Origin of the sequence: Phocaeicola sp. HCN-40430 (genome assembly GCF_037890285.1) — a bacterium.
GTDB lineage: Bacteria > Bacteroidota > Bacteroidia > Bacteroidales > Bacteroidaceae > Phocaeicola > Phocaeicola acetigenes.
In genome coordinates, this window is record NZ_JBBKBS010000005.1 from 1 (window position 1) to 115,343 (window position 115,343).

Sequence of the window (115,343 nt, forward strand, 5' to 3'; positions counted from 1 at the left end):
TAATTATACTTGCCTTGCAATCTTCAAAAGTGTCGTTATATACATAGATGTATTTTTTCTTTATGATAGCATCGTATAGTTGGTTTGAAAAGATTTCCCAGCTTATCAAGTCGCTGCGATTAACAATATATTCAAAATCATCAGATCCCATACATATTAAAGCCGAGTCTTGTCCTGAACAGATAGGAATAATGATCTCTGCATTGCCGCGTGTAGAAGGTTGTTCCGTGATAATATCATACAATAAATCCTTCTTTTCCTGTGCACAATTCGTGAATATGCAGGCAATCAGTAAACAGATAATGTATTTCATGGCTCGTTCGAATAATTTTTATTGTTATTAGGTCTATAAAAGCTCTAATAATCCCAATCGGGGAGAATAAATCGAAGTTAATAGACTAATTAATAATATAAAAGCATTTATTCCTATGATAATAGATAGAGATTCCATCCATTTTATTTTTATGTTTTTATGATTGTATTGTACTACTTGAGTCTCAGCAGCATAATCTCCTAATCTTCTGCCTTTTCTATGATAGAGCATAAATAATAAATCAATAGGCCCCAGTAAATAGAATAAGTTTCTTAACAAACATTTTATGGGACTGGCTACTTGTCCGGTTTTACAATCAATAACTTGTTGTTTGAGTATAATTCTTCCTATACTTCTTCCATTAAAACAATCTTTGTATAAGAAAAATCCCTCGGCAAACCATATCCAATAGTTGGGCTCCATATCCGTAATGCCAACTATTGCAAAAATGAACATTAAAATAATAAGTACGATTACTGCAGCAATGAAATCAATAACCATTGCAAAATATCTTTTAATAAACTCCATACTACTTAATCAGTTAAATGTTTTGATTACTAATAACTCTTTTTTTTGTAAGGAGTTATCTTTATTTTTGTTGAATACTATTCTTTGTGTGTAAGGATATCTATCATTTTTAGATCATTGATTTGTTTGGCAAAATCCAATGGAGAGCGATTGGCTTTGTTCTTGTTCTTGCATTCTATTGGTCTATAAATTTCAATATCTAAAAAATATTGAAAGTCTTCTTCATAGAAATCTAATACCAATTCTTCCTTTTTATCTTGTCTGATAAATACAATGATTCCACTCTTTTCATCTTCATATTTGAAGTTCCAATTGAAAACCGATAAATTAGGGATAGGTAGTAATCCACATTCTTTTACATTGGTTAGTTCCATCATATAGTTGGTATTCCAATCCAGTAGTTTCGACCACACTATTCTTTGTAAATTCTCTTTGTCTTCAAATGGGATTGTTTCCTTGTAAAATAAAGTATCGGAGTTAAAGTCTATTTGTTCTAAAAAGCAGTCTGTTTCTACAATAGAAAGAAGCATATCGGTTGTAACTTCTATATTCAATAGTTTATTGAGCTGTTGTAAGTATGCAGGTAGAAAGTTGACTTTGCCAAATAATCTTCTTCTTTTCTGTTCGTATGTTTCGTCGTGCATCTTTTCCATTTATTGTCTTTTGTTACTTTTTGCGTTTATGCTTTGGATTGAATTAGCAAAATGGCAATAATTGATATCTAATATCCATAAAATCCTTTAAGGTCATCTTCATCTGGAGGAAACATAAAGCATTTTTTCGCATTTTCAGACATTTCGGATGAAAATTCTATGAGTCTTTTTGTAGCTCCCTCTTCTCCATATAATAACATGCAGTAATGGCAGTATGATCCGATAGCCAGCATGTAATTTCCTCTTAGTAGAACTTTTAAATCATCCGAATGTAAAAATGCTATAATGTCCTTTTTGTTTTTCTCTATATAGTCTTTAATAATAGCAATTATCTTTTTTAAATGAAGTACCTCACCTTCCTTATCATTTTGGGCGTGGCATCGCATGGCTTCGCAACGATGTCTTATAATTTTCAAATAAGGATATCCTTGGGCGAATTCAATATTTTTCAAAGAATACACATATTTAACGGCTTTATCGTATTCTTCCATTTCTGCTAAAATTCCTAACTTTCTCAGTTCAAAGAAAGAATACTTTGAATACCCCTTTTCGATAGCTTCTTCTACCAGATAGAGAGCCGAGTCCAAATACTCTTTATGTTTGGGGGAAGTTGTTTGGTACATAAAGATATATTGTGAAGATTCTTCTTTGTAATATTTAAATAGAGAATCTACCAATACAGAGTCGGCAGATGACAAGTCTGCCTGTTTTGCTCCATGATTCTGACAGCTTGCAAAGACGACGGTTAGCAATAATATTTGTAATAGTCTTTTCATTTTAGTATAGATTAAAACAGGTTCTTTAGTGAAGATAAGGTGCGGAGATGCTTTTATAATTTCTCATTACCTTCGTAATCATAATATTTTAAGGTATTGCCAATTATCCAATTATTGATAAAATCAATAAGACTATTATTTGTGATTTCCGGCAAATCAGTTTCGCTATACTCATAGTCATGTTGCCAAAAGACAATCTGATTGGAAAATCCTTGGTTTGTTTTTATTCTTGTATCAAAACAATAGGAGTTTCCGAAACCATCAGGACTAAAAGGTATCAGATATTCATATTGAGGGTTTATCACCTCGTAATGTTCAAATTGATACGCGTTTACCAAATCATATTTATTTTTTGCAATACCAAGTACTTCATCTCCCATCAGGCTAAATCCATTTGTAATACTTAATAAATATTTATAATCCTCAGGGAGAGGTAAATTAAACTTCGATTCGAATCGAGCTATTTCTTCTGTTTCTATCGGAGCATTCAGTTCTAAAATATCGGGTGAAAACTTTAATAACTCCTTTATGGTTTGATCGACTTCTTTTTTCATAAGCTGAAAACAATATAGAGGGTATTTTTCATAAATACAGGTGCTCACTCACAAATTTAGGAAATTATATTTTATTTCCTTAATGTTCAAGTTCACATTCTGGGTAAGATTTCCGTTTTCATCGTAGGCGTATTTCACCTTATAACGAAAAAACGTTACTTGCTGAAATACACTCTGGTCAAGTAACGTTTTTATCATAGAGGTGAATACTAATTTATTCCTCTTCTATACACCTACTAAAATATGAATATATCTCCAAATACATAATATCTACTGTATCCCCAGTTGATAGTTGGGGTTATCGGCATCTATATTAGAATTTCTCTCATAAGTCTTACCGTTTACTGTAAATTTATAAACATAGCATCTTTCCCATCGACTGTACTTTCCTTTATGTCTGACAATATGCTCCAGCACAGCCTACCTTTTTTCCGTATATTGGTAATATTATATAGTTAAGGATAAGACTACAATAAGGTAGATAATATAAAATAATATGACAAATATAATTGTTTTTATATTCTCCTTTCTTATATTTCTTTTCCTTTTGAGTAAACGCATGTTTCGTCTTTTAATGCGTTTTTCTTGGCGTAAGGCTATTTTATCCGGGTCTTTTATCTTTTTTCGTTTCATCTTATGCCTATTTAAAATCGCATCCAGTTATACTACTATTAATCTCAGGGTTTGATGGTAGATATACAATTATTAATGAATCTCCAACTTTTTTGTCATTATCAGTAATTGTGTGCCCATAATAATACCTTTCCCTAATTTTAAATTTATAATATTGGGTGAATCGTCTCCCAGTTTCGTAAATAGTTCCTACGATGCATTGTCCATTTCTTTTTAGTAAGTATCCTTTATAAAAATTGTTTATGCCTATCGCTCCAATAAATATTACTGTAATGGCTATGATAATATTATTACGTGTGAAAATTTTCTTTTGTTTTTTCTTTTCAAGCAAGCGTGCATTTCTTCTTTGAATACGTTTTTCTTCACGTAAGGCTATTTTATCTGGGTTTCTTGTCTTTTTTCGTTTCATCCTATTTCTATGATGTTTCTGTTTTTACTTTTGAGTAAGATTTCCGTTTTTATTCTCGTAACGGTGTGCTTTTCTTTTACATTTCGTTTAGTGCTTCTTCTTCTGGAACTGATTTAATAATTGATGTGTCTCTCATGTAAAAAAAGTTGTATATAGACAGGCTGTCTTTGTATACAATCTCTCTGTTGGGTAGTTTAAGAATGACACTGTCCATATGGTTCAGATATGACTTTGCAACTTTCTTTTGCTTAAGCTTTACAGCTAAAAACAATAAATAAGATCTACCTGCTTGGGGTATATAGACAGAGTCTATATGATTATGAACATCATAATGGCAGTATATTTTGACAGGTTCATTTGTTTTGTTGTAAAATAAAAATGCTTGGGATCTCCAACAGCCTGTAAGTGTAATTAATATTGCGATGAATAGCAGGTTTTTCATCTTATGAACGATTAGGTTAAATTGTTGTATTCCTCTGTATTCAGTAGTATTATCTGGATTCTGTTTCCATCACCTTTTTCAATTTTTCTGCAAATTCTATATAATCTTGCAATTTGTTTCTTGCTCCGTTGGTAGAATGGGAGTTTTCATCCTCTTTCATATAACTGGATAACTCAGTTTCAAATTTTTGAATGTAATAATTCAGTCTCCATAAGGCAAGATCATTTCTTCCTTCTAAATAGTAGGCAATGGGTAATCTGGTATGACACCAAGTTTCAAACTTGGAGTAAATAAAACCACTTTCCATTTCTGCTATCAAATTTTTTCTGTCCGATATATAGTCCATATAGGGAATGGCTTTTTTAACAACCGTTTGTGTCATATCGTCTATTTGTGGAATTATATCTTCCTCTTTTCGGAATGTCCAGCATAAGTCATCAGTTCTCACAAGGTTGAGCAGCATAGTGTAAAAAGTGCTATAGCTATAACGAGGATAGGGGAAATGAAAGTTGAAGAACTTTTGCTGCAAATCGAATTCATCCTTATAGCCTACTGCAATCCCTGGATATATAGCTTTTACACCAGGATGATAATAGGAGGGAGGAAATTCTATTCTTTGCCACACATTCTTGTTTATATCCCGCGTGAAACAGTTTCCACTTCGTTTTACAAATCCATACGGTGCCAAACGTTCTGCTAAAGCTTGTATAATTTGTTTTTGTAGTTCTTTCATTGTGGATAAAGTAAAATAATGTGAGCTCGAAATACAGATAAATATATTTTGTTGATAATTAATAATATAGTGATAAATGTATTAAACTTATAGCACCGGATTATAAGATTTAAACAATTACCACTATGTTTCCATAGTCTAAAGTTACAGAGATTTATTGTATGGCTGATGATTTATTCCTATGATAATAGATATCTATCCATTTTATGTTTTTATGATTGTATTGTACTACTTGAGTATCAGCAGCATAATCTCCTAATCTCCTGTCTTTTCCATGATAGAGCATAAAATAATAGATGTTACGGTTCAAATTCTCGTAACGGCATGCCTCTCTCTTTCATAGCGTCGTATAGTAGCCCTTTATGGGGAACTGATTTAATAACTGATGTGTCTTTCATGTAGAAAAAGTTATATATAGACAGGCTGTCTTTGTATACAATCTCTCTGTTAGGTAGCTTAAGAATGACACTGTCCATATGGTTTATAAATAAATTGGCAACATTTACAATCTTAAGCTTTACAGTTAAAAATTCAAAAAAACAATCGCCTGATGGGGGGATATAGGCTGAAGAGTCTATATGATTACGGGAATCATAATAGCAATACATTCTGACAGGTTCATTTGTTTTATTATAAAAGGTAAATGCCTGGGATCTCCAACAGCCTGTAAGTGTAATTAATATTGCGATGAATAGCAGTTTTTTCATCTTATGAACGATTAGGTTAAATCTTTGTATCGCAAATATATATATATATTCATAATCCAGTATCTGCATCCATGTTTTTTTATCTGGGATGTTTCTGATAACGGCATAGGGAGGATTGGGATGGATATATGCTATTTGTTGTTAATAAGAAAACCGGTGATACAAGTAGTCTGCAGAAGATGGATTTTCTTGTAAAACACTTGTTTTCCGCTATTTGATTTTGTATATTTGTAGGAGAACGAAAGGCGTCTCTCTATAAGGAGACACCCGTATCATTGGGCTGGGACGAGTGTCTCTTTGCAATGAGACGAGTGTCTCCTTGCAGTGGGACGCCCGATAAACCTAAATCTTATATTATGGCAATAAAATTTGAATTCTATCGGACACCGGTTACTGCCGGTACCCACAAAAAACGTTATTATCCCAAAGTTATACACTCGCGCTGTGTGGATACTGAAAAACTGTCGCAGGAAATACACAAGTGCTGCACGCTGACTGTGAGTGATGTGCGGGCTGTGCTGATTGCCTTGAGCGAACAGCTTGCTTCTCATCTGGAAAGTGGGGAACGGGTACATCTGGACGGACTGGGATACTTTTCTGTTACATTGAAAGCACCCGAGGTGTCCGATCCTAAAACGACCCGTTCTACCTGCGTCAGTGTAAAGACGGTTCGCTTTCGCCCGGATGCGGAGTTGAAGGAACTGCTGGAAGAGGCAGAAATCAGACGGTCGGACTGGAGGCCGCATTCGCAGGTATGGACCGATGAGGAGATGGAGAAACGGCTGGCCGACTATTTCCGTTCGGAACCTTTCCTGACACGCCGGAAATTTCAGGAGCTTTTTACTCTTACCAGAACAACGGCTCTCCGGTATATCCATCGGCTGATAGAGGAGGGAAAGTTGCGGAATGCCGGCACACGTGCGCAGCCGGTATATGTAGAGGGGAAAACCTCGTCAACATATTAAAGAATTATTTCCGTAATCGCTTGTATTATCTGTGGAAAACATCTAATTTTGCACTGCATATTTTATGTTTTTTTGAGTTGGCAAGTGGATTAGGCTTTCCTCGATTTAACAAAGGTATTCAAAACCTTGTTCACTCGTAACCCGAAACCTTGTCGGTTCAAAAAAAGGCTTGAAAACTCAATCAAAACAATTAAATAATTTTTTAAAATCAATCATTTATGTGGTTAAGTAATTCATCTATTGGACGGAAAGTGGTGATGAGTGTAACTGGTATCGCCCTTGTCCTGTTTCTAACATTTCACATGGCGATGAACCTTGTTGCATTGTTCTCGGGAGAGGCATACAACATGATTTGTGAGTTCCTCGGAGCAAACTGGTACGCACTGGTAGCTACAGCGGGACTTGCAGCTTTGTTCGTAATTCACATTCTCTATGCTTTCTGGTTGACTGTACAGAACCGTGCAGCTCGCGGTCATGAACGCTATGCAGTGACTGCAAAACCGAAAAACGTAGAATGGGCTTCTCAGAACATGCTGGTACTGGGTATCATTGTAATTCTGGGTCTGGCTCTTCACTTTGTGAACTTCTGGTACAAAATGCAGTTTGCCGAAATCATCCACGAGCCTATGTTGGGTGGTTTGCATGCTACCGACGGTTATGGTTACATTATGCAGACTTTCTCTAACCCGGTATTCTTTGTACTGTACATCGTTTGGCTGGCTGCCTTGTGGTTCCACCTGACTCACGGTTTCTGGAGTGCTATGCAGACTTTGGGATGGAATAACCAAATCTGGATCAACCGCTGGAAATGCATCTCTAACATCTATTCTACCATCATCGTACTTGGCTTCATGCTGGTAGCTGTTGTATTTTTTGTGAAAAATCTGTGATAAGTTTTTAAGTTCTTGAGTTTTTGAGTTCTTGAGTGGAGTTCTTAAGTTTTGTACTTTTTGAGTTTTTGGGAATGACCATCAGCTTAAGGAAACAACTTGAAACCCCAACCAATTATCAGCTTAAAAACCAACCAACTAAACAATAACAAACTTAAAAACTTAAAACTAACAAACTTAAATTAAAAACATTATGACTAAGATACTTGATTCTAAGATTCCTGAAGGCCCGATAGCTGAGAAATGGACTAACTATAAAGCTCACCAGAAATTGGTGAACCCGGCTAACAAACGCCGTTTGGATATCATCGTGGTAGGTACTGGTTTGGCAGGTGCTTCTGCTGCTGCTTCACTGGGTGAAATGGGATTCCGTGTATTCAACTTCTGTATTCAGGACTCTCCTCGCCGTGCACACTCTATCGCTGCACAGGGTGGTATCAATGCTGCTAAAAATTATCAGAACGACGGTGACTCTGTATATCGTCTGTTCTACGATACTGTAAAAGGTGGTGACTATCGTGCTCGTGAAGCAAACGTTTACCGTCTGGCTGAAGTTTCAAACAACATTATCGACCAGTGCGTGGCACAGGGTGTTCCTTTTGCTCGCGAATATGGTGGTACACTGGCTAACCGTTCGTTCGGTGGTGCACAGGTATCTCGTACTTTCTATGCGAAAGGTCAGACTGGTCAGCAGTTGTTGCTGGGTGCTTACTCTGCTTTGAGCCGTCAGGTAGGTGCTGGTACTGTAAAATTGTTTACTCGTTACGAAATGCTCGATGTAGTATTGGTTGACGGTCGTGCTCGCGGTATCATCGCTAAGAACCTGGTAACTGGTAAGTTGGAACGTTTTGCTGCTCACGCAGTGGTTATCGCAACAGGTGGATACGGTAACACTTACTTCTTGTCTACTAACGCAATGGCATGTAACGTTACTGCTGCAATGTCTTGCTACCGTAAGGGAGCGATGTTTGCAAATCCGGCTTACGTGCAGATTCACCCGACTTGTATTCCGGTACACGGAGACAAGCAGTCTAAGCTGACTTTGATGTCTGAATCTTTGCGTAACGACGGTCGTATCTGGGTTCCGAAGAAACTGGAAGATGCAAAAGCATTGCAGGCTGGTACTAAGAAGGGTAGCGATATTCCTGAAGAAGACCGCGACTATTACTTGGAACGCCGTTATCCGGCATTCGGTAACTTGGTTCCGCGCGACGTGGCTTCACGTGCTGCAAAAGAACGCTGCGACCATGGCTTCGGTGTAAACAACACTGGCTTGGCTGTATTCCTCGACTTCTCTGAAAGTATCGAACGTCTGGGTATCGACGTTGTTCGTCAGCGTTACGGTAACTTGTTTGATATGTACGAAGAAATCACCGACGTAAATCCGGGCGAACTGGCTCGTGAAATCAACGGTGTGAAATATTATAACCCGATGATGATTTATCCGGCTATCCACTATACAATGGGTGGTATCTGGGTAGACTACGAATTGCAGACTACTATCAAGGGTCTGTTTGCTATCGGTGAATGTAACTTCTCTGACCACGGTGCAAACCGTTTGGGTGCTTCTGCTTTGATGCAGGGATTGGCAGACGGTTACTTCGTATTGCCTTATACTATCCAGAACTATTTGGCAGACCAGATTACTGTGCCTCGCTTCTCTACAGATCTTCCTGAATTTGCTGAAGCTGAAAAGGCTGTACAGGCTAAGATCGATCACCTGATGAATATCAAGGGTAAGAAGTCTGTAGACTCTATCCACAAGGAATTGGGTCGCGTAATGTGGGAATATGTAGGTATGGGACGTACTGCCGAAGGTTTGAAGACCGGTTTGGCTAAGTTGAAAGAAATCCGCAAGGAATTCGAAACTGAACTGTTTATCCCGGGTGCAAAAGAAGGTATGAACATCGAGCTTGACAAGGCTTTCCGTCTGGATGACTTTATCACAATGGGTCAGCTTATCGCTTACGATGCGTTGAACCGTGAAGAATCTTGTGGTGGTCACTTCCGTGAAGAACACCAGACTGAAGAAGGTGAAGCTAAACGTGATGACGAAAACTTCTTCTACGTGGCTTGCTGGGAATACCAGGGAAGCGACGACAAGGCTCCGGTATTGTACAAAGAACCATTGGTTTACGAAGCAATCAAAGTACAGACTCGAAATTACAAGAGCTAAACAGCAAAGTTTTTGAGTTTTTAAGTTTTTAAGTTTGCTTATGGGCACGTTTAAGGACCTTTTGGTTTGGAAAAAGGGAATGGAACTGGCTAAGTTGGTATATCAATGTACTGCCGGTTTCCCTATCGAAGAACGCTTTGGTCTGGTAGCTCAGCTTAGAAAATGTGCGGTTTCAATACCTTCTAATATTGCAGAAGGTTTTGGAAGATGTACGGATAAAGATCTTGTTCATTTTCTATATATGGCCTTGGGGTCTTGCAATGAACTGGAAACTCAGATGATACTTTCGCACGATTTGTCGTTTGTGGATTCTGACCGGTTCAGAGAAATGGAGATTCGGATAAATGAGGTCGCTAAAATGTTAGGTTCTCTAATTTATAGAAGAAAGAACGGATTGGATACAAATATCAGGACTGAATACGATAAAAGTGTCTGAAGCATACAATGAACTGAAAACTTATAATTTTGTCGAGAATGAATCGACAAACTAAAAAACTAACAAACTAAAAAACTAAAATCACATGGATAAAAATATATCATTTACGCTGAAAGTTTGGCGTCAGAACGGACCGAAGGAAAAAGGTCATTTCGATACATTCCAGATGAAGGATATCCCGGGTGATACTTCATTCCTGGAAATGCTGGATATCTTGAACGAGCAGTTGATCGAAGAAGGTAAAGAACCGGTGGTATTCGACCATGACTGCCGCGAAGGTATCTGCGGTATGTGTTCTTTGTATATCAACGGACATCCTCACGGACCTGCTACAGGTGCAACTACTTGCCAGATCTACATGCGCCGTTTCAAAGATGGTGATGTAATCACTGTAGAACCATGGCGTTCTGCCGGTTTCCCGGTTATCAAAGACTTGATGGTAGACCGTACTGCTTACGATAAGATTATGCAGGCTGGTGGTTTCATTAGTGTACGTACTGGTGCTCCTCAGGATGCAAATGCAATCCTGATTCCGAAACCAATCGCAGACGAAGCAATGGATGCTGCTTCTTGTATCGGTTGTGGTGCATGTGTGGCTGCTTGTAAGAATGGTTCGGCTATGTTGTTCGTATCTGCTAAGGTTAGCCAGTTGAACCTGTTGCCTCAGGGTAAACCGGAAGCTTTGCGCCGTGCTAAAGCAATGATTGCAAAAATGGACGAACTGGGATTCGGTAACTGTACAAATACTCGTGCATGTGAAGCTGAATGTCCGAAGTGCGTTTCTATCAGCAACATCGCTCGCTTGAACCGCGACTTTATCAAGGCTAAACTGAAAGACTGATAGGAGTTTGTTCTCCGTGAAATAGAATTTTGAGGAAGTTGTGTGGAATGTAAATTCTGCACAACTTCTTTTTTTATCCGTGTGCAAGGGGAGAAAAAGGGAATTGGCTTCTTTTCAAACGTTGATAAACGTAAAATAACTTTAAACGGATTGTGATAGATTGATTTTCTATTGGATTTTTACTGAGAAAGTGTTACATTTGTGTCGTGATTTTTTTCATAGTATTAGATTTAAGGTTAACAAGGTTGGGAGAAAGCGTTCTCCCATTTTTTTTGCCCTTTACTGATTGCTCCGGAAACCGGACGGTCTGCCGGTTGTTTCCGGAAATCTTAGATCAGTTTATACATTCCTCCTGCCAGTGTGCGGATCATTCCTTTTAATTCCAGTTCGAACAGAATACCGGTGAGACGGTTGATGGCAATGTTGCTGGCTACTACCAGTGCATTGATTTGTATGCCTTCGGGCTGAGCGGACAGCAGACTGATGATTTTTTCTTCTTCGTCCGACAGGTCGGGGAAAAGTTGCCGCTGAATGGCCTGTGGGGGCTGTACGGAAGGGGTGTTCCAGTTCATGGCTTCTACAAATTGGGCTGCGTCTTGCAGAAGGGCAGCGCGGTTGAGACGGATGAGTTGGTTGCATCCTGCCGAATAAGGAGCATCGATGCGTCCGGGAAAGGCAAAGCAGTCGCGGTTGTAACTTTCGGCAATTCCGGCAGTAATGAGTGAACCTCCTTTCTCGGCAGATTCTATCACAAGGGTGGCATCGCTGATGCCGGCTACAATACGGTTTCGTTTTACAAAGTTTTGTTTGTCGGGATTGGTGCCACTCATAAACTCGGTGAGCAGTCCGCCTTGCGAAAGCATATCGGCAGCTGTACGGCGGTGTACACTGGGATAGATACGGTCTAAGCCGTGTGCCAGTACGCCTACCGTGTCGATGCCGTATTGCAGGGCAGCACGGTGAGCGTGGATGTCGATGCCGTATGCCAGTCCGCTTACTACCAGTACATCGGGCAAGAGTGCCTGTAGCTCTTTCAGAAAGCGGAGGCAGATGTCTTTGCCGTATTCGGTGGCGTTGCGGGTACCTACCATGCTGATGATGTGACGGCGGTTGAGGTCGGCTGTACCCCGGTAGAAGAGTACGAGGGGAGCGTCGTTGCATTCGCGAAGCCGCGAGGGATAAGCCTCGTCTAAGGCTGTCAGGCAGGTAATGTGGTTTTTCTCTGCAAAACGGAGCTCTGCTTCGCAAAGGCGCAATACGTCCGGAGCATCGAGAGCCTGAAGGATTCGGTTGGGAAGCTCCGGTATTCTTTCTTTCAGTGTCTTTCTTTCTTCAAACAAAACAGAGGCACTGCCGGCTGCCTGTATCAGCTGGTGGGCAGTGATAAGGCCGATACCCGGTAAAAGAGGGAGGGCCAGCCGGTATAGAAGTTCTTCTTGTTTCATTTCGATAGGTAAGGAGCAAATACGGTGTCGAAGAGTTCGCTGTTTCCTAAGCGGCCGTGTACCACACAGACGGTTTCTACGGTAGCTTTGATGACGACTTTCATGTCGGGAAGACGGAAGATGTCCTGATAAAATATGTATTTGATGCCTTCTTTCTTAAGATAGAGCTTGGAGACAAACTCATCGCCGCTTTTAAGTGGGGTCTTGAAGGCCATATTGAGGCGGGCTACTACGGGGTCGATGCCTTCGGTGTGGAGTTGGGCGAAACTGATGCCGGTAGCAGACAGAAATTCGTGACGGGTGTGCTCTATGTAGTGCTGGTAGTTGGCGTTGTTTACGATGCCCTGCAAATCGCATTCGTAATCGCGTACCTTCATTTTTAGTTCGTAAACGTATTTTTCCATGCTGTTTCTTGATTATGTGACTTTACAAAGTTAATGATTTTTGTGTCTATACCTACGATCTGCCTGAAATTCGTATCTTTGCCGAAAACAGAGGAAAGGATGATTACACTTTATGCAGCCCCTTTGCAGGGATTTACAGAAGCAGTGTGGCGGAATGCGCATGCAGAAGCGTTTGGAGGTATTGATGCCTATTACAGCCCTTTTGTGAGGCTGGAGAAGGGGGATTTCCGAAATAAAGACCGTCGGGATGTGGCTCCGGAGAATAACCGGGGGGTGCATCTTATTCCGCAACTGGTGGCTGGAGAAGTGGACGAACTGTGCAAGATAACCGATTTTCTGGTGGAGCTGGGATACCGGAAGGTGGATGTGAATATGGGATGTCCGTTTCCTCTGATTGCGAATCGGGGGAAGGGATCGGGCATTTTGCCTTACCCGGACCGGGTGGGGGCGTTGCTCAAGGCAATGGAACGTTATCCGCAGGTGGCTTTCTCGGTGAAGATGCGGCTGGGATGGCAGGAGCAGGAGGAATGGAAAGCGATTCTTCCGCTGCTGAATGACTCGTGTGTGCATCGTATCGTGTTGCATCCTCGTATCGGGAAACAGCAGTATAAGGGGGAGGTGAACACGAAGGCTTTTATGGAGTTTTACAGGGAGTGCCGTATTCCGCTGGTGTATAATGGTGATTTGTGTGGTGTGGCTGATATGTACGAATGGGTGGACAGGGCTCCGGATTTGTGTGGGCTGATGTTGGGACGGGGACTGCTGGCAAATCCGTCGCTGGCAGATGAATTCCGTACGGGACATATGCCCGGACAGACTGAACTGTATCGGAAGGTGGAGCATATGCATATGCGGATGGTGGAAGGGTATCGCCGTCAGATTGAGGGAGGAGAGGCGCAATTGCTGGGCAAGCTGAAGACAATGTGGGAGTATTTGCTGCCACAGATGGATAAGAAGGCGCGTAAGGCGATTGTGAAGAGCAACAGGCTGGATGGCTATCTGCTGGCTGTGGAAAATGCGCTGAGGGGATAGAACGGCAGCCGGTAGTGAATCATGGATGAGACGGATAGGAACGGGCCGGCTCCGGCGGGAGATGAATGGTGTGACCGACCCGATGGACAGTGATTATTCTTTCTTTTGTTTCAGATATTCGTAGCCGATACGGCAATAAAGGCATTTCTTTGTATCGCAATAGTTCTTTTTCAACTGAATGAGGGCCTGACTGTCGCCGGCATGGGCAGCTTCCAGACCGCATTCTTTCCATAATCGGACAATGTAATTGTTTTCGGGCTTTAGTTCTTCCAGGAACTGGCTGGCACGCTGGCAGAGGAGTTCGTTGCCTTTGTGCTTGCCGTATGCATACAGAAAGGGAACGACTGTGTTGATGATGAGCAGGTCGATAGACGACTGGCTCAGGGTTTTGGGACGGGAAGGAGAAGGGGTACCGAAACTGTAATGGGTGAGCCAGTATGTGGAGGTGCCTCCTTTGAGCAGGTCGCGCAGGTCTTTCAGGGTGGAGAGTTCGAGCAGGCGCGACAACATTCCCTGGGAGCGGTGATAAAGACACGCCAGTTGGGCAATGCGGATATGGGGGAAGTTGCCTGGGCGCATGCGCAGGAACCGCCAGTGACAGTCGGTAGAAGGCTGTAACTGGAATTTGTGTTGTAGATAGGTGTATTCCTTGATAAGTTTCTCTGTGTATTCGTCGTGGGGAAGTTCTTGCAGGAGCCCGGCTTGTCCGAAGAAGAAGGCTTCTATCTGGAACAGATTGTCGCGGTGTTTGTTGACGGCGGCAAGGGGGACTTGTCTGGCCCAGAACTCGAAGGTATCGCTGTTTACTCCGAAACCGAAGTTGCGGGCAAGGGTGATGAAGAAGGCGGTTTCCCAGTCTTTTCCGCAATGTTCCAGACGCTCGGCTATTTGCCGGGCTTTGTTTTCGAAACGCTCGGTTTGCAGCCGCGACATCCAGCTGTGCAGCAGGAAGGAAGAGAGTCGGGGAATGAGGGAGAAGCAGGCGGGATAGCGGTCGGTTTGCAGGAGTTCTTCGTAGTTCTCTGCCAGTTGTGGCGGACAGTGAAGTTCCAGTTGGGGTATCTGCTCGCCGTTGGTGCGGGTTACTGCGGTGTCGATATCGGAAGCTACGTGCAGGATGACAGAATCGTATGCTGTATCCTGATGATGACGGTGGCGGTACCAGTCGGAAGCACGCTGGTGTATTTCTACATTACCTACCCAAAGTACGCCTTGTATCTTGATTTTGGCATTGAAAAAGTCGGCTCCGGCATGTGGGTTGGGAAGTCCCGGATCGATGACTTCGATGGATTCTCCCTCGGAGGTGTGCAGATGTTGCAGAGGGAAAAGCTTGTGTTTCCATACATAGTGTAGAAGTTGCTCCATGTTAACGAGGTATAAATGTATCTCAAAAGTAATGATTAATAATGAGAAACACTATCTTTGTACAGAAAAAAGAAGATAATTATGAAAATTGCATTAATTGGATATGGAAAGATGGGCAAAGAGATAGAGAAGATTGCTGTTGCCCGCGGACATGAGATTGTAAGTATTATTGATATAAATAACCGTCAGGATTTTGAGTCGGAAGCTTTCCGTTCGGCAGATGTAGCCATCGAGTTTACAGCACCTGCCGTGGCTTACGACAATTGCCTGAGTGCCTTCCGCAATGGAGTGAAAGTGGTATCGGGAAGTACCGGATGGATGGGTGAACATGGAGAGGAAATGCGCAGACTGTGCGAGGAGGAAGGAAAGACACTGTTCTGGTCGTCGAATTTCAGCTTGGGCGTGGCTGTGTTTGCAGCGGTCAATAAGTATCTTGCCAAGATTATGAATAACTTCCCGAATTATGAGGTATCGATGGTGGAAACACATCATGTGCATAAACTGGATGCGCCGAGTGGTACTGCCATTACACTGGCAGAAGGTATTTTGGAAAATCTGGACCGCAAGGATAAGTGGGTGATGGGTACGCTGACTGCTCCGGATGGTACTGTGAGCGGAACGACTGAATGTGCTGCCAATGAATTGCCGGTGAGTGCCATCCGCGAAGGAGAGGTGCCGGGTATCCATACTATCCGTTATGAATCGGAGGCAGACTCTATCATTATCACACACGATGCAAAGAACCGCAAGGGGTTTGCTTTGGGAGCTGTACTGGCTGCTGAGTATACGGCTGCACATACAGGATTTCTGGGTATGAATGATTTATTCAAGTTTTAATTTATGATACAGGCTTCGCGTACGCAGTGGATCAAGTTCGGAGTAATTCTGGCCTTGTATCTCTTGTTTCTGTTATGGCTGAAAAGCTGGTTGGGACTGATTGTGGTTCCGTTTATCTTTGATGTGTATATTTCGAAGAAGATTCCCTGGACATGGTGGAAGACTGCCAAGAATCAGACGGTAAGAACCGTGATGAGCTGGGTAGATGCCATTGTCTTTGCATTGGTGGCGATTTATTTTGTGAATCTGTATTTCTTCCAGAATTATGTGATTCCTTCTTCTTCACTGGAGAAGTCGCTGCTGGTAGGTGATTATCTTTTTGTGAGCAAGATGAGTTACGGTGCCCGTATTCCTCAGACACCGCTTCATATGCCGCTTACACAGCATACATTGCCGGTTTTGAACTGTAAGTCGTATCTGGACTGGCCCAAATGGGAGTATAAGCGTGTAAAGGGATTGGGTACGGTGCAGCTGAATGATATTGTGGTGTTCAATTTCCCGGCTGGAGACAGTGTGGTGAGTGCCATCCCTAATGATGATTTGTATCGCATCAGTTATCAGTTGGGCAAGCAGCTTTCCAAACCGGTCGATATGGCTTCGCTGACTGTAGAACAGCAGCGTCAGGTATTCGACTTTTATTATCATGCCGGAAGGGAATACATTGACCAGAATCCGCAGGATTATGGAAAGATTTTGGTGCGTCCGGTAGACCGCAGAGAGAATTATGTGAAACGCTGTGTGGGATTGCCCGGACAGACGCTGGAGATAAAAGACCGCATTATTTATCTGGACGGAAAGGCCAACAAGGAGCCGGATAATGTGCAGTATCGTTATTTTGTATATACCAAAGGACAGTTGCCTGAGGAACTTTGTCACGAATTGGGTATCAGCAAGGAGAATCTGAGTATGTATTATGCCGATGAATCGGTGTATAACATGCCGCTGACAAAGAAAACGAAAGAGGCTTTGCTGGCCCGGAAAGATTTGGTGATTCGTATTCAGGATGTGGCTGATGATGATGCCGGAGGACTTTATCCGCTGAATAAGCTTACCGGATGGACGGTGGATAATTACGGTCCGATATGGATACCGAAGAAAGGGGCTACCATCGACTTGACTTTGGATAATCTGCCATTGTACGAGCGGCCGATTGCTGCTTACGAAGGAAATGCACTTGAAGTGAAGGATGGAAAGATTTTCATCAACGGACAGCAGACCAGTCAATATACTTTTAAAATGGATTATTACTGGATGATGGGAGATAACCGTCATGATTCTGCCGACTCGCGTTTCTGGGGATTTGTGCCCGAAGACCATATCGTAGGTAAGCCTATCTTTATCTGGTTGTCTTTGGATCAGGACAGAGGATGGCTGAATGGCAAGATTCGCTGGAACCGTCTGCTGAAGTGTGTGGATAATATCAAATAAAGAACCGGATAGTGAAAAACCGTTGGGGCGTATGGCTGAGGCTGATGGCAATGACTGTTATTGCTGTTTTGCTGATAAAAACCCTGCTTATAACCTCTTGTTTCATTCCGTCGTCGGGTATGGAGAATACGTTGTACCAGGGCGAAGGGGTTTTGGTAAGTAAGTGGAGTTATGGGCTGCGTGTGCCTTTCCCCTCTGTGTTCGGATATCATCGTATTGGAGAACAGCCGGTGAAGTGTGGAGATATCGTGCTGTTCAACAATCCGAATCCGTCTGATAAAGACCGTAGAATAGAAAGCCGGGAGTTGTTTATCAGTCGCTGCATCGGTACGGCAGGAGATACGCTGATGCTGAACCGGGAACTGATTGATACTGCCGGTAAGGTATTCAGTCCGGACAGTAAATCGCTTTATTGTTATCCGGCTTCCTGCGAAGACAGTGTACGGATGATGCTGGATTCGCTGGGAATAAGTGGCAATGCATTGGTAGGATATACACCGGAAGGAGCATATATACGGAGTTTCAGTCATTATGAATATTATCTGCTGACACAGCTTGCGGGAGAGCGTATTCCTTTCTCGCTGTATCAGGATGGAATAAAGGAAAAGGCGTATCCTTATGTGGTGCCGCAAAAGGGAAGGGCTGTAGAGGTACATCCGTGGAACCGGGCGCTGCTGTGTAATACTATCCGTAATCATGAACATAAAAGGGCTGAGATTCGTCGGGATACATTGTTCGTAGAGGGAAAGCCGGTGAAAATGTATGTATTCAGCAAAAACTATTATTGGATGGCTTCCAACAATCCGGTGAATCTGTACGATTCGCGGCTGTTTGGTTTTGTACCCGAAGATCATATTATCGGGAAGGCTCTTTATGTGTGGTTTACCTCGCAGAAAGGGAGATTTTTTCAACGTATAGAATAAGGAATATAAAATGAATCAAATCATACTTAGTTCGGCTTATCTGGCTCCTGTGGAGTACTATGCCAAGCTGTTTGCATACGACAAGGTGTATGTAGAACGTTTCGACAGTTACATGAAGCAGACGTACCGCAACCGTTGTGTCATTGCTTCGGCAGGAGGCCCTCAGGCACTGACTATTCCTACGGAGAAAGGGGAAGGGGCGAAGTGTCTGATGAAGGATATCCGGATTTCCGATCACGGCAACTGGCGTCATGTGCACTGGAATGCGTTTGTGGCTGCTTATAAGCATAGCCCTTTCTTTGATTATTATGCCGACGAGTTTCATCGGTTTTATGAGAAGCGGTATGACTTTCTTTATGACTTTAATATGGAATTGTGTCATTGGATGTGCGAGCAGATAGACCTTCAGCCTGTAATGATACCTACAGACGATTATGTAGCTGTTCCGGAGGGAATGGACGACTATCGCGAGCGGATTCATCCCAAGAAGGTATATACCGAAGCAGATCTTGATTTTTCTCCAGTTCCTTATTATCAGGTGTTCGATGCAAAGCAAGGCTTTCAGCCTAATTTGAGTATAGCAGACTTGTTGTTCAATATGGGGCCGGAGAGTCTGCTGGTGTTGAGAGACAGTATCGTGAAATAAATCAGATAAAAAAGAATATAGCCGTGAAAGAGTTTTTTTGCTTTTTCACGGCTATATTCTTTTATGTTGTCCTCACGTAAAGGCTTCTCCCGAAGCTTCTTTTACTTGTATCGTCTCAATGAATCAGAGAGAAGGAGCGGTAGAAGAACAGAAAGGACGGTCGTAGTCTGAGTCAATCTGATAGTAGGTAACTCCCCATGACTTTAACCATTCCAAATCGCGGAATGCTTCCTCCAGTCCCTGTTGGGTAACAGGATGCTTATACGGACGGTTTACACAAGCCATAATCTGAATTCCGTGCTCCTGGCACCAGCGGATGAGGCGGGAGTTCAGTTCATCAATTCCGGCAAAGAGGAAATAATAATCTTTCGTCTTTTCTCCGTACTTCTGAAAGAACTCTTCTCTTTCGCTGATAAGCATCGTAATTTTTCCTTTTCTGAGAAAGAAGTTTCCGTGTCCGATGAAATAGGAGTGATTGATGAAACCGGTTTCTTTCAGAATACGGTATAGCTCTTCGTAAAAAGCCTGAGAAGGATGGTCGAGTTTGATGTCAAGCATCAGTTCAGTGATTTTTCCCTGTGCATATCGGCAGTATTCCTCTACAGAAACAGGGGCTTTCCCTTCTTTATGCAACGGCTTTAACTGCTGTATTTCCTCCCAGGTTAAGTCCGCACAACGTGCCTTACTGGCATAGTCACGTTCGAGAGTAGCATAATGATAAAGAAAAAGTACTCCGTCTTTGCTTTCTCTGATGTCTATTTCAACTCCGGTATATCCTCTTTCTACTGCTTCATCAAGTGCAGCCAGGCTGTTTTCCGGATGACAGCGGTTTTCTGTTACGCCCCCTCTGTGACCAACCAGATGGTATTGTTTATCCACATCGGCAGCCTGCAATCGCAAACTGCCGATGATAGATAGTAGAATACAAATAATATATATTTGTTTCATAGATTTGGTTTTAAATTTTACATCGGAACGATGGTGAATCCCCATTTGTATTCCTGGTTGGCAGGAATCAGATATTGTGGGTCGGGCTGTGCTCCCCAACTGTCGTAACCTCCTACACCCATTTGTTTCATATCCAGACATACCTCTACGAAGTTGCGTGGTTCGATGTCGTTGATATGAGTATGACGTGGTTTAAGGTTGCGGGCAGTATTGATGTCATGCTTCAGTTCTTCTGCATCACGGTTGTTCCACTGATAATCGCGGTGTGTAGCTTCCTCGCCGTCGAAATCCTCAATAGAGTTACGCAAAGCGTTGAATCCTAAAGTCTGGTCGGCATAGATTGCCAGTCCTTTTCCGTTTTTCTTGCTCAACTTAATCCATCGAGTATCAGTATGATGTCCGTTTTCCTGCGGGCGAACATACGGATAATACATCTTGTCGGCTGTATTCTTATAGATACCTACCATAGTACCGTTGTTACGGTCGCAGTAGTTTTCTTCCGGACCACGTCCAAAGTAAGTTACTTCGTTCATAGTAGCCGGCAGACGGAAACGTACTCCGATACGAGGCACTACCAGTTTAGAGCTTGCACGGCGTAATGCATCGTTGCCCGGAGTGAATGTTGCCATACGGGTAGCTTCCGATACTTCTGTTTGGGCAGCATCCATATCTGTTGAAGTGAAAGTATAGTCAGCTTTCACTACTCCCGACGGATAGATACGGTAAGTTGCGATGTAGAGGTTGCCGGTAGCCAGCAGATAAGTAGCTTTCAATACAGCCTCTTTACCTTCCATATTCAGTACGGCATCTACAACCTTGAAGTTCTTGCTCGACTGCTTCCAAATTTGCAGACGCTTCGGCATCTGATTACCATAATCGTTGTCGTTTGGTGCACGCCAGAAATTAGGCTGTATACCGAATCCTTCGTTGAAATACTCTGTACCCTTTACTTTATACGATGTCACCAGACCAGTCGATTTATCGAAGCAGAACTGCATGCGTGAAGAGCGGACAGTAAACACATCGCCTTCTGTTTCACATTCCAAAGCAGGACCAGAAGTCGCAAATGTCTGTTTGGCTGCATCGATAGGCAGACGGAACTGTTCATGTGCAATTTCGTAGCCTTCCGGAATGAGAGGTTCAGCTTCTACGGTTGTAACAGCAAACTCTACAAAATATTCTGTACCGACTTTTTCTTTCAATCCGCTCACATTCACTTGCAGCTCTTTGCTTCCCTGTGGTTCGATGTCGAGCGATACTTTCTGACGGCGGATTACCTTGTCATTCGCCTTCACCAGATAAGTAATCATGTACTTTTTGAGGTTAGTAAAGTAAAAACGGTTCTTTACAAGGAAAGTACCTTTTTCCAAATCAACAGCCTCGAAAGCTACATCCTGATGTGCATATTTAACTTCATTCATTGCCGGATGAGGAACACGGTCGGGGCCTACCAGACCATTGCAACAGAAGTTACCGTCGCTTGGCATGTTGGTTCCAAAGTCTCCACCATATGCCCAAAATGGTTTTCCATTCTCGTCGTGTGTCAGCATACCCTGGTCCACCCAGTCCCAGATATATCCGCCCTGCAAGTTCGGATAGCGGTAAATGGCTTTCCACTGGTCCCACAGACTTCCGGTAGAGTTACCCATGGCATGTGCATATTCCGATGGAACCACCGGTCGGTCACTTCCGTTCTTACCGATGCTTTCCAGCCAACCGGCACTTGGATACTGGGGTACATACATATCCGAGTTCCATTCCCATTGTGCACGTTCATAGTTTACCGGACGATCCATAATGTCTTTATCTGCTTCCTTCATCCAAAGATAAGTCTGGTAGAAGTTATAACCGTTTCCGGCTTCATTGCCCAAAGACCAGAAGGTAAGGCTGGGATAGTTTTTGTTACGCTCAAACATATTGATGGTACGGTACATATGCGGTTTCAGCCATTCCGGGTTATTTCCCAATGTACCTCCCTTACGAAGGTCGTAATACATACCGTGGCTTTCGATATTAGCTTCATCGTACACATACAGACCATATTCATCGCACAACTCATAGAAGCGGCGGTCTTGTGGGTAGTGACACAGACGTACTGTATTGATGTTGTTACGTTTCATCAGTTCAAAGTCTTTCCGCATCAGTTCCTCAGTCACATAATGACCTGTTTCCGGGTTATGTTCGTGAATATTCACCCCTTTCAGCTTGATAGGCTGTCCGTTGATAAGAAGTACTACGTAATTCTTTCCGTTGGCAGCTTTCTGGTTAGTTTCCTTTATTTCGATGCGGCGGAATCCTACATTATAAGGAATCACTTCGCTCACCTTTCCGTTTTCTTTTACTGTCATATACAGTTTATACAGATTCGGTGCTTCCGATGTCCATGTAGCTACCTGTGGCAGTTCTTTGCTGAAGGATATCGTAGTAAGTTTGCCGTTTTCCACTTGTGCCGGTTGTTCCTCAGAAGCTACAGTCTTACCGTTTTTGTCGGTCAGTTCATAGCCTACGCTCAGATTTGCAGTCGTTGTCCGATGATTTTTCAAGTCGATTTGCAGGCGGAAGATACCGTTACGATAACTATCGTCCAAAGTGGAAGTAATACGGAAATCCTGTACGGACGCTTTGGGCTGTGAGTAGATGAAGACATCGCGTTCTATTCCACTGATGCGCCAGAAGTCCTGACATTCCAGATAAGATCCCGTACTCCAGCGGAATATTTTCAATGTCAGTACATTATTTCCCGGTTGCAGATACTCGTTGATAAGATACTCTGCCGGATTCTTGGAGTCTTCGTTATAGCCAACTTCTTTTCCGTTCAGATACACATAACATCCCGATTTTGCTCCGGCAATGTGTAAATAGATATCCCGGCCTTCCCAATTGTCTGGGATAGTAATGTTGCGGCGGTATACTCCCACCGGTGTATTCTCAGGAAGTTGAGGAGGTTGCGGATTACGAGGTTGGAACTCATAGCCATGGTTGGTGTAAATAGCCGTACCAAAACCTTGCATCTCCCAGTTACCCGGTACTTTGATATCCTTCCAGTCGGCAGTGCTGATTGACGGGTCTGTAATATTTGCCGGAAGTTGGGTATACGATTCAGTGAAGTAGAACTTCCATGTACCGTTAAGCAATTGATAGTACGAACTCTTTTCATAGTCACCGGTAGCTGCCTGAGCTTTATCGGCATAAGTCATAAAAGCAGAGCGAGGTGCTTCGCGGTTGACAGAGACAGTCTGGATATCTTTCCAGTAAGGAAGGGTAGCGTTGTCTGCATATGCGGTTTGTGTAAATCCGGTCAGACAGGTTATCCCAACCAATGAATAACAAAGGTTATTCATGATGTTAGATAAGGTTGTCTTCATGTTTTAAATTAGTGATTAGATGATTGTTTCTGAACACAAAATTAGTTTTTTCTTTTTGATTTGATAAAACATGTAAGGCAAATTGTAAAAAAATATAAGAGGTGATAGTAAGAGAGAATAAAATTGTACTTTTGTGCAATTGATTAAAAAATACAATATGAATAATATTCCAGCAGTAACAAAAAATCTGTTAATTATCAATGCACTGTGCTTTTTCGGAGCTATTGTGGGAGAGCGCTATGGCATCAATGTCAATAATTGGTTAGGATTACACTTTTTCCTTGCTCCCGATTTTAATCCCGCACAGCTTATTACCTATATGTTTATGCACGCCAATTTTCAGCATATTTTCTTTAATATGTTTGCCGTGTGGATGTTCGGGCGTGTATTGGAGCAAGTATGGGGTCCCAAGCGCTTTTTGTTCTATTACATTCTTTGCGGAATAGGTGCAGGTTTGATACAAGAAGTTGTCCAGTATATTGAATACATCGTACAATTCTCACACTACGATGGAGTTAATACCGGTAGCGGAGTCATTCCGATGTCTGAATTCCTGAATCTTTGGAATACAGTAGGAGCATCAGGTGCAGTATATGCTATTCTATTGGCTTTCGGTATGCTTTTTCCAAACAGCCAGATGTTTGTTTTTCCGATACCAATGCCAATTAAAGCAAAGTATTTTGTAGTAGGATATGCGGTATTGGAACTTTTCCTTGGATTCTCAGGAGGCGACGGTGTTGCTCACTTCGCCCATTTGGGAGGAATGCTGTTCGGGTTGATACTTATTCTATATTGGAGGAAGAAAAATGGCAGCGGACGACTTTATTACTAATCTGAAAGAGAACTTCCGGCAGGGGAATATTGTGACCCGCCTGCTTTACATCAATGTGGGAGTTTTTCTGATCTGTTCTTTGGTCGGGATTATTCTGATGTTGTTTAAAGTCCCGTTCTCTCCCTGGATGAATGTACTGGAGCTTCCGGCTTGGTGGGAGAAGTTCATCCGTCAGCCCTGGTCACTGATTACCTATATGTTTATGCACGCCGATGTGCTGCATATCCTGTTCAATATGTTGTGGCTGTATTGGTTTGGAAAGTTATTCCTGAGTTTCTTTTCATCCAAACATTTGCGCGGCCTTTATCTGTTGGGAGGTATCTGTGGGGGAGTATTGTATATGATATCTTATCATATCTTCCCTTATTTTGAACATGCTCTTCCCACTTCTTATTTGTTGGGTGCTTCTGCTTCCGTATTAGCTATTGTTGTGGCGGTCGCTGTGAGAGAACCCAATTATCCTGTACAACTTCTACTTTTTGGAACAGTACGTTTGCGTACCATCGCACTGGTTATTATTTTACTCGACCTGATGCTCATTACTTCCGGAAATGCAGGAGGTCACATTTCACATCTTGGTGGAGCATTGGCAGGATGGTGGTTTGCAGCAGGACTTCGCAGAGGAACCGATGTAACCCGTTGGATTAATTATGTCATCGATTTCTGTATAGGCTGGAAGAAACCAGTTGTACGTAAGCCTAAAATGAAAGTATATTATGGCGACAAGCAGAAAGACTATGATTTCAATGCACGGAAAAAAGAGCGTGAAGCAGAAGTCGACCGTATCTTGGATAAACTGAGAAAGTCGGGCTATGGCAGTTTGAGCGAAGAAGAAAAAAAACGTTTGTTTGATGCCAGTAAAAAATAGCTTGTGAGTAAAAAGATGATATCTATAGGACGTATAATGCGTCTCTGTTTATTGGGAGGAAATATTCTTGTATCATTGGGCTTTTTGTGTTGTTCATACAGCCCTTATATTTCTCCGGCAGAACATGCCATTTGGGCTTGTTCCGGCTTGTTGTTTCCTTTTTTCTTTTTACTGAATTTTGCTTTTCTTCTTTTGTGGCTGATTGCCAGACGCTGGTTTGCAATGTTGCCTTTACTGACCTTGTTTGTCTGCTGGAATGCGACATGGACCTACTGTCCTATCAATAAACCCTTGGAATCCTCCAAAAGAACATTGAAACTTCTTACTTACAATGTCTTCAATTTTTCTGAAGGTAAAGATTCTATTCTGGCTTATCTGAATAAAAGTGAGGCTGATGTCATCTGTTTGCAAGAATGTACGCTTGATAAGCAGGTGAAGAAAGCTCTTTCTTCTTATCCTTACTACAAACATCTTGCATTGGCAGGAGAAAACGGAATTGCTTGTTTTTCCCGTTTCCCTATTTTGTCAGCCGAACGTATTTCTTATGAAAGCCTGAATAATGGAAGTATGCTTTATCGGCTGAAGGTAGAAAACGATACGTTGCTTGTTGTCAATAACCATCTTGAGTCTAATAAATTGAATAGCGAAGACAAGGAAATTTATAACCATTTGCTGAAGTCTCCAAATCAGCAAAATGTGGAAAAAGGAGGGAAACTGTTGCTCCACAAACTGGCAGATGCCGTAAAAATCAGAGCTGTACAGGCCGATTCGATAGCCGCTTTTATTTCCCGGAACAGTTCTCCTTTTATGCTGGTTTGCGGTGATTTCAACGATTCTCCCATTTCTTACGCCCATCGGGTAATCGGGCAGGGACTGCAAGATGCGTATGCCGAAGGAGGAAATGGCCTGGGTATTTCCTACAATCGTGATCATTTCTATTTTCGTATCGACCATATCTTTGCCGGAAGTGCATTCCGGGTATTACAATGCAAGGTAGACCGCAGTATAATTGCTTCCGACCATTATCCGGTATGGTGTATACTGGAGTATTGACAAAAACCTTGGTGTTCCCATTCTTCTGTTTATCTGTCCTTTATCTTTAAAATTTACGTCCTGTTGTTTTATAGGCTGTAGTTTGTGTTATTTTGCTTTTTCCAAGCCTTTAAATCTTGTCTTTTCATTCTTTTTTATTGTCTAATGTTTAAATATTTAGCATGCATTCCCTGTGTAAATGAAAAAAAAACTATATTTGCAACCTTGAATAAACGTATATTAATTAAAAAAGTAAATATCATAAATTAAAGTAACATGCAAAACAAAGGATTTGTAAAGGTTTTTGCGATATTACTGACCCTTGTCTGTGTGTTCTATCTTTCGTTTTCATTCGTGACCCGCTATCATATGAATAAAGCGGCAGAAGACCCGAAAGGTGCGGCACACTACCTTGATTCTATACAGAATGAAAAGGTTTGGCTGGGAAGTTATACGCTGAAACAGTGTCGTGAGATGGAAATCGGGTTGGGACTGGACCTGAAAGGCGGTATGAATGTGATTCTGGAAGTCTCTGTACCAGATGTTGTACGTGCATTGGCCGATCACAAGACCGACGAAACTTTCAACAAAGCAGTAGACGAAGCTGCTCGTCTTCAGGTAACAAGCCAGGATGATTTCATTACCTTGTTCGTAAGAGAGTATAAGAAACTGGCTCCCGAAGGTAGTCTGGCAGAACTGTTTGCTACTCAGCAGTTGAAAGACAGAATCACTACCCGTAGCAGCAATGCAGAAGTAGAAGCTGTATTGCGTGAAGAAGTGAAAGCTGCAGTAGACAACTCATATAATGTATTGCGTACACGTATCGACCGCTTTGGTGTGGCTCAGCCTAACATCCAGACTTTGGAAGGAAAGATGGGACGTATCATGGTGGAATTGCCGGGTATCAAAGAACCTGAACGTGTAAGAAAACTTTTGCAGGGTTCTGCTAATCTGGAATTCTGGGAAACTTATAAAGTAGGTGAACTGGGTTCTCTGCTGGCTTCAATCGACAGCCGTGCACGCGAAGTAATGAGCATGGATACTACAACAGTTGTTGCAGATTCTGCTGCTGCTCCTGTTGTATCGGCAAAAGATAGCCTGACAGCTGCATTGAAGGGTGAAACTGCCGATACTAATGTAGATATGGAGCGCATGAAAAAAGAACACCCGTTGTTTGCTGTTCTGAGTCCTAATCAGTATAAGGAAAGCTGTGTAGTAGGTTATGCCGACTATAAAGATACTGCAGCAGTAAACCGTATTCTGAACTTGGATGAAGTGAAGAGAGTAATGCCTCGCGATTTGAAACTGATGTGGGGTGTAGCTGCTTCCGACTTGGATAAAACTGGTCGTATCTTCGAACTTTATGCTATCCGTTCTACAGAACGTAACGGTCGTGCACCACTGGAAGGTGACGTAGTAGTAGACGCAAGCGATACATACGACGACTTCCACAAACCGGCTGTAAGCATGACAATGAACAACGACGGTGCACGTCGCTGGGCTACATTGACCAAGAAAAACATTCAGCGTGCCATCGCTATCGTATTGGATGGTTATGTATATAGTGCTCCGAATGTAATCAATGAAATCACAGGAGGACAGTCAAGCATCACCGGTAACTTCACTCCGGAACAGACTAAAGACTTGGCAAACGTATTGAAAACCGGTAAGATGCCGGCGCCTGCCCGTATCGTACAGGAAGACATCGTAGGTCCGTCTTTGGGTCAGGAATCTATTAATCAGGGTATCGTTTCATTCGTGGTAGCTCTCATCGTATTGATGATTTACATGTGTGCCATGTATGGATTTATCCCGGGTATGGTTGCAAACGGTGCTTTGTTTGTGAACTTCTTCTTCACATTGGGTATCTTGTCTTCATTCCAGGCAGCCTTGACAATGTCCGGTATTGCCGGTATGGTGTTGTCTTTGGGTATGGCAGTGGATGCGAACGTGTTGATTTACGAGCGTACAAAAGAAGAGTTGAAAGCAGGTAAAGGACCTAAACAAGCTTTGGCTGAAGGTTACGGAAACGCATTCTCTGCTATCTTCGACTCTAACTTGACTTCTATCCTGACAGGTATTATCCTGTTCAACTTCGGTACAGGTCCGATCCGTGGTTTCGCCACTACTTTGATTATCGGTATCCTCTGCTCATTCTTTACAGCTGTATTCCTGACTCGTCTGGTATACGAACACTATATGGCAAAAGACAAGTGGTTGAACTTTACGTTTACTACCAAATTGTCTAAGAATCTGATGCAGAACGTACATTATAACTTTATGGGTATTACCAAGCGTTCGTTCACTATCTGGGGCGTAATCATCTTGGTTTGTATCGTATCGTTCTTTGTACGCGGTTTGGCTCAGAGTATCGACTTTACCGGTGGACGTAACTTTGTCGTTCAGTTCGAACAGGTAGTACAGCCTGAAACTGTACGTAACTTGTTGCAGCCTAAAGTAGGCGATGCCAATGTACAGGCTATAGCATTGGGTACAGACGGAAAAACTGTCCGTGTAACTACCAACTACCGTATCGAAGAAGATTCTCCTACTATCGATGCTGAAATCGAAGAGTTCTTGTACAATGCTTTGAAAGAAGGCAACCTGTTGGGTGAAGGAACTACTCTCGAAATCTTTATCGACCGCGATAACCGTGCGGGTGGATCTATCATCAGCTCTCAGAAAGTAGGACCAAGTATTGCAGACGATATCAAGACTTCAGCTATCTGGTCGGTTATTCTGGCCTTGATTGTAATTGGTTTGTACATCCTGCTCCGTTTCCGCAACATTGCATATAGTGTGGGTGCAACTATCGCATTGGCTGTCGATACTATATTGATTATCGGTGCATACTCATTGTGCCACGGCTGGATGCCGTTCTCGTTGGAAATCGACCAGACTTTCATCGGTGCTATCCTGACAGCAATCGGTTACTCTATCAACGATAAGGTGGTTATCTTCGACCGTGTACGTGAATTCTTCCACTTGTATCCGAAACGTGACCGTGCAAAACTGTTCAACGATTCATTGAATACTACTTTGTGTCGTACTATCAATACTTCATTGAGTACTTTGATTGTATTGTTGAGCATCTTTATCTTGGGTGGCGACAGCATCCGCAGCTTCGCTTTCGCAATGATTCTGGGTGTAGTAATCGGTACATTGTCTTCTATGTTCGTTGCAGCTCCGGTAGCTTACCTTACTATGGGTAACAAAATGCCGGAAGGTACTAAAGAAGTAGAAGCATAAGCTTTCACTTAATATAAAAGAATAAGGCTCAATCGCTGGATTGAGCCTTATTCTTTTATGTGCAGGAGTATAAATCTCTCTTTTAATATAGAAACGAAGGAGGCAGAGTTTAGTTATCATTAAACCCTGCCTCCTTTAGTTTTTGGTTTTATCGTTTTCTTACAGATCTTTTCTTGCTCTTAGTTTTTCTATCATATCACGTGTCATGCCGTCCAGATCGTATTCCGGTTTCCAGTTCCATTCTTCACGTGCACAAGAATCATCCAGTGAATTTGGCCATGATTCGGCAATACCCTGACGCAAGCTGTCTACTTCGTAGTCCATACGGAATTCGGGGATATATTCCTGAATCTTGTGATAAATGGTGTCCGGTTCAAAGCTCATGGCTGCAATATTGAACGAGTTGCGGTGTACCAGTTTGGCAGGATCGGCTTCCATGATTTCGATGGCAGCACGCAGTGCATCCGGCATATACATCATATCCATGTAAGTACCTGCTGCAATAGGACATTTAAAACGTTCTCCCTTTATTGCAGAATAGTAGATATCTACTGCATAGTCGGTAGTACCTCCCCCCGGAGGAGTTACGTAAGAAATCAGTCCCGGGAAACGTACGGAACGTGTATCTACTCCGAAGCGGTTGAAATAATAGTCACTCAGCAATTCACCGGTTACCTTTGTTACACCATACATTGTTTTCGGGCGTTGCAGTGTATCCTGTGGAGTCTGGTCTTTGGGGGTACCAGGACCGAATGAACCGATAGAGCTTGGAGTAAAGACTGCACACTGTTTCTCACGTGCCACTTCCAACACATTGCACAATCCGCCTACTCCGATTTTCCAGGCCAACTGTGGTTTGGTTTCGGCTACGGCAGAGAGCAGTGCAGCCAGGTTGTAAATTGTATCAATGTTATACTGTGCTACAGTATCGGCTATTTGCTGTGCATTTGTAATGTCTACTACAGCAGACGGTCCGGATTCTTTCAGTTCGCCTTTTGGTTCTGCACCTGGAATATAGCCGGCCACTACATTTCCATTATAGATATGACGTAACTTCATGGTCAGCTCCGAACCAATCTGGCCGGTAGAGCCGATAATTAGAATATTTTTCATGTTGGGTAGGTTTTTGTTTTATTATACAAACTTACGGAAAAAAATTGTCTTTATGTCAGTCTGAGTCAAGAATTATACCTAAAACTTTAGGGTTACAGTGTAAATAAGATACTTCTTTGCGGAAGGAGTAATTGGGTATTGGTATTTTCAGCCGTCTCCTTGCAGTGAGACACTCATCCCACTGCAATGAGACGAGTGTCCCATTACAAGGAGACGACCGTCCCACTGCAATGAGACGCATTATGAATCGGGTATCGGCTGTGTTTTCCTTCCTTATCCCTTCCTTTTTCTTCCGGCAGAATGAGGATATTCGGGAAAAAAATCGGATATTTGCAATAATAGAACTTAAATTTGGACAGGTATGTATGGTAAATTTAAAGAGTTCCTTACGCAGGAACTGGCTGGCATAGAAGCAGCCGGATTGTATAAAAACGAACGTATTATTACGACTCCTCAGCGTGCTGACATAAAGGTGGGAAGCGGAAGTGATGTGCTGAACTTCTGTGCCAACAACTATCTGGGGCTGTCCGACAACAAACGCCTGATAGAAGCAGCCAAGCAGGCAATGGATACTCATGGATACGGTATGTCTTCCGTACGTTTTATCTGCGGAACACAAGACTTGCACAAACAGCTTGAAGCAGCTATTTCCGATTATTTCCACACCGAAGATACTATTCTGTATGCCGCTTGTTTCGATGCCAACGGTGGCTTGTTCGAACCGCTCTTTACAGAAGAAGATGCCATCATCTCCGATGCGTTGAATCACGCTTCTATTATCGACGGAGTACGTCTTTGCAAGGCAAAACGCTACCGTTATGCCAACGCTGATATGGCCGACCTGGAACGTTGTCTGCAAGAAGCTCAGGCACAGCGTCACCGCATTATTGCTACAGACGGTGTGTTCTCAATGGACGGTAACGTAGCTCCGATGGACAAGATTTGTGAACTGGCTGAGAAATACGATGCACTGGTTATGGTAGACGAATCACACTCGGCTGGTGTAGTAGGTCCGACCGGACATGGTGTAGCCGAACAGTTTGGTGTATACGACAAGGTAGATATCTTTACCGGTACACTGGGTAAGGCATTCGGTGGTGCGATGGGTGGTTTCACTACCGGTAAGAAAGAAATCATTGCTATGTTGCGTCAGCGTTCTCGTCCATACCTGTTCTCTAATTCAGTAGCTCCTGCCATTATCGGAGCAAGCCTTGAAATGTTCAAGATGCTGAAGGAAAGCAACGATTTGCATACTAAGCTGATGGACAACGTAACTTACTTCCGCGACAAGATGCTGGCTGCTGGTTTCGATATCAAACCAACTCAGAGTGCCATCTGTGCGGTGATGCTGTACGATGCTAAACTTTCTCAAGACTTTGCTGCACGCATGCAGGAAGAAGGCATTTACGTAACCGGTTTCTATTATCCGGTAGTGCCGAAAGGACAGGCACGTATCCGTGTACAGCTGTCTGCCGGACACGAACGTGCACACCTCGACAAGGCTATCGAAGCCTTTATCAAAGTGGGCAAGGAACTGAAAGTAATTTAATCGGTTTTTCCGGTAAAAATAGGAAAGTCCGGCAATGTCTGAATCATTGCCGGACTTTCCTGTTTTTGTTGGAACAAAAAGGTAGCCCCGAGGGGAATCGAACCCCTATCTAAAGTTTAGGAAACTTCTATTCTATCCGTTGAACTACAAGGCCATGTGTCTGCAAAGTTACTTTTTTTTATGGATATCCCAATAATTCTGTATAAAAAACTCTTATCTATCCATTTCTGTAAATAAGCGTTGATTTATTTTGATTTTAGCAAGAACTTTGCCATTTTTGCGTTTATCGAATTTGTGAACTTTAAATAATATATTATGGCAGAAGAAATGATTGTCAAAGAGTTGGAAGATGTCGTAGTACGTTTTTCCGGTGACTCGGGCGACGGTATGCAGTTGGCCGGAAATATGTTCTCCAATATATCGGCTACTGAGGGAAATGATATCAGTACATTCCCCGATTATCCGGCTGATATTCGCGCACCGCAAGGAACACTGACCGGTGTATCGGGCTTTCAGGTACACATTGGCTCCGACAAAGTCTATACTCCGGGAGATAAATGCGATGTGCTGGTAGCGATGAATCCGGCTGCTTTGAAAACACAATATAAATTCTGTAAACCGCAGGCGGTAATCATCATCGATTCCGACTCGTTTACACCCCGTGATCTTGAAAAGGCAAAATTCACACTGGAAAATCCTTTCTCCGAACTGGGTATTAAAAATGAAGTGGTAGAAGCAGCTATTACTACCATGTGCAAGGAGAGTCTGAAAGACAGCGGACTGGACAATAAAACCATCATGCGAACCAAGAATATGTTCGCATTGGGGCTGGTGTGCTGGCTGTTCCATCGTGATATCAAAGTAGGCGAGAAGTTGTTGCGCGAGAAATTTGCCAAGAAGCCCGAGATTGCAGAAGCCAATATCAAGGTGCTTTATGACGGCTATCACTTTGGTGAAAATACGCACGCTTCCGTATCGACAAGTTATACGGTGCCTTCTAAAAAACAGAAGGAAAAAGGCCGGTATATGGATATCAACGGAAACAAGGCTACGGCTTATGGCTTGATGGCTGCGGCGGAAAAGGCCGGATTGCAGTTGTATCTGGGTTCTTACCCCATTACTCCGGCTACCGATATCTTGCATGAGCTGGCAAAACATAAATCGCTGGGCGTAAAGACTGTGCAATGTGAAGATGAGATTGCAGGCTGTGCATCGGCTGTAGGAGCTGCTTTTGCAGGAGCTTTGGCGGTTACTACAACTTCCGGTCCGGGTATCTGTCTGAAAAGTGAGGCAATGAATCTGGCCGTGATTACCGAATTACCTTTGGTGATTGTGGATGTGCAGCGTGGCGGACCGTCTACCGGACTTCCTACCAAATCGGAGCAGACCGACTTGTTGCAGGTATTGTATGGACGAAACGGAGAAAGTCCGATGCCGGTGATTGCAGCTACTTCGCCGACCAATTGCTTCGACTCGGCTTATATGGCTTGTAAAATTGCATTGGAATACATGACTCCGGTTGTGCTGCTTACAGACGCATACATTGCCAACGGTTCTGCGGCATGGCGTTTGCCCGACTTGAAAGAGTATCCGTCTATTGTTCCTCCTTATGTGAAGCCCGAAATGGCTGGATCGTGGACTCCTTTCCAGCGTGCTGAAAATGGAGTACGTTATTGGGCAACACCGGGTATGGAAGGCTTTATGCATCGTATTGGCGGGCTGGAAAAGAGCAATGAAAACGGAGCTATCTCTACCGAGCCCGAAAACCATCATCTTATGACACAGCTTCGTGCACAGAAGGTGGAACGGATTGCAGATATTATTCCCGACCTGAAGGTGGAAGGAGAGGAAGACGCAGATTTGCTGATTGTGGGCTTTGGCGGTACATACGGACATTTGCATTCGGCTATGGATACATTGAACCGCAGTGGATACAAAGTGGCGTTGGCTCACTTCCAGTTTATCAATCCGCTTCCCCGCAATACGGAAGAAGTATTGCGTCGCTACAAGAAGATTGTAGTAGCCGAGCAGAATATGGGACAACTGGCCGGCTATCTGCGTATGAAGATAGAAGGTATCCGTCTGCATCAGTTCAATCAGGTAAAAGGCCAGCCTTTTGTGGTACAGGAACTGGTAGAGGCTTTTACGGAATTAATAAAGAATGAAGAATGATACAAAAGATATGTCATCTTTATTCTTCATTTTTCATTCAGCATTCATCATTCTTAATTCTTAATTTGCAAGTATGAGCGAACAAAAATATACAGCAGCCGATTATAAAGCCGGACAGCCTCGCTGGTGTCCGGGATGTGGCGACCATGCCTTCCTGAATTCTTTTCATAAGGCATTGGCTGAGTTAGGGATTCCTCCTCATGAAATAGCGGTAATTTCGGGAATTGGCTGTTCTTCCCGTCTTCCTTACTATATGAATACGTATGGCATGCATACCATTCACGGGCGTGCGGCAGCCATTGCTACCGGTGCCAAGGTGGCCAATCCGAATCTTACCATCTGGCAGATTTCGGGAGATGGCGACGGACTGGCTATCGGAGGTAATCATTTTATTCATGCCATCCGGCGTAATGTAGACCTGAATATGATTCTGTTGAACAATCGTATTTATGGTTTGACTAAAGGACAGTATTCACCGACTTCGGCACGTGGATTTGTCAGCAAGTCATCGCCTTACGGAACAGTAGAAGATCCTTTCCGTCCGGCTGAATTGTGCTTTGGAGCACGCGGACGTTTCTTTGCCCGTTGTGTGGCGGTGGATATGGCTCCCTCTGTGGAGGTACTGAAAGCGGCAGCCCGTCATAAAGGGGCTTCTGTGGTGGAAGTACTTCAGAATTGTGTGATATTTAACGACGGAACGCACAATGCGGTGGCAAAGAAGGAAGACCGTGAGCGGAACGCTATTTACCTGGAACATGGAAAACCGATGTTGTTTGGTCCGAATAAGGAATTTGGACTGATGCAGGAAGGTTTCGGACTGAAGGTTGTGAAGCTGGGAGAAAACGGAATCACGGAGAAAGACATTCTTGTACACGATGCACATTGCGAAGACCATACGTTGCAATTGAAACTGGCACTGATGGAAGGGCCGGATTTCCCGATAGCTCTGGGTGTAATTCGCGATGTGGAAGCTCCTACTTACGAAGAAGCGGTAGAAGCACAGATTGAAGAGGTGGCAGCCAAGAAGAAGTATCATACCTTTGCCGAGCTGCTGGATACGAATGATACTTGGGAAATAAAGTAGTCTTTCCAGACCATTGTTTTTCTATAGGCAATAATAAGTGCCGGTAGGGTAAGAATAAACCGTACAGGTTTGAAATAAGAAAGCGTATCAGTCTTTTGAGGAAAGAAAGGCTGATACGCTTCTTTTTTATTCTTTTTCTCCGTAGCAAAGGTCTCCGGCATCACCCAGTCCCGGTACAATGTACGAGTGAGCGTTCAATTCCGGATCGACTGCTGCACACCAGATGGTCGTTTTGTCGGCTGGGAAAGTCTTTTTTACATGTTCTACTGCCTGACGGCTTGCGATAATTGAAGCCACGTGGATGTGTGCCGGCTCTCCCTTGGTAAGCAGTGCCTTATAAGCCAGTTCCATTGAACCGCCTGTAGCCAGCATAGGGTCGGTAATAATCAGTGTTTTTCCGTCAAGACGAGGAGAGGCGATGTATTCGATATGAATGTCGAAATGGTCTTCGTTGATATATTTGCGGAATGCCGAAACAAAGGCATTCTCTGCCTGGTCGAAATAGTTGATGAATCCCTGATGTAGTGGTAAGCCGGCACGCAGGATAGTAGCCACTACAGGCTGGATAGCAGGTACGTTTTCGGTAGCCAGGGCAAGCGGAGTCTGTATCTCCATCGGCTGGTAAGGAAGATCACGGCTGATTTCATATGCCATGATTTCTCCTATTCGCTCAATGTTGCGGCGGAAGCGCAGGCTGTCTTTTTGTATATGTATGTCTCGGATCTCTGCCAGATAGCGGTTTAGAATAGTGTTGCTTTGGTTTAGTTCTACAATTTTCATGTCTTGTTTCTTTTATAAGTTGATTGCTACATATTTATGCCGCAAATATACAGAGTTTTTTTGTTTCTTTTTTATGGGAATTTCTTATATTTGAAGAATACAGGGGATTTATCCGGATAAGATATGAGAGTAAGTAGAATTGCGATATATGCATTGTTGCTGCTGGTACTGGTGGCAGGAATCGGCAGTTGGCAATATAGACAAAAATATATCTATCGTCAGCTGGAGAAGATAGAGGAACTGTTGCAACATCAGGCTGACAGTGCCTGGCATGTTTTGACGCAAATGGAGCATACAGACAGGCTGTATGGGAGAAATCGTGCGCTCTATTCTTTGCTCTATACACAGGCTTGTTATAAAAACTATATACCGGTGGAGGGAGATTCACTGATTCGTTTTGCCGTGGAATATTATAGCGATACTGCTGACTCGCTACGCAAATCGAAAAGCTGTTTCTATATGGCACAGGTCTGTCGTGACCGTTACGACCGCCATCGTGCATTGGACTATTTTCAGAAAGCCGGCAGTGCTGCCAAAGGATGCAGTGAGTATAAATTTCTGAGTCTGTTGTATTACCACTGGGGATGTTTGTTACAGGATGAGAAGCCGTATACATTGGCTTTGAATAAAATGGAATTATCTTGTCAATATGCTGTACAGAATAGGGATACGGCGATGATAATTAGTGTTTTGGGTGAAATGGGTTGGGGCTATCTTTCTAATGGTGATTATCAGTTGGCTTCTGAAAAACTGGAGAAAGCTATTAGTTATGCGGAAAATATAGGAGGTAAACAATTAGGCTGGTTAAACCACTGTTATTCCGTTCTTTGCTGGAAGATTCATAAATATGAAAAAGCATTGGAACTGGCTGATAGAAGTCTTGCTTTTTGGAAAGATTCTGTTTTTAGGAAAACGGTGTTTGCATTGAAGGGAGATATTTATTTGGATTTGCAGCAAGTGGATTCGGCTCGGTTGTATATAGAGAAAGGTAGGAATGATGCTGATTTCAGAAAGAAAGCAGCTTATGCTTTGTCGATGTGCGAACTTGAAAAGCGTTTGGGACATTATGAGGATGCGTTACGATTTCATGAGTTGTATGCTTGTAGTGTAGATTCCTTGATGAAAAAGGAAGAAACTAACCGTTTAGGGGAATTGCAGCAAAAGTATGACTACTCCTTGATGCAGAATGAAAATGGCAGACTGAAAGCGAAAGAGCAACGTATGAAAATATTGGTATTGGTAGTAGCTTTAGTAGCGATTGCTTTATTGTTCGTATTTTATGGTATATACAACAGGTATAAACAAAAGAAAGAGTACGAGTTACAGAGAAACAAACAGGAAATACTGGAGAAAGAAGCTGTTTGGAAGGAACGCTTTTTCCATATGAATGAGGTAATAAGGCATATTGAGAATATTTGTGAATTACCTGCTCTTCAGAAAGACAAGAAAGCAAGCCAAATTAGACTTTCAGCAATGGAGATTGAACAGTTCCTTTCGGCTGTCAATGCCTGTTACAATCAATTTGCTTACCGTTTGCAGAAAGAATACCCAGTTTTGAGCAAGACTGATGTATGTATATGCTGTCTTTTAAAAGTTGGAATAAGAAATCAGGATATTTGTTATCTCTTAGGCCTAATGGATGAGGCTTTCAAGAAAAGGAAATATCGTATCAAACACGATAAACTGAAGTTGGATATAGCGTTGGAGGATTTCTTGAAGAGTTACTGAGGAAGACAGTTATAAGGATGCCAGGAGATAATCTTGATTGCTGCTGTTTTGTAGAAGTTCGTGGGACCTTTTGTCCACGAACTTTTTTAATTTATTTCTATAACTGTTTGTGTATTAGAATGGAACAGGAATTGGTGATGTGTATTTGTCCCCCTTTTGTCCTCTAGAAAAAGAATGGAATTATGTAAGTTTGCATTGAATCTAAAAACAAAAGGCTATGAAAAAATACATCTTGTTAAGTGGATTTGTTTTGTGTTTTCTATCCTTAATGGCAGAAGACATCACATTATTTGTATTGTCTTGAATGTTGTAAAGAGTTTTGGTGAAATCAATTGAAACAGATGAAATGCTTTGCTATACTTAGTAAATGATTAAAGTAAAAAATGGTTTAAAAAGGCGATTTTATGAAGAAATTATTTATGTTGTTTATTTTGCTGCTTGTGGGAACAGTTGTGAAAGGGCAGGAGAGTTTGGAAAATGAGAGTAAAGAGTTTCCTTCCAAAGGAAAAAAAGAAAGGAAAGAAATGTTGGAAATGTCCCTTGCTACCGGATATAACTGGTTGCTTAATTCTAACCTTTCTCCCTATGGGCAGCATTACCGTGGTAATTATAAAGGGGGAATTATAGGCGCTATAGATGCATTTTATTGTTTCGACAAGTGGAAAGTGGGTGTTTTGTTTTCTACTTTTTCCACTTCCGGAAATTATGGGGTAGAAGGTCGTATGGTATCGGAAGATATTCAAGTGAACTATATAGCTCCACAGTATAAAACAAGCACAAGGTTTGCCAAGCGTTGGGTAATGTCTGGAAGCATTGGGGTAGGTTATTTATGGTATAGCAATGACGGATGGTTGGACAATACGGGGTATAAGGTATCGGCTCATGCTTTGGGCATAAACAGCTATTTTGAAATATCCTGCCGCTTGCTTTCTCATATGGATGTGTTTGTAGGTACTTCTTACTGGGGAGCATCCAAAATAAAGAAATTTAAGGTAGAAGCTCAAGGAGAGAAGAAAACAGTAGACTTGGACGACCCTTATCGCTTGAAGTTTATTACGGCTGGATTGCTATATGGAATACGCGTAGTGTTTTAGCTTTATATGGCGGGCGAAGAGCAACTTGTAATGTAATTGAAATTTTATACCGTATATGAAAGGGTTGACAAAAGAAAGTTATAAAAACAGTATCCGGGATTTCTGTTTGCTTTTGGGGTGTTATGGATTGGTGTATGGAGTAATCAGTATGTCCGGATGAAAAGAAAAGGAAAAGACCTGTGAAAAAATGGGAAAACCATGATACGATGATTGGAATGATTTCATAGTTGCTATGTGGAAATGGCAGATTTGTTACACAAGTATAAATCTTTCAGTATTACGGAATTTTTTCTGTAATAACTTCTTTGTTTGAAAGAAAACTACTATTTTTGTAGCGCCTTAGACAAGGAGATGATGAAAAGACACTCTCTTAGTCAAAGACTTGAAAAGTAAAAACTAAACATTTGATATAATAACCAAATTAATCATTTGAAACAATGGCAAATTTAGATCTTACCAAATACGGTATCACTGGTACCGTAGAAATCGTACACAATCCTTCATACGAAGTATTGTTTGCTGAAGAAACAAAAGCAGGTTTGGAAGGCTTTGAAAAAGGTCAGGAAACTGAACTGGGTGCAGTAAACGTAATGACTGGTATCTACACTGGTCGTTCTCCTAAAGATAAATTCTTGGTAAAAGACGCTACAAGTGAAAACACTGTATGGTGGACTTCTGAAGAATATAAAAACGACAACAAGCCTGTTACTACAGAAGCTTGGAACGTATTGAAAGACTTGGCTGCTAAAGAATTGTCAAACAAGAAATTGTTCGTTGTTGACGGTTACTGCGGTGCTAACGAAGCTACTCGTTTGAAAGTTCGTTTCATCATGGAAGTTGCATGGCAGGCTCACTTCGTAACTAACATGTTCATCCGTCCTTCTAAAGAAGAATTGGAAAACTTCGAACCTGACTTCATCGTTTACAACGCTTCTAAAGCTAAAGTTGAAAACTACCAGGAATTGGGTCTGAACTCAGAAACTGCAGTTGTATTCAACTTGACTACTAAAGAACAGGTTATCCTGAATACTTGGTACGGTGGTGAAATGAAGAAAGGTATGTTCTCTATGATGAACTACTTCAACCCGTTGCGTGGTATCGCTTCTATGCACTGCTCTGCTAACACTAACATGGACGAAACTGAATCAGCTATCTTCTTCGGTTTGTCTGGTACAGGTAAAACTACCTTGTCTACAGACCCGAAACGTAAGTTGATCGGTGACGACGAACACGGATGGGATAACGAAGGTGTATTCAACTACGAAGGTGGTTGCTACGCTAAGGTTATCAACTTGGATAAAGAATCTGAACCAGATATCTACAACGCTATCAAACGTGACGCTTTGTTGGAAAACGTTACTGTTGACGCTGAAGGTAAAATCAACTTCGCTGATAAGAGCGTAACAGAAAACACTCGTGTTTCTTATCCTATCCACCACATTGAAAACATCGTTAAACCGGTGTCTAAGGGTCCTCACGCAAAACAAGTTATCTTCTTGTCTGCTGACGCATTCGGTGTATTGCCTCCTGTATCTATCCTGAACCCTGAACAGGCTCAGTACTACTTCTTGTCAGGATTTACTGCTAAGTTGGCTGGTACAGAACGTGGTATCACTGAACCGACTCCGACATTCTCTGCTTGCTTCGGTGCTGCTTTCTTGTCATTGCACCCAACTAAATATGCAGAAGAATTGGTTAAGAAGATGGAAATGACTGGTGCTAAAGCATACTTGGTGAACACTGGTTGGAATGGTACTGGAAAACGTATCTCTATCAAAGATACTCGTGGTATCATCGATGCTATCTTGGACGGTTCTATCGAAAAAGCTCCTACTAAGACTATTCCTTACTTCGACTTCGTTGTTCCAACAGAATTGCCGGGTGTTGATCCTAAGATCTTGGATCCTCGCGATACTTACGAATGCGCTTGCCAGTGGGAAGAAAAAGCTAAAGACTTGGCTGCTCGCTTCATCAAGAACTTCTCTAAGTTCACTGGTAACGAAGCTGGTAAAGCATTGGTTGCTGCTGGTCCGAAATTGTAATTTGAATTTGCAATATCGTTATATGAAAAGCGGTTCTCTTTTGGGGAACCGCTTTTTTATTTTATTTTTGTGATGAATTTAAATCTATCAATATCATGAAATTATTAACTCTATCAGTGGCGTTGTCGGCTACATCTCTTTTGTTTTCTTGTGCTTCCAAGCATGTAGAAGCTCCACAACCTGTCTATCCGATACCGGAGGCAAAGCAGGTGGAATGGCAGAAAATGGAAACCTATGCGTTTATTCATTTTGGCTTGAATACATTTAATGACCGTGAGTGGGGATATGGGGATACTGATCCGAAAGTATTTAATCCGAAGAATCTGGATTGTGAACAATGGGCACAAACACTTGTAAAAGCAGGTATGAAAGGGGTTATCCTGACTGCGAAACATCACGACGGATTCTGTTTGTGGCCTTTCGAAGGAACAGAATATAGTGTGAAGAACTCTCCATGGAAAGACGGTAAGGGAAATGTAGTGAAAGAACTGGCAGAGGCTTGTAGAAAGTATGGATTGAAATTTGCCGTTTATTTGTCACCTTGGGACAGACATCAAGCTAACTATGGTACACCGGAATACTTACCTTATTTCTATGCGCAGCTTCGTGATTTGCTGACTAATTATGGGGATGTGTTCGAAGTATGGTTTGATGGTGCAAATGGTGGAGACGGATGGTATGGTGGTGCCAAGGATATGCGTACTATCGATCGTAAGAATTACTATAATTATCCTAAGATTTATGAGATGCTGGATAGCATCCAGCCACAAGCTATTGTGTTCTCTGATGCTGGACCTGGTTGCCGTTGGGTAGGTAATGAAAAAGGGTTTGCCGGTGCTACCAATTGGTCGTTCTTACGCAAGGGAGAAGTGTATCCGGGTTATCCCAGATATTATGAGTTGCAATACGGACATGAGGATGGTAACCAGTGGGTAGCTGCCGAATGTGACGTATCTATCCGTCCGGGATGGTTCTATCATCCGGAAGAAGATAGTCTGGTGAAGACTCCGGAACAGCTTGTAGACCTTTATTATCGTAGTGTAGGTCATAATGCCACTTTGCTTTTGAATTTCCCGGTAGACCGGAACGGACTGATTCATCCGATTGACTCTGCCAATGCAGTGAAGTTCCATGAAATGATTCTTCAGGAGCTGAAGACTAACCTGGTAGCTGGTATGACACCGAAGGTTTCTAACGAACGTGGAGGTGATTTTGTAGCTTCTGCACTGACTGATGATAACTTTGATACTTATTGGGCCACAGAAGATAGCGTAACAACTGCCGATATCGAATTTACCTTCCCGAAAGCTCAGCGTATGAACCGTATGCTGTTGCAGGAATATATTCCACTCGGACAGCGTGTAAAATCGTTTGTGGTAGAATATAAGGATGGTGATCAGTGGTTGCCTGTGCGAATGAATGAGGAAACAACTACTATCGGCTACAAACGTTTGCTTCGTTTTGAATCAGTAAATTCAACAGCTATTCGTATTCGTATTACCGAAGCACGTGGTCCTTTGTGTCTGAGCAGTATTGGTGTGTACGATGCAGGTGAAAAAGCTGATGAAGGAGTAGCTGCAACAACAAGAAAAGTCGAAAGCTTGCCATTTACATTGGTAGGAGTTAATGAAGAAGAAGCTGCTAAGGCATCGGATAAAGATGATAAGACAGTTTGTATGGTGAAAGGCGATAAGATTCTGATTGATTTGGGAAGTGAACAGATGATTTCTTCTTTCCACTATCTGCCTAACCAAAATAGAGTAGAAGGCGGTATGGCATTGACATACGAACTACGTGTGGGCAATGAACCGACTGCTGTGAACAAACTGGTGAAGAGTGGAGAATTCTCGAATATCATTAATAATCCGATTCTTCAGTCTGTATACTTTACTCCGGTGAAAGCGCGTTATATCGAATTCCGTGCTCCTCGTGTTCAGGGCGCAGAAAAGGTATTGGGCATTGCCGAAGTCGGTGTATGCAAATAGCAAGAAACTCGGTACAGATATAGGCTGAACTGATAGAAATTCACTATCTTTGTACCGAGAATAAACATATACAGAGGACGATATGAAAGTAGAAGATAAACTGACCGCCTCTATCATCGAAGGCGTAAAGGCATTGTACGGGCAGGATGTGCCTGCAAAAATGGTACAGTTGCAGAAGACAAAGAAAGAGTTTGAAGGACATTTGACTTTAGTCGTATTTCCTTTTCTGAAAATGTCAAAGAAATCTCCTGAGCAGACAGCGCAGGAAATTGGTGAATATCTGCAACAGCATGAACCGGCGATTGCTAACTTTAACGTAATAAAGGGGTTCCTGAATCTGACTATCGCATCGGATGTATGGATTGAATTACTGAATAAGATTCATGCAGACCAGAAATGGGGTATTCAGGAAGCGGCTGCTGATGCTCCCTTGGTGATGATTGAATATTCTTCGCCTAATACAAATAAGCCGTTGCACTTAGGACATGTGCGTAACAACCTTTTGGGAAATGCATTGGCCAATGTAATGGCAGCTAACGGTAATAAAGTTGTAAAAACCAATATTGTCAACGACAGAGGTATCCATATCTGTAAGTCAATGTTGGCATGGCTGAAATATGGTAACGGTGAAACACCTGAATCTTCGGGCAAGAAGGGCGACCATCTGGTAGGCGATTATTATGTAGCTTTCGACAAGCACTATAAGGCAGAAGTTGCCGAACTGATGGAAAAGGGTCTGACCAAAGAAGAAGCAGAAGCACAGTCACCATTGATGCTGGAAGCACGCGAAATGCTTCGTAAATGGGAGGCAAACGATCCGGAAGTTCGTGCTCTTTGGAAGAAGATGAACGAATGGGTTTATGCCGGCTTCGATGAAACTTACCGTATGATGGGTGTAAGCTTCGATAAGATTTATTACGAATCGGATACTTATCTGGAAGGTAAGGAAAAAGTGATGGAAGGTCTGGAAAAAGGTTTCTTCTTCCGCAAAGAAGATGGTTCGGTATGGGCTGATTTGACTGCTGAAGGACTCGACCATAAACTTTTGCTTCGTGGCGACGGTACTTCTGTATATATGACTCAGGATATTGGTACAGCCAAGTTGCGTTTCCAGGATTATCCTATCAACAAAATGATTTATGTAGTAGGTAATGAACAGAACTATCATTTCCAGGTATTGTCTATCCTGCTCGATAAATTAGGTTTTGAATGGGGTAAAGATTTGGTACATTTCTCTTACGGTATGGTAGAATTGCCGGAAGGTAAGATGAAGAGCCGTGAAGGTACTGTAGTGGATGCAGACGACCTGATGGAAGCCATGATTGAAACAGCCAAGGAAACCAGCAATGAGTTGGGAAAACTCGATGGTCTTACCAAAGAAGAAGCCGATGATATTGCACGTATCGTAGGATTGGGTGCATTGAAATATTTCATCCTGAAGGTAGATGCACGCAAGAACATGACTTTCAATCCGAAAGAATCTATCGACTTCAATGGTAATACAGGTCCGTTTATTCAGTATACATACGCTCGTATCCAGTCTATTTTGCGTAAAGCAGCCGAAGCTGGATTGACTATTCCTGCTGTAATTCCTGCTGGAATAGAGTTGAGCACAAAAGAAGAAGGACTCATCCAGATGTTGGCAGACTTTACCAATGTCGTAAAACAGGCTGGTAGCGACTATAACCCGTCTATTTTGGCAAACTATGCATACGACTTGGTGAAAGAATACAACCAGTTCTATCATGACTTCAGCATCTTGCGCGAAGAAAATGAAGCAGTGAAAGTATTCCGTCTTGCATTGAGCCAGAACGTAGGTAAGGTGGTAAAACTTGCAATGGGACTACTCGGTATTGAAGTTCCGGAACGTATGTAAAAATAACAGATAAAATAAAGGAAAATGCCATTCACGGTACCGCAATGTATTGTGAATGGCATTTCTTTTTAAGAAAGAAAATAATATTTATTGTGTGATGCTGCGGCTTGGGTAAGCAAGGGCTGCTGTAAATTCCAGTGCAACCATCTGCGCTGTATTGGCCCAGTGTTTCTTGAAAGTACCTAACAGCAACTCGATTTGTTTGGCAGAGAATCCTATTGATTTATCAGAAAGAACGTTGACCGTTTCGTTGACAGCCACAATGGAAGTCACATTTTTTTTCAATAGTTCCAGTAATTGCTTTTTCTTGTTTTCTTTGTCTTGTAAACTTTGTTGCAGAGCATCTGCATTGACAATACTGTCTGCCTGCAATTCCAAATGACGTTGGTTAAGCTCTTTCAGTTCATTAGTAAGAGAAGCAATTTCTTTATTCAGACTCAGATAGAAATCATGGGTGGGAGACCCTGATATTTCAGGATTGGGAATAACCAGCAACGAATCCCACTGGCTTTTTGTAGCAGTACTGATGTCGGCTGTAAAGGTAATATTCGAATTGTCTATATACAGTTCACTTTGATATTTCTTGTTTGAACTATCAGATGTGACATTTGAATTATCTAAGTCAATCAGAATATGATATCGCTCCGGCTGTTCCACTTCGCCTTTGAACTCAAATTTTCCGTTGGTAATAGTAGTACTGTCTATCATTACAGGACCTTTCAGGAAAGAAGGATATTCGATATACGCTTTTCCGTTGGCATTTGCGTCAGATAAATTACCTTCAATTGTATATCCTTTCGGTTGGCAGGAAACTAGTAAAGCTGTGAAAAATAGAACACTTACGATATTCTTCATAGTTTTTCGGTTTTAATAATGTAAAATGTGATTTTAGTTGCCTGCAAATATAGGGAGATAATCCGTCTTTGAATACTCTTTCTTCTTAAAAACTATGAAAGGCAAGAAGAATGTCAACCCTTTTGTGTACTTTTGTTCTTATTAACAAGAAACATATGCCCAAACAGAAATTCTATGTAGTGTGGAAAGGAGTGAATCCTGGAGTTTATACCTCGTGGACAGATTGTCAACTTCAGATTCAAGGATATAAAGGAGCTTTATATAAATCATTTGATTCTTTGGAAGAGGCAGAACATGCCTTTGAAACTCCTGCCCATCATTATATCAACAAGAAGCAGGAAAGAGAGCCTTCTCTCTGTCAGATTCCCGAAAACTTTAATTTGAACTGTCTGGCTGTGGATGCGGCATGTAGCGGTAATCCCGGTCCGATGGAGTATCGTGGAGTTTATCTGCTTACCGGGCAGGAAATCTTTCATTTCGGACCTATTTATGGAACCAATAACATCGGAGAGTTTCTGGCTATAGTACATGGTCTTGCCTTGTTAAAACAGAAGGGTATAGACATGCCTATTTATTCCGATAGCCGTAATGCACTGCTTTGGGTAAAGCAGAAGAAATGTAAGACAAAGTTGGAACGCACCTCCCGGACAGAGGAGCTTTTCAGAATGATAGAACGTGCCGAAAAATGGCTGAGAGAAAACCCATATACCACACCTTTGTTGAAGTGGGAGACAGAGAAATGGGGAGAAGTGCCTGCCGATTTCGGGAGAAAGTAACTAAAATTGAACAGTTCGTTAAAAAAATAAGAAACTGATGAAGAAGAGATTTGCTTACCTTATTTCATTCTTTGTGGCATTGGTACTGATATTTTTAGTACAAAAGCCATTCTTTATGTTGTACAATAGTGCTGCCAGTTCTGATGTGTCGTGGACAGATTATTTCAAAGTCATGTATCATGGCCTGTCATTGGATGCTGCTACTGCCGGTTACCTGGTTGCACTTCCTTTTCTGGCTGTATTGGTTAGTGTCTGGTTCAAGAGATTTCCTTTACGTGCAGTTCTGGTAGGCTATTATGCTCTTATCAGCCTGCTGATGGCTATTATCTTTGTGGTGGATATGGGTTTGTATCCTTTTTGGAAATTCAAGCTCGATGCCTCTATTTTTCTTTATATGGATTCGCCGAAAAATGCTTTGGCCAGTGTATCGGTCGGATTCGTCCTGCTCCGTGTATTGGTGATGATATTGCTGGCAGGACTCACTGCCTGGGGATTATATAAGTTGACACCTTCCCATTTACCGGCTACTACGAAGAAACTTTCCGGAACAGCCGGTTTGCTTGTACTGGGAGGATTGTTGTTTATCGTCATTCGTGGAGGAGTGACAGAATCAACCTCCAATATCGGTCAGGTTTATTTCTGCAACAATGAATTTCTGAATCATTCGGCAGTCAATCCGGCCTTTAGCCTGCTTTCATCTGTAAGCAAAACGCAGAATTACGAGGAGCAATTCAATTTCTTCTCTGAAGAAGAACGTGCTCACTTGTTCGACGGACTTTATCCGGTAAAGGGAAAGAATGCGGTGGAACTCCTGAATACCAAGCGCCCCAATATTCTAATCATTCTGATGGAAGGGTTTGGAGCCACCATGGTAGAGTCGTTAGGCGGAGTACCCGGAGCCAGTCTCAATATCGACCGTTTGTCGAAAGAAGGAATTTATTTTACAAACTGTTACGCAAACAGTTTCCGTACCGACAGAGGTACAGTCTGCACCTTTAGCGGATACCAGAGTTTCCCGAATTTATCGGTAATGAAGATTCCGGCAAAAAGCCGCACTTTGCCTTCAATTGCAGGCAAGCTGGTGAAAGAAGGATATACGACCGATTTCCTGTACGGTGGCGATATCAACTTTACCAATATGAAGAGTTATTTGCTGAGCAGTGGCTATCAGCACCTGACGGCAGATGTCGATTTTCCTATGGAACAGCGTAAAAATCCATGGGGGGTGAACGACGATATCACTTTTGATTATCTGTACAACCAGCTTAAGAATCGTACAGAAGGGCCCTGGCATACTGCTTTCCTTACTTTGAGCAGTCATGAACCGTTTGAAGTGCCTTATCACCGTCTGGAGGAAAAGATACCCAATGCCTTTGCTTTCACAGACGATTGCCTCGGTCGCTTTGTGGATAAGATGAAACAACTTCCGCAGTGGAAAGATTTGCTGATTATTTGTCTTCCCGATCATGGATTCCATTATCCGGCAACAGGCCACGGACATGCTCCCTGGGTGCATCATATTCCTATGTTGTGGTTAGGAGGTGCCGTCAAGCAGCCAATGGTTATTGACAAGTTAATGAATCAGACCGATTTGGCAGCTACCTTACTCGGACAGCTGGAAATAGAGCACAGTGAGTTTAATTTCAGCCGTAATGTATTGGGAGAGGAATATACCTATCCGTTTGCTTATTATACCTTTAATAACGGCTTTGTTTTTTGCGACAGCACTGGAGTTACCTTGTTCGACAATAACTCCGGGCAGGTTTTGCTCGACGAACCCCAACCCGATGAAAACCGTTTGAAGCGAGGAAAAGCTATTCTGCAAAGCTCTTATGACGATTTGGGCAGTCGGTAATATTTCCCGACTGCATTTGCATATCTTATCTGTAGATTAGCGTAGAGAGTTGTTCTTCACTGAATAGCTCATTAGCTATTTCCAGCAATTGAGAAGAGGTCAGAGCTTCAATACGTTGGAACACCTCCTCTTTGTCTTCGTATTTTTTGTAGTGAAGGAAGCACTTGCCCATGCTCAAGGCATTGTTTTCGAAGTTGTCGCCGGCTACTCCAATCTGACCGATAATCTGTTTTTTTGCTGCAGCCAGCTGGGCTGTTGTCAAAGCCCGCATGCGAAGACGGTTCAATTCTTTCTGCACCAGTTCAATGCAATAGTCTGTATCTTCCGTGTCACAACCAAAATAGATACAGAAGGTTCCTGTATCAGTGTATGAAGTCAGGTTTGATTCTACATTATACACCAATCCCCGTTTTTCGCGTAAAGATACGTTGAGGCGACTGTTCATGCCGGGACCTCCCAGAATATTGTTCAGAAGATACAATCCGGTACGACGTTCGTCGTATGCGTGATATCCACGTCCACCTATCATTACGTGCGACTGATGGGTATCTTTGTGTAACGTCAGATTTTTAGGACAATATGGCTGTGGAGCTTGTCTCTGATAGTTCTCTACTTCACTATAAGGAATATCAGCTACAGCCTTTTCTACCGTGCGTATTACCCGCTTGAAATCAATATCTCCCTGTACGAAGAAAACCATGTTGGTAGGTTTATAGTATCTGCCGGTAAACTGCAAGGCATCTTCGCTGCGGAAATGGCGTAGCAGTTCCGGTTTTCCTAAGATATTTCTTCCCAAGGCATGTTCCGGAAAAATCAGCTCTTCGAAATCATCGAATATCAGCTCGGCAGGACTGTCTTCGTAACTTTGTATTTCATCAATGATTACTTCTACTTCTTTTTCAATTTCCTGTGCAGGAAAGGTACTGTGAAAAACAATGTCTGTAAGAAGTTCTACGGCACGGGCGAAATGCTCTTTCAGAAAGGCACTGTAGATGACGGTTTCTTCCTTGTTGGTATAAGCATTCAAGTCGCCTCCTACATTCTCCATCCGGTTCAGGATATGCCAGGCTTTTCGCTTTTGTGTACCTTTGAAGATAAGATGTTCTACAAAGTGCGCCATACCTTGTTCTTGCTCCATTTCGTCGCGGGTTCCTGCGTCTACGGCAAAACCACAATAAGCTACGTTGGTGGGGCTGGGAGTATGTATAATACGCAGACCGTTTGACAAAGTGAAAGTATTGTAAGCCATTGTTTTTTTATTAGAATCTGTTTCTGCTTGCAAAAATACAACAATACTTATTGTCCTTCTTTAAAAAATGCAGATATTTGCAGAATAAAGACTAAAAACAACCCAATAAGCTATGAATAAAATTGCTGTATTCTGCTCTGCATCCGACTATATCGATTCTGTGTATACCGAGAAGGCAGCACAGTTCGGAGCATGGATGGGAGAAAACCGCAAATGGCTTGTTTACGGAGGTTCGAACAGGGGACTGATGGAAACAGTGGCTCGTGCGGCAAAAGAAAAGGGAGCCATGATTATGGGAGTGATACCTACCAAGCTGGAAGAACGTGGAATGGTGAGCGATTTGCTGGATGTAACATTTCATACTGTCAATCTGAGCGACCGGAAGGACATCATGCTTCAGGAAGCCGATGTGATGGTGGCACTGCCCGGAGGAGTAGGAACACTCGACGAAATCTTTCATGTGATGGCAGGAGGTACTATCGGTTATCACGACAAGAAAATCATTTTCTACAATGTGAACGGTTTTTGGGACGACATCCTTCATTTCCTGAAAGGATTGGAAGAACAGCGATTTGCACATCATCCGCTGAACAACTATATGCAGGTAGCAAATACTTTCGAAGAATTAATACAATTATTGGCATAATCAAACAAGATATAATATGATTTCATCTATTAACGAACTATTGCAGCGTGAAGCACAGGCTGTACTGAATATTCCGGTAACAGACGGATATGAAAAAGCGGTTGCTTTGATTGTAGAGCAAGTACATCATAAACATGGAAAGCTGGTGACCAGTGGTATGGGAAAAGCCGGACAGATAGCTATGAATATTGCTACTACATTCTGCTCTACAGGTATTCCGGCAGTCTTTTTACATCCAAGCGAAGCGCAGCATGGCGATTTGGGTATCCTGCAGGAGAACGATTTGCTGCTGCTTATTTCAAACTCAGGAAAGACCCGTGAAATCGTGGAACTGACACAATTGGCAGCTCGTCTGAATCCGGCTTTGAAGAAGATTGTCATCACCGGAAATCCTGATAGTCCTTTGGCTCAGGCTGCTGATATTTGTCTGGCTACCGGACATCCGGATGAAGTTTGTGTGCTGGGCATGACACCTACCACTTCGACTACGGTAATGACTGTAATTGGTGATATTCTGGTGGTAGAAACCATGAAGCAGACTCACTTCACTATCGAAGAATACAGTAAACGTCATCATGGCGGATATTTGGGAGAACGTTCTCGTGAACTTAGCAAATAACAGATAGATGAGAAGAGTAATCGGTATAGGAGAAACCATCCTCGATATTTTGTTCCGCGACAACCAGCCTCAGGCAGCAGTACCGGGAGGTTCGGTATACAATGCGGCCATTTCATTAGGGCGTATGGGAGTCAATGTAATGTTCATCAGCGAAACAGGAAACGACCGTGTAGGAGAAATGATTTTGCAGAATATGCGCGACAATGGGGTAAGTACAGAACATGTCAATGTATTTCCCGAGGGAAAGTCGCCGGTTTCACTCGCTTTTCTGAACGAGCGAAATGATGCAGAATATATTTTTTACAAAGACTATCCGCGTCAGCGCCTGGAAGTAAAGATGCCGGAAATTACGGCAGACGACATTATCATGATAGGTTCCTATTTTGCAATTACTCCGGTATTGCGCGATAAAGTAGTGGAATTGCTGGAGCAGGCCCATAAAGCCGGAGCAATTATCTATTATGATGTGAATTTCCGTAGTACTCACCGCAATGAAGCCATCAAGCTGATGCCTACTATTTTGGAGAACTTCGAGTATGCCGACATTCTGCGTGGTTCGACAGAAGATTTTCAGAATATGTTCGGATTGGCCGAGGCCGATGCTGTTTATCGTAAACATGTAGCGTTCTATTGCCAGAACTTTATCTGTACAGATGCCGACAAGGATATTTGTCTGCGGACCAGACAGGTTACGAAGAATTATCCGGTAGAGCCTCTGCAGGCAGTGAGTACAATCGGTGCCGGAGATAATTTCAACGCTGGAGTGGTATTCGGCTTGTTGAAAAACCGGATTCGCCGGAACGATTTGGCAGAACTGACAGAAGCCGACTGGGATGCTATTATACAGTGTGGAAAAGATTTTAGTGCCGATGTGTGCAAGAGTGTGAACAATTCGGTATCGAAAGCTTTTGCTGAGGCTTATAAGAATAAGTGACAAAGAGCGTCTCATTATAATGAAACGACCGTCCCACTGCAATGAAACGAGTGTCTCCTTGCAATGAGACGGTCGTACCATTGTAGTGGGACGCCTTTTTTATATGGCTTTTGCAACAACCGGAACGGGCAGCAAGCGGTTTATCGGTTGAATTTTTCCTGATTCTCTGCCGCTATTTTCTTGATGGCCTGCTGGAAGGCAATGAATCCTCCACCCAATACACGGTTGCCTTCGTAGAATACGGCCGACTGTCCGGGAGTAATGGCTGAGGCTTCTCCTTCAAATTTTACCAGCAATTGTCCGTTGTCCAGTAAGGCTACCTGACAGGGAATAGGCCGGCTCCGGTAGCGGATACGTACGGAAAGCTCCTTGCACCGGAGCAGTTCCTCCATACAGATTACATTTACCTGCTCTACCAGCATGTATTCTGCTTTCAGTTGGTCGGCATCTCCCAGCATGACTGTATTTTTGGCCGGATTTATTTTTAGTACATACGCCGGCTTGCCCAATGCAATCTCCAGTCCTTTCCGTTGTCCGATGGTATAATAGGCAAATCCTTTGTGCTGTCCCAGCTTCAGCCCCTTACTGTCTACAAACCATCCTGCACCAATCCGTTCGTCGATGTCCGGACAGTGTTCCTTCAGAAACTCCCGATAGTCTTTATCGATAAAACAGATTTCCATACTTTCACCCCCTTTGGCTTTTGCTTCAAAACCTTTGGAGGCCAGATAGGCACGGACTTCGGTCTTGGTCATTCCTCCCAGTGGAAACATCATGCGTTTCAAGATATCCTGTGGCAGTTTCCATAGGAAGTAGGACTGATCTTTTGTAGAATCGTCGCCCGTTACAATGTAGCGTGCTCCGTTTATATCTTTCAGTTGGCAGTAATGTCCGGTAGCAATCCACGCACAGTCTGTGCGGTCTGCCCATTCGCAAAGAATACGTTCCTTGAAAAGCGGGTTACACATGACACACGGATTAGGGGTACGTCCGCTCATATACTCATCGATGAAATATTTCACGATTACATCCTTGAATTCCTTCCGTACATCGGCTACATGGTGTTCGATGCCCAAGCGGGCAGCTAAGGCTTGTGCTTCCAGCACTTCGTCGGGCTGTGATTGTCCGGGCGTGGAGAAATGAGAGGGAATATCCCATGTACGCATGGTAACTCCTACCACTTCGTATCCTTGCTCCTGTAGCATGATGCATACGGCAGAACTGTCTATTCCGCCGCTCATGCCTACTAATACTCGCTTGTCTTTCTCTTTCATTGTATGTAGTTTATAAGAATATTTCGGGCTCTCTTCTGGCACTGAATTTTTCGTGCAGTATCTGTGTAAACGGAGTGTTGTAAGTACGTGCTCCGTTAGGACATTCTTTTACGCAGGCACAACATTTGAGGCATCGTTCTGCATCGGTTTCTATTGCATCGCCTCCGTCATTGAGTCGGATGGCATGAGTAGGACATACTTCAATACAGATGCCACAGGCACAACAGGCGTCGGTACATTCCGGCACACTGGAGTTACGCGGAGAGAATTCCTTGTATGGAAAGTTTCCTTTGACTGTCAGTGCCGGGAGCTCCGGATGATTTTCCAGTTTTTTCAGACTGTCTTGTCCGAACAGAAACGCTTTCTGAATATCGGAACTATCGGGACGTCCTGCTGCCACAGGCATGTCGGGAGTACTGTAACTGTGCTCTCCGATGAAGGCGGCACCCGATAATGGAGTAAAACCAAGTTCGACGGCCGTATTGTGCAGTTCGAGTAATGCATCCTCATAGTCGCGATTTCCGTATACGGCTACCAAAATGGCCGGAGAATGTTGCGCTTTGAGTCGTTTGATGCGTTGTAGAGCAACCGGAGCAATGCGTCCTCCGTATACGGGGGCTGCAATAACGGTCAGTTCGTTTTCTACATGAATCGGTGTATCCTCTTCATCCAGTGTCAAATCGGTTTCTATTCGTCGTCCCATACCGATACCTTCACCTATAGCGCGTGCAATGCGGGCTGAAGTGTGTGTAGGGGAGAAGAATACAAGGCGGGTAGTTGTATATGCTGTCATACCTTTGTTTGAGTTAGTTATTTCAACAAAGATACGAGTTTTTCGTACTTCATTCTTCTTTTATTTGTACTTTTGTTCTCATAAGTATACGACTGAATTTGTTTGAAAATACTAAATACTTAGAGTAACAGTAGAGATACATGGAAGAACAATTTGATATACGTGATTATAGACCTTCCGGCAAAGAACGCGATTTCGAAAACGCCTTGCGTCCGCTTCAGTTTGGCGACTTCAGCGGGCAGGACAAAGTGGTAGACAATCTGCGTATCTTCGTGAAGGCAGCGCGGCTTCGTGCCGAGGCACTGGATCATGTGTTGCTGCATGGTCCTCCCGGTCTGGGAAAAACTACATTGAGTAACATTATTGCCAACGAGTTGGGGGTAGGCTTTAAGGTCACTTCCGGTCCGGTACTTGATAAGCCCGGCGATCTGGCTGGAGTACTGACCAGTCTGGAACCGAACGATGTCTTGTTTATTGATGAGATACATCGTCTCAGTCCGGTTGTGGAAGAATATCTGTATTCGGCAATGGAAGACTATCGTATTGATATTATGATAGACAAAGGCCCCTCTGCCCGGAGTATTCAAATCGATCTGAATCCGTTTACTCTTGTGGGAGCTACTACCCGAAGCGGATTGCTTACAGCTCCTCTTCGCGCCCGTTTTGGTATCAATCTGCATCTGGAGTATTACGACGACTCTGTACTTTCGCGCATCATCTTGCGTTCGGCTGGTATTTTAGGAGTTCCTTGCGATGTGGATGCGGCAGGAGAGATTGCTTCGCGTAGCCGGGGTACCCCACGTATAGCCAATGCACTGTTGCGCCGTGTACGCGACTTTGCGCAGGTAAAAGGCTCGGGGCGCATTGATGTAGAGATTGCCCGTTATGCGTTGGAGGCATTGAATATAGACCGTTATGGTCTGGATGAAATAGACAACAAGATACTCTGTACGATTATCGACAAGTTCAAGGGAGGACCTGTAGGACTGACTACCATTGCTACGGCATTGGGAGAGGATCCCGGTACACTGGAAGAAGTGTACGAGCCTTTTCTTATTAAGGAAGGTTTCCTGAAACGTACGCCACGCGGAAGAGAAGTAACCGAACTGGCTTACCGGCATTTGGGAAAGAACTTGTATCAGACAGAGCGAACTTTATTTGATTAAATGTTATGGCTGGACTGAAATCATTGGCTAAAGATACGGCTATTTATGGTCTGAGTAGTATTGTAGGCCGTTTCCTCAATTATCTGTTGGTACCGCTTTATACAGCCGTGCTTCCGGCAGCATCGGGAGGATACGGAGTGGTATCGAATGTATATGCTTATACAGCTCTGATTCTGGTGCTGTTGACTTTTGGCATGGAGACCGGTTTTTTCCGCTTTGCCAACAAGCAGGACGAGCAACCGGAGAAAGTATATGCTAATTCGTTACTGTTTGTAGGAGGGCTTTCCTTGTGTTTTGTAACCTTGTGTATGCTTTCCCTGCATCCCATTTCCTCTTTTCTGGAATATCCCGATCATCCCGATTATGTAGGAATGATGATAGTGGTAGTGGCATTGGATTCTTTTCAGTGTATTCCGTTTGCGTATTTACGTTACAAGAAGCGCCCGATTAAGTTTGCTGCCATCAAACTTTTCAATATCATAGGAAACATTGGTCTGAATCTGTTCTTTTTGCTGCTTTGCCCGTATCTGGCTCAGCATGCACCAAGTACTGTTTCGTGGTTTTATAATCCGGATTATCTGGTGGGATATATCTTTGTATCCAACCTGATTATGTCGGCTGTACAGATGTTTTTCTTTATTCCCGAACTGCGTGGATTCTCTTATCGTATGGATAGAGTCCTGATGAAACGGATGATATCATATTCGTTTCCTATATTGATTTTCGGAGTGGTAGGAATCCTGAATCAGACCATTGATAAGATGATTTATCCGTTCCTGTTCGACGATCGTCAGGAAGGATTGGTGCAATTGGGTATTTATAGTGCTACCAGTAAAGTAGCTATGGTAATGGCTATGTTTACTCAGGCATTTCGTTATGCTTATGAGCCTTTTGTATTCGGTAAGAATAAGGACGCAGACAACAGGAAGGTATATGCATCGGCTATGAAGTACTTCTTTATTTTCTCTTTGCTGGCCTTTCTGGCTGTGATGTGTTATATGGATGTGTTGAAGTACATGGTAGCACGCGACTATTGGGAAGGGCTGAGTGTGGTAGCTATTGTGATGTTGGCAGAAATATTGAAAGGTATTTACTTCAATCTTTCTTTCTGGTATAAACTGACCGATGAGACACGATGGGGAGCTTATTTCTCTCTTATCGGATGTGCTATTTTGCTTCTGATGAACATCTGGCTGGTTCCGCTTTATGGCTATGTAGCTTCTGCCTGGGCTTCGGTAGCCGGTTATGGCGTAATCACTTTATTGTCGTATGTAATCGGTCAGAAGAAATATCCGGTGCATTATCCGCTGCATAGCATGTTTTTGTATTTGCTGTTAGCAGGAGTATTGTTTTTCTTGTCGCAATATGTGATAATAGAAAATCTGTTTTTCCGCTTGGCGTTCCGTACTGGCTTGCTGATTGTGTTTGTGGGTTATGTATTAAAAAAGGATTTGCCTGTACGGAATATTCCAGTGTTAAACCGTTTGATAAAGAAATAACATGATGAAAGTTAGAAAAGACAGAAAGTTCCTTCTTCGTAAGTTCTTCCATGAGTATTTGGATTTGAATCGCAGTAAAGAAGATGAGCAAATTACGGTCCATGCCATCCGTAGTGGAGTTGAGTTTAAGGGAACCAATCTATGGGTCTTGATTTTTGCTACCTTCATTGCTTCTTTGGGCTTGAATGTGAACTCAACAGCAGTAATTATCGGTGCCATGCTGATTTCTCCTCTGATGGGGCCGATTATGGGAGTCGGACTCTCTGTGGGGCTGAACGACTTTGAATTGATGAAGCGTTCACTCAAGAGTTATCTGGTAGCCACTCTGTTTAGTGTGACTACTGCTACTATTTATTTTTCTTTTACTCCGCTGGACGAGGTACAGTCGGAATTGTTGGCCCGTACTTCACCTACCATTTACGATGTATTTATAGCTTTGGTCGGTGGTTTGGCTGGGATTGTGGCACTGGCAACAAAAGAAAAAGGAAATGTGATTCCAGGTGTGGCTATTGCTACTGCTTTGATGCCTCCGCTTTGTACAGCAGGTTTCGGGCTGGCAACAGGCAATCTGCTTTATTTCCTTGGTGCATTTTATTTGTATTTTATCAACTCCGTGTTCATTAGTCTGGCTACTTTCATTGGGGTACGTGTCATGCATTTCCAGCGAAAGGAGTTTGTAGATAAGGCAAGGGAAAAGTTAGTGAAACGCTACATTGTGGGGATTGCAATTGCTACGATGTGTCCGGCTATTTATCTTACATATAGTATTGTGCGCGAGACGTTATATGTAAGTGCTGCAAATCATTTCATTAGTGCAGAATTACAGTATCCGGAATCGCAGGTATTGAGTAGAGAAGTGTCTTATCCCAAGCGGGAAATAAAAGTTGTATTGGTAGGAAAAGAAATTCCAGAGGACCAGTTGGCTGCTTTGCGCCTGAAGTTGGAACAATATAAACTGAAGAATACGAACCTGGTTGTATTCCAGGGAGTAAATAATACCGGAATGGATATCAGCAACATCAAGTCGATGGTGATGGAAGACTTGTATAAGAATAATGAACAACAACTGCTTCGCCAGAAACATGAGATTGATTCGCTCCGTGGGGAATTGTCAGCCTATTCTGGTGCCAATTTGTTGGATGAAAAGATGGGGCAGGAAATGAAAGTTTTATTCCCTTCTGTACGTACGGTTTCTGTGTCGAAAGGTTTGCAGCTCCAAGTTGATAGTACCCGTATGGATACGCTGACTTTTGCCTTTATTGATTGTGACAGAGAACTGAGTATGGCAGAGAAAGAAAAAATGCGCAGTTGGTTAAAAGCGCGTACCGGTACAGATAAGTTAAGACTGATTGTAGAATAACCTGTACATTTTAGGGTAGTCTTTGAACTGAAAATACAAAGAAGGTGTGTCAACATGATAAGCCAATTGGCCGATCTGTCAGACACACCTTCTTTTTTGTTTATCTATGATGCTTATTTTTTACGTTTACGACGTGCCCATCCTTCTTCTTCGAAGCCAAGGTCTTCACCCTTTGGAGCATTGTCGTCTTGGAAAAACTGTTTCCAGTCGTCTTTTCTTTTTGGACCGCGTGCTGCAGTATATCCCCGTTCTTCCCGGCTGGGTTTACTTGTTTTCTTTTCAGTTTTACCTTTCTTCTTTCCGCTTTTGTCGCTTTTTCCGGTATTCTCTCCGGCAACTTCTACAATGACCTTGCGTCCGTTGAGGCTTACCTTGTTCAAAGCTTTAATTACCATAGGTGCTTGTGCTTCTATGATTTCGAAGAAAGAAAAGTTCTGCATCAAATCGATACGGCCAATCTGAATACGTTGTTTCTTTAGGTTACGGTTTACCAATTCTATAATCTGATTGGCATAGAATCCGTCGGTCTTTCCTAAATTCAAAAACAGACGGGTATATCCTTTTTCTGCCTTGCGTGCAGTCTTTTCACGGTCGGAGCCTCTGTCTTTCCGTTCCTTTGCAGTTTCTTTCTTGTCGTTTCCTTTAGGCTGCTCTATTTCCGGAGCATTCTTATAGTAATCGAGGAAGCGGTTGAATTCCATTGAAACCACACGCTTGATAAGGTCTTCTTTACTCAACCATTCCAGTTTGCGGTAAATGTTGGGTAAGAATGTTTCAATCTCTTCTTCGTCTACCTTTACTTTTTCAATGTCGTCGATTACCTTGATAAGCTGCTGTTCGCAGATTTCCTTTCCGGAAGGAAGTGTACCTATGGTAAACTTTTTATTGATGATACGTTCTATTTCGCGCATCTTTCCTTTTTCACGGAGATTGATGATGGCAATAGAAACACCCGTCTTTCCTGCACGTCCGGTACGTCCGCTACGGTGTGTGTAGCTTTCGGTATCATCAGGTAAGCCATAGTTGATTACATGTGTCAGGTCGTTTACATCCAGTCCGCGTGCAGCCACATCGGTAGCAACCAGCAATTGTAAATGACGCTGGCGGAACTTCTGCATTACCAGGTCGCGTTGTACCTGACTCAGTTCTCCATGCAACGAGTCGGCATTGTATCCGTCTTGAATCAATTTATCGGCTATTTCCTGAGTCTCTTTACGGGTACGGCAGAAAATAATACCGTAGATCTGTGGATAAAAGTCTACCACACGTTTCAGCGCCAGATACTTGTCTTTTGCATGTACGGTATACGCAATGTGATGTACGTTTTTGCTACCCTCGTTTTTTGTACCAATGGTTATTTCCTTGGCGTTATGCAGATAAGTTTTTGCAATACGTGCAATTTCCGGACTCATGGTAGCCGAGAACATTAAGGTATTGCGGTCTTCTGGTACCTGTTCGAGGATGGCATTGATGCTGTCTGTAAATCCCATATTCAGCATCTCGTCTGCTTCGTCCATTACGACGTCTGCAATGGTTTCCAGATGAGCTACTTTTCTTTCCATCAGGTCGATAAGACGTCCTGGGGTAGCCACAATAATGTGTACACCCTTTTTCAGACTGCGTATCTGGCTGTCGATAGAAGAGCCGCCATATACGGGTAATATCTTCAGGTCGGTAATATACTTGGAGTAGTCAGTTAAGTCTCCTGCTATCTGCAGGCAGAGTTCACGGGTAGGACAAAGTACCAATGCTTGTGGTACTCGTTTGCTTACGTTAATCTTTTGTATCAGCGGCAGACCAAATGCGGCTGTTTTTCCGGTTCCGGTTTGTGCCAGAGCCACTACGTCATTGCGGTTGCCCAGCAGATACGGGATCACTTCTTCTTGTACAGGCATGGGGTTTTCATATCCCATTTCTTCGATTGCTTTCCGTATCTCGGGTGAAACGCCGAGTTCTTCAAATGTTTTCATCTATTTCAAAAATCTAATTCAATGGCAAAGATACGGATAATTAGCGGATTATACGCTATTTATCCGTATCTTTCTTTGTTTACTCCTCGTCGGGCTGATATTCAAGAATATCGCCAGGCTGGCAATTGAGTTCCCGACAAATGGCTTCGAGTGTGGAAAAGCGGATGGCTTTGGCTTTTCCGGTTTTAAGAATGGACAGGTTGGCCGGTGTCAGCTCAATCCGTTCGGCCAGTTCGCCCAACGAAATCTTACGTTTGGCCATCATCACATCAAGGTTGACTATAATAGGCATATCTTTTGAACTTTATATTATATAGTTAAGTCTTGTTCTTCTTTCAGTTTGACGCCCACTGCGAAGATTTCGGTGAGTAGAATCATGACTGCCAGTGTACCCCAGTCGATTCCGAGACTGGTTATTCCATCGACGGTATATCCCGGTATATTGATTTGCTGGAGTGCGCTCTGTTCCAACATAAGATTAAGCAAGCCTAAAATTGCGCAAAATCCGGTGTATGAATAGGTGAACCATCGCAGCCACCAGATGTTTTTGCGTGAGAACACATCCTTGCGTGAGATGCGGATGAGCAGACGTATCAGGCTGTACATTCCGTACAGAACAGCGAGGAGGCCTATCAGAATGGTGGGACTGAAAATCAGGAAGCTGGTGGAAGGTTCAATGTAGCATTCTATTTGCGAGGTCTGATAGGGTACGGCAGCCTGTAAGGTGTCGGCTGGGATACTTTCTATCGGTGTGACCTCTACTGATACCCGATGGAAATGTTCTATCTTCTTGACAGTTCCATTTTCTGCCATTACTATTTTATTTTGTTCATATCCGTCGTTGAAGCCTTCTTGAAATTCTTTGCTCATATCTGGCAGACTGAATATGAACTCTCCAATAATGATGAGGATAGTCAATATTCCTAAAAGACTAATACGTTTCATAGGTCGGTAAATTTACATGGTTTATACTTCTTGAGGTAAAACAGATTCTTTGGATTCTTCTTTCCAATTGGCCGGTTGTGGTACCAGCTTTTTGCGGATGTAAAAGATGCAGGCAAGGCTGATTAAAATTCCTCCTATTGCATATAAGGTAGCTCCTGCCAGTCCCATCTCTTCTTGCATACTGGCAAATGGATTATCAGACAAGTAATAGTTGACAGTAGTCAGTCCGTTGTTTACGAAATGCATGCAAATGCTGGGCAAAAGGCTTCCTGTGCGGTAATATACCCATCCCAGTGCCAGTCCGAGAATAAAGGCAAAGGGCGCTTGTTCCAGATTGCCATGTACAATGCCAAAGACCAGAGAAGAAACGAGGATAGCGAAAGCTGGGCTTTTACCTGTTTTCAGCAGATGTCCCATGATGGCGCCTCGAAAGACCAACTCTTCCACTATTGGTGCCAGGATGACCACACTGATTACCCCTAAAGGATTACCCATCATAATTTTCATGGTCCGGATAAATTCTTCGGAAGGGGTGGTAATCCATTCGCTAAGGTAACTGGTCCACATACCCATGCCGATGACAAATACACAACTTGCCACTAATAGTCTGTAAGAATATACGGAGAATGTTTCTCTGTTAAGTTCTACATATTTCCATCCTAAGATGTGTGCGGCCATGGCCAGAGTGGATACAATTCCGGAGATGAGCGTAACCGTGATAAAGGTAGGAGTGGTTGCTTCCGGTATCTCCAATGTACCGGTACTAACGTACAGAGAAAGTACATAGATGAACATCCCTACGAAAGCGAAGGCTAACTGATAGCCGATAAAATACAATGCAAGTTTGATAGTGCGTCCCATAATTGTACTATTTTTATGTGTGAATTAAATCTGTTGTTAAAAGGTCGTGTAAGTAAATTGTGTTTCTTGCGTTGTGACTGTGACTGCTAATAAGATATCGTTTGAGTCTGAATAGTAAATATATTGCTGTTCGTTTTCGGTAAAACTCTTCTTCTTTCTGTTCCATTCTACATAAGTCAAGATGGTAGTGCTGGGACCGTCTTCTACCGTTAGCAGGTAGGCTGGTTGCCATTGCTGGCAGTATTGATCCCAACGGTACGCTTTTTTTTCTGTAATTGCTCCGTCTGTGTTTCGCTTGTATTCGTATTTGATGCATGGAGTCAGTGTCTTACCATCCTGGTTTAAGGTCGATACTAACAGTGTGTGTTCATCTTCGCCATAGATAAATGTGCCTTGAGGTTCGGCATGAACAGTAGTAAAACTCATGGCGCCAAACGCCATTACGAATACAGATTTCAATACGATTGTTTTCATGTGTGTGTTGTGTTTAATGTTATAATTCGTTTCTTCGATAAATATTTATCGTTTTTCGATATACAAATGTATGTCTTATTTTTTAATTATAAAAGAAAAACATAAATATTTTATCGAAAAACAATATATTTTTATCATTTTATTATATGGTTTATTCTTGTAAACTACGATATAAGGAGAAAGAGTATAAGTATTTTTCATTTCTAGGTTTATGTGCTTTCCTGGAATTCTTTTTTGTAATAAGGAGAATGAACTCTATGCTTCAGGTAAAATACTTCAAATTGTAGGACAAAAACTATATTGAAAATTATTATATTCGCACATCTATCTATTAAACAATACACATGAGACATTTTATTTTATCATTAGCTTTAAGTCTATTTGCTACAGGAAGTGCATGGGCACAAACCTTGAAGTCACCAGATGGCAATCTGGTATTAGATTTTCACTTGTCGGGTACAGAAACCCCAGTTTACTCTTTGGATTATAAAGGCAAGCCGGTTATTAAAGAAAGTAAGATGGGGTTTGTCTTGCATCCGGATTATCAATTCAATCAAGATTTTGAAATAGTTGATACTAAGTTTGCAGAGTCGGATACCACATGGGAAACAGTGTGGGGACAAAACAAGGAGATTCGTGATAATCATAAGGAAATGTTTGTAGCCTTACGTCAGAAAAAAACTGGTTGGCTGTTGAATATTCGTTTCCGTCTGTTCGATGACGGTTTGGGATTCCGATATGAATTCCCGGTACAAAAAGAATTGCGTCATTTTATCATTATGCAGGAAAATACAGAATTCAGTCTGGCAGGAGATCATAAAGCATTCTGGATTCCGGCTGACTACGATTCAAATGAGTATCCGGTAACTACATCTCGTTTGTCGGAGGTGGCAGGCTTGAAAGATGCTGTATTGAAAGAACCGCTTGCGGCTCAGGCTCCTCCTAAAGAACTGGCAGTGCAGACACCGTTGATGATGAAGACAGATGAGGGACTCTATGTAAATATTCATGAAGCTGCGCTGGTGGATTATCCAGCTATGTGTTTGAATTTGGATGACAAGACTTTCCGCATGAGTGCTCATCTTACTCCAGACCGTAACGGATTTAGAGGATTTATCCAAACTGGTACAACAAGTCCATGGCGTACGGTGGTAGTGAGCGATGATGCACGTGATATTCTGGCATCTAACTTGATTCTGAACTTGAATGAGCCGTGTAAGATAGAAGATACTTCATGGATTAAGCCAACCAAGTATGTAGGAGTTTGGTGGGAGTATTTTATCGGAACGAACTCTTCGTGGGCTTATACCGATAATCAGGACATCATCATAGGAAAGACTGATTATACTACATTAAAGCCGAACGGACATCATGGAGCCAATACTGCCCATGTGAAAGAATACATTGATTTTGCCGCAAAGCACGGATTTGATGCAGTACTGGTAGAAGGATGGAATGAAGGTTGGGAAGACAACTGGGCTTTTGGTAAAGAGCGAATTTATAGCTTTACAAAAGCATATCCTGATTTCGATGTGAAAGAGCTGAATCGTTATGCAGCATCGAAAGGGGTAAAGATTATCATGCATCACGAAACAACCTCTTCGGTGGCAGATTATGAACGTCAGTTGCAGGATGCGTTCCGTTTTATGAAAGACAATGGATATGATGCAGTGAAGACTGGCTATGTAGGAAAAATGATTCCACGCAGTGAGCATCATGATGGACAGTGGATGGTGAACCACTACAATTATGTGGCAGAAACGGCTGCGCGTTATCGGATTATGGTCAATTCGCATGAGGCAGTGCGTCCTACCGGTATGTGTCGTACTTATCCGAACTGGATTGCACAGGAATCTGCACGTGGAACAGAATTTGAATCATTCAATGGTATTACTCCCGACCATACTACTATCTTGCCGTTTACCCGACTGATGGGTGGGCCGATGGATTATACTCCAGGTATCTTCGAAGGAGACTTGTCTACTTATGGTGGTTCGAAGAATAATAAACTCAGCAGTACGCTTACCAAACAGCTTGCTCTTTATGTGACTATGTATAGTCCGCTTCAGATGGCTGCAGACTTGTATCAGAACTACGAAAAGCATTTGGATGCTTTCCAGTTTATAAAAGATGTAGCTGTGGACTGGGATCATACATATATTCTTGAAGCAGAACCGGGTGATTATATCACGATTGCCCGTAAAGCAAAAGGAAAGAATGAGTGGTATATTGGTGGTATTACAGACGAGAATGCTCGTGAAGCGGTAATTGACTTGAGCTTCTTGCCTGCAGGAAAGAAGTATCAGGCTACTATCTATGCAGATGGAAAGAAAGCTGATTGGCGTACCAATCCTAAAGACTATGTAATTTCAACCAAAAAGGTGAGCAGTAAAACTGTTTTGAAACAACGTTTGGCACCTAGTGGCGGTGTAGCAATCAGTATTAAAGAATTATAATGAAACGTTTTGCTTTTTATTTGTTGACAACGGTCTTGTGTCTGGCTTCGGCTACGGCACAAGACCGTTGGCTGCTTCGGGCAGATAGTATTGACCGGACTCAGTACTATGGAGTAACCTCTGGAAACGGTATGATTGGACTTGTTTCTTCTCCCGAGCCGCTGAAGTTGAAAGAAGTGGTATTGGCTGGTTTATATGATTCGTATGGGCCAGGACGTATTTCCGGGCGAATTTCTGCTTTCAACTTGTTGGATCTTCGTTTGCTTATCGGATGGGAGGAACTTTCACCTGCAAACATATCTCATTATATCCAATGTCTGGATATGCGTAATGGGACATTAACCGGTTCTTTCCGTTTTAAGGATGTGGCCACAGTGCATTATACGTATTATGCCTTGCGCCATTTACCTCATTCGGTAATGTTGGATGTTACAGTGAAAGCTCTTCGTAAAACTGCAATTGTTGCAGAAAATATCGTACAGACTCCGGCTGCCTATCGTGACAACCGGAACTATTTTAATGAGGTGAATCCCCCTCATGCTTATATCCCTTTGCTTACAACGGTAGCCCAGACTCCTTCGGGGAAGACAACGGTAGTGGCAAGCAATAGTTTTATTTTTCCTGAAAAGAAAGGCGAGGAACCTCGTGTTATTCATGAAATGCGACATACAGATTCTCATCTTATGCAGTTTACCCGTCATTTACAGAAAGACGAAGAGTATACTTTTTCGCTGGTAGGTACACTGCTCTCTTCTATGCATATTGCCGACCCTTATAATGCTGCTGAACGAATGTCGGTATATATTGCACTTCAGGGAAGAGAGGCATTGATAGAGGCACACAACCGTGAGTGGAAAAAATTATGGGAAGGTGATATTGTGGTAGAAGGTGATAAGCAGGTACAACAGGATGTGCACAATATGCTGTATCATCTGTATGCATCGGTGCGTAAGGGAACAGGTTATTCACTGTCTCCTATGGGACTGACAGGACAAGGGTATACCGGACATGTGTTCTGGGATACAGAAATGTGGATGTATCCGGTATTGCTTGCTCTTCATCCCGATTTGGCAAAAGAATTGCTGGAATATCGTGTAGACCGTTTGGGGGAAGCACGGAGAAATGCAGCTCTTCTCGGGTATGACGGTGCAATGTTTCCCTGGGAGAGTGCAGTCACAGGTGCTGAAGAAACTCCTGTAAGTTCGTTGTCCGGACCTTACGAGCATCATATTACAGCTGATGTAGCTTGGGCTGCATGGCAATATTATCTGGTTACAAAGGATAAAGAATGGCTGCGTGAAAAAGGATGGCCATTATTGGAGCAGACTGCCTGTTTTTGGAAGAGCAGGGTGGTGCATAAGGAAGGACGCTATGAAATAAAAAATGTGGTATGTGCCGATGAATGGGCAGAGAATGTAGACAACAATGCATTTACGAATGCGGTAGCCCGCTTGAATTTGGAATATGCGGCTCGTGCAGCTCAGGAGTTAGGACTTCCTGCCGATACAGCATGGCAACATATTGCTTCGCGTCTGGTATTTACGAAAATGAAAAATGGAGTAACTCGGGAGCATGACTCATATAAGGGACAGCATATCAAGCAGGCAGATGTTAATTTGCTTGCCTATCCGTTGAAGTTGATTACCGACTCTGTACAAATTAAACTTGATTTGGAATATTACAGTCAGAAAGTGCCTGATGCAGGTACTCCTGCCATGACACAGGCTGTCTTTGCTTTGTTATATGCCCGTTTGGGAGATCAGAAAAAAGCAGGATATTGGTTCCGGGAGGCATATGAGCCTTATTTGCTTCCTCCTTTCCGGGTAATGGCGGAAACAAAAGGTGGTACCAACCCTTATTTCCTTACCGGAGCGGGAGGAGTGCTACAAGCACTCATTTATGGTTTTGCCGGATGGAATGTAGCTGCAAAAGGAGGTGTGGAACGGATACAGTCTGTTTGTCCAGCCCATTGGAAGAAAGTAGAGATAAAGACTCCTGCTTTTCCTGTATTGAAATCAGACTCTTTTTAACCGGACAGTTTCTTCGCATAAATCAGCTACCTCCTGTTTGTGTGTAACTATCAGGATGGTTTTTTCTTTTCGGTATTGTTGCAATCGTTGCATCAGCCGTTGTTCGGTTATAGCATCAAGTGCAGAACTGAATTCATCGAGGAGCATGATTTTTCCTTCGCTCAGCAAAGCACGGGCAATAGCTATACGCTGTGCCTGTCCTTCGCTGAGTCCGGCTCCTCCCTCTCCGCATCGAGTTTCCAGTTTATCGGGTAACTCCGTTACAAATTCAGCGGCAGCATCGTACAATGCTTCGTACATTTGCTGCTCAGTGGCCTTATCGTTGCCAGCCAATAAATTTTCACGTATAGTTCCACTCATTAGGCTGTTTCCTTGCGGTACATACAAGATGGAGCGTCGGGTAGATGGTGAAGCTATATACACTCTCTGTTGGAGGTCGTAGAACTTAATACTGCCTTGTTGAGGCTGAAGAAGCCCTAATATAAGTCGGGTCAGCGTGCTTTTACCCACCCCTGTTTCTCCCATAATAGCGGTCATACTACCCGGTGTAAAGTCGTGAGTGAAACGGTGTAATATCTGTCGTGTAGCCTGCGGATATGAAAATGAAACATCCTCTAAACGGATACCGCATAATTGGATTGCCTGAGCAATACACTTATCTTGTACTTTGCTTTCCCTTTCAAGTATAATCAAATCTCTTAGTCGGGATACAGAAGCCATGGCATGTATCAGTCCGGGAATACGGCGGCTTAGGTCGGCTACGGGACGTTGTAGCTGTCCTACAAGTTGAAGAAAGGCTGTAACCATACCAAATGTAACCATTCCTCGTTGCAGTTGTACAGCTCCCCATAAAAAAGCTGTCAGATATCCACCCCCAAACCCTGCTGCCATCAGAGAACGGCTTGTAATGGTAAAACGGTTTCTTTTCAGGATTTTTTTGTATAGAATATCTTGCTCTCTTTTTAAATTTTCTTCGGTTGCTTGTGTGCGTAACAAGCTAAGAAGGATTACTCTTTTTTGCAAACTTTCCTGCATGATAGCTTGGATTCTCCCATCTGTTCTACGGATATCTTCTGTGAGTGATTTCAGTCTTTTTCCAAACAACTTGATAAAGATTAGGGCTAAAGGTAAAATTCCAACAATCAGCCATGCCAAAGTAGGCGACAGAATAGATAAAAATAAAAAAGCGCCGAAGGCTTGAAGAACAGCTGTAATAGTAGAAGGTATCAGATTGCACCATGCGTCGGTTACCACACGGATGTCTTCTTCTAGCCTATTCATAATTTCTCCTGTATGATGCCGTTCTGAACCATTCCATCGACTATTTAAAGTTTGTGAGAACAACTGCTGGCGCAGATTGTTTCTCATGGCAGCTTCGTTTTTAGTTGTCAGGTTTCCTTGAAGAGCGTTGGTGATAATTTCTGCCAGTAAGGTTGCTATAAGTAGGATAGAATATAACCATATGCTGCCTGTTTTTTCTGCAACAGCAATATCTATAATTTGTTTACAGAGCCAGATGAACAGCAAACCGAGGATAACCTTCAATATTCCGGTAAGGATACAGAAGAAGAGAGGCTGACGATATCCCTTTGTAAATGATAAGGTCAATCGGAAGATTGGGTAACTTGTTTTATTTCTTTTTCTTTCCGTAAATTGTATCATGCAAAATATTGCTTATTCCTTTATAAATATAGAAGAGAAGGAAATTTAGTGTCTCACTGCCAAATATCCGTTGCATTTTTCTTAGATACAGCAGTGTGTTTCGTAAAGAGAACAACTTTCCGGCAAGGTAACCTTTCGGGCGTGCTTGTTTGTCGGGGTTATAATGTCCAAAGTTTCCATTGCGTAAAATGACCTCTTCAAGTAGAAATTCAGATAATTCCTTAGTCTCTGCAGTATCTGAATAGAATGGAAACTCTTCTTTGGGCAAACCAAGGTGATGTACTGCAATACATCCGAAGATTTTCCATATACGCATCAATCCCATACGGCATAAATCTTCGTGTAGAAGATTACGATTGATTTCATCCTTGAATCTGTGTAAATACATCACACAGTCGCAAAGCTGACGAAGTCCTACTCCTCCTGTAATCAGATGACGGTACATGTGATAAAAAATAAACATGGCGTCGAATCGTATAGGTGGAAGGTATACCGCTTCTCCTCCAAGACTACAAGAGCGACATTCCTCACCCTGAAGGAGAGTATCACTCCATTTACGAAAACGTTTGTTTCGGAACAAACCATAAAGAATACCTGCAATACGATGTATTTCGATAGGTACTTCTCTATAAAAGAAATGAAGATGGTGGCTGCTTTCTTCCGCTTCTCCCTTCAGCATCCCCCATTGTTTGAGTAACTGGCAGGTCTTTTTATAATTATGGTTTCCTACATACAAATCAATGTCGCCGCAGGCCCGTTTGAAAGGGTCAGGATAATTTTGAGCCAGTCCCTGTCCTTTCAGTAGCACAGAATGTATGCCTTCTTTTTTCAGACGAGACGATAATTCACTGATTACATCGTTTAGCAGATGATGGTGCTGCGTGGTGCGTATCTGAAGGGAATGAGCTTTTATTTGCATACCTTTGTTGGGTTGCAATGCTATTGGTAGCATAGACAGTCCGTCTATCACGAAGCCTAATACAGTTTGCTTTTGGGCAAGTTGAAATACTTCGTTCCAATTCGTATCGTTGCCGAATAGATTAAAATTCGGTTGCTCTTTCCATAATCCACTGCGGATAAGTGCGAAAAGCTGTGTGACAGATTGCTCCATGTCTTTTGTAGATTATTCGCAGACAATCTCTGCTTGTATCCATTTTTGCGATAATGCAGTAGCATCTTTTAATGCAGTGTCATAATCCACATCATATTTTTCTACTAAAAGTGCAGCCAGCATTTCATTATCAAACTCTTTACCAAGTATATTTTCCCAAAGATAGGCAGCCGTAGGATTTAAAGTCATCATCTTATTGAAGTTGATTTGATTAATGCCCTCTCCTGAAACGATTTTTTCTCCTGCGATTTCCCGTAATACAAATCCTTCTTTAATTCTCATTATACTATTTAATTTATATGTTTTTATTTTTTTGTGTTTATAGTCGGCGATATATTGCCAATAAATATCTTCTGAGAGGAAGAAGTTTAATCCAACAAACCGATTTCCAGGAATTCCATGGATTATATGGGTTTATCGTTTTCCCATTTCTTAAAATTGCGGTAACTTTTCCAAAAACATCTTTTCTTTCACATGTTTCTGTTCCCCTCAGATTTCCGTCTCCCATTAAAGTGATGGTTTGTTCATCGAGCCGGATGATACGATGTAAAACGAAAGTCCCCTGATTGGTCTTGGCCAACACAATGTCTCCTTTTTGTAATTGAAATTTCCCTGTCAGCATAACGCTGTCTCGTCCATTTCGGATAAATGGCAGCATGCTATTACCCTTTGCACGGAGTGTGACTTGCTTGCCTTCTTTTAGCATTCGTTCTACCTCAGACAAAAGAATAACGTTTGGAACAATGATTTTGTTTGTCATATTTTATTTTACTTGCTGATAGTCTCATAACATAACAGTGCGGCTTCTTTATCCGGACGGCATTGTAAATGATAGATACCAATATGAGAAACTATTTTGGATAGGGTAGAGTGTAAACCTTCTGCATATTCCTGTTTCCAGCGAATGGCTGAAGCGGAAGGTGCTATAGCTGCATAGGCTGCAGCACCAGTCAGACGTTCAATTTTATTCTCCGGATATTGGCTGAGTCGGACAATTCCTCCTAAAGGCATACTTTCATTACGATAACAAGGTGTTTTTCCACTCCAAGGAGTACCGTATACAATCACTTCATTGTCATGTAATCGGATCACGGGGTTATCATCGTTAAGTAAATAACTCTGTTCTATGTGTTGCAGCCATAACTGACTGTGTGTACTCTTACCGGTTCCACTTTTCCCTAAAAATACATATCCATGGTTTTTACAGGCTATGACAGAAGCATGAATCAATAACGCATTTTTACAAGCAGTATGGATTGCGTAAAGTAGCATGAGCGTATTGTTTATGGCAAAAGCCTTTTGTTGCAGGTTGAGCCCTGCTGCCAGTATAAGTGATGCCTGCAAAGAAGCTTGTTCCAGTTTTAATAGGGCAATAGAATGTTTTTGCATAGAAATAGCAAACACCTGGTCGCCATTTTCAGATTCGTATAAATCAAGATAGATTCCTTCTCCTTCGAACTGAACAATGAATTTTCCTGTAAATGTAGGTTTTTGTATGGATTCTTTAATGTTTAAGCAAAAGATGCTTTCAGATTCTGAATTTGCCTCTTCTTCAGAAATTCGGAATGGATGACAGTTTGTAAGTTCGTCGAGTAAATGAGGAGCAGAATCTGTCGTAATGCAAAATGAATATCCCCCTACTTTATACCATTGTTTTTCTATCATTGTATAATGTGAATTATTGAGAATAAATGACTAAGCAAATATAGTGAATTTAATAATATCTTTTGGAATAAAAAGTGATTTCAATAACAATGAGGCAGTTGCCAAAGCATTGAAGGAGGCAGGCATAAGCCAGGAAAGAATAATTGTTGATTACAAAGGCGACACGGTACAGCCGTTCTCATCTCCTGAACAAAACCGTGTCAGCATTTGTGTGGTTGAATAGTTTTAGTTTAGGTTAACAGAAAAGAAGGCGTAGGGCTTGTGAAAGTCTTACGCCTTTGCTTTTTTAGGAATGTCCGAAACGGGAGGTATCAACATCCTTCACTTCTTTTTTCTTGTATCCGTTGAATTTGTAACTGAAAGAAAGTGTAAGGCTCCGGGCATACGACCTTACTTCCATATCGATATGTTGGGTGCCGCTACGGATCGTGGTCTTGGGGTTAAGCCCATTGAAAATATCCGTTCCTTTCAGTTGTAGCATGGCTTTATCGCCGGCAAAACTCCAGCGCAAAGCGCTATCCATCATCCAGAGAGGACTGATGTCGTAGTTTCCCTGAAGACCTTCACTCTGTGCAAAAGCCGAAATCTCCAGTTTGATGTTTGGCTTTTGAGAGAGAGTAAATGTATTGCTTAGATTGACAATGCCTATCCATTTTTTGTGGTCGAACGGAGCATCGAAATAATCGGAAGCTTTGGCATGCATATGCATCCCTACTAAAGTAAGCTGTGAGTTCAGCCAGTTTCCGGCCTTGAATGGAAGCACACTCACTATTTTGAATTTACTGCTGTAATCCCAATTCCGGAAATTGTAGATTGCTTTCAGTTGGCTGGAGTCCAGATAAAGCATTTGCTGGAAAAAGTCGGGCATATAGTCATAGCCTACCTGGAAAATATATTTGCTTTTTAATATATAGCTCAGTTGGGTAGAATAAGCTGTATACGGACGCAAGTACATATTACCCTGCGATTCGGTGTAGCTACTCATATATCCGGTTGCCCCACTCAGCGTCCAATAATCGGGATAAGTTTTGTCCGAACTGAATGTAAGCTGAAAGATATGTTGAGGTGAATACACGTAACTCAGTTGAAGAGTAGGGTAGACTGCCCACTTTTTATATTCCTCCATTTGATAATACTCTACGGCAGCCGAAGCACTCAACGACCATTGTGGATTAAAACTTTTGTCGAAACCGGCATACAGATTATAGGTATATTCATCAATACCGCTTTCGGTATTCCGGTCGCTCATATCTTGGCCTGATTCATAAAGCTGGCGGTTGCGATTGCTTACATAGTTAAGAGCCGTACCGTAATTCAATGTCCATCCTTTCGAGAGGGAGTGTGACTGGTCGGCATATACATTCCAACGCTCGATACGTTGGTTGGTACGGTTTATAAAACGGATGTCGTTTCCTTCCCTTGAAATTTCTTGAAAGTCTTGTACTCCGTCGGAAGTGAAATAAGTATAGTTGACTCCGGTTCTCAAGCCAAACGAAGCCGTGTAATCGAGCGCAATATTGTGCATCTGGCTCTCGTCTCTGCTTGTACTGTGGGCATCAGACAAATTCCCCTTTGTGTATGTGTTTTGTTTGTCATTCGGGCTAAGTTGAGAAGTATAAGCCAGGCCTAGCTGATTCTTGTCATTGGGTTTGTAAGTGATGCCGGTACGTAGAGTATGCGACGGTTTGTCTCCTGCTCCCGTCATATATTGTTCCATGTTGTACACTTTCCCTTGTACAGTATGTTTGGTAATCAGGTCCAAATCCTGCCGTTCGTGTCGGTTTGCTGCAAAATTATACATCACATCGGCATCTATCTTTTGCGAAGTATAAGCCAAAGCCAATCCGCCTTCTCCGCTTGCCTTTTCTTTTTGCAGGTATGCACCGTGTACTTCTCCCTGTATATTGCTGCCTTCTTCGGCTTTATACCCTTTCAGTACGATGTTGATAGCCGCGCCGCGCACGTGAAGTTGCGGAGGTGCACTATACATCACCTCAGCTTTTTCCACGCGCGAAGCCGGCATTCCCTTTAAGAGAGTAATAATCTGGTCTTGCGTCATCGTCGACGGTTTCCCATTCAGAATAAGGACAGGAGTGGAAGTTCCTGCCAGTGTCAGTGTTTCATTTTGTTCCAATACTCCAGGCAATTCTTTGATGCAGTCGTATGCACTGCTCACCAGTTTGTTTTTTATCAGCTGAGGCATGTCGTAGCTCAGCCGGCTACCCTCGACCTTTACTACAGGACGTTCTCCCTTTACCACTACTTCTCCCAAAGCATAATCTTTAGGCTGTAAGGCAAAGACTCCTGCTTCTTCTCCCCGGCCTTCTTTCTGTAGTGTCTGGTACAGAATATGCTGGATGATAAGCCGGTATTGACTTAAAGTATGATTCAGGAGAAAACTTCCTTCCTTATCGGTGATGGTTGCATCCACAAAAACGGAGTCTGGTGTTTGCAATACTACGGTAGCTCCATCTACAGGTTGCCCATCGGTATTGACTACTTTTCCATGTATGGTTTGTGCTGTGACTGTTCCGATGCTTGCAGCAATACAAAGTAACAATGTGACAAGAAAATTCTGCTTTTTCATATTGATTCGTTTTTTTTCTCTATCTTCGACGAGACAAAGATAAAGAGCCTTTTCTATTTTATAGGTTAAGGCAAGGTTAACGTTACGTTAAGGAGAAGAGAGATGAAGATGAATCATATTCGCTGGATAGCCATTGTAGGACTGATTGCCATTGTAGAACTGCAATATGTATGGCTGGTCAATACCTATAAGTTGACTAAAGAAAGCCTGCAGGCTAAGAATAATGAAGTATTTCGTGATGCCACCTTGCAAGAGGTATTCTACCGTATGGATCGTTGGGGGAAGGAACATGGTGATACGGTGACCAGTATGCGGGTCGATTTGGGCGCAAATTTAAAAAGAGATACCTTGAGGCGTGATGCATTACAGAGCAATGCCAGCGGATGGCTGATGCAGAACATTCATATTGCTTTTCAGGAGGCTTATCTTGAGAAGTTTAAGCAAGATGTATATTTGTCTGCGCTCGATTCCATTTATATACATATGCTCGATTCGATAGGCATACCTGCAAAGGTGCGTTCGTGTATAGTCGATTCTATGGGTAATGTACTTCGTTCTTCTGTGACGGGCGACTTCCCTTCTTATGCTTTACTGAAGACAGAAAAAGTTCCGATTGATTTTGATGGCCAGCGTTTCCTGCAAGGAGCCATTGTCAATCCGTATTGGGTTATCTTTCAGCGTATGACTTTGCTGCTTATCGCAACAGTCTTGATTATGATTCTGGTCATTGGGTGCATTGTCTATCAGATACGGATTATTATCCGGCAAGACAAGATTGCCAAACTGCGTGAGGACTTTTCGTATGCCATGATTCACGATATGAAGACGCCGCTGAGTTTTATACTGATGGGCACGCAGATGCTGGAAACCGGACGACTGGACAGCCAGCCCGAGAAGAAAGCACGCTATTTCCGTATTCTGAAGGAAGAAGGAGAGCACTTGCTTCATCTTACCAATAAAGTACTGACTTTGTCGAAACTGGAAAATCATCAGTTGAAGTTGCAGAAAGAGTATTGCGATTTGCAGCGGATACTTGAGGGATTGGCTGATAAATATGCGGCAAAATCAGTCAAGCCGATTCGTTACAGCTGGCAGTTGGAGGAGAAGACGGTATATGCCGATGAGGAATTTTTGGAAGAGGCTTTGAGTAATTTGATAGACAATGCAGTGAAATATTCCGGTGAAGAAGTGGAAATAGCATTCTCTTCAGGAAAGGCAACGGATGGTTACATCTATATCAAAGTGCGTGACAATGGATTCGGTATTCCGTTGAAAGACCAGAGCCGGATATTCGAAAAATACGAACGTTCGTACGCTGCATTACAAACCCGAAGTGGGGGAGCTACCGGATTCGGTTTAGGACTGAACTATGTATTTCGGGTGATGGAGGCGCACAAAGGTAGAGTGGAGGTGGAAAGTATTGAGGGAGAATACAGTGAATTTACGCTTCTCCTTCCGCAGCTCAAACCGGAAACTTCCAGAGAAGCGACTGACGCTACAGAATAAAAGCGGGTGTTGCATGGGGATAAAATAGAAGAATGTATAACAAAATAAAACCTGATTCTATGATAAGACTACTCTTGGTAGAAGACGATGCCAATCTGTGCTATATTATTCAAGGCGGACTGGAAGATATGATTGGAGGATATGAAGTCACTACTGCTGCCAATGGCGAGGAAGGATTACGCGTGTGGCGTGAGCAGAAGCCCGATGTCATTGTATCGGATATCGAAATGCCGGTAATGGACGGGTACGAAATGGTACGCCGTATTCGGGAAACCGACGGAGATACTCCTATCCTTTTTACTTCGGGACGCGTTTCTCCCAAAGACGTGGTGATGGGATATGAACTGGGGGTGAACAATTATATCAAGAAACCTTTTCTTGCCGAAGAACTGAATGCACATATTACGGCTTTATTGAAACTGACGAGAGGAACAGGGCATACGGCACACGGAAACGTGTTTCATATTGGGGAGTTGTTTACGTTCGATGCGGAGAAACAGATGCTTTACGATGTGCGGGGAGAAGAAAAAAGCCTTACACAGCGTGAGGCAAAACTCTTGCGGATGCTGTGTGAGCAGAAGGGAGAGGTGGTAAAGCGGGAACAGATTCTAGCCCGTTTATGGGATACGGAAGACGATTACTTTGCATCACGTAGCCTTGATGTATTTGTGTCGCGCTTGCGTAAACTGTTTGCTGCCGACGAAACAGTTCAGATAAAAACTGTCAAAGGAGTAGGATTGATGCTGGTATAAGAAAAGTCGCAGTATACGATTAAATGCTTTGCCAGTCCTTACAGGTAATGAGTCAGTTTTTTCCTTGAAATGAGTGCAGTACTTTCTAGTGATGAGTGCAGTACTTACCTGAAAGGACTGGCGAGTATTTTTGTTGCATGAGTTGTTCTTACTTCAATGCTTAGCTTCACAACATGGTTGTTATTGTGCTTCTTGATTCTTTTTCAGCCACTCCAGTCGTCGAAGGTCTGGTAAATGTGTTACTTTGAAATGTTCGAATTTTGCATTGAAGCCTTTTCCATCCGGACTGGCTCCCATTACTCCAACCATTACAGGAGTATTGTCTTGCAGCCATGCGTTGCGCATCATGGTATAGTTCTTGTCGTCGAACGAATAGAAAATTTCCACAGCATCCAGCCGGCGGACTGCTTTAATCCAGATGTAAGGAACTGGCTTGTCTAAAGCAATTACACTCCAGTCACTTGTTTTGTGAGTTACTACAGTGCTGAGGTTGAATTTTCCGTCAACGAATTCAATACCGGTCTTGATGTAGTTTTCGTGGTCGATACGGAGCATCAGACCAGCCTGGTCGAACCGGGCTTGATAATCGCCTGTGATTTTCACTTTTACTTCAAATTCTCCTCCATAAGTAGAGTAGTAGAAAGGAGCATCATCTACAGTGAAGCCGTAGTGTGAAATACGCCAATAGTCACTCTGTGGAGTTACAAACATCGACAAGGTGTTGTCTTTTATTTCCCACTGTTCAGGTTCATTAAACCATTGCATTTTTTCTAATGTCTGTGCGGATGCACTTTGTACGCTTAAAAAAGCAAACAAACCTAAAAGAATTTTTTTCATACTAATTTATATTTGTTTTTATCTTCATCTGTGAGGGTACGGATTACTTTACAAGGATTGCCAACTGCCAGAGAATTGTCTGGTATGTCTTTGTTTACTACACTGCCAGCTCCAATTACACAGTTGTTTCCTATGCTGACTCCGGGAAGCACGCATACATTTGCTCCTATCCATACATTATTTCCTACTCGGATGGGATAGGCATATTCCAGTCCTTGGTTTCGCTGCGTTACATCCAAAGGGTGTCCCGCTGTATAAAAGCCGCAATGAGGTGCAATAAATACATTGTCTCCAAAATGGATTTTAGCGCCATCAAGCATTACGCAATTCACGTTGACATAGAAGTTTTCTCCTATTTCTATGTTATATCCATAGTCGCAATAGAAAGGCTGTTCGATCAGAAAGTTCTGACCTGTCTTTCCGAATAGCTTACGGATGAGTTGCTGTCGTTCGGCTTTTCGAGAAGGGCGTAATTGATTGTACTCATAACACATATCTTTGCAGATATCACGTTCGGCAAGAAGTTCTACGTCATAGTTCGCATCATATAACTCACCTCTTTGGGCTTTTTCTTTTTCTGTACTCATGTGTTTTGTCTATTTTACTTACATTTGCAAAAGTAGAGGTTTGTGTCAGGGTGAACAATACTTAAAAATAACCATTTTGTCTTCTTCTGTGATATGGATATAAGGAAGAAACTTAGCAATGAATTGTTGAATCAGGAATTTATTCAGGAGAACTGCAGCGATACCCGATTGAATCAGTTCCGCCAGATAGCCGCAGGATATGCAACAACCGAAAATGTGATTGCTGTATTGAGTGATATGCAGGCTAATACAAGTTATTTATATTATGGTGGGATAGCAGAGACATTGGGAATGGGTAAACGGGGCGACTCTAAAATTCTTCATTCTATTTGGGAAGAGGAAATTTTTGCTCGTATTCATCCCGATGATTTATTGGACAAACATTTACAGGAACTCCGCTTTTTCCAGTTCTTGAAAGGTTTGCCCGAAGGGAAACGTACAGATTATTATATAGATAGCCGGATACGGATGCGTAATGCACAAGGTACTTATGTATGGGTGAGGCATCGGATGTATTATGTGGCTGCCCATGCCAATGGTAATGTCTGGCTGGCTCTTTGTCTGTATGGTTTCTCGCCGGATTCTTCTTTTAACTGTATGGTGATTAATTCGGTAGACGGTACAATGACTGAATGGGATAAAGAAACGTGCAAGGGATTGCTTTCCAAACGGGAAAAAGAAATATTACTGTTGATAGAAGAAGGGAAAAGCAGTAAGGAGATAGCAGAAACTTTATCCATTAGTGTGAATACAGTGAATCGCCACCGGCAGAATATTCTTGAGAAGTTGCAGGTGGACAACTCGATGCAGGCTTGCCGGACAGCTAGAGAATTAAAGCTTTTATTTCTTGACAGATGAATCGTGTAGCCGAAATAAAAAAAAGAAAGAGACCATCTCAAAAAACGATTTGAGATGGTCTTGTATCATTAGATAGGGTATTATAACAGTATTCTATATAGGCAAGACTATTTGTCTTTGTCTTCTTCTTTAAACCAGGATGCATACATCAGATAGCCATTGGCAATCTTCTGGTTTAACTCCTTGCTTTGTTGTGGATCAACTTTTTTGATGAATTTAGCCGGTACGCCTCCCCATAGGGTATGAGGTTCTATGACGGTATTGGCCAAAACTAAAGCGCCGGCAGCCACAATGGCACCTTCACCTACCACTGCATGGTCGAGTAAGGTAGATCCCATACCAATTAAAGCATTGTCTCTGACGCTTGCACCATGTAAAGTAACATTATGTCCAATGGAAACGTCATTACCTATTTCTATTGTTGATTTTTCATATAATGTATGAAGAACGGTTCCGTCTTGAATGTTTACTCTGTCGCCAATACGGATGGAGTTAACATCTCCACGCAGCACTGTATTGAACCATATGCTGCAATCACGTCCCATAACGATGTCGCCTATAAGAGTCGCGTTATCGGCAAGGTAACAGTTCTCGCCGATTTGAGGGGTAAATCCTCTTACTGATTTGATTAGAGCCATATTAAGTATATAGTATAAGTTTATAAAGCACTGGTTGCATTCTCCAGCCAAATTCGTTCTTCCGGAGAGAGCAACGGACTAAGTTCTTTGTATACACGGGTGTGGTAGTTGTTGAGCCATTGGATTTCATCGCCTGTCATCATTTCTTTGCAAATAGCTTCTTTATCTATTGGGCAGAGAGTCAGTGGTTCAAAACGGTAGAAAGTCCCAAAGGAAGTTTCATTGTCTTTTACTACAAGCATGGTGTTTTCGGTGCGTATGCCATATTCTCCACTGCGGTAAATGCCGGGCTCGTTGGTAATGGTCATTCCTGGAAGGAGGAGAGAAGGCATGTGGTTCATGCGGATTTGGTGTGGACCCTCGTGTACGTTCAGGAAATGTCCGACCCCATGCCCGGTACCATGTCCGTAGTTGATACCTGCTTTCCACATATACTGACGAGCCAGTACATCGAGCTGGGTACCACACGTACCATGTGGAAATACCGCTTGCGATAAAGCGATGAATCCTTTTAATACCAAAGTGTAGTCTATCTTTTGTTGTTGGCTCACAGCTCCTAATGCAATTGTACGTGTAATGTCAGTCGTTCCGTCCATATATTGTCCACCGCTATCCAGAAGCAGAAGTCCTTCGGGTTTTAAGGGAACATCTGTGTCGGGAGTTGCCTCATAATGCACGATAGCACCATGCTGCTGGTAACCGGCAATGGTATCGAAGCTGATTCCTTTGAATAGGGCCTGTTCATTACGGAACTCATATAGCTTGTTACTGATACTGATTTCACTTTCACTACCTTGCTGTACAGTTTCTTTAATCCATTTCAAAAATCTGACCATAGCTACTCCATCCCGTTTCATGGCTTGGTGTATACCTGAAATTTCTATATCGTTTTTAACAGCTTTCAGGTAAACAACAGGAGAAACCTCTTGTAGTATATGTGTAGTAGATGAGGCTGCCTGATAGAGTGCATAATTGGTAGAAGGAGATAATTGGATATTTTTTTCTTTGTAGTGTAATAGGTCGGATGTTATATCCTCGTAAGCCTTGATGATAATATTATTCTGTTGTAAATACTCCGTCAATTCATCGGTAAGCTTCTTGGGAGAAATGTAAAGTGTAGCCTGCCTGTTGGTAATCAGTAAATAACTTACAAATACAGGATTGCAATGTACGTCATTTCCTCTTAAGTTGAGTGTCCAGGCTATTTCGTCGAGAGCAGATAAAAGAAGTCCTTCGGTTTGTTTCTTTTGCAATAACTCTTGTATTTGCGATATTTTATGTTGGCAGGAAACTCCTGCATATTCGATAGGGAGAATAAATATCGGGTTTTCCGGGATGGATGGACGGTTCTCCCATATAGAAGTAAATGGGTCTTCAGTAGAAATAAGAGTGAGCTGGTGTGTGAGTAACTGTCTGCTGAGATTTTCTACTGTAGAAATGCTGTTTACCCATCCGTCTATACCTACTTTGCTGCCAGCTTGCAATTTTTCTCCCAACCAGTCGGCTATAGACGGAGTAGAAGAGAGTCCTTCTTTTTGTAAACTGATGCCTGTTCCATTCAGTTGCTCTTCTGCCTGGAGAAAATAACGGGAATCGGTCCATAATCCACCTTCTTTCTCTGTTATTACTAATGTTCCGGCAGATCCGGTAAAGCCAGACAGCCACTTTCTGGCTTCCCAATGTTGTGGTACATATTCTCCTGCATGCGGATCGGTACTGGGAATAATAAAAGCGTTGATTTGTTTTTTTTGCATGAAGCGTCGCAGGGAGGCGATTCTTTCTTTTATTGTATCTTTCATATTGATATTGTCTTAAAAAAAGTTGTATTGACCAGACAAAGATAGTATTTCTGTGTAATTATCAAGAAAATGTGTTGGAAAGTTTTGTAAATAAAGAAAGTATGTGTAATTTTGCACCGCAATTTGACTGCAAATAATTAATTAACAACATATTTTAATTTTAAAAACATGATTGTAGTTCCAGTAAAAGAAGGCGAAAACATTGAAAAAGCGCTGAAAAAGTTCAAAAGAAAATTTGAAAAAACAGGTGTTGTGAAAGAATTGAGAAGCAGACAGCAATATGATAAACCGTCTGTTTTGAAAAGACTGAAAATGGAACGTGCCGTTTACGTTCAGAAAATGCAACAAGTAGAAGAGTAATAATTCTGCAAAATTTCTTGAATTATTGATTTCTTTTTCATAAATTCGTTGCTGACATTAAAAGGCGATGTTTCTTATGCTGAAAGAATCTTTTTTGGAGTATCTTGAGCTTGAGAAGAATTATTCCGATAAAACAGTGATAAGCTATGAGTCGGATCTTCGTGAGTTTGAAGAATACTTAAAGGGGGTGAGCGAAGATTTGGGTTTGCTCGCTGTAGATGCGGATTTGGTACGCGGCTGGGTTGTCAGCTTGATGGATCGTGGTTTTGCTTCTACTTCGGTAAATCGGAAGCTGAGTTCGCTCCGGTCGTTTTATCGCTACCTTTTAAAAAGAGGATATGTGACGGCGGATCCTGTTGCAAAAGTACAGGGGCCGAAGGTTAAAAAACCGTTGCCTGTTTTCGTGAAGGAGGCTGATATGGATCGATTGCTGGATCAGACGGATTTTGGCTCTGGATTTGAAGGAGTGCGGGACCGTTTGATTATAGAGACGTTTTATCTGACAGGAATGCGTCGGTCTGAATTGGTTAATCTGAAAGATGGGGATGTCGATTTTTCGGCTTGTGTGATAAAAGTGACAGGAAAAAGAAATAAGCAGCGTTTGATTCCTTTTGCGGAGCAATTAAAGGAAGATTTGTTGCTTTATCTTTCGTTGAGAAATGAAATTTGTGCTGGGGCGTGTGAAGCGTTTTTTGTCCGGAAGGATGGGCGGATGCTGACTCCGGTGGCAGTATACCTTTTAGTAAAGCGTAACCTTGCAAAAGTTGTTACATTAAAGAAGAAGAGTCCTCATGTTTTGCGGCATTCATTCGCAACTTCGATGTTGAATCATGATGCGGAAATTGAAGCTGTAAAGGAGTTGTTGGGGCATGAAAATTTAATGGCAACAGAGATTTATACACATACAACTTTTGAAGAGTTGAAAAAAGTTTATGAACAAGCTCATCCCCGAGCGTAAAGAAAAGGAGGTATTTATGGAAGTAAGAATTCAATCAATTCATTTCGATGCGTCTGAAAAGCTGGAAGGCTTTATTCAAAAGAAAGCAGAAAAGCTCGAGAAGTTTTGTGATAATATAAAGAAAGTAGAGGTGTCTTTAAAAGTTGTAAAACCTGAAACAGCTATGAATAAAGAAGCTGGGGTGCGTGTTTTGGCACTGAATACAGAGTTTTACGCTGAAAAAATAAGTGATACATTCGAAGAATCGATAGATGTGTGCATGGATGCGCTTTCCAAGCAGTTGTTGAAAGCAAAAGAAAAACAACAAGGAAAATAAAAAAATGCACGATTTATTTTGTGATTAAAAAATAATATCTAACTTTGCAGCCGCTAAGTTATGAAAATAGCTTTGGTTGCAAAGTTTCTTGCCTCTTTAGCTCAGTTGGCCAGAGCACGTGATTTGTAATCTCGGGGTCGTTGGTTCGAATCCGACAAGAGGCTCGAAGAAGATGATACTATGGTCTTTGAAAGTAGGGCAAATACCAGAGTGGCCAAATGGGGCAGACTGTAAATCTGCTGGCTTACGCCTTCGGTGGTTCGAATCCATCTTTGCCCACTTTTGATTTGCGGAAGTAGCTCAGTTGATAGAGCATTAGCCTTCCAAGCTGAGGGTCGCGGGTTTGAGTCCCGTCTTCCGCTCTTTTTTCTTCTTTTGCTGTTATAGCTCAGCGGTAGAGCACTTCCTTGGTAAGGAAGAGGTCCCGGGTTCAAGTCCCGGTAACAGCTCGTGGATTTGTAAAGCTGATTATTAATCAAAATAAATAACAAGTAAAGCTATGGCTAAAGAGAAATTTGAACGTTCGAAACCGCACGTTAACATTGGTACTATTGGTCACGTTGACCACGGTAAAACCACTTTGACTGCTGCCATCACAACAGTATTGGCAAAGAAAGGTCTTTCTGAATTGCGTTCTTTCGATTCAATCGATAACGCTCCTGAAGAAAAAGAAAGAGGTATCACTATCAACACTTCTCACGTAGAATATCAGACTGCAAACCGTCACTATGCTCACGTAGACTGTCCGGGACACGCTGACTACGTTAAGAACATGGTTACTGGTGCTGCTCAGATGGACGGTGCTATCATCGTTTGTGCTGCTACTGATGGTCCTATGCCTCAGACTCGTGAGCACATCCTGTTGGCTCGTCAGGTAAACGTTCCTCGTCTGGTTGTATTCTTGAACAAATGCGACATGGTTGATGACGAAGAAATGTTGGAATTGGTTGAAATGGAAATGCGTGAATTGTTGTCATTCTATGAATTTGATGGTGACAATACTCCTATTATCCGTGGTTCTGCTTTGGGTGCATTGAATGGTGTTGCTCAGTGGGAAGAAAAAGTAATGGAATTGATGGATGCAGTTGATAACTGGATTCCTCTGCCTCCGCGTGATATCGATAAACCATTCTTGATGCCGGTTGAAGACGTATTCTCAATCACTGGTCGTGGTACTGTAGCTACTGGTCGTATCGAAGCTGGTATCATCAAAGTTGGTGATGAAGTTGAAATCTTGGGTCTTGGTGAAGATAAGAAATCAGTTGTAACTGGTGTTGAAATGTTCCGCAAATTGTTGGATCAGGGTGAAGCTGGTGATAACGTTGGTTTGTTGCTTCGTGGTATCGACAAGAATGAAATCAAACGTGGTATGATTTTGTGTCACCCGGGTCAGGTTAAAGCTCACTCTAAATTCAAAGCTGAGGTTTATATCTTGAAGAAAGAAGAAGGTGGTCGTCATACTCCATTCCATAACAAATACCGTCCTCAGTTCTATCTGCGTACTATGGACTGTACAGGTGAAATCACTTTGCCGGAAGGAACAGACATGGTAATGCCGGGTGATAATGTAACTATCAACGTAGAGTTGATCTATCCGGTTGCATTGAACGTAGGTTTGCGTTTCGCTATCCGTGAAGGTGGACGTACTGTAGGTGCTGGTCAGATTACTGAACTTCTTGACTAATATTTGTCATTGAAATAAATATTATAGTTCCCGATTTTTCGGGAACTATTTTTACGGGAATAGCTCAGTTGGTAGAGCATCGGTCTCCAAAACCGAGTGTCGGGAGTTCGAGCCTCTCTTCCCGTGCTAATATTAAATGAATATGTTTAAAAAGATAACGAATTATTGTAAAGAATCTTATGACGAATTAGTCCATAAAGTATCATGGCCGACTCGTTCAGAACTTTCTAGTAGTGCAGTAGTTGTTTTATATGCTTCCCTACTTATTGCACTCGTTGTTTTTCTTATGGATTCTGCCTTCCGGTTTATCATGGAAGACGTTATCTATCCGCACTAATAAACAGTTGAAAAATGTCTGAGATTGAAAAAAAATGGTACGTACTTCGTGCTGTAAGTGGTAAAGAATCTAAGGTTAAGGAGTATGTTGAAGCAGAGATGCGCAATACTGACCTTGGTGAATACGTGTCTCAGGTGTTGATTCCTACTGAAAAAGTTTATCAGGTTCGCAATGGTAAAAAAATTGTGAAGGAAAGAAGTTATCTTCCAGGTTATGTCTTGGTAGAGGCTGCTTTGGTAGGCGAAGTTGCTCATCATTTGAGAAATATTACTAACGTAATTGGTTTCTTAGGTGGACAGGAGCATCCAGTTCCTCTGAGACAATCAGAAGTGAATCGAATACTGGGTACGGTTGATGAACTCCAGGAGGTGAGTGAGGATACTAACATTCCTTATACCGTAGGAGAAACAGTGAAAGTAAGCGTAGGACCCTTTAGCGGATTCAGTGGTGTCATTGAGGAAGTTAGTGCGGAAAAACGCAAGCTGAAAGTAATGGTCAAAATATTCGGACGGAAAACTCCGTTGGAATTAGGCTTTACGGATGTAGAAAAGGAATAATGCATTTTGTTACGTGTGTTATTCTGTTCGTTGATTATTTATATTAAATTTTAAGAAAATGGCTAAAGAAGTTGCTGGACTAATCAAATTACAGATTAAAGGAGGCGCTGCAAATCCATCACCTCCCGTTGGACCTGCTTTGGGTTCTAAGGGTATTAACATCATGGAGTTTTGCAAGCAATTCAACGCCAGAACCCAGGACAAGGCAGGTAAAGTATTGCCTGTTATCATTACCTACTACACAGACAAGTCTTTTGATTTTGTAATCAAAACTCCTCCTGTAGCTATTCAGTTGCTCGAGGCTGCTAAGATTAAGAGTGGTTCTGCTGAACCTAATCGTAAGAAAGTTGCTGAACTTACTTGGGATCAGATTCGTACTATCGCTCAGGATAAGTTGGTTGACTTGAACTGCTTTACTATCGAAGCTGCTATGACAATGGTAGCTGGAACAGCTAGAAGTATGGGTATCGCTGTAAAAGGTGACTTCCCGGGTAATAACTAATTAACTTCAATTAATAATGGGTAAACTGACAAAAAATCAAAAGTTGGCTGCAGAAAAAATTGAAGCAGGGAAAGCATACTCACTGAAAGAAGCTGCTCAGCTTGTAAAAGATATTACTTTTACTAAGTTTGATGCTTCATTAGATATTGACGTACGTTTAGGTGTAGACCCTCGTAAGGCTAACCAGATGGTAAGAGGTGTTGTTTCTCTTCCTCATGGTACAGGTAAGCAGGTAAGAGTGCTTGTTCTGTGTACACCGGATGCTGAAGCTGCTGCAAAAGAAGCTGGCGCTGACTATGTTGGTCTTGATGAATATATTGAAAAGATCAAAGGTGGATGGACTGATATTGATGTAATCATCACTATGCCGTCTATCATGGGTAAGATCGGTGCTCTGGGTCGTGTACTCGGTCCTCGTGGATTGATGCCGAATCCTAAGAGTGGCACTGTAACTATGGATGTAGCTAAGGCTGTTAAGGAAGTTAAGCAAGGTAAGATTGACTTTAAAGTTGATAAGAGCGGTATCGTTCATACTTCAATTGGTAAGGTTTCTTTCACTGCTGACCAGATCCGTGAAAATGCGAAAGAATTTATCGCTACTATCATTAAACTGAAACCAACTACAGCTAAGGGTACTTATATTAAGAGTATTTATCTTTCAAGTACTATGAGTAAGGGTATTAAGATTGACCCTAAAACAGTAGAAGAAATCTAATTATTAAGGAGGAATCATGAGAAAGGAAGATAAAGGCGTAATTATAAGTCAATTGGCTGATACTATTAAGCAATACGGACATTTCTACTTGATTGACACTACTGCAATGGATGCAGCTAAAACTAGTGAATTGAGAAGAAAATGTTTTAAGGCTGGTATTAAGCTGGTAGTTGTGAAGAACTCTTTGCTTCACAAGGCTCTGATGGGCATGGATGTTGACTATTCTCCATTGTTTGATTCTTTGAAAGGTACAACTTCAGTAATGTTCTGCGAAACTGCGAACGCTCCTGCTAAGTTGTTGAAAGAATACAAAGATGGTGTTCCTGCATTGAAGGCTGCTTATGCAGAAGAAGGATTCTATGTAGGTGCTGATCAACTCGAAGCTCTCGCAACAATTAAGAGTAAGAACGAAGTTATTGCAGATATCGTGGCATTGCTGCAGTCTCCTGCGAAGAACGTTATCTCAGCTCTTCAATCAGGTGGAAATACTATTCATGGTGTGCTTAAAACTTTGGGCGAACGCGCTGAATAATTTTACACTGATTACAAAGAATAATAAAAAACTTTACATTCAATTAGTAACAAACAATTAAAATCATACAAAAATGGCAGATTTGAAAGCTTTTGCAGAACAATTAGTTAACTTGACAGTAAAAGAAGTTAATGAACTTGCAACTATCCTTAAAGAAGAATACGGTATTGAACCTGCTGCTGCAGCTGTAGCTGTTGCTGCTGGTCCTGCTGCAGGTGCTGCAGCTGCTGCTGAAGAAAAAACTTCATTCGATGTAGTTTTGAAGAGCGCAGGTGCTGCTAAATTGCAGGTTGTTAAAGCCGTTAAAGAAGCTTGTGGTCTTGGCTTGAAAGAAGCAAAAGACATGGTTGACGGTGCTCCTAGCGTAGTTAAAGAAGGTTTGGCTAAAGACGAAGCTGAATCTTTGAAGAAAGTTTTGGAAGAAGCTGGAGCTGAAGTTGAGCTTAAATAAGATTATCCTGTAAATCAGGTAGTTCGGTTAAGAATCCTCTTTAGAGGGGATTCTTAACCTTTTTGCGTCTATATTAAGTTGACAGGGTTATACAGATTAAATTGACTGATTTCTTCTCTTATATGTCGTCAATTCTGTGTTTTTCCCTATAACAATAAAAACTCTATACAGATGTCTTCAAACATTAACAATCAACGAATTAACTTTGCTTCTATTAAAAATCCGATGCAGTATCCGGATTTCTTGGAAGTTCAATTGAAGTCGTTTCAAGACTTCTTACAGTTAGATACGCCGCCCGAAAAACGTAAGAATGACGGTTTGTATAAAGTATTTGCAGAGAATTTCCCTATTGCAGATACGCGTAATAACTTTGTGCTCGAGTTCCTTGACTACTATATTGATCCGCCTCACTATTCTATTGACGATTGTCTGGAACGTGGGTTGACTTATAGTGTTCCCTTGAAAGCTAAATTGAAGCTTTATTGTACAGACCCCGATCATGAAGATTTCGATACAGTCATTCAAGATGTGTATTTGGGTCCTATTCCTTATATGACTCCAAAAGGAACTTTTGTTATTAATGGTGCAGAGCGTGTTGTTGTTTCTCAGTTGCATCGTTCTCCGGGTGTATTCTTTGGACAGAGTATCCACTCAAATGGAACAAAATTGTATTCAGCACGTATTATTCCATTCAAAGGTTCTTGGATTGAGTTTGCTACAGACATCAATAATGTAATGTATGCATACATTGATCGTAAGAAGAAATTACCTGTTACGACTTTGTTGAGAGCTGTTGGTTTTGAAAATGATAAAGATATTCTTGAAATTTTCAATCTTGCAGAAGATGTCAAAGTAAATAAGGCAAATCTGAAAAAAGTCGTTGGACGTAAGTTGGCTGCTCGTGTATTGAAAACATGGACAGAAGACTTCGTAGATGAAGACACTGGTGAAGTTGTATCTATCGAACGTAATGAGGTTATTATTGATCGTGAAACAGTTATTGAAGCTGAACATATTGATTTGATAATTGAATCGGGAGTACAGAATATCCTTGTTCATAATGAAGATGCAAATTCTTCTGATTATTCTATTATATTCAACACATTGCAGAAAGACCCAAGTAACTCGGAAAAAGAAGCAGTGTTGTATATTTACCGTCAGTTGCGTAATGCTGATCCTGCGGATGATGCAAGTGCGCGTGAGGTAATTAACAACTTGTTCTTCTCTGAAAAGCGTTATGACTTGGGAGAGGTAGGCCGTTACCGTATCAATAAAAAATTGAATTTGGATACGGATATGGATGTCAAGGTGTTGACAAAACAAGATATTATTGAAATCATTAAATATCTGATAGAGTTGATTAACTCAAAAGCAGATGTTGATGATATCGACCACTTGAGTAACCGCCGTGTACGTACTGTAGGTGAACAGCTTTCTAATCAGTTTGCTATTGGTTTGGCCCGCATGTCTCGTACTATTCGTGAACGTATGAATGTTCGCGATAATGAAGTATTTACTCCGATTGATCTGATTAATGCAAAAACAATTTCTTCTGTAATCAACTCGTTCTTCGGAACAAATGCATTGTCTCAGTTCATGGACCAGACAAACCCGTTGGCAGAAATTACTCATAAGCGTCGTTTGTCTGCATTGGGTCCTGGTGGTTTGTCAAGAGATCGTGCCGGATTTGAGGTTCGAGACGTTCACTATACTCATTACGGTCGTTTGTGTCCGATTGAAACTCCTGAAGGTCCGAATATCGGTTTGATTTCGTCTTTGTGTGTATATGCGAAGATTAATGATCTAGGATTTATTGTAACTCCTTATCGTAAGGTAAACAATGCTGTGGTAGATCTTTCTCCAGAAGGTATAGAATACTTATCTGCTGAAGAAGAAGAAGACAAGATTATTGCACAGGGTAATGCGCCATTGAATGACGATGGTACATTTATTCGTGACAAAGTTAAAGCTCGTCGTGATGCTGATTATCCTGTTGTAACTCCGGATCAGGTTGAACTGATGGACGTTGCTCCTCAGCAGATTGCTTCAATTGCTGCTTCTTTGATTCCTTTCTTGGAACACGATGACGCGAACCGTGCGTTGATGGGATCTAACATGATGCGTCAGGCTGTTCCTTTGTTGAGAACTGAAGCTCCAATTGTAGGTACTGGAATCGAAAAACAATTGTGTGAGGATTCACGTACACAGATTGCTGCAGAAGGTGATGGTGTAATTGAGTTCGTAGATGCTACAACTATCCGTATTCTGTATGATCGTACAGAAGACGAAGAGTTTGTAAGTTTCGAACCTGCATTGAAGGAATATCGTATTCCGAAATTCCGTAAAACTAACCAGAGCATGACAATTGACCTTCGTCCGACTTGTAGTAAAGGTCAAAGAGTAAAGAAGGGTGATATCTTGACAGAAGGATACTCTACTGCAAATGGAGAGTTGGCTTTAGGTAAGAACCTTTTGGTTGCTTATATGCCTTGGAAGGGGTATAACTATGAGGATGCTATCGTGTTGAACGAACGTGTGGTTCGTGAAGATATCCTTACTTCTGTACACGTAGATGAGTATATCTTGGAAGTTCGTGAAACTAAACGTGGAATGGAAGAACTTACTTCAGATATTCCGAATGTTAGTGAAGAAGCAACCAAAGACTTGGATGAAAATGGTATCGTACGTATTGGTGCTCGTATTGAACCGGGAGACATCTTGATTGGTAAGATTACTCCAAAGGGAGAATCAGACCCTTCTCCAGAAGAGAAATTGCTTCGTGCTATCTTTGGTGATAAAGCAGGTGATGTGAAAGATGCTTCTTTGAAAGCTTCTCCTTCTTTGCGTGGTGTTGTAATTGATAAGAAGTTGTATTCACGCGTTATTAAAACTCGTAGTGAAAAGAATGCAGATAAGGCTATTTTGCCGAAATTGAATGAAGAATTCGAAGAAAAGGCTGCTGCTCTTAAGGAAATATTGGTAAACAAGCTGCTTGTTTTGACTGCTGATAAGGTGTCTCAAGGAGTAAAAGACTATTTGGGAACAGAAGTTATCGCAAAGGGAGCGAAGTTTACAAAACGCGATCTCGAATCTTTGGATTATACAATTATTCAATTGAGTAAATGGACTGCTGATGCTCATAAGAATGATTTGATTCGTGATTTGATTGTAAATTATTTGAAGAAATACAAAGAACTGGATGCAGAACTGAAACGTAAGAAATTCGCAATTACTATCGGTGATGAGCTTCCTTCTGGTATTATTCAGATGGCTAAAGTTTATATTGCTAAGAAACGTAAGATTGGTGTTGGTGATAAAATGGCGGGTCGTCACGGTAATAAGGGTATTGTTTCTCGTGTGGTACGTCAGGAAGATATGCCGTTCTTAGCAGATGGTACTCCTGTTGATATCGTTTTGAATCCGTTGGGTGTGCCTTCTCGTATGAATATTGGTCAGATATTTGAAGCTGTATTGGGACGTGCCGGAAAAGAATTGGGCGTGAAGTTTGCTACTCCTATTTTTGATGGTGCTACATTGGACGACTTGGATCAGTGGACTGATAAAGCTGGTTTGCCACGCTATTGTAAGACATATTTGTATGATGGTGGTACAGGTGAACAGTTCGACCAGCCAGCTACCGTAGGTGTCACTTATATGTTGAAACTGGGACACATGGTTGAAGATAAGATGCATGCACGTTCTATCGGTCCGTACTCTTTGATTACTCAGCAGCCGCTTGGTGGTAAAGCACAGTTTGGTGGTCAGCGTTTTGGAGAAATGGAGGTTTGGGCTATTGAAGCATTTGGTGCTGCCCATGTACTTCAGGAAATCTTGACTATTAAGTCTGATGATGTTGTAGGACGCTCTAAAGCTTATGAAGCTATTGTGAAGGGTGAGCCGATGCCAACTCCGGGTATTCCTGAATCTCTGAACGTGTTATTGCATGAGTTGAGAGGTCTTTGCTTAAGCATTACGCTGGAATAAATTTTTTAATGAAGAATGAAGAATTAAGAAGAAGGTGGAATTAATCATTATTATTCTTAACTCTTCATTCCTTGAAAATTCTTCATTCTTAATTCTTTATTTATATAAAATATAAAGTATGGCTTTTAGAAAAGATACTAAGATAAAGAGTAATTTTTCAAAGATTACAATCGGACTGGCCTCTCCTGAAGAGATTCTGGAGAATTCTTATGGTGAAGTATTGAAACCGGAAACGATCAACTACCGTACTTATAAACCGGAAAGAGATGGTCTGTTCTGTGAACGTATCTTTGGTCCGGTGAAAGACTACGAATGCCATTGCGGTAAATATAAACGTATTCGTTATAAAGGTATTGTTTGTGACCGTTGTGGTGTAGAGGTTACAGAAAAGAAAGTTCGTCGTGAACGTAGTGGACATATCCAATTGGTAGTGCCTGTAGCACACATTTGGTATTTCCGTTCTTTGCCTAATAAAATTGGTTATTTGTTGGGATTACCGACAAAAAAACTTGATGCTATCATTTATTATGAACGTTATGTGGTAATTCAGCCGGGTATTAAGGCTGAGGATGGCATTAATCAATATGACTTGTTGTCTGAAGAAGAATATCTGGATATCATGGATACTCTTCCGAAAGAAAATCAATATTTGGAAGATAGCGATCCAAATAAGTTTATTGCCAAAATGGGTGCAGAAGCAATCTATGATTTGCTGACTCGTTTGGATTTGGATGCTCTTTCTTATGAATTGCGTCATAAAGCAAATAATGATTCTTCACAGCAGCGTAAAAATGAAGCTTTGAAACGCTTGCAGGTAGTGGAATCATTCCGTGCTTCTCGTGGACGTAACAAACCGGAATGGATGATTGTACGTATTGTACCGGTTATTCCTCCTGAATTACGTCCGTTGGTACCGCTGGATGGTGGTCGTTTCGCAACTTCTGACTTGAACGACTTGTACCGCCGTGTTATCATCCGTAACAACCGTTTGAAACGATTGATTGAAATTAAGGCTCCTGAAGTAATCTTGCGTAATGAAAAACGTATGTTGCAGGAAGCTGTGGATTCATTGTTCGATAACTCTCGTAAATCAAGTGCTGTAAAAACAGATGCAAACCGTCCGTTGAAATCTCTTTCTGATAGTTTGAAAGGTAAACAAGGACGTTTCCGTCAGAACTTGTTGGGTAAGCGTGTTGACTATTCTGCACGTTCGGTTATCGTCGTTGGTCCAGAATTGAAGATGGGTGAGTGCGGTATTCCTAAATTGATGGCTGCAGAATTGTACAAACCGTTTATCATTCGTAAATTGATTGAGCGTGGTATTGTAAAAACTGTGAAGTCTGCGAAAAAGATTGTAGACCGTAAGGAACCGGTTATTTGGGACATCCTTGAACATGTGATGAAGGGTCATCCGGTATTGTTGAACCGTGCTCCGACTCTGCACCGTTTGGGTATCCAGGCATTCCAGCCTAAGATGATTGAAGGTAAAGCTATTCAGTTGCATCCATTGGCATGTACTGCGTTCAATGCCGACTTCGATGGTGACCAGATGGCTGTACACTTGCCATTGAGCAATGAAGCTGTTTTGGAAGCTCAGATGTTGATGCTTCAGTCGCATAACATTTTGAACCCTGCGAATGGTGCACCTATTACTGTGCCTGCTCAGGATATGGTACTTGGTTTGTACTATATTACCAAGTTACGTAAAGGCGCTAAAGGTGAAGGCTTGATTTTCTATGGACCAGAAGAAGCTTTGATTGCTTACAATGAGGGTAAAGTAGATATTCATGCAATTATCAGCGTGGTAACAAATGATCTGGATGAAAATGGTAACATCGTGAAGAAGATGATTAAAGAAACATCTGTAGGACGTGTTATTGTAAACGAACTTGTTCCAGACGAATGCGGTTACTTGAATACAATCATTTCTAAGAAATCTTTGCGTGATATTATTAGTGATGTAATCAAGGCGGTAGGTGTTGCACGTGCTTGTGAATTCTTGGATGGTATTAAGAACTTGGGTTATAAGATGGCATTTGAAGGTGGTCTGTCATTCAACTTAGGTGATATTATCATACCGAAAGAAAAAGAAGAACTGGTAAAACGTGGTAATGAAGAAATCGAACAGATCATGATGAACTATAACATGGGTTTCATTACCGACAACGAACGTTATAACCAGGTTATCGATACTTGGACACACGTAAACAGCGACTTGTCTGACATTCTATATAAGACAATTAAGAATGACGATCAGGGATTCAACTCTGTATTTATGATGTTGGACTCTGGAGCCCGTGGTTCTAAAGAACAGATCCGTCAGTTGTCTGGTATGCGTGGTTTGATGGCGAAGCCTCAGAAAGCCGGTGCAGAAGGAGCACAGATTATTGAGAATCCGATCCTTTCTAACTTTAAGGAAGGTTTGTCAGTGTTGGAGTACTTTATTTCTACTCACGGTGCTCGTAAAGGTCTTGCCGATACAGCGTTGAAGACTGCCGATGCCGGATACTTGACTCGTCGTTTGGTCGATGTTTCTCATGATGTAATTATCAATGAAGAAGACTGTGGTACATTGCGTGGTTTGGTTTGTACAGCATTGAAGAATAATGATGAAGTTATTGCCACTCTGTATGAACGTATTTTGGGCCGTGTGTCTGTACACGATATAATTCATCCTACAACAGGTAAGTTGATTGTATCTGCAGGTGAAGAAATCACTGAAGCTATTGCAGAAGAAATTGAGAAATCACCTATTGAAAGTGTAGAAATCCGTTCTGTATTGACTTGTGAATCTAAGAAAGGTGTATGCGCAAAATGTTACGGACGTAACCTTGCAACCAGCCGTATGGTTCAGAAGGGTGAAGCTGTCGGTGTAATTGCTGCACAGTCAATTGGTGAACCGGGTACACAGTTGACTCTGCGTACATTCCACGCCGGAGGTATCGCTGGTAACATGGCTGCTAATGCAAGTATTGTTGCTAAAAATGATGCTCGTCTGGAATTTGAAGAACTTCGTACTGTAGATGCTGTAGAAGAAACAGGAGAACCAGTTAAAATTGTTGTAGGTCGTTTGGCCGAACTCCGCTTTGTGGATGTAAATACTGGTATTATCTTGTCTACTCACAACGTTCCTTACGGTTCTAAATTGTATGCTTCTGATGGCGATGTAGTAGAGAAAGGTAAACTTATTGCTAAGTGGGACCCGTTCAACGCGGTAATCGTTACTGAAGCTGCTGGTAAGATTGATTTTGAATCTGTAATTGAAAACGTAACTTACAAAGTAGAATCTGATGAAGCTACTGGTTTGCGTGAAATCATTATTACAGAGTCTAAAGATAAGACTAAGATTCCTTCATTGCATATCTTGGATGAAAACGGTGGAATCTTGCGTACATACAACTTGCCGGTAGGTGGTCACGTTGTAGTAGAAAACAACCAGATGGTGAAAGCTGGTGATATCTTGGTTAAGATACCTCGTGCCGTAGGTAAGGCTGGTGATATCACCGGTGGTTTGCCTCGTGTAACAGAGCTGTTCGAAGCTCGTAACCCGTCTAACCCTGCTGTCGTTTCAGAAATTGACGGTGAGGTTACAATGGGTAAGATTAAACGTGGTAACCGCGAAATCATCGTTACTTCGAAGACTGGTGATGTGAAGAAGTATCTGGTAGCTTTGTCTAAGCAGATCCTTGTACAGGAAAACGACTATGTGCGTGCCGGAACTCCGTTGTCGGATGGAGCAATTACTCCTGCTGACATCTTGGCAATTAAAGGTCCTACTGCAGTTCAGGAATACATTGTAAACGAAATTCAGGATGTATACCGTTTGCAGGGTGTGAAGATCAATGACAAGCACTTCGAAATCATCGTACGTCAGATGATGCGTAAAGTACAGATTGACGAACCGGGAGATACTCGCTTCTTGGAACAACAGGTAGTAGACCGTTTGGAATTTAATGAAGAAAACGATCGTATCTGGGGTAAGAAGGTAGTTGTAGATGCTGGAGATTCTCAAAACTTACAGCCGGGTCAGATTGTGACAGCACGTAAGTTGCGTGATGAAAACAGTGTCTTGAAACGCCGCGATATGAAGTTGGTAGAAGTACGTGATGCTGTTCCTGCTACTTCAACTCAGATCTTGCAAGGTATTACCCGTGCTGCATTGCAGACTTCAAGCTTTATGTCAGCTGCATCATTCCAGGAAACTACGAAAGTCTTGAATGAAGCTGCTATCAACGGTAAGGTAGACCGTCTGGAAGGTATGAAGGAAAATGTGATCTGTGGTCACTTGATTCCTGCCGGAACCGGACAGCGTGAGTTTGAAAAGATTGTAGTAGGTTCGAAAGAAGAATACGACAGAATCTTGGCAAATCGCAAGAATGTACTTGATTATAGTGAAGTAGAATAATCTTTTCTATAAAGGCTCATCCTGAATACTATTATAGTTATAGGATAAAATAAAATTGTTAGTTAAGAGCTGTGTCAGTTTTCTGACACAGCTCTTTTTGTATAAAGGCTTCTTGTTTGTTTTACAATAACTATTGACTGAAATTTGTTTCTTTAAGCTGGAAAATTGTAAGAACAAAAGGTTGATAACTATAGGGTTGTATACTTAAACTATCTCCTTTTTGAGACGAGGACTAGTTCAAAGTAAAATATACAATAACCTTATATTCAGTATGATAGCTTTATATTTAAAAAGTTACAATAAAAGATTGTATGGCATTTTGTAATAAGATTCTTTTATTAAATTTGTGCTAGTTAAGGCGGTCATTTTATCAATTTAAGTAGAAGAACATAATATTATACTTTATATTATATTTTGCTTTTGAAGAAAATTTAGTGCCTTGACAATAGTGTTACCTTCAATAGAAACAGGTTAAGTTATGGTTTTGAAAGTATATCGAAGCATTGACTTTCCCTTAAACTAAAAATAAATACAATGAAAACAAAATTTTTAGCTATCATGCTATGTGCATGCGGTATCACCGCTACAGCCCAACAGCCTATTTATAAGCAGGCCTCTGCTTCGGTGGAAGACCGTATAGAAGACTTGTTGGATAGAATGACTCTTGAAGAGAAAGTCGGTCAAATCTGTTGTCCCTTAGGTTGGGAAATGTATACTAAGGTAAGTTCAGATAGTGTAACTATCTCTGAATTGTTTAAAAAGCAGATGAGTGCAGCTCCTTTGGGTTCGTATTGGGCTGTACTTAGAGCCGATCCGTGGACTCAGAAAACATTGGAAACCGGACTTAATCCGGAGTTGTCTGCAAAAGCTTTGAATGCCTTGCAAAAATATGCAGTAGAAAACACACGTTTAGGTATACCTATTCTGTTTGCGGAAGAATGCCCGCATGGACATATGGCTATTGGGACAACTGTATTTCCTACTTCCATCTCTCAGGCTTCCACATGGAATAGAGATTTGATTTATCAAATGGGAAAGGTCATTGGTCTGGAAGCACGTTCTCAGGGTGCAAACATTGGCTATGGTCCCGTATTGGACATCTCCCGTGAGCCCAGATGGTCGCGTGTAGAAGAAACTTTCGGTGAGGATCCTTATCTGACAGGATGTTTGGGTACAGCTTTTGTGCAGGGTATGCAGGGAGATGACATCAAAGATGGAGCCCATGTTTATTCTACCTTGAAGCATTTGGCAGCCTATGGCGTTCCAAGAGGAGGACACAACGGAAATCCAGCTGACATAGGAATGAGAGCTTTGCTTAATGAGTATCTACCAGGTTTCCGTCAGGCTGTAGAAGAAGGGAAAGCTGCAACTGTGATGACTTCTTATAATTCTATTGACGGTATTCCATGTACCAGCAATTCTTTTCTTATTGATTCGTTATTACGTAAGCAATGGGGATTCGAAGGTTTTGTTTATTCGGATTTGGCCAGTATTGATGGAGTGGCAGAAACCCACCATGTAGCTGTTGATTTGCAGGATGCAGCCGTTCAGTCTGTAAAGGCAGGAACAGATATGGATTTGGGAGCTAAGTCGTACAGCACTTTGGTAAAAGCTGTAAAAGACGGTAAGATAGAAGAAGAATATATCGATCGGGCAGTAGCCAATGTATTGCGATTGAAATTTCAGATGGGATTGTTTGAAAATCCTTATGTCTCACCCGAGCGTGCCAGACAAGTAGTGAACTGTGACGAACATAAACAGCTTGCCCGTCAGGTGGCAAAAGAAGGTACCGTATTGTTAAAGAATAACGGTCTGCTGCCACTTAAGAAAAATTTGAAGAAAGTTGCAGTGATTGGTCCTAATGCAGATGTCATGTATAATTATCTGGGCGATTATACTGCACCTCAAGAGCGTGAAAAAATAGTAACTCTATTGGATGGTATCAAGAATAAACTGCCTAAGGCCAAAGTAGAATATGTAAAAGGCTGTGCTATTCGGGATACAACACAAAGTAACATTCAGGCTGCGGTAGAAGCAGCCCGTAAGTCGGATGTAGTTATTTTGGCTGTAGGTGGTTCGAGTGCCCGTGATTTTAAGACCAAGTATATTCATACCGGTGCAGCTACAGTAGCAAAAGATAGTGGTATTTTGCCCGATATGGAATGCGGAGAAGGCTTCGACCGTGCTACACTCAACCTGTTGGGCGATCAGGAAAAACTGATAAAAGCAATAGCGCAAACAGGCAAACCTCTTGTTATTGTATATATAGCTGGTCGTCCGTTGAATATGAATTTGGCAGAAAACGTATCAGATGCGTTGCTCATGGCTTGGTATCCTGGAGAGCAGGGTGGAAATGGTATAGCTGATGTCTTGTTTGGAGATTATAATCCAAGCGGAAGAATGCCTGTTTCCGTGCCACGTAATGAAGGTCAGATACCGGTTCATTATTCTCAGGGTGTTCAGCGCGACTATATGGATTCTCCCGGAACACCGCTGTTTGCTTTTGGATATGGATTAAGTTATACTAAATTTGAGTATAGTGGCATGAAATTATCGGCAGGAGATGGTGGCGATGTGGTACAATATATTACCTGTACGGTAACGAACACCGGAAAATACGATGGAGAAGAAGTTGTACAGTTGTATGTAAATGATGAGGTAGGCTCTATTGTAGTTCCAGCTTTACAGCTCAAAGGTTTTAAGAAAATCTTCCTTAAAAAGGGAGAAAGCAAAGAGGTAACCTTTGCTTTAACCCGAAAAGACTTATCTTTTTATAATAAAGATTTAATTTTCACTGCAGAGCCCGGTAAGTATAATGTAATGATTGGAGGAGCTTCTGATAATTTACCTTTGAAGGCTAGCTTTAATCTTTGATGAATCGTTTTTTTAGGAGGTTATAAATCCTTATTTCATAAATAGCCACAGCTACCTAAGCATTAGGGTGCTGTGGCTTTTATATTTCTTCAATCAAAAATTTTTAAAGTAACGTGCGTTCGATATAAGATAAAAAGCAAGTCGCCCGTCATTGATAAATTTATATCAATGGTGACTTCTTTTTCAAAAAGGTAATATGTCATACAAAATACAGGAAAAGCTACTTTCTGCCTTTGGAAAAGTACTTCTTGTGTTTGGGGAAGAGGAGAGTGCTTCATCCGACGTCGTTGGCTGTACAGACAACGACGCTGAATTTATGGCCGGCGACGTTGGTTTTAAAGCCGGCGACGTTGAATATGAGATTTTATTGAATTATCAAGGGCCAATGACAATAGATTTTGTTGGAAGAAGGAAGAATGAATGATAACTTAGAATAGGATAAAATAAAAACTGCCTCAAAATGCTGGATGCAGTTTTGAGACAGTTAGTTGTTGTATAGTGATGTTTAGTCTTGGTGTTATACTGTAGCTGCTCTTTGCTTAGTTATAAGTTTATGCAGTTTGCTTTGCAGTGTCTGACACATAGCTCCGTTTCCCATTGTCTGGTAACGCTTGATTTGATACTGTAACATGGTAATTACATCTTCGTTTGTTTTCATAATTTTCATCTTTTTGCGCCTTCCGCCTTTCGGAAAGCAATTAAACTTTTTCTCTTTCTTTATTCTGTATATAAAACAAAGAAAAGTATGGTATTGTTCTCGAAAGTTGAATATTTTTTCAATAAATAATCGGGAAGTACGTAGTGCCTGTTCGTAAATTATGAAAAAAAACGGATAATAAAATAAAAAAAGAAATGAAAAATGCCATTAGAATGGCTTCGGAAGGCTTTGAAGAAAGAAAATGACGAATAATTTTAATTTTTATTAGGTAAGTTCAACTTTTTCCTTACTTTTGCCATCACAATAAAAAACAACTAAATTTAAATCAATTTAATCATGGAAAACGAAAACAAAAATAATCAGCTTCAGATTGAGCTGAAAGAAGAAGTTGCTCAAGGCACTTATGCAAATCTTGCTATAATTACTCATTCTACTTCTGAATTTGTTGTGGATTTTGTCCGTATCATGCCGGGATTGCCGAAGGCTGGAGTTCAGTCTCGTATTGTGATGACTCCCGAACATGCAAAACGCTTGATGTATGCATTGCAGGACAATGTAGCTAAATTTGAAAAAGAATTTGGTCCTATCCGTATGCCGGAAGAACAACAGCAGGCAGGTAGTAAAACTTTTGTTCCGCCATTGAGCGATTTTAAAGGCGAAGCATAATTTGTATTGACTTTGTTAAAAACAGACAAAAAATAATCGCAGTTCTGAATTATGATCAGTACTGCGATATTTTTTTTCTTGTCCGGAAAGGTTGAAAATGGCTTTTACGATACACAATCAGGGGCTTTGTAATAAATTTGTTCTGTTTAATCTCCCGATTTTTCTTTCTCCCTAAGAAAAAAGAAGTTAAATAACTTTTTTCTCTTAAATCTGTTTGTATATTAAAAAGTTATTTGTAATTTTGCAGCCCGAAATGTATAGTTTCGAATAGGATTAGATAATACAAATAAACAATATAATAATAATTAAAAATCAAACAAAATGCCTACTATTCAACAATTAGTAAGAAAAGGAAGAACGGTTTTGGTTGAGAAGAGTAAGTCTCCGGCGCTGGATTCATGTCCTCAGAGACGTGGTGTTTGCGTACGTGTGTATACTACAACTCCGAAAAAACCGAACTCTGCAATGCGTAAAGTTGCTCGTGTGCGTCTGACAAACTCTAAGGAAGTGAACTCTTACATTCCGGGAGAAGGACACAACTTGCAGGAACACTCAATCGTATTGGTTCGTGGTGGTCGTGTGAAAGACCTTCCGGGTGTACGTTATCACATTGTTCGTGGTACATTGGATACAGCTGGTGTAGCTGGACGTACTCAGAGACGTTCTAAATATGGTGCTAAACGTCCGAAACCAGGACAGGCTCCGGCAGCAAAAGGTAAGAAATAATTTGTTGCAATAAGTAAAAAGACTTTTTATTAATTCGTTTTGGTTTGTTGGAAAAGCTTTAAGGTTGAGTAAATGCTTCAGAGGAAGCGTTGAAGAAAACAGAGATGCAGCCCCAAACTAAACATTATTATCAAACAAAATGAGAAAAGCAAAACCAAAAAAACGTGTGATCCTTCCGGATCCAGTATTTAACGATCAGAAGGTTTCTAAATTCGTAAACCATCTGATGTATGATGGAAAGAAGAATACTTCTTACGAAATCTTCTACAATGCTCTGGAAACAGTTGGTACAAAACTTCCTAACGAAGAAACTTCTGCTTTGGAAGTATGGAAAAAAGCATTGGAAAATGTAACTCCTCAGTTGGAAGTAAAATCTCGCCGTATCGGTGGTGCTACATTCCAGGTTCCTACTGAAATTCGTCCTGACCGTAAAGAGTCAATCTCTATGAAGAATCTGATTGCCTTCGCTCGCAAACGCGGTGGTAAAACTATGGCTGACAAGTTGGCTGCTGAAATCTTGGATGCTTACAACGAACAGGGTGGTGCTTTCAAACGTAAAGAAGATATGCACCGTATGGCTGAAGCTAACCGTGCTTTCGCTCACTTCAGATTCTAATCAAGTCAAGTATTAATTTTAAATTAAGGAAGATAAAATGGCTAAAAATGATTTGCATTTGACCCGTAACATCGGTATCATGGCGCACATCGATGCTGGTAAAACAACTACTTCTGAACGTATCTTGTTTTACACTGGTCTGACTCACAAAATTGGTGAAGTTCACGATGGTGCTGCAACTATGGACTGGATGGAGCAGGAGCAGGAACGTGGTATTACTATTACATCTGCTGCTACTACTACTTTCTGGAATTATGCAGGTAATAAATATAAAATCAACTTGATTGACACTCCGGGACACGTTGACTTTACTGCTGAGGTGGAACGCTCTTTACGTGTGTTGGATGGTGCCGTTGCGGCTTACTGTGCGGTAGGTGGTGTTGAACCTCAGTCGGAAACAGTATGGCGTCAGGCTGACAAATATAATGTACCTCGTATTGGTTATGTAAACAAAATGGACCGTTCTGGTGCTGACTTCTTCGAAGTAGTTCGCCAGATGAAGGATGTTTTGGGTGCTAATCCATGTCCGGTGGTAATTCCTATTGGTGCAGAAGAAACTTTCAAGGGTGTTGTTGACTTGATCAAGATGAAAGCTATCTTGTGGCACGATGAAACAATGGGTGCTGACTATGATGTAGAAGAAATCCCTGCAAACTTGGTTGACGAAGCTCAGGAATGGCGTGATAAGATGCTGGAAAAAGTAGCTGAGTTCGACGAAGCTTTGATGGAAAAATACTTTGACGATCCTTCTACTATTACAGAGGAAGAAATCTTGCGTGCACTGCGTGCAGGTACTTTGAAGATGGATATCGTTCCTATGTTCTGTGGTTCTTCTTTCAAGAACAAGGGTGTTCAGACATTGCTTGACTATGTTTGTGCTTTCTTGCCTTCTCCGATGGATACTCCGAATATTGTCGGTACAAATCCTGCCACTGGTGCCGAAGAAGATCGTAAGCCTTCTGAAGATGAAAAAACTTCAGCATTGGCATTTAAGATCGCTACAGACCCATACGTAGGACGTTTGACTTTCTTCCGTGTTTATTCTGGTAAGGTAGAAGCTGGTTCTTATATCTTTAATGCTCGCTCTGGTAAGAAAGAACGTGTTTCTCGTTTGTTCCAGATGCACTCAAACAAACAGAATCCGGTAGAAGTAATCGGTGCTGGTGATATTGGTGCTGGTGTAGGTTTCAAAGATATCCGTACTGGTGATACTTTGTGTGATGAAACAGCTCCGATCGTATTGGAATCTATGGAATTCCCGGAACCGGTTATTGGTATCGCTGTAGAGCCTAAGACTCAGAAAGACTTGGATAAATTGTCTAACGGTTTGGCTAAATTGGCTGAAGAAGACCCGACATTTACTGTACGTACAGACGAACAGAGTGGTCAGACGATTATCTCTGGTATGGGTGAGCTTCACTTGGATATCATTATCGACCGTTTGAAACGTGAGTTCAAGGTAGAATGTAACCAGGGTCGTCCTCAGGTTAACTACAAGGAGGCTATTACTAAGACTGTAGAATTGCGTGAAGTTTATAAGAAACAGTCTGGTGGTCGTGGTAAGTTTGCTGATATCATCGTTACTGTTGGTCCGGTTGATGAAGACTTCAAACAGGGTGGCTTGCAGTTTATCGACGAAGTGAAGGGTGGTAACGTTCCTAAGGAATTCATCCCTTCTGTACAGAAAGGTTTCCAGACTGCAATGAAGAATGGTATCTTGGCTGGCTTCCCGCTCGATTCTCTGAAGGTTGTCTTGAAAGATGGTTCATTCCACCCGGTAGACTCTGACCAGTTGTCATTCGAAATCTGTGCAATCCAGGCTTACAAAAATGCTTGTGCTAAAGCAGCTCCTGTATTGATGGAACCGATCATGAAACTGGAAGTAGTAACTCCGGAAGAAAACATGGGTGATGTAATCGGTGACTTGAACAAACGCCGTGGTCAGGTAGAAGGTATGGAAACAAGCCGTTCTGGTGCACGTATCGTTAAAGCAATGGTGCCACTGTCTGAAATGTTCGGTTATGTAACTGCTTTGCGTACTATTACTTCTGGTCGTGCAACTTCTTCTATGACATACGATCACCACGCACAGGTATCTAGCTCAATCGCTAAGACTGTGTTGGAAGAAGTGAAGGGTCGCGTAGACTTGGTATAATACAATTAGTCGTAAATAAAATAGCTTGAAGCCGATGAGGGCTAGCGAATGACTCTTAGCCCTCATGCTTCATCTTATTCATTAAACATTATAATTTAAATTAAACAAATGAGTCAGAAAATCAGAATTAAACTGAAATCTTACGATCACAACTTGGTTGACAAGTCTGCAGAGAAGATTGTAAGAACTGTGAAGGCTACAGGTGCTATCGTTAGCGGTCCTATTCCATTGCCAACTCACAAACGTATCTTTACTGTAAACCGTTCGACTTTCGTAAACAAGAAGTCACGTGAACAGTTTGAATTGTCTTCTTATAAGAGACTGATCGACATCTACAGCTCAACTGCAAAAACAGTAGACGCTTTGATGAAATTGGAATTACCGAGTGGGGTAGAAGTAGAAATTAAAGTTTAATCAATTAAAAATTAACTGAAATGCCAGGATTATTAGGAAAGAAAATCGGAATGACATCCGTTTTCAGTGCTGATGGTAAGAATGTACCATGCACTGTTATCGAAGCTGGTCCTTGTGTAGTTACTCAGATTAAGAGTGTAGAAAAAGATGGCTATGCAGCTGTTCAGGTAGGTTTCCAGGACAAAAAGGAAAAACATACTACTAAACCGTTGATGGGTCACTTTAAAAAAGCTGGGGTAACTCCAAAGAGACACTTGGCCGAGTTCAAAGATTTCTCAGAAGAATTGAATTTAGGTGATACTATCACTGTAGAATTGTTTAACGATACTAACTATGTAGACGTAATCGGTACTTCTAAGGGTAAAGGTTTCCAGGGTGTTGTTAAACGTCATGGTTTTGGTGGTGTAGGTCAGACTACTCACGGTCAGCACAACCGTGCTCGTAAGCCGGGTTCTATCGGTGCTTGTTCTTACCCTGCAAAAGTATTCAAAGGAATGCGCATGGGTGGTCAAATGGGTGGTGACAGAGTAACTACTCACAACTTACAGGTATTAAAAGTGATTCCTGAACACAACTTGCTTTTGATTAAGGGTTCTGTTCCAGGTTGCAAAGGTTCAATCGTAATAATTGAGAAATAATGGAAGTTAACGTATTAAATATTAAGGGTGAAGATACCGGAAGAAAGGTTGCTTTGAATGAAGCTATCTTCGGAATCACTCCGAATGATCACGCTATCTATCTTGACGTAAAACAGTACATGGCTAATCAGCGCCAGGGAACTCACAAGTCTAAAGAAAGAAGCGAAATCAGTGGTTCTACTCGTAAATTAGGCCGTCAGAAAGGTGGTGGTGGTGCACGTCGTGGTGACATCAACTCTCCGCTGTTGGTAGGTGGTGCTCGTGTGTTTGGTCCTAAACCACGTGACTATTGGTTCAAATTGAACAAGAAAGTTAAGGCTTTGGCACGTAAATCTGCTTTGGCTTATAAAGCACAGGCTAACAACATTATCGTAGTAGAAGACTTCACTTTTGAAGCTCCTAAAACTAAAGAATTTGTAAATGTTGTGAATAATCTTAAAGTAGCTGGTAAAAAGCTGCTTATGGTTTTGCCGGAAGCAAATAAAAACGTATATTTGTCTGCTCGTAACTTAGAGCGTACAAATCTTGCAATTGCTTCTGCGCTGAATACTTACTCTGTATTGAACGCAGAAACTCTTGTTGTTACAGAAAGCGCATTGAAAGCTATCGAGGAAACCTTAGTTAAATAATTAAAGGAGGCTGAAGTAATATGGGAATGATTATTAAACCGTTGGTTACAGAAAAGATGACGGCAATATCTGAAAAGTTCAACCGCTTTGGATTTATTGTTCGTCCTGAAGCTAACAAGTTAGAAATTAAGAGTGAAATCGAAGCTTTGTATAACGTGACTGTTGTTGACGTAAATACTATCCGTTATGCCGGAAAGAACAAGAGCCGTTATACTAAATCAGGTCTTATCAATGGACGTACAAATGCTTATAAGAAAGCAATCGTTACATTGAAAGAAGGTGATACTATTGATTTTTATAGCAATATTTAAATAAAAGATGGCAGTACGTAAATTTAAGCCCACAACACCGGGGCAGAGACACAAAATTATTGGTACTTTTGAAGAGATTACTGCATCGGTACCAGAAAAATCTCTTGTATATGGAAAGCGTTCTACTGGTGGTCGTAACCACGTAGGTAAAATGACAATGCGCTATATTGGCGGCGGTCATAAGAGAAAATTCCGTATTATCGATTTCAAGAGAAATAAAGACGGTGTTCCAGCAGTTGTAAAAACAATCGAATACGATCCAAACCGTTCGGCACGTATCGCTCTGTTGTTCTACGCTGATGGTGAAAAGAGATATATTATTGCTCCTAATGGACTGCAAGTTGGTAGCACTCTGATGTCTGGAGCGAATGCGGCGCCTGAGATTGGTAACGCACTTCCGCTTGAAAACATCCCAGTGGGTACTGTAATTCACAACATCGAATTGCGCCCGGGTCAAGGTGCTGCTTTGGTAAGATCGGCTGGTAACTTTGCTCAGTTGACTTCTCGCGAAGGTAAATACTGTGTTATCAAATTGCCTTCAGGTGAAGTAAGACAGATCTTAAGTGCTTGTAAAGCTACAATTGGTAGTGTTGGTAATTCAGACCATGCTTTGGAAGCTTCTGGTAAAGCAGGACGTTCTCGTTGGTTAGGCCGTCGTCCTCACAACCGTGGTGTTGTTATGAACCCTGTTGATCACCCGATGGGTGGTGGTGAAGGACGTCAGTCAGGAGGTCACCCGAGATCACGTACAGGCTTGTATGCTAAGGGCTTGAAGACAAGAGCACCTAAGAAACAGTCTTCTAAGTATATTATTGAAAGAAGAAAATAATAACAACTGATTAATTGAGTATTTATGAGTCGTTCATTAAAAAAAGGTCCATATATTAATGTAAAACTGGAAAATAAAGTGCTTGCTATGAATGAAAGCGGCAAAAAATCAGTTGTTAAGACATGGGCTAGAGCTTCAATGATTTCGCCTGATTTTGTTGGGCATACAATTGCAGTTCATAACGGAAACAAATTTATTCCTGTTTACGTTACAGAAAACATGGTTGGTCATAAGTTGGGTGAATTTGCTCCAACTCGTACTTTCCGTGGACATGCTGGTAACAAGAAAAAATAACAGGACACTTATTTGAAATAATAAAGTAATAAATAATGGGAGCAAGAAAAAAAATATCGGCTGAAAAAAGAAAAGAAGCCCTTAAAACCATGTATTTTGCAAAATTGCAAAATGTGCCTACTTCTCCACGTAAGATGCGTCTTGTTGCAGATATGATTCGTGGCATGGAGGTAAATAGAGCACTTGGTGTATTGAAGTTTTCTTCTAAGGAAGCTTCTGCAAGAGTGGAAAAACTGTTGCGCTCTGCTATTGCTAACTGGGAACAGAAAAACGAACGCAAAGCTGAAGATGGCGAACTTTTTGTAACAAAGATTTATGTTGACGGAGGTGCAACTCTGAAAAGAATGAGACCAGCTCCACAGGGTAGAGGTTACAGAATTCGCAAACGTTCAAATCACGTGACTTTGTTCGTTGATTCTAAGAATACTAATGATAAAAATTAAGACTAGATGGGACAGAAAGTTAATCCGATAAGCAACCGTTTAGGAATTATCAGAGGATGGGATTCTAATTGGTACGGTGGCAAGAACTATGGTGACGCTTTGTTGGAAGACAGCAAAATTCGTAAATATCTGAATGCCAGACTTGCAAAAGCCAGCGTTTCAAGAATCGTTATTGAACGTACTCTGAAATTGGTGACAATTACTGTATGTACTGCTCGTCCGGGTATTATCATTGGTAAAGGTGGTCAGGAAGTTGATAAGTTGAAAGAGGAGTTGAAGAAGATCACTGATAAGGATATCCAGATTAATATTTTCGAAGTGAAGAGACCTGAACTCGACGCTGTGATTGTTGCTAATAATATCGCTCGCCAGGTTGAAGGCAAAATCGCTTACCGTCGCGCTATCAAGATGGCTATTGCTAACACAATGCGCATGGGAGCTGAAGGTATCAAAGTGTTGATCTCTGGACGTTTGAATGGCGCTGAAATGGCTCGTTCTGAAATGTACAAAGAAGGTCGTACTCCGCTGCATACATTCCGTGCTGATATCGACTATTGTCACGCAGAAGCTTTGACAAAAGTTGGTTTGCTGGGTATTAAGGTATGGATTTGCCGTGGTGAAGTTTATGGAAAACGTGAGTTGGCTCCTAACTTTACTCAGAGCAAAGAAAACAACCGTGGTGGAAACAGTAACAATGGTGGAAAGAATTTCCGCAGAAAGAAAAACAACAATCGCTAACGAATTTGAATTTTAGGAATTATGTTACAACCGAAAAAGACAAAATTCAGAAGACAGCAGAAGGGTAGTGCAAAAGGTAATGCCCAGAGAGGTCATCAGCTGGCTTTTGGTTCATTTGGTATCAAGTCATTGCAGACAAGATGGATCACTGGACGTCAGATTGAAGCTGCTCGTATTGCTGTAACAAGATATATGCAGCGTCAGGGTCAGATTTGGATCCGCATTTTCCCGGATAAACCTATTACTCGTAAGCCTGCCGATGTACGTATGGGTAAAGGTAAAGGTTCTCCGGAAGGTTTCGTAGCTCCTGTAACTCCGGGTCGTATTTTGATCGAAGTTGAAGGTGTATCTTTCGAAGTAGCAAAAGAAGCTCTGCGTCTTGCAGCACAGAAACTTCCTGTTACTACTAAGTTTATTGTTAGACGTGATTACGACGCAAGTCAAAATGCTTAATGGATATGAAGATTGCAGAAATTAGAGAAATAGCTACCAACGAATTGGCAGAAAGAATTCAGACTGAAGTTGCCAATTACAATCAAATGGTTTTGAATCATTCGATCTCTCCGCTGGAAAATCCTGCACAGATTAAGAAGTTACGCAGAACTATTGCGCGTATGAAAGCAGAATTGCGTCAGAGAGAACTTAACAAATAATAATGGTCCTCATGGAAGCTAGAAATTTAAGAAAAGAAAGAACTGGTGTTGTGATTAGCAATAAAATGGATAAGACCATTACTGTTGCTGCTAAGTTTAAGGAAAAACACCCTATTTATGGTAAGTTCGTTTCTAAAACGAAAAAGTACCATGCTCATGACGAAAAGAACGAATGCCAGATGGGCGATACTGTTCGTATCATGGAAACTCGTCCTTTGAGCAAAACTAAGAGATGGAGATTGATTGAAATTATCGAAAGAGCTAAGTAATTATGATACAAGCAGAATCCAGACTTACAGTATGTGACAACAGTGGTGCTAAAGAAGCTCTTTGTATCCGCGTTTTAGGCGGTACAAAGAGACGTTATGCCTCTGTTGGGGATGTTATTGTAGTTTCAATAAAGAGTGTTATCCCCTCAAGTGATATTAAAAAAGGTGCAGTATCTAAGGCCTTGATCGTACGTACAAAGAAAGAAATTCGTCGTGCTGACGGTTCTTATATTCGTTTTGATGACAATGCTTGCGTTTTGTTGAACAACGCAGGTGAAATTAGAGGAAGTCGTATCTTTGGCCCTGTAGCGAGAGAATTGCGTAACGCAAATATGAAAGTGGTTTCACTTGCACCTGAAGTACTTTAATTTTGTAAAAGATTTAAGTAATGAGTAAATTACATATTAAGAAAGGCGATACAGTTTACGTAAACTCTGGTGAAGACAAGGGTAAAACTGGCCGCGTGTTGAAAGTTCTTGTTAAAGAAGGACGCGCTGTGGTAGAAGGTATCAATATGGTATCTAAGAGCACTAAACCTAACGCAAAGAATCCTCAGGGTGGTATTGTGAAGCAGGAAGCTCCTATTCACATCTCAAACCTGAACCCGGTTGATCCTAAAACTGGTAAACCGACACGTGTAGGTAGAAGAGAAAGTTCTGATGGAAGAACATTTGTTCGTTATGCTAAAAAATCAGGAGAGGAGATTTAATCAATGAGTAATACTGCAAGCCTTAAGAAAGAATATGCAGAGCGTATTGCGCCTGCATTGAAGAATCAGTTCCAGTATACTTCATCTATGCAGATTCCTAGACTTAAAAAGATTGTTATCAATCAGGGTTTGGGTATGGCTGTAGCTGATAAAAAGATTATCGACGTTGCTATTAACGAGCTGACAGCTATTACAGGTCAAAAAGCTGTAGCAACTGTTTCTCGCAAAGATATCGCTAACTTCAAGTTGCGTAAAAAAATGCCTATCGGTGTGATGGTAACTTTGCGTCGTGAAAGAATGTATGAATTCCTTGAAAAGCTTGTTCGTGTAGCTTTGCCACGTATCCGTGACTTCAAAGGTATCGAAAGCAAATTGGACGGAAGAGGTAACTATACTTTAGGTATTCAGGAACAAATCATTTTCCCTGAAATTAATATCGATAGTATTACTAAAATTCTCGGAATGAATATTACCTTTGTAACCTCTGCTCAGACAGACGAAGAAGGTTATGCTTTGTTGAAGGAATTCGGTTTACCGTTTAAAAACGCTAAAAAAGATTGATAAGATATGGCAAAAGAATCAATGAAGGCTCGTGAAGTAAGAAGAGCTAAACTGGTAGCCAAATATGCTGAGAAACGTGCTGCGTTGAAGAAGATTGTGAACACAGGTGATCCTGCTGAAGCTTTTGAAGCTGCTCAGAAATTGCAGGCTCTTCCTAAGAATTCTAATCCGATCCGTTTGCACAACCGTTGTAAACTGACTGGTCGTCCTAAAGGTTACATGCGTCAGTTTGGTATTTCACGTATCCAATTCCGTGAAATGGCTTCAAACGGTTTGATCCCAGGCGTTAAAAAAGCAAGCTGGTAAATATTTGTATTATTAAATATTGTCAGGGTAGTCCTGATTAATTTAACAATTAATTTATATGACAGATCCAATCGCAGATTATCTCACTAGATTGAGAAATGCAATTAGTGCTAAGCACAGAGTTGTAGAAGTGCCTGCTTCAAACTTGAAAAAGGAAATTACTAAGATCCTGTTTGACAAAGGTTACATTTTGAACTACAAGTTTGTAGAAGATGGTCCTCAAGGTACTATCAAAGTTGCTTTGAAGTATGATGCAGTTAACAAAGTTAACGCTATCAAGAAACTTGAAAGAGTATCTACTCCAGGTATGCGTAAGTATACTGGCTACAAAGACATGCCGAGAGTTATTAACGGATTAGGTATTGCAATTATATCTACTTCCAAAGGTGTGATGACAGACAAAGAAGCTGCTGCTTTGAAAATCGGTGGTGAAGTTCTTTGCTATGTATATTAATGTAGGAGGATAAACTATGTCAAGAATAGGTAAATTGCCCGTTAGTATTCCTGCTGGAGTAACAGTTACTCTGAAGGATAACGTAGTAAACGTTAAAGGTCCGAAAGGTGAGTTGAGTCAGTTTGTTAATCCTGCTATTGATGTGGAGATTGCAGACGGACATGTGGTGTTGAAAGAAAATGAAAACGCTATGCTTGATAACTTGAAGCAGCGTCATGCATTCCATGGTTTGTATCGTGCTTTGATTCATAACATGGTTGTAGGTGTTTCTGAAGGTTACAAGAAAGAGTTGGAACTTGTCGGTGTTGGTTACCGTGCATCAAACAATGGTAACATCATTGATTTCGCTTTGGGTTATACTCATAATATCTTTTTGCAGTTGCCCCCAGAAATCAAAGTTGAAACTAAATCTGAAAGAAATAAGAACCCTCTTATTATATTGGAATCTTGTGACAAACAGCTGCTCGGTCAGGTTTGTTCAAAAATACGTTCTTTCCGTAAGCCTGAACCTTATAAAGGAAAAGGTATTAAGTTTGTTGGTGAAGAAATTCGTAGAAAGTCTGGTAAGTCAGCTGGCGCTAAGTAATTCACATAAAATCGTACAATTATGACAACAAAAATAGAAAGACGAATCAAGATCAAATATAGAGTACGCAACAAGATTTCAGGTACCGCTGAACGTCCGCGTATGAGTGTGTTTAGAAGTAACAAGCAGATCTATGTTCAGGTTATCGACGATTTGAGCGGTAAAACATTGGCTGCTGCTTCTTCTTTGGGTATGGAAGCAATGCCTAAAAAAGAACAGGCTGCTAAGGTGGGTGAACTGATCGCTAAAAAAGCTCAGGAAGCTGGTATTACGACTGTCGTATTCGACCGTAATGGTTACTTGTATCATGGGAGAGTAAAAGAAGTAGCTGATGCTGCTCGTAACGGTGGACTTAAATTTTAATGAATTATGGCAGTTAATAATAGAGTTAAGATCACTAACGATATAGAATTAAAAGATAGACTGGTTGCAATCAACCGCGTTACTAAAGTTACAAAGGGTGGTAGAACTTTCAGTTTTTCTGCTATTGTAGTTGTTGGTAACGAAGATGGTATCATCGGTTGGGGACTTGGTAAAGCTGGTGAAGTTACTGCAGCAATCGCTAAAGGTGTAGAAGCAGCTAAGAAGAACCTGACTCGTGTTCCTGTATTGAAAGGTACTGTTCCTCACGAACAGTCTGCAAAATTCGGTGGTGCAGAAGTTTTCATTAAACCTGCTTCAACTGGTACAGGAGTGGTAGCTGGTGGTGCGATGCGTGCCGTATTGGAAAGTGTAGGTGTTACTGACGTTTTGGCTAAGTCTAAAGGTTCATCAAACCCTCACAATCTGGTGAAAGCTACAATCTTGGCTTTGGGTGAAATGAGAGATGCTCGCATGGTAGCTCAAAACAGAGGTGTAAGTATGGAAAAAGTATTTAGAGGATAAGGAGGATAGACATGTCAACTATTAAGATTAAACAAGTAAAGAGTAGAATTGGTGCTCCTGCTGATCAGAAGAGAACTTTGGATGCGCTGGGACTTCGTAAATTGAATCGTGTGGTTGAACACGAAGAAACTCCTTCAATTCTGGGTATGATTGAAAAGGTAAAACACCTTGTTGCAATCGTTAAGTAACTATATTGTTAATAATAAAGGATTTTACAATATGAATTTAAATAATTTACGTCCTGCAGAAGGTTCTGTCAAAACTAGAAAAAGAGTGGGCCGTGGTGCTGGTTCTGGTTTAGGTGGTACTTCTACAAGAGGACATAAAGGTGCAAAGTCTAGATCTGGTTATTCTAAGAAGATCGGTTTCGAAGGAGGTCAGATGCCTTTGCAGCGTCGTGTTCCGAAATTTGGTTTTAAGAATATTAACCGTGTAGAATATAAAGCTATTAACCTTGATACTATTCAGAGCTTGGCTGAAGCTAAAAATCTGTCTAAAGTAGGTGTTAATGACTTGATTGAAGCTGGTTTTATTTCTTCTGGCCAGTTAGTGAAAGTTCTTGGTAACGGTAGTTTAACTACTAAGCTTGATGTGGAAGCTAATGCTTTCTCAAAGAGTGCAGTAGCTGCAATCGAAGCCGTTGGTGGTAATGCAGTAAAACTCTGATTCAATGAGAAAATCTATTGAAACATTAAAGAACATATGGAATATTGAGGATCTGAGACAGCGGATCCTCATTACTATATTGTTTATTGCAATCTACAGATTTGGTTCATATGTGGTTCTTCCAGGTATTAACCCCGATATGCTGTCAAAGTTGCATGAGCAAACTAGTGAAGGACTTCTTGCTTTGTTGAACATGTTCTCTGGTGGAGCTTTTTCTAATGCTTCTATTTTTGCATTGGGAATTATGCCGTATATCTCTGCATCCATCGTGATTCAGTTGTTGGCCATTGCTGTTCCGTATTTCCAGAAACTGCAGCGTGAAGGAGAAAGTGGTCGTCGGAAGATAAATCAATATACTCGTATTTTGACAATCTTCATCTTGATATTCCAGGCTCCTTCTTATTTGATCAACTTGAAAATGCAAGCTGGCTCAGCTCTTAATGCTTCATTAGATTGGACTTTCTTTATTATTACTTCTACCATCGTCTTGGCAGCAGGAAGTATGTTCATCTTGTGGCTGGGTGAGAGAATCACAGATAAAGGAATCGGAAATGGTATCTCATTGATAATTATGATCGGTATCATTGCTCGTCTTCCTCAAGCTTTTTCTGGTGAATTTGTTTCTCGCCTTGCATCACCTGGAGCTGGCGGTATCATTATGTTCTTAGTTGAAATCGTAATGTTGATACTCGTTATCGCAGCGGCCATTCTTTTGGTACAAGGTGTTCGTAAAGTTCCTGTACAATATGCAAAACGTATTGTTGGAAATAAACAATATGGTGGTGCTAGACAATACATTCCTTTAAAGGTAAATGCAGCAAATGTAATGCCTATTATTTTTGCGCAAGCAATCATGTTTATTCCTATCACAATTGTTGGCTTCTCAAATGTAGCTACAACCAGTGGTATTGCACGTGAGTTTGTAGATCATACTAGCTTTGGATATAATCTGGTATTTGCAATATTAATTATTCTTTTCACCTGGTTCTATACAGCTATTACGATTAATACTACTCAAATGGCAGAGGACATGAAGCGTAATAATGGCTTTATTCCTGGTATAAAACCTGGTAAGAATACTGCAGATTATATTGATACAATCATGTCTCGTATAACATTGCCTGGTTCTATATTCTTGGCTATTGTTGCTATTTTGCCTGCCTTTGCTGGCCTATTTGGAGTTCAGGCTGAGTTTGCACAGTTCTTTGGTGGAACTTCTTTATTGATTCTTGTCGGAGTCGTTTTGGATACTCTCCAACAAGTTGAAAGTCACTTGTTGATGCGTCATTACGACGGTTTATTGAGCTCAGGAAGAATTAAAGGACGTTCTGCTAATGTGGCAGCTTATTAAGAAACAAAATGATATTTCTTAAGACAGATGATGAAATAGAACTTCTTCGCCAGAGTAATCTCCTTGTGGGGAAAACTCTGGCAGAAGTTGCTAAACTGATAAAGCCGGGTGTAACAACAAAACAACTTGATAAAGTTGCAGAAGAGTTCATAAGGGATCATGGGGCAATTCCCACTTTTAAAGGTTTTCCTAATCCTTATGGTAGCCCATTCCCTGGTACATTATGTACGTCTGTAAATGATCAAGTCGTTCATGGAATTCCCAATGATATTCCTTTAAAAGAGGGTGACATTATTTCTGTAGATTGTGGCACCTACATGAACGGCTTCTGTGGTGATTCTGCTTATACATTTTGTGTAGGTGAAGTAGCTCCAGAAATCTTAGCATTATTAAAAACAACAAAAGAGGCTTTATATAAAGGCATCGATAATGCTGTTCATGGAAAACGTTTAGGTGATATCGGTTATGCTATTCAACAATATTGTGAAACTCGTTCATATGGAGTAGTCCGTGAATTTGTAGGGCATGGTATTGGTAAGCAGATGCATGAAGAACCTCAAGTTCCTAATTATGGGAAGAGGGGTACAGGAACTCTTCTTAAAAAAGGAATGTGTATAGCTATTGAGCCTATGATTACACAAGGAAATAGGCAGATAGTAATGGAGGATGATAATTGGACGATACGAACAAGAGATCGTAAATGGGCAGCACATTTTGAACATACAGTTGCAGTTGGTTTAGATCGGGCTGATATTTTATCATCGTTTGAATTTATAGAACAAGTTTTAGGAGATAAGGCAATTTAATATGGCAAAGCAATCCGCAATAGAACAAGATGGAGTTATTCTCGAGGCATTGTCTAATGCAATGTTTCGTGTGGAACTAGAAAATGGGCATGAAATAACTGCTCATATTTCAGGTAAAATGAGAATGCATTACATTAAAATATTACCTGGAGATAAAGTTAGAGTAGAGATGTCTCCTTATGACTTATCTAAAGGAAGAATCGTTTTTAGATATAAATAAAAGAATATAAGATATGAAAGTAAGAGCATCATTAAAGAAACGTACACCGGAATGTAAGATCGTTAGACGCAATGGCCGTTTGTATGTTATTAACAAGAAAAATCCTAAGTATAAACAACGTCAAGGATAATTTATTATTTTTGCAAAAAAAATAATTTAGTATATGGCTATAAGAATAGTTGGTGTAGATTTGCCTCAGAATAAGAGAGGTGAGATTGCGTTGACATACGTATATGGTATTGGACGCAGCAGTTCAGCAAAAATTTTGGACAAAGCAGGTGTTGACCGTGATTTGAAAGTTAAAGATTGGACTGATGATCAGGCTGCTAAGATCCGTGAAATCATTGGTGCTGAATATAAAGTAGAAGGTGATCTTCGTTCGGAAATCCAGTTGAACATTAAGCGATTAATGGATATTGGTTGCTATCGTGGTGTTCGTCACCGTTTGGGTCTGCCTGTAAGAGGTCA

The 115,343-nt window shown here is 41.6% G+C and carries 113 protein-coding genes, 6 tRNA genes and 1 pseudogene (1 of these 120 running past the window's edge); 85 read left to right on the forward strand and 35 right to left on the reverse strand.

Translation table 11 applies throughout. The features are described from left to right. From WKU26_RS03150 to WKU26_RS03180, 7 genes are all read right to left on the reverse strand, one after another. Positions 1-313: hypothetical protein (locus WKU26_RS03150; protein ID WP_340320882.1), on the reverse strand; the 313-nt coding region annotated here is incomplete at its 3' end. 33 nt (positions 314-346) lie between these two features. Continuing rightward, positions 347-841, reverse strand: coding sequence for an RDD family protein (locus WKU26_RS03155; RefSeq protein WP_340320883.1), 495 nt, complete (start codon positions 839-841; stop codon positions 347-349). Between the two features lie 77 nt (positions 842-918). Continuing rightward, complete coding sequence (locus tag WKU26_RS03160; RefSeq protein WP_340320884.1) at positions 919-1,494, reverse strand: hypothetical protein; 576 nt, start codon at positions 1,492-1,494, stop codon at positions 919-921. Between the two features lie 68 nt (positions 1,495-1,562). Further along, entirely contained in the window at positions 1,563-2,270 is a 708-nt protein-coding gene (locus WKU26_RS03165; RefSeq protein WP_340320885.1) for a hypothetical protein, read from the reverse strand. 53 nt (positions 2,271-2,323) lie between these two features. Further along, positions 2,324-2,824 (reverse strand): SMI1/KNR4 family protein, encoded by a 501-nt coding sequence (locus WKU26_RS03170; protein ID WP_340320886.1) that lies wholly within the window; start codon positions 2,822-2,824, stop codon positions 2,324-2,326. Positions 2,825-3,464: 640 nt separating this feature from the next. Next, entirely contained in the window at positions 3,465-3,866 is a 402-nt protein-coding gene (locus tag WKU26_RS03175) for a hypothetical protein (RefSeq protein WP_340320887.1), read from the reverse strand. Positions 3,867-4,357: 491 nt separating this feature from the next. Next, positions 4,358-5,041, reverse strand: a complete 684-nt coding sequence (locus tag WKU26_RS03180) for a hypothetical protein (protein WP_340320888.1) — start codon at positions 5,039-5,041, stop codon at positions 4,358-4,360. A 1,063-nt stretch (positions 5,042-6,104) separates the two neighbouring features. Between WKU26_RS03180 and WKU26_RS03185 the strand changes: the two genes are divergently transcribed. The 5 genes from WKU26_RS03185 (at position 6,105) to WKU26_RS03205 (ending at position 11,056) form a co-directional block, all read left to right on the forward strand. Next, positions 6,105-6,713, forward strand: a complete 609-nt coding sequence (locus WKU26_RS03185) for an HU family DNA-binding protein (RefSeq protein WP_269877492.1) — start codon at positions 6,105-6,107, stop codon at positions 6,711-6,713. A gap of 218 nt (positions 6,714-6,931) precedes the next feature. Beyond that, entirely contained in the window at positions 6,932-7,603 is a 672-nt protein-coding gene (locus tag WKU26_RS03190) for a succinate dehydrogenase/fumarate reductase cytochrome b subunit (protein ID WP_340320889.1), read from the forward strand. 193 nt (positions 7,604-7,796) lie between these two features. Continuing rightward, positions 7,797-9,779: a fumarate reductase/succinate dehydrogenase flavoprotein subunit gene (locus WKU26_RS03195; protein WP_269877491.1), complete on the forward strand. Its 1,983-nt coding sequence runs from the start codon at positions 7,797-7,799 to the stop codon at positions 9,777-9,779. Between the two features lie 40 nt (positions 9,780-9,819). Next, entirely contained in the window at positions 9,820-10,215 is a 396-nt protein-coding gene (locus WKU26_RS03200) for a four helix bundle protein (RefSeq protein ID WP_340320890.1), read from the forward strand. 85 nt (positions 10,216-10,300) lie between these two features. Further along, positions 10,301-11,056: a succinate dehydrogenase/fumarate reductase iron-sulfur subunit gene (locus WKU26_RS03205; protein WP_178267380.1), complete on the forward strand. Its 756-nt coding sequence runs from the start codon at positions 10,301-10,303 to the stop codon at positions 11,054-11,056. Between the two features lie 329 nt (positions 11,057-11,385). Here WKU26_RS03205 and dprA read toward each other — a convergent pair whose 3' ends face one another. Both dprA and WKU26_RS03215 read right to left on the reverse strand, forming a co-directional pair. Continuing rightward, positions 11,386-12,501 carry a DNA-processing protein DprA gene (gene dprA / locus WKU26_RS03210; protein WP_340320891.1) on the reverse strand — a complete coding sequence of 372 codons (1,116 nt, stop codon included), beginning with the start codon at positions 12,499-12,501 and terminating at the stop codon, positions 11,386-11,388. After that, positions 12,498-12,905, reverse strand: coding sequence for an acyl-CoA thioesterase (locus WKU26_RS03215; RefSeq protein WP_340320892.1), 408 nt, complete (start codon positions 12,903-12,905; stop codon positions 12,498-12,500). The genes dprA and WKU26_RS03215 overlap by 4 nt, the downstream gene beginning before the upstream one ends. A gap of 102 nt (positions 12,906-13,007) precedes the next feature. Between WKU26_RS03215 and WKU26_RS03220 the strand changes: the two genes are divergently transcribed. Further along, positions 13,008-13,937, forward strand: a complete 930-nt coding sequence (locus WKU26_RS03220) for a tRNA-dihydrouridine synthase family protein (RefSeq protein WP_340320968.1) — start codon at positions 13,008-13,010, stop codon at positions 13,935-13,937. Positions 13,938-14,030: 93 nt separating this feature from the next. On the opposite strand, the gene WKU26_RS03225 is transcribed toward WKU26_RS03220, so the two are convergent. Further along, positions 14,031-15,302: a DUF2851 family protein gene (locus tag WKU26_RS03225; RefSeq protein ID WP_340320893.1), complete on the reverse strand. Its 1,272-nt coding sequence runs from the start codon at positions 15,300-15,302 to the stop codon at positions 14,031-14,033. An 81-nt stretch (positions 15,303-15,383) separates the two neighbouring features. On the opposite strand from WKU26_RS03225, the gene dapB reads away from it, so the two are divergent. From dapB to WKU26_RS03245, 4 genes are read left to right on the forward strand one after another with little or no spacing between them, the layout of a single operon-like run. Further along, positions 15,384-16,139 carry a 4-hydroxy-tetrahydrodipicolinate reductase gene (gene dapB / locus WKU26_RS03230; protein ID WP_178267376.1) on the forward strand — a complete coding sequence of 252 codons (756 nt, stop codon included), beginning with the start codon at positions 15,384-15,386 and terminating at the stop codon, positions 16,137-16,139. A gap of 3 nt (positions 16,140-16,142) precedes the next feature. After that, the gene (locus WKU26_RS03235) at positions 16,143-17,567 is read left to right on the forward strand and encodes a S26 family signal peptidase (protein WP_340320894.1); all 1,425 of its coding nucleotides are present in this window, start codon (positions 16,143-16,145) and stop codon (positions 17,565-17,567) included. A 44-nt stretch (positions 17,568-17,611) separates the two neighbouring features. Then, on the forward strand, positions 17,612-18,490 hold the full coding sequence (gene lepB, locus WKU26_RS03240; RefSeq protein WP_340320969.1) for a signal peptidase I: 879 nt from the start codon (positions 17,612-17,614) through the stop codon (positions 18,488-18,490). Between the two features lie 10 nt (positions 18,491-18,500). Continuing rightward, positions 18,501-19,136: a WbqC family protein gene (locus tag WKU26_RS03245; RefSeq protein WP_340320895.1), complete on the forward strand. Its 636-nt coding sequence runs from the start codon at positions 18,501-18,503 to the stop codon at positions 19,134-19,136. A gap of 123 nt (positions 19,137-19,259) precedes the next feature. Here WKU26_RS03245 and WKU26_RS03250 read toward each other — a convergent pair whose 3' ends face one another. After that, entirely contained in the window at positions 19,260-20,084 is an 825-nt protein-coding gene (locus WKU26_RS03250; protein ID WP_340320896.1) for a glycerophosphodiester phosphodiesterase, read from the reverse strand. 17 nt (positions 20,085-20,101) lie between these two features. Next, on the reverse strand, positions 20,102-23,449 hold the full coding sequence (locus WKU26_RS03255; RefSeq protein WP_340320897.1) for a glycoside hydrolase family 2 TIM barrel-domain containing protein: 3,348 nt from the start codon (positions 23,447-23,449) through the stop codon (positions 20,102-20,104). A 157-nt stretch (positions 23,450-23,606) separates the two neighbouring features. On the opposite strand from WKU26_RS03255, the gene WKU26_RS03260 reads away from it, so the two are divergent. The 4 genes from WKU26_RS03260 to secDF all read left to right on the forward strand — a co-directional run bounded on the left by WKU26_RS03260 (position 23,607) and on the right by secDF (position 29,430). Beyond that, positions 23,607-24,281, forward strand: coding sequence for a rhomboid family intramembrane serine protease (locus tag WKU26_RS03260; RefSeq protein WP_340320898.1), 675 nt, complete (start codon positions 23,607-23,609; stop codon positions 24,279-24,281). Then, positions 24,256-25,149: a rhomboid family intramembrane serine protease gene (locus WKU26_RS03265; RefSeq protein WP_340320899.1), complete on the forward strand. Its 894-nt coding sequence runs from the start codon at positions 24,256-24,258 to the stop codon at positions 25,147-25,149. Before WKU26_RS03260 ends, WKU26_RS03265 begins: the two co-directional genes overlap by 26 nt. A 15-nt stretch (positions 25,150-25,164) precedes the next feature. After that, positions 25,165-26,202 (forward strand): endonuclease/exonuclease/phosphatase family protein, encoded by a 1,038-nt coding sequence (locus WKU26_RS03270; RefSeq protein ID WP_340320900.1) that lies wholly within the window; start codon positions 25,165-25,167, stop codon positions 26,200-26,202. A gap of 255 nt (positions 26,203-26,457) precedes the next feature. Then, on the forward strand, positions 26,458-29,430 hold the full coding sequence (gene secDF / locus WKU26_RS03275; protein WP_340320901.1) for a protein translocase subunit SecDF: 2,973 nt from the start codon (positions 26,458-26,460) through the stop codon (positions 29,428-29,430). 159 nt (positions 29,431-29,589) lie between these two features. Here secDF and WKU26_RS03280 read toward each other — a convergent pair whose 3' ends face one another. Continuing rightward, the gene (locus WKU26_RS03280; RefSeq protein ID WP_340320902.1) at positions 29,590-30,543 is read right to left on the reverse strand and encodes an NAD-dependent epimerase/dehydratase family protein; all 954 of its coding nucleotides are present in this window, start codon (positions 30,541-30,543) and stop codon (positions 29,590-29,592) included. Between the two features lie 361 nt (positions 30,544-30,904). On the opposite strand from WKU26_RS03280, the gene kbl reads away from it, so the two are divergent. Next, the gene (kbl, locus tag WKU26_RS03285) at positions 30,905-32,092 is read left to right on the forward strand and encodes a glycine C-acetyltransferase (RefSeq protein ID WP_178267360.1); all 1,188 of its coding nucleotides are present in this window, start codon (positions 30,905-30,907) and stop codon (positions 32,090-32,092) included. 82 nt (positions 32,093-32,174) lie between these two features. Here the strand turns inward: kbl and WKU26_RS03290 are convergent. Next, positions 32,175-32,246: transfer RNA gene (locus WKU26_RS03290), tRNA-Arg, on the reverse strand. 161 nt (positions 32,247-32,407) lie between these two features. Here WKU26_RS03290 and WKU26_RS03295 point away from each other — a divergent pair. Further along, positions 32,408-34,264, forward strand: a complete 1,857-nt coding sequence (locus WKU26_RS03295) for a 2-oxoacid:acceptor oxidoreductase subunit alpha (protein WP_340320903.1) — start codon at positions 32,408-32,410, stop codon at positions 34,262-34,264. Positions 34,265-34,337: 73 nt separating this feature from the next. Continuing rightward, a complete protein-coding gene (locus WKU26_RS03300) occupies positions 34,338-35,348 on the forward strand; it encodes a 2-oxoacid:ferredoxin oxidoreductase subunit beta (RefSeq protein WP_178267358.1) in 1,011 nt (336 codons plus the stop codon). A 126-nt stretch (positions 35,349-35,474) separates the two neighbouring features. Here the strand turns inward: WKU26_RS03300 and upp are convergent, their stop codons facing one another. Continuing rightward, entirely contained in the window at positions 35,475-36,128 is a 654-nt protein-coding gene (upp, locus tag WKU26_RS03305; protein ID WP_340320904.1) for a uracil phosphoribosyltransferase, read from the reverse strand. A 123-nt stretch (positions 36,129-36,251) separates the two neighbouring features. Between upp and WKU26_RS03310 the strand changes: the two genes are divergently transcribed. The 5 genes from WKU26_RS03310 (at position 36,252) to argS (ending at position 44,853) form a co-directional block, all read left to right on the forward strand. After that, on the forward strand, positions 36,252-37,856 hold the full coding sequence (locus WKU26_RS03310; RefSeq protein WP_340320905.1) for a hypothetical protein: 1,605 nt from the start codon (positions 36,252-36,254) through the stop codon (positions 37,854-37,856). 404 nt (positions 37,857-38,260) lie between these two features. Beyond that, a complete protein-coding gene (locus tag WKU26_RS03315; RefSeq protein ID WP_178267353.1) occupies positions 38,261-38,950 on the forward strand; it encodes a hypothetical protein in 690 nt (229 codons plus the stop codon). Between the two features lie 437 nt (positions 38,951-39,387). Beyond that, positions 39,388-40,992, forward strand: a complete 1,605-nt coding sequence (gene pckA / locus WKU26_RS03320) for a phosphoenolpyruvate carboxykinase (ATP) (RefSeq protein WP_340320906.1) — start codon at positions 39,388-39,390, stop codon at positions 40,990-40,992. 95 nt (positions 40,993-41,087) lie between these two features. Further along, entirely contained in the window at positions 41,088-42,977 is a 1,890-nt protein-coding gene (locus WKU26_RS03325) for an alpha-L-fucosidase (protein WP_340320907.1), read from the forward strand. 82 nt (positions 42,978-43,059) lie between these two features. Next, positions 43,060-44,853, forward strand: a complete 1,794-nt coding sequence (gene argS, locus WKU26_RS03330; RefSeq protein ID WP_340320908.1) for an arginine--tRNA ligase — start codon at positions 43,060-43,062, stop codon at positions 44,851-44,853. 87 nt (positions 44,854-44,940) lie between these two features. Here the strand turns inward: argS and WKU26_RS03335 are convergent, their stop codons facing one another. Then, the gene (locus WKU26_RS03335) at positions 44,941-45,708 is read right to left on the reverse strand and encodes a DUF4369 domain-containing protein (protein WP_340320909.1); all 768 of its coding nucleotides are present in this window, start codon (positions 45,706-45,708) and stop codon (positions 44,941-44,943) included. A 155-nt stretch (positions 45,709-45,863) separates the two neighbouring features. On the opposite strand from WKU26_RS03335, the gene WKU26_RS03340 reads away from it, so the two are divergent. Together WKU26_RS03340 and WKU26_RS03345 are read left to right on the forward strand one after the other, a co-directional pair. Continuing rightward, positions 45,864-46,484 carry a ribonuclease H family protein gene (locus tag WKU26_RS03340; RefSeq protein WP_340320910.1) on the forward strand — a complete coding sequence of 207 codons (621 nt, stop codon included), beginning with the start codon at positions 45,864-45,866 and terminating at the stop codon, positions 46,482-46,484. 37 nt (positions 46,485-46,521) lie between these two features. Beyond that, positions 46,522-48,339: an LTA synthase family protein gene (locus tag WKU26_RS03345; protein WP_340320911.1), complete on the forward strand. Its 1,818-nt coding sequence runs from the start codon at positions 46,522-46,524 to the stop codon at positions 48,337-48,339. 25 nt (positions 48,340-48,364) lie between these two features. On the opposite strand, the gene WKU26_RS03350 is transcribed toward WKU26_RS03345, so the two are convergent. Then, positions 48,365-49,588 (reverse strand): insulinase family protein, encoded by a 1,224-nt coding sequence (locus WKU26_RS03350; RefSeq protein ID WP_178267346.1) that lies wholly within the window; start codon positions 49,586-49,588, stop codon positions 48,365-48,367. 112 nt (positions 49,589-49,700) lie between these two features. On the opposite strand from WKU26_RS03350, the gene WKU26_RS03355 reads away from it, so the two are divergent. From WKU26_RS03355 to WKU26_RS03365, 3 genes are read left to right on the forward strand one after another with little or no spacing between them, the layout of a single operon-like run. Then, positions 49,701-50,234, forward strand: a complete 534-nt coding sequence (locus tag WKU26_RS03355) for an LOG family protein (RefSeq protein WP_340320912.1) — start codon at positions 49,701-49,703, stop codon at positions 50,232-50,234. A 16-nt stretch (positions 50,235-50,250) separates the two neighbouring features. Beyond that, a complete protein-coding gene (locus tag WKU26_RS03360) occupies positions 50,251-50,853 on the forward strand; it encodes an SIS domain-containing protein (protein WP_178267344.1) in 603 nt (200 codons plus the stop codon). A 7-nt stretch (positions 50,854-50,860) separates the two neighbouring features. After that, positions 50,861-51,787, forward strand: coding sequence for a carbohydrate kinase family protein (locus tag WKU26_RS03365; RefSeq protein WP_178267343.1), 927 nt, complete (start codon positions 50,861-50,863; stop codon positions 51,785-51,787). Between the two features lie 140 nt (positions 51,788-51,927). On the opposite strand, the gene mnmA is transcribed toward WKU26_RS03365, so the two are convergent. Both mnmA and WKU26_RS03375 read right to left on the reverse strand, forming a co-directional pair. After that, positions 51,928-53,061: a tRNA 2-thiouridine(34) synthase MnmA gene (mnmA, locus tag WKU26_RS03370; protein WP_340320913.1), complete on the reverse strand. Its 1,134-nt coding sequence runs from the start codon at positions 53,059-53,061 to the stop codon at positions 51,928-51,930. Positions 53,062-53,071: 10 nt separating this feature from the next. After that, complete coding sequence (locus WKU26_RS03375) at positions 53,072-53,854, reverse strand: 4Fe-4S binding protein (RefSeq protein ID WP_340320914.1); 783 nt, start codon at positions 53,852-53,854, stop codon at positions 53,072-53,074. A gap of 140 nt (positions 53,855-53,994) precedes the next feature. Between WKU26_RS03375 and ruvB the strand changes: the two genes are divergently transcribed. The 3 genes from ruvB to WKU26_RS03390 are packed head-to-tail and all read left to right on the forward strand — an operon-like array spanning position 53,995 to position 57,879. After that, entirely contained in the window at positions 53,995-55,020 is a 1,026-nt protein-coding gene (ruvB, locus tag WKU26_RS03380; protein ID WP_178267340.1) for a Holliday junction branch migration DNA helicase RuvB, read from the forward strand. A gap of 5 nt (positions 55,021-55,025) precedes the next feature. Beyond that, on the forward strand, positions 55,026-56,519 hold the full coding sequence (locus WKU26_RS03385; RefSeq protein WP_340320915.1) for a lipopolysaccharide biosynthesis protein: 1,494 nt from the start codon (positions 55,026-55,028) through the stop codon (positions 56,517-56,519). 4 nt (positions 56,520-56,523) lie between these two features. Beyond that, positions 56,524-57,879 (forward strand): TIGR00341 family protein, encoded by a 1,356-nt coding sequence (locus tag WKU26_RS03390; protein WP_445323207.1) that lies wholly within the window; start codon positions 56,524-56,526, stop codon positions 57,877-57,879. 113 nt (positions 57,880-57,992) lie between these two features. Here the strand turns inward: WKU26_RS03390 and WKU26_RS03395 are convergent, their stop codons facing one another. The 5 genes from WKU26_RS03395 to WKU26_RS03415 all read right to left on the reverse strand — a co-directional run bounded on the left by WKU26_RS03395 (position 57,993) and on the right by WKU26_RS03415 (position 62,129). Next, positions 57,993-59,849: a DEAD/DEAH box helicase gene (locus tag WKU26_RS03395; RefSeq protein WP_340320917.1), complete on the reverse strand. Its 1,857-nt coding sequence runs from the start codon at positions 59,847-59,849 to the stop codon at positions 57,993-57,995. Positions 59,850-59,928: 79 nt separating this feature from the next. Beyond that, positions 59,929-60,141: a helix-turn-helix domain-containing protein gene (locus WKU26_RS03400; protein WP_340320918.1), complete on the reverse strand. Its 213-nt coding sequence runs from the start codon at positions 60,139-60,141 to the stop codon at positions 59,929-59,931. A 17-nt stretch (positions 60,142-60,158) separates the two neighbouring features. Beyond that, positions 60,159-60,794, reverse strand: coding sequence for a DUF2975 domain-containing protein (locus WKU26_RS03405; RefSeq protein ID WP_340320919.1), 636 nt, complete (start codon positions 60,792-60,794; stop codon positions 60,159-60,161). A 21-nt stretch (positions 60,795-60,815) separates the two neighbouring features. Then, positions 60,816-61,655, reverse strand: coding sequence for a CPBP family intramembrane glutamic endopeptidase (locus tag WKU26_RS03410; RefSeq protein ID WP_340320920.1), 840 nt, complete (start codon positions 61,653-61,655; stop codon positions 60,816-60,818). 36 nt (positions 61,656-61,691) lie between these two features. Next, a complete protein-coding gene (locus tag WKU26_RS03415; protein WP_340320921.1) occupies positions 61,692-62,129 on the reverse strand; it encodes a DUF3836 domain-containing protein in 438 nt (145 codons plus the stop codon). 344 nt (positions 62,130-62,473) lie between these two features. Between WKU26_RS03415 and WKU26_RS03420 the strand changes: the two genes are divergently transcribed. Continuing rightward, positions 62,474-64,585 (forward strand): glycoside hydrolase family 97 protein, encoded by a 2,112-nt coding sequence (locus WKU26_RS03420; RefSeq protein ID WP_340320922.1) that lies wholly within the window; start codon positions 62,474-62,476, stop codon positions 64,583-64,585. Next, entirely contained in the window at positions 64,585-66,615 is a 2,031-nt protein-coding gene (locus tag WKU26_RS03425; RefSeq protein ID WP_340320923.1) for a glycoside hydrolase family 65 protein, read from the forward strand. Before WKU26_RS03420 ends, WKU26_RS03425 begins: the two co-directional genes overlap by 1 nt. On the opposite strand, the gene WKU26_RS03430 is transcribed toward WKU26_RS03425, so the two are convergent. The 5 genes from WKU26_RS03430 to WKU26_RS03450 are packed head-to-tail and all read right to left on the reverse strand — an operon-like array spanning position 66,601 to position 71,053. After that, complete coding sequence (locus WKU26_RS03430; protein WP_340320924.1) at positions 66,601-68,277, reverse strand: ABC transporter ATP-binding protein; 1,677 nt, start codon at positions 68,275-68,277, stop codon at positions 66,601-66,603. The two genes, WKU26_RS03425 and WKU26_RS03430, sit on opposite strands and share 15 nt — an antisense overlap. Beyond that, entirely contained in the window at positions 68,246-69,388 is a 1,143-nt protein-coding gene (locus WKU26_RS03435) for a nucleotidyltransferase family protein (RefSeq protein WP_340320925.1), read from the reverse strand. The genes WKU26_RS03430 and WKU26_RS03435 overlap by 32 nt, the downstream gene beginning before the upstream one ends. A gap of 12 nt (positions 69,389-69,400) precedes the next feature. Further along, complete coding sequence (locus WKU26_RS03440) at positions 69,401-69,670, reverse strand: PqqD family protein (protein WP_340320926.1); 270 nt, start codon at positions 69,668-69,670, stop codon at positions 69,401-69,403. 37 nt (positions 69,671-69,707) lie between these two features. Beyond that, complete coding sequence (locus WKU26_RS03445) at positions 69,708-70,148, reverse strand: S24/S26 family peptidase (protein WP_340320927.1); 441 nt, start codon at positions 70,146-70,148, stop codon at positions 69,708-69,710. Positions 70,149-70,156: 8 nt separating this feature from the next. Then, positions 70,157-71,053, reverse strand: a complete 897-nt coding sequence (locus tag WKU26_RS03450) for a hypothetical protein (protein ID WP_340320928.1) — start codon at positions 71,051-71,053, stop codon at positions 70,157-70,159. 97 nt (positions 71,054-71,150) lie between these two features. Between WKU26_RS03450 and WKU26_RS03455 the strand changes: the two are divergent. Then, a pseudogene (locus WKU26_RS03455) lies at positions 71,151-71,276 on the forward strand (OmpA family protein); the annotation flags it as partial. A gap of 63 nt (positions 71,277-71,339) precedes the next feature. Here the strand turns inward: WKU26_RS03455 and WKU26_RS03460 are convergent. Beyond that, positions 71,340-73,640, reverse strand: a complete 2,301-nt coding sequence (locus WKU26_RS03460) for an outer membrane beta-barrel family protein (RefSeq protein ID WP_340320929.1) — start codon at positions 73,638-73,640, stop codon at positions 71,340-71,342. 102 nt (positions 73,641-73,742) lie between these two features. Between WKU26_RS03460 and WKU26_RS03465 the strand changes: the two genes are divergently transcribed. Both WKU26_RS03465 and WKU26_RS03470 read left to right on the forward strand, forming a co-directional pair. Next, positions 73,743-75,146, forward strand: coding sequence for a sensor histidine kinase (locus tag WKU26_RS03465; protein WP_340320930.1), 1,404 nt, complete (start codon positions 73,743-73,745; stop codon positions 75,144-75,146). A gap of 59 nt (positions 75,147-75,205) precedes the next feature. Next, positions 75,206-75,898: a response regulator transcription factor gene (locus WKU26_RS03470; protein ID WP_178265689.1), complete on the forward strand. Its 693-nt coding sequence runs from the start codon at positions 75,206-75,208 to the stop codon at positions 75,896-75,898. A 180-nt stretch (positions 75,899-76,078) separates the two neighbouring features. Here the strand turns inward: WKU26_RS03470 and WKU26_RS03475 are convergent, their stop codons facing one another. Beyond that, positions 76,079-76,735 carry a DUF1349 domain-containing protein gene (locus WKU26_RS03475; protein WP_269877427.1) on the reverse strand — a complete coding sequence of 219 codons (657 nt, stop codon included), beginning with the start codon at positions 76,733-76,735 and terminating at the stop codon, positions 76,079-76,081. Then, complete coding sequence (locus WKU26_RS03480) at positions 76,732-77,322, reverse strand: sugar O-acetyltransferase (RefSeq protein ID WP_340320931.1); 591 nt, start codon at positions 77,320-77,322, stop codon at positions 76,732-76,734. Before WKU26_RS03480 ends, WKU26_RS03475 begins: the two co-directional genes overlap by 4 nt. A gap of 93 nt (positions 77,323-77,415) precedes the next feature. Between WKU26_RS03480 and WKU26_RS03485 the strand changes: the two genes are divergently transcribed. Further along, positions 77,416-78,180, forward strand: coding sequence for a LuxR C-terminal-related transcriptional regulator (locus tag WKU26_RS03485; RefSeq protein WP_340320932.1), 765 nt, complete (start codon positions 77,416-77,418; stop codon positions 78,178-78,180). Between the two features lie 107 nt (positions 78,181-78,287). Here WKU26_RS03485 and WKU26_RS03490 read toward each other — a convergent pair whose 3' ends face one another. Together WKU26_RS03490 and WKU26_RS03495 are read right to left on the reverse strand one after the other, a co-directional pair. Continuing rightward, positions 78,288-78,818, reverse strand: coding sequence for a gamma carbonic anhydrase family protein (locus WKU26_RS03490; protein ID WP_178265693.1), 531 nt, complete (start codon positions 78,816-78,818; stop codon positions 78,288-78,290). A gap of 20 nt (positions 78,819-78,838) precedes the next feature. Further along, complete coding sequence (locus tag WKU26_RS03495; protein ID WP_340320933.1) at positions 78,839-80,617, reverse strand: aminopeptidase P family protein; 1,779 nt, start codon at positions 80,615-80,617, stop codon at positions 78,839-78,841. Positions 80,618-80,785: 168 nt separating this feature from the next. Here WKU26_RS03495 and rpsU point away from each other — a divergent pair, with 168 nt between their 5' ends. From rpsU to WKU26_RS03590, 19 genes are all read left to right on the forward strand, one after another. Then, positions 80,786-80,977, forward strand: a complete 192-nt coding sequence (rpsU, locus tag WKU26_RS03500; RefSeq protein WP_178243599.1) for a 30S ribosomal protein S21 — start codon at positions 80,786-80,788, stop codon at positions 80,975-80,977. A 76-nt stretch (positions 80,978-81,053) separates the two neighbouring features. Further along, positions 81,054-81,935 carry a tyrosine recombinase XerC gene (locus WKU26_RS03505; RefSeq protein WP_340320934.1) on the forward strand — a complete coding sequence of 294 codons (882 nt, stop codon included), beginning with the start codon at positions 81,054-81,056 and terminating at the stop codon, positions 81,933-81,935. Positions 81,936-81,951: 16 nt separating this feature from the next. Then, entirely contained in the window at positions 81,952-82,251 is a 300-nt protein-coding gene (hpf, locus tag WKU26_RS03510) for a ribosome hibernation-promoting factor, HPF/YfiA family (protein ID WP_178265696.1), read from the forward strand. 90 nt (positions 82,252-82,341) lie between these two features. Beyond that, positions 82,342-82,415, forward strand: a tRNA-Thr gene (locus WKU26_RS03515). A 32-nt stretch (positions 82,416-82,447) separates the two neighbouring features. Then, positions 82,448-82,530: transfer RNA gene (locus tag WKU26_RS03520), tRNA-Tyr, on the forward strand. Between the two features lie 10 nt (positions 82,531-82,540). Next, a tRNA-Gly gene (locus WKU26_RS03525) sits at positions 82,541-82,613 on the forward strand. Positions 82,614-82,628: 15 nt separating this feature from the next. Continuing rightward, positions 82,629-82,700 (forward strand) — tRNA-Thr (locus tag WKU26_RS03530). 50 nt (positions 82,701-82,750) lie between these two features. After that, on the forward strand, positions 82,751-83,935 hold the full coding sequence (tuf, locus tag WKU26_RS03535; RefSeq protein ID WP_340320935.1) for an elongation factor Tu: 1,185 nt from the start codon (positions 82,751-82,753) through the stop codon (positions 83,933-83,935). Positions 83,936-83,988: 53 nt separating this feature from the next. After that, a tRNA-Trp gene (locus tag WKU26_RS03540) sits at positions 83,989-84,061 on the forward strand. 16 nt (positions 84,062-84,077) lie between these two features. Next, entirely contained in the window at positions 84,078-84,272 is a 195-nt protein-coding gene (gene secE, locus WKU26_RS03545; protein ID WP_178265697.1) for a preprotein translocase subunit SecE, read from the forward strand. A gap of 14 nt (positions 84,273-84,286) precedes the next feature. Then, on the forward strand, positions 84,287-84,829 hold the full coding sequence (nusG, locus tag WKU26_RS03550) for a transcription termination/antitermination protein NusG (RefSeq protein ID WP_178265698.1): 543 nt from the start codon (positions 84,287-84,289) through the stop codon (positions 84,827-84,829). A gap of 58 nt (positions 84,830-84,887) precedes the next feature. Then, a complete protein-coding gene (gene rplK / locus WKU26_RS03555; protein WP_178265699.1) occupies positions 84,888-85,331 on the forward strand; it encodes a 50S ribosomal protein L11 in 444 nt (147 codons plus the stop codon). A 16-nt stretch (positions 85,332-85,347) separates the two neighbouring features. Then, positions 85,348-86,046, forward strand: a complete 699-nt coding sequence (gene rplA / locus WKU26_RS03560) for a 50S ribosomal protein L1 (protein WP_178265700.1) — start codon at positions 85,348-85,350, stop codon at positions 86,044-86,046. Positions 86,047-86,062: 16 nt separating this feature from the next. Beyond that, positions 86,063-86,578, forward strand: a complete 516-nt coding sequence (gene rplJ / locus WKU26_RS03565) for a 50S ribosomal protein L10 (RefSeq protein WP_178265701.1) — start codon at positions 86,063-86,065, stop codon at positions 86,576-86,578. A gap of 73 nt (positions 86,579-86,651) precedes the next feature. Further along, a complete protein-coding gene (gene rplL, locus WKU26_RS03570) occupies positions 86,652-87,029 on the forward strand; it encodes a 50S ribosomal protein L7/L12 (RefSeq protein WP_178266925.1) in 378 nt (125 codons plus the stop codon). 171 nt (positions 87,030-87,200) lie between these two features. Beyond that, positions 87,201-91,013, forward strand: a complete 3,813-nt coding sequence (gene rpoB / locus WKU26_RS03575) for a DNA-directed RNA polymerase subunit beta (protein WP_340320936.1) — start codon at positions 87,201-87,203, stop codon at positions 91,011-91,013. 118 nt (positions 91,014-91,131) lie between these two features. Continuing rightward, positions 91,132-95,418, forward strand: coding sequence for a DNA-directed RNA polymerase subunit beta' (rpoC, locus tag WKU26_RS03580; RefSeq protein ID WP_340320937.1), 4,287 nt, complete (start codon positions 91,132-91,134; stop codon positions 95,416-95,418). Positions 95,419-95,952: 534 nt separating this feature from the next. Next, positions 95,953-98,292, forward strand: coding sequence for a glycoside hydrolase family 3 N-terminal domain-containing protein (locus tag WKU26_RS03585; protein ID WP_340320938.1), 2,340 nt, complete (start codon positions 95,953-95,955; stop codon positions 98,290-98,292). Between the two features lie 196 nt (positions 98,293-98,488). Next, the gene (locus tag WKU26_RS03590; RefSeq protein WP_340320939.1) at positions 98,489-98,716 is read left to right on the forward strand and encodes a hypothetical protein; all 228 of its coding nucleotides are present in this window, start codon (positions 98,489-98,491) and stop codon (positions 98,714-98,716) included. A 93-nt stretch (positions 98,717-98,809) separates the two neighbouring features. On the opposite strand, the gene WKU26_RS03595 is transcribed toward WKU26_RS03590, so the two are convergent. Beyond that, on the reverse strand, positions 98,810-98,950 hold the full coding sequence (locus tag WKU26_RS03595; protein ID WP_178266920.1) for a hypothetical protein: 141 nt from the start codon (positions 98,948-98,950) through the stop codon (positions 98,810-98,812). A 336-nt stretch (positions 98,951-99,286) separates the two neighbouring features. On the opposite strand from WKU26_RS03595, the gene WKU26_RS03600 reads away from it, so the two are divergent. The 30 genes from WKU26_RS03600 to rpsM all read left to right on the forward strand — a co-directional run. Further along, positions 99,287-99,616 (forward strand): DUF3467 domain-containing protein, encoded by a 330-nt coding sequence (locus tag WKU26_RS03600; RefSeq protein WP_269877411.1) that lies wholly within the window; start codon positions 99,287-99,289, stop codon positions 99,614-99,616. A gap of 321 nt (positions 99,617-99,937) precedes the next feature. Beyond that, positions 99,938-100,342: a 30S ribosomal protein S12 gene (gene rpsL, locus WKU26_RS03605; RefSeq protein ID WP_154043500.1), complete on the forward strand. Its 405-nt coding sequence runs from the start codon at positions 99,938-99,940 to the stop codon at positions 100,340-100,342. Between the two features lie 139 nt (positions 100,343-100,481). Next, entirely contained in the window at positions 100,482-100,958 is a 477-nt protein-coding gene (gene rpsG, locus WKU26_RS03610) for a 30S ribosomal protein S7 (protein ID WP_269877410.1), read from the forward strand. 37 nt (positions 100,959-100,995) lie between these two features. Then, a complete protein-coding gene (gene fusA, locus WKU26_RS03615) occupies positions 100,996-103,113 on the forward strand; it encodes an elongation factor G (RefSeq protein ID WP_340320940.1) in 2,118 nt (705 codons plus the stop codon). A 108-nt stretch (positions 103,114-103,221) separates the two neighbouring features. Beyond that, positions 103,222-103,527, forward strand: coding sequence for a 30S ribosomal protein S10 (gene rpsJ, locus WKU26_RS03620; RefSeq protein ID WP_002558075.1), 306 nt, complete (start codon positions 103,222-103,224; stop codon positions 103,525-103,527). A 20-nt stretch (positions 103,528-103,547) separates the two neighbouring features. Continuing rightward, a complete protein-coding gene (gene rplC / locus WKU26_RS03625; RefSeq protein WP_178266916.1) occupies positions 103,548-104,165 on the forward strand; it encodes a 50S ribosomal protein L3 in 618 nt (205 codons plus the stop codon). Continuing rightward, positions 104,165-104,794, forward strand: coding sequence for a 50S ribosomal protein L4 (gene rplD, locus WKU26_RS03630; RefSeq protein ID WP_178266915.1), 630 nt, complete (start codon positions 104,165-104,167; stop codon positions 104,792-104,794). Before rplC ends, rplD begins: the two co-directional genes overlap by 1 nt. A gap of 20 nt (positions 104,795-104,814) precedes the next feature. Then, positions 104,815-105,105, forward strand: a complete 291-nt coding sequence (gene rplW / locus WKU26_RS03635; RefSeq protein ID WP_007567348.1) for a 50S ribosomal protein L23 — start codon at positions 104,815-104,817, stop codon at positions 105,103-105,105. A gap of 7 nt (positions 105,106-105,112) precedes the next feature. Further along, positions 105,113-105,934, forward strand: a complete 822-nt coding sequence (gene rplB, locus WKU26_RS03640) for a 50S ribosomal protein L2 (protein WP_072529631.1) — start codon at positions 105,113-105,115, stop codon at positions 105,932-105,934. A 24-nt stretch (positions 105,935-105,958) separates the two neighbouring features. After that, positions 105,959-106,228, forward strand: coding sequence for a 30S ribosomal protein S19 (gene rpsS, locus WKU26_RS03645; protein WP_007559385.1), 270 nt, complete (start codon positions 105,959-105,961; stop codon positions 106,226-106,228). 35 nt (positions 106,229-106,263) lie between these two features. Beyond that, entirely contained in the window at positions 106,264-106,671 is a 408-nt protein-coding gene (gene rplV, locus WKU26_RS03650; protein WP_007559383.1) for a 50S ribosomal protein L22, read from the forward strand. A 6-nt stretch (positions 106,672-106,677) separates the two neighbouring features. Beyond that, entirely contained in the window at positions 106,678-107,409 is a 732-nt protein-coding gene (gene rpsC, locus WKU26_RS03655; protein WP_178266914.1) for a 30S ribosomal protein S3, read from the forward strand. 21 nt (positions 107,410-107,430) lie between these two features. After that, complete coding sequence (gene rplP, locus WKU26_RS03660) at positions 107,431-107,862, forward strand: 50S ribosomal protein L16 (RefSeq protein ID WP_177592001.1); 432 nt, start codon at positions 107,431-107,433, stop codon at positions 107,860-107,862. Positions 107,863-107,867: 5 nt separating this feature from the next. Then, complete coding sequence (gene rpmC, locus WKU26_RS03665; protein WP_007559379.1) at positions 107,868-108,062, forward strand: 50S ribosomal protein L29; 195 nt, start codon at positions 107,868-107,870, stop codon at positions 108,060-108,062. An 11-nt stretch (positions 108,063-108,073) separates the two neighbouring features. Continuing rightward, positions 108,074-108,331, forward strand: a complete 258-nt coding sequence (gene rpsQ, locus WKU26_RS03670; RefSeq protein ID WP_178266913.1) for a 30S ribosomal protein S17 — start codon at positions 108,074-108,076, stop codon at positions 108,329-108,331. Positions 108,332-108,333: 2 nt separating this feature from the next. Further along, the gene (gene rplN, locus WKU26_RS03675; protein ID WP_007559377.1) at positions 108,334-108,699 is read left to right on the forward strand and encodes a 50S ribosomal protein L14; all 366 of its coding nucleotides are present in this window, start codon (positions 108,334-108,336) and stop codon (positions 108,697-108,699) included. 20 nt (positions 108,700-108,719) lie between these two features. Then, entirely contained in the window at positions 108,720-109,040 is a 321-nt protein-coding gene (gene rplX, locus WKU26_RS03680) for a 50S ribosomal protein L24 (protein WP_178266912.1), read from the forward strand. A gap of 3 nt (positions 109,041-109,043) precedes the next feature. Then, on the forward strand, positions 109,044-109,601 hold the full coding sequence (gene rplE, locus WKU26_RS03685) for a 50S ribosomal protein L5 (RefSeq protein WP_178266911.1): 558 nt from the start codon (positions 109,044-109,046) through the stop codon (positions 109,599-109,601). Between the two features lie 6 nt (positions 109,602-109,607). Continuing rightward, complete coding sequence (gene rpsN / locus WKU26_RS03690) at positions 109,608-109,907, forward strand: 30S ribosomal protein S14 (RefSeq protein WP_007567362.1); 300 nt, start codon at positions 109,608-109,610, stop codon at positions 109,905-109,907. A gap of 58 nt (positions 109,908-109,965) precedes the next feature. Beyond that, positions 109,966-110,361 carry a 30S ribosomal protein S8 gene (rpsH, locus tag WKU26_RS03695; protein ID WP_022125491.1) on the forward strand — a complete coding sequence of 132 codons (396 nt, stop codon included), beginning with the start codon at positions 109,966-109,968 and terminating at the stop codon, positions 110,359-110,361. A gap of 16 nt (positions 110,362-110,377) precedes the next feature. After that, on the forward strand, positions 110,378-110,947 hold the full coding sequence (gene rplF / locus WKU26_RS03700; protein ID WP_178266910.1) for a 50S ribosomal protein L6: 570 nt from the start codon (positions 110,378-110,380) through the stop codon (positions 110,945-110,947). A gap of 21 nt (positions 110,948-110,968) precedes the next feature. Continuing rightward, entirely contained in the window at positions 110,969-111,310 is a 342-nt protein-coding gene (rplR, locus tag WKU26_RS03705; protein WP_178266909.1) for a 50S ribosomal protein L18, read from the forward strand. Between the two features lie 6 nt (positions 111,311-111,316). Continuing rightward, positions 111,317-111,832 carry a 30S ribosomal protein S5 gene (gene rpsE / locus WKU26_RS03710; RefSeq protein ID WP_005844884.1) on the forward strand — a complete coding sequence of 172 codons (516 nt, stop codon included), beginning with the start codon at positions 111,317-111,319 and terminating at the stop codon, positions 111,830-111,832. Positions 111,833-111,843: 11 nt separating this feature from the next. After that, positions 111,844-112,020 carry a 50S ribosomal protein L30 gene (gene rpmD / locus WKU26_RS03715; protein WP_007559368.1) on the forward strand — a complete coding sequence of 59 codons (177 nt, stop codon included), beginning with the start codon at positions 111,844-111,846 and terminating at the stop codon, positions 112,018-112,020. 31 nt (positions 112,021-112,051) lie between these two features. Beyond that, positions 112,052-112,498 carry a 50S ribosomal protein L15 gene (gene rplO / locus WKU26_RS03720; RefSeq protein ID WP_269877387.1) on the forward strand — a complete coding sequence of 149 codons (447 nt, stop codon included), beginning with the start codon at positions 112,052-112,054 and terminating at the stop codon, positions 112,496-112,498. A gap of 4 nt (positions 112,499-112,502) precedes the next feature. Next, entirely contained in the window at positions 112,503-113,849 is a 1,347-nt protein-coding gene (gene secY / locus WKU26_RS03725) for a preprotein translocase subunit SecY (RefSeq protein ID WP_178266787.1), read from the forward strand. Between the two features lie 8 nt (positions 113,850-113,857). Next, positions 113,858-114,655 (forward strand): type I methionyl aminopeptidase, encoded by a 798-nt coding sequence (gene map / locus WKU26_RS03730; protein WP_340320941.1) that lies wholly within the window; start codon positions 113,858-113,860, stop codon positions 114,653-114,655. A gap of 1 nt (position 114,656) precedes the next feature. Continuing rightward, positions 114,657-114,875 (forward strand): translation initiation factor IF-1, encoded by a 219-nt coding sequence (gene infA / locus WKU26_RS03735; RefSeq protein ID WP_178266785.1) that lies wholly within the window; start codon positions 114,657-114,659, stop codon positions 114,873-114,875. A gap of 13 nt (positions 114,876-114,888) precedes the next feature. Then, entirely contained in the window at positions 114,889-115,005 is a 117-nt protein-coding gene (gene ykgO / locus WKU26_RS03740) for a type B 50S ribosomal protein L36 (protein ID WP_002558051.1), read from the forward strand. A gap of 33 nt (positions 115,006-115,038) precedes the next feature. After that, a protein-coding gene (gene rpsM / locus WKU26_RS03745; protein WP_007559362.1) for a 30S ribosomal protein S13 crosses the window boundary here: on the forward strand, positions 115,039-115,343 show its 5' portion. It continues 76 nt past the right edge of the window; 305 of the gene's 381 nt are visible here — the first part of the coding sequence; it begins with the start codon at positions 115,039-115,041; its stop codon lies beyond the right edge, outside the window.

Bases quoted from the DNA above. Each gene is read 5' to 3' on its own strand.
- WKU26_RS03155 (WP_340320883.1), bottom strand. From the start codon at position 841: ATGGAGTTTATTAAAAGATATTTTGCAATGGTTATTGATTTCATTGCT.
- WKU26_RS03160 (WP_340320884.1), bottom strand. From the start codon at position 1,494: ATGGAAAAGATGCACGACGAAACATACGAACAGAAAAGAAGAAGATTA.
- WKU26_RS03165 (WP_340320885.1), bottom strand. From the start codon at position 2,270: ATGAAAAGACTATTACAAATATTATTGCTAACCGTCGTCTTTGCAAGC.
- WKU26_RS03170 (WP_340320886.1), bottom strand. From the start codon at position 2,824: ATGAAAAAAGAAGTCGATCAAACCATAAAGGAGTTATTAAAGTTTTCA.
- WKU26_RS03175 (WP_340320887.1), bottom strand. From the start codon at position 3,866: ATGAAACGAAAAAAGACAAGAAACCCAGATAAAATAGCCTTACGTGAA.
- WKU26_RS03180 (WP_340320888.1), bottom strand. From the start codon at position 5,041: ATGAAAGAACTACAAAAACAAATTATACAAGCTTTAGCAGAACGTTTG.
- WKU26_RS03185 (WP_269877492.1), top strand. From the start codon at position 6,105: ATGGCAATAAAATTTGAATTCTATCGGACACCGGTTACTGCCGGTACC.
- WKU26_RS03190 (WP_340320889.1), top strand. From the start codon at position 6,932: ATGTGGTTAAGTAATTCATCTATTGGACGGAAAGTGGTGATGAGTGTA.
- WKU26_RS03195 (WP_269877491.1), top strand. From the start codon at position 7,797: ATGACTAAGATACTTGATTCTAAGATTCCTGAAGGCCCGATAGCTGAG.
- WKU26_RS03200 (WP_340320890.1), top strand. From the start codon at position 9,820: ATGGGCACGTTTAAGGACCTTTTGGTTTGGAAAAAGGGAATGGAACTG.
- WKU26_RS03205 (WP_178267380.1), top strand. From the start codon at position 10,301: ATGGATAAAAATATATCATTTACGCTGAAAGTTTGGCGTCAGAACGGA.
- dprA (WP_340320891.1), bottom strand. From the start codon at position 12,501: ATGAAACAAGAAGAACTTCTATACCGGCTGGCCCTCCCTCTTTTACCG.
- WKU26_RS03215 (WP_340320892.1), bottom strand. From the start codon at position 12,905: ATGGAAAAATACGTTTACGAACTAAAAATGAAGGTACGCGATTACGAA.
- WKU26_RS03225 (WP_340320893.1), bottom strand. From the start codon at position 15,302: ATGGAGCAACTTCTACACTATGTATGGAAACACAAGCTTTTCCCTCTG.
- dapB (WP_178267376.1), top strand. From the start codon at position 15,384: ATGAAAATTGCATTAATTGGATATGGAAAGATGGGCAAAGAGATAGAG.
- WKU26_RS03235 (WP_340320894.1), top strand. From the start codon at position 16,143: ATGATACAGGCTTCGCGTACGCAGTGGATCAAGTTCGGAGTAATTCTG.
- lepB (WP_340320969.1), top strand. From the start codon at position 17,612: ATGGCAATGACTGTTATTGCTGTTTTGCTGATAAAAACCCTGCTTATA.
- WKU26_RS03245 (WP_340320895.1), top strand. From the start codon at position 18,501: ATGAATCAAATCATACTTAGTTCGGCTTATCTGGCTCCTGTGGAGTAC.
- WKU26_RS03250 (WP_340320896.1), bottom strand. From the start codon at position 20,084: ATGAAACAAATATATATTATTTGTATTCTACTATCTATCATCGGCAGT.
- WKU26_RS03255 (WP_340320897.1), bottom strand. From the start codon at position 23,449: ATGAAGACAACCTTATCTAACATCATGAATAACCTTTGTTATTCATTG.
- WKU26_RS03260 (WP_340320898.1), top strand. From the start codon at position 23,607: ATGAATAATATTCCAGCAGTAACAAAAAATCTGTTAATTATCAATGCA.
- WKU26_RS03265 (WP_340320899.1), top strand. From the start codon at position 24,256: ATGGCAGCGGACGACTTTATTACTAATCTGAAAGAGAACTTCCGGCAG.
- WKU26_RS03270 (WP_340320900.1), top strand. From the start codon at position 25,165: ATGATATCTATAGGACGTATAATGCGTCTCTGTTTATTGGGAGGAAAT.
- secDF (WP_340320901.1), top strand. From the start codon at position 26,458: ATGCAAAACAAAGGATTTGTAAAGGTTTTTGCGATATTACTGACCCTT.
- WKU26_RS03280 (WP_340320902.1), bottom strand. From the start codon at position 30,543: ATGAAAAATATTCTAATTATCGGCTCTACCGGCCAGATTGGTTCGGAG.
- kbl (WP_178267360.1), top strand. From the start codon at position 30,905: ATGTATGGTAAATTTAAAGAGTTCCTTACGCAGGAACTGGCTGGCATA.
- WKU26_RS03295 (WP_340320903.1), top strand. From the start codon at position 32,408: ATGGCAGAAGAAATGATTGTCAAAGAGTTGGAAGATGTCGTAGTACGT.
- WKU26_RS03300 (WP_178267358.1), top strand. From the start codon at position 34,338: ATGAGCGAACAAAAATATACAGCAGCCGATTATAAAGCCGGACAGCCT.
- upp (WP_340320904.1), bottom strand. From the start codon at position 36,128: ATGAAAATTGTAGAACTAAACCAAAGCAACACTATTCTAAACCGCTAT.
- WKU26_RS03310 (WP_340320905.1), top strand. From the start codon at position 36,252: ATGAGAGTAAGTAGAATTGCGATATATGCATTGTTGCTGCTGGTACTG.
- WKU26_RS03315 (WP_178267353.1), top strand. From the start codon at position 38,261: ATGAAGAAATTATTTATGTTGTTTATTTTGCTGCTTGTGGGAACAGTT.
- pckA (WP_340320906.1), top strand. From the start codon at position 39,388: ATGGCAAATTTAGATCTTACCAAATACGGTATCACTGGTACCGTAGAA.
- WKU26_RS03325 (WP_340320907.1), top strand. From the start codon at position 41,088: ATGAAATTATTAACTCTATCAGTGGCGTTGTCGGCTACATCTCTTTTG.
- argS (WP_340320908.1), top strand. From the start codon at position 43,060: ATGAAAGTAGAAGATAAACTGACCGCCTCTATCATCGAAGGCGTAAAG.
- WKU26_RS03335 (WP_340320909.1), bottom strand. From the start codon at position 45,708: ATGAAGAATATCGTAAGTGTTCTATTTTTCACAGCTTTACTAGTTTCC.
- WKU26_RS03340 (WP_340320910.1), top strand. From the start codon at position 45,864: ATGCCCAAACAGAAATTCTATGTAGTGTGGAAAGGAGTGAATCCTGGA.
- WKU26_RS03345 (WP_340320911.1), top strand. From the start codon at position 46,522: ATGAAGAAGAGATTTGCTTACCTTATTTCATTCTTTGTGGCATTGGTA.
- WKU26_RS03350 (WP_178267346.1), bottom strand. From the start codon at position 49,588: ATGGCTTACAATACTTTCACTTTGTCAAACGGTCTGCGTATTATACAT.
- WKU26_RS03355 (WP_340320912.1), top strand. From the start codon at position 49,701: ATGAATAAAATTGCTGTATTCTGCTCTGCATCCGACTATATCGATTCT.
- WKU26_RS03360 (WP_178267344.1), top strand. From the start codon at position 50,251: ATGATTTCATCTATTAACGAACTATTGCAGCGTGAAGCACAGGCTGTA.
- WKU26_RS03365 (WP_178267343.1), top strand. From the start codon at position 50,861: ATGAGAAGAGTAATCGGTATAGGAGAAACCATCCTCGATATTTTGTTC.
- mnmA (WP_340320913.1), bottom strand. From the start codon at position 53,061: ATGAAAGAGAAAGACAAGCGAGTATTAGTAGGCATGAGCGGCGGAATA.
- WKU26_RS03375 (WP_340320914.1), bottom strand. From the start codon at position 53,854: ATGACAGCATATACAACTACCCGCCTTGTATTCTTCTCCCCTACACAC.
- ruvB (WP_178267340.1), top strand. From the start codon at position 53,995: ATGGAAGAACAATTTGATATACGTGATTATAGACCTTCCGGCAAAGAA.
- WKU26_RS03385 (WP_340320915.1), top strand. From the start codon at position 55,026: ATGGCTGGACTGAAATCATTGGCTAAAGATACGGCTATTTATGGTCTG.
- WKU26_RS03390 (WP_445323207.1), top strand. From the start codon at position 56,524: ATGAAAGTTAGAAAAGACAGAAAGTTCCTTCTTCGTAAGTTCTTCCAT.
- WKU26_RS03395 (WP_340320917.1), bottom strand. From the start codon at position 59,849: ATGAAAACATTTGAAGAACTCGGCGTTTCACCCGAGATACGGAAAGCA.
- WKU26_RS03400 (WP_340320918.1), bottom strand. From the start codon at position 60,141: ATGCCTATTATAGTCAACCTTGATGTGATGATGGCCAAACGTAAGATT.
- WKU26_RS03405 (WP_340320919.1), bottom strand. From the start codon at position 60,794: ATGAAACGTATTAGTCTTTTAGGAATATTGACTATCCTCATCATTATT.
- WKU26_RS03410 (WP_340320920.1), bottom strand. From the start codon at position 61,655: ATGGGACGCACTATCAAACTTGCATTGTATTTTATCGGCTATCAGTTA.
- WKU26_RS03415 (WP_340320921.1), bottom strand. From the start codon at position 62,129: ATGAAAACAATCGTATTGAAATCTGTATTCGTAATGGCGTTTGGCGCC.
- WKU26_RS03420 (WP_340320922.1), top strand. From the start codon at position 62,474: ATGAGACATTTTATTTTATCATTAGCTTTAAGTCTATTTGCTACAGGA.
- WKU26_RS03425 (WP_340320923.1), top strand. From the start codon at position 64,585: ATGAAACGTTTTGCTTTTTATTTGTTGACAACGGTCTTGTGTCTGGCT.
- WKU26_RS03430 (WP_340320924.1), bottom strand. From the start codon at position 68,277: ATGATACAATTTACGGAAAGAAAAAGAAATAAAACAAGTTACCCAATC.
- WKU26_RS03435 (WP_340320925.1), bottom strand. From the start codon at position 69,388: ATGGAGCAATCTGTCACACAGCTTTTCGCACTTATCCGCAGTGGATTA.
- WKU26_RS03440 (WP_340320926.1), bottom strand. From the start codon at position 69,670: ATGAGAATTAAAGAAGGATTTGTATTACGGGAAATCGCAGGAGAAAAA.
- WKU26_RS03445 (WP_340320927.1), bottom strand. From the start codon at position 70,148: ATGACAAACAAAATCATTGTTCCAAACGTTATTCTTTTGTCTGAGGTA.
- WKU26_RS03450 (WP_340320928.1), bottom strand. From the start codon at position 71,053: ATGATAGAAAAACAATGGTATAAAGTAGGGGGATATTCATTTTGCATT.
- WKU26_RS03460 (WP_340320929.1), bottom strand. From the start codon at position 73,640: ATGAAAAAGCAGAATTTTCTTGTCACATTGTTACTTTGTATTGCTGCA.
- WKU26_RS03465 (WP_340320930.1), top strand. From the start codon at position 73,743: ATGAAGATGAATCATATTCGCTGGATAGCCATTGTAGGACTGATTGCC.
- WKU26_RS03470 (WP_178265689.1), top strand. From the start codon at position 75,206: ATGATAAGACTACTCTTGGTAGAAGACGATGCCAATCTGTGCTATATT.
- WKU26_RS03475 (WP_269877427.1), bottom strand. From the start codon at position 76,735: ATGAAAAAAATTCTTTTAGGTTTGTTTGCTTTTTTAAGCGTACAAAGT.
- WKU26_RS03480 (WP_340320931.1), bottom strand. From the start codon at position 77,322: ATGAGTACAGAAAAAGAAAAAGCCCAAAGAGGTGAGTTATATGATGCG.
- WKU26_RS03485 (WP_340320932.1), top strand. From the start codon at position 77,416: ATGGATATAAGGAAGAAACTTAGCAATGAATTGTTGAATCAGGAATTT.
- WKU26_RS03490 (WP_178265693.1), bottom strand. From the start codon at position 78,818: ATGGCTCTAATCAAATCAGTAAGAGGATTTACCCCTCAAATCGGCGAG.
- WKU26_RS03495 (WP_340320933.1), bottom strand. From the start codon at position 80,617: ATGAAAGATACAATAAAAGAAAGAATCGCCTCCCTGCGACGCTTCATG.
- rpsU (WP_178243599.1), top strand. From the start codon at position 80,786: ATGATTGTAGTTCCAGTAAAAGAAGGCGAAAACATTGAAAAAGCGCTG.
- WKU26_RS03505 (WP_340320934.1), top strand. From the start codon at position 81,054: ATGCTGAAAGAATCTTTTTTGGAGTATCTTGAGCTTGAGAAGAATTAT.
- hpf (WP_178265696.1), top strand. From the start codon at position 81,952: ATGGAAGTAAGAATTCAATCAATTCATTTCGATGCGTCTGAAAAGCTG.
- tuf (WP_340320935.1), top strand. From the start codon at position 82,751: ATGGCTAAAGAGAAATTTGAACGTTCGAAACCGCACGTTAACATTGGT.
- secE (WP_178265697.1), top strand. From the start codon at position 84,078: ATGTTTAAAAAGATAACGAATTATTGTAAAGAATCTTATGACGAATTA.
- nusG (WP_178265698.1), top strand. From the start codon at position 84,287: ATGTCTGAGATTGAAAAAAAATGGTACGTACTTCGTGCTGTAAGTGGT.
- rplK (WP_178265699.1), top strand. From the start codon at position 84,888: ATGGCTAAAGAAGTTGCTGGACTAATCAAATTACAGATTAAAGGAGGC.
- rplA (WP_178265700.1), top strand. From the start codon at position 85,348: ATGGGTAAACTGACAAAAAATCAAAAGTTGGCTGCAGAAAAAATTGAA.
- rplJ (WP_178265701.1), top strand. From the start codon at position 86,063: ATGAGAAAGGAAGATAAAGGCGTAATTATAAGTCAATTGGCTGATACT.
- rplL (WP_178266925.1), top strand. From the start codon at position 86,652: ATGGCAGATTTGAAAGCTTTTGCAGAACAATTAGTTAACTTGACAGTA.
- rpoB (WP_340320936.1), top strand. From the start codon at position 87,201: ATGTCTTCAAACATTAACAATCAACGAATTAACTTTGCTTCTATTAAA.
- rpoC (WP_340320937.1), top strand. From the start codon at position 91,132: ATGGCTTTTAGAAAAGATACTAAGATAAAGAGTAATTTTTCAAAGATT.
- WKU26_RS03585 (WP_340320938.1), top strand. From the start codon at position 95,953: ATGAAAACAAAATTTTTAGCTATCATGCTATGTGCATGCGGTATCACC.
- WKU26_RS03590 (WP_340320939.1), top strand. From the start codon at position 98,489: ATGTCATACAAAATACAGGAAAAGCTACTTTCTGCCTTTGGAAAAGTA.
- WKU26_RS03595 (WP_178266920.1), bottom strand. From the start codon at position 98,950: ATGAAAACAAACGAAGATGTAATTACCATGTTACAGTATCAAATCAAG.
- WKU26_RS03600 (WP_269877411.1), top strand. From the start codon at position 99,287: ATGGAAAACGAAAACAAAAATAATCAGCTTCAGATTGAGCTGAAAGAA.
- rpsL (WP_154043500.1), top strand. From the start codon at position 99,938: ATGCCTACTATTCAACAATTAGTAAGAAAAGGAAGAACGGTTTTGGTT.
- rpsG (WP_269877410.1), top strand. From the start codon at position 100,482: ATGAGAAAAGCAAAACCAAAAAAACGTGTGATCCTTCCGGATCCAGTA.
- fusA (WP_340320940.1), top strand. From the start codon at position 100,996: ATGGCTAAAAATGATTTGCATTTGACCCGTAACATCGGTATCATGGCG.
- rpsJ (WP_002558075.1), top strand. From the start codon at position 103,222: ATGAGTCAGAAAATCAGAATTAAACTGAAATCTTACGATCACAACTTG.
- rplC (WP_178266916.1), top strand. From the start codon at position 103,548: ATGCCAGGATTATTAGGAAAGAAAATCGGAATGACATCCGTTTTCAGT.
- rplD (WP_178266915.1), top strand. From the start codon at position 104,165: ATGGAAGTTAACGTATTAAATATTAAGGGTGAAGATACCGGAAGAAAG.
- rplW (WP_007567348.1), top strand. From the start codon at position 104,815: ATGGGAATGATTATTAAACCGTTGGTTACAGAAAAGATGACGGCAATA.
- rplB (WP_072529631.1), top strand. From the start codon at position 105,113: ATGGCAGTACGTAAATTTAAGCCCACAACACCGGGGCAGAGACACAAA.
- rpsS (WP_007559385.1), top strand. From the start codon at position 105,959: ATGAGTCGTTCATTAAAAAAAGGTCCATATATTAATGTAAAACTGGAA.
- rplV (WP_007559383.1), top strand. From the start codon at position 106,264: ATGGGAGCAAGAAAAAAAATATCGGCTGAAAAAAGAAAAGAAGCCCTT.
- rpsC (WP_178266914.1), top strand. From the start codon at position 106,678: ATGGGACAGAAAGTTAATCCGATAAGCAACCGTTTAGGAATTATCAGA.
- rplP (WP_177592001.1), top strand. From the start codon at position 107,431: ATGTTACAACCGAAAAAGACAAAATTCAGAAGACAGCAGAAGGGTAGT.
- rpmC (WP_007559379.1), top strand. From the start codon at position 107,868: ATGAAGATTGCAGAAATTAGAGAAATAGCTACCAACGAATTGGCAGAA.
- rpsQ (WP_178266913.1), top strand. From the start codon at position 108,074: ATGGAAGCTAGAAATTTAAGAAAAGAAAGAACTGGTGTTGTGATTAGC.
- rplN (WP_007559377.1), top strand. From the start codon at position 108,334: ATGATACAAGCAGAATCCAGACTTACAGTATGTGACAACAGTGGTGCT.
- rplX (WP_178266912.1), top strand. From the start codon at position 108,720: ATGAGTAAATTACATATTAAGAAAGGCGATACAGTTTACGTAAACTCT.
- rplE (WP_178266911.1), top strand. From the start codon at position 109,044: ATGAGTAATACTGCAAGCCTTAAGAAAGAATATGCAGAGCGTATTGCG.
- rpsN (WP_007567362.1), top strand. From the start codon at position 109,608: ATGGCAAAAGAATCAATGAAGGCTCGTGAAGTAAGAAGAGCTAAACTG.
- rpsH (WP_022125491.1), top strand. From the start codon at position 109,966: ATGACAGATCCAATCGCAGATTATCTCACTAGATTGAGAAATGCAATT.
- rplF (WP_178266910.1), top strand. From the start codon at position 110,378: ATGTCAAGAATAGGTAAATTGCCCGTTAGTATTCCTGCTGGAGTAACA.
- rplR (WP_178266909.1), top strand. From the start codon at position 110,969: ATGACAACAAAAATAGAAAGACGAATCAAGATCAAATATAGAGTACGC.
- rpsE (WP_005844884.1), top strand. From the start codon at position 111,317: ATGGCAGTTAATAATAGAGTTAAGATCACTAACGATATAGAATTAAAA.
- rpmD (WP_007559368.1), top strand. From the start codon at position 111,844: ATGTCAACTATTAAGATTAAACAAGTAAAGAGTAGAATTGGTGCTCCT.
- rplO (WP_269877387.1), top strand. From the start codon at position 112,052: ATGAATTTAAATAATTTACGTCCTGCAGAAGGTTCTGTCAAAACTAGA.
- secY (WP_178266787.1), top strand. From the start codon at position 112,503: ATGAGAAAATCTATTGAAACATTAAAGAACATATGGAATATTGAGGAT.
- map (WP_340320941.1), top strand. From the start codon at position 113,858: ATGATATTTCTTAAGACAGATGATGAAATAGAACTTCTTCGCCAGAGT.
- infA (WP_178266785.1), top strand. From the start codon at position 114,657: ATGGCAAAGCAATCCGCAATAGAACAAGATGGAGTTATTCTCGAGGCA.
- ykgO (WP_002558051.1), top strand. From the start codon at position 114,889: ATGAAAGTAAGAGCATCATTAAAGAAACGTACACCGGAATGTAAGATC.